Source organism: Pseudomonas alkylphenolica (genome assembly GCF_000746525.1).
GTDB classification, from domain to species: domain Bacteria; phylum Pseudomonadota; class Gammaproteobacteria; order Pseudomonadales; family Pseudomonadaceae; genus Aquipseudomonas; species Aquipseudomonas alkylphenolica.
In genome coordinates this window covers 1,756,678-1,865,793 of the sequence record NZ_CP009048.1, presented here as the reverse complement: position 1 = coordinate 1,865,793, position 109,116 = coordinate 1,756,678, and the positions used below count along the sequence as shown (strand labels likewise).

Here is a 109,116-nt window from a genome sequence, read left to right as displayed (position 1 = left end):
GGACAGATACCGCCCGACCGGTGGCCAGTGGCAGCCTGCGCTCGTCGAGGGCATTGATAATCTCGCCGTTGATACGCTTGACCTCGGCCTGACCAATGGCATCGGACCACACCGAGAGGTAGATCAGGCGCTGCTCACGCTTGCGACCTGCGATCGGGCGAATGTTCGTGGAGATTTCCCGGTCGATAGAAACATAGGGCTTTGCCGTGTTCATCGGCACCCCGTCGAAGATCGGGCAACTCACCTCGGCCTCCAGGCGCGCGAACAGCGCCTCTTGCAGTGCGACAGATGGATCAGCCATCGGCGCTCCCCTCGCTGGCCTTGCGCAGCGTCCGGCGCACTGCCTCGGCAATATCCGCCAGGACTACGTCCCGGTTTACGTCCAGCGCCGGACGCAGCCACGGGTGGGCAGGCCTAGCCGGAATATCCGGATACTTGCCGAAGAAGGTGGTGCCATCGCTCTTGTTCTTCGTGTCGCGGCGTCCGAGGCGATTCTTACCGCTCAGCTGCGAGCGATCTCGGTTGGTGGTGTGTGAGCCCGACACAGCATCGGCGTCAGCCCGATGATAGAGCTTGCCGCTATAGCCCTTGGTGCCGTACTCGACAAAGCGCAGATAGAAGAAGCGCCGGTTATTACGCTTGCCGCGCAATCCGATCTGCGCATCCAGGCCGCTCGCCGAAACGAACGCTTCCAGGGCTGCAGCTGCTGCGCCAGTGTCTTTCGGCACCAGGTTGCGCATTGTCTGTAGGATCTGGTCCGCGCCGCTCTGCATGGCTGGCTTGAGCTCATTGTCCATCATGGTGTGGATGTTGCGCAGTGTGCGCCGGAGCTTAAAATCTCCCGACATCCTGGAGCGGCGAACGGCCATGGACTACTCCTTGGCCGGGGCAGCTTTGGCTGGCTTCTCGGCCTGATCAATCACCTCTTCGGCATAGCCGCGGGCAATCAGCCCCCTGCCTTCTTCAGCCGAGACCTCAAAGGCTTCGCCCTTCTCGCGATCACCAACGGCACCCGAAAGGATGCCCAAGGCACGAATTTTCATATTGCTCACCTCATGGGTTAGGAACGGTGGAACACAGCAAGCGCAGCATGGTGCGGTCGTTGTCCAGCAGCGGAGCCTCGACCTTGTAGGTGATGCCACGGTATGCCAGGCGCCAGCCAGCAACTATGTCTGCCCGGGGCCTGATGCGAATCTCCGCGCTGATCACCGCCTGCAGTTGCTCTGCGACTGGAGCGACACGGCCGGTCGGCATGGTGATTTCCGCCCAAACCTCGCCGGCGTCCAGCCAGGTCTCGGTGGCGCCACCAGACGCGTTCTTTTGTCGGTGCGGCTTCTTCACCACGCACCGGTGCTTCAGCGGGCCGGCCCTCATATATTCACCCAGCGGTGCGGCTTCCACAGGGCATTGGTGGCCATGGGAAGCTCAGCGGTGATCGTTCCGATAACGACAGTCTCGCGACTTGCGTACCAGTGCCCGATCAGCAGCAAGGCGCCTTGGCGGATGGCCTTGGTGATTTTCAGGGCATTACCAACTGGGTCAGGCATCGCGGCACCCTCCTCGATCAACGTGCGATTGGTCCAGAGCTCGAAGGTGCTCAGGGCTGCGTCCGTGTAGCCCTGAATCAAAGCGTCCTCTTCGTCACCATCCACCCGGAGATGCGCTTTCACGCTCGCCAGGTCAATCATTTTTCGGGACCAGCGCCTTCAGCTCTTCCTTCTTCGCGCCAGGATCGAACGCGATGCCTTTGGCGGCCAGCCACTTTTTAAGCTCAGGCACACTCATCTTGAGTGGGTCGACCTCAGCGTGGCCTTGTCCGTCGAGATAGGTGGCCACCCCCAAATGCTCAACAGCCACCAGCGCACAGCGATCGGAGACGTCGTGCTCACCCGCCGGGATCTCCACCACCTCGTTGCCACCCTCAGCAAACTTGAACGCCTGCTCTACAGAAATAATCGGCATAAATCCTCCGTTGAATGGGCGCCCATAGGCGCCCACACAGTCAGGCCGCGCTCAGGGTGAGGACCTTGATCGCCTGGGAGTCGACGAGCATTCCGCCGACGCGCTTGGTGGTGTAAAAACCTACGAACGGCTTGTTGGTGTAGGGGTCGCGCAGGACGCGCGTGCCGATACGGTCGACGATGGTGTAACCACGCTTGAAGTCGCCGAACGAGATCGCGTTGGCATCAGCAGCGACATCAGGCATGTCTTCGTTCTCGGTGATGCCGTAGCTCAGCAGCGTCGACGGCTGACCGAGCTCCAAACCAGGACGCCACAGGTAGTTGCCTTCGCTGTCCTTCAGCTTGCGCACGTAAGCCAGGGTCAGGTTGGTCATCATGAAGCGGCCGTTGGCACGGTAGCCCGCCTTCAGGGAATGGATCAGGTCGATCAGGTTGTCACCCGTGATTTTGCCGGCGGCGCCCGAAATGATTTTCTGCAGCTTGCCGAAAGCTCGGGTCTTGTCGCCATCCGTGACCAGGTCGTACGCCAAGTAACCCTTCGGTTTGCCCACACCGTTGCCGCTGGTGAACGCGCTTCCCTCCTTCTCGGAGAACTCACGCGACACTTCGCTGTTCAGCCAGCCCTCGGCATCGAAGAAGATGTCGTCAAGGCTGGTCTGAGTGGCCTGCGGGTTGGCGTAGATCTCGCCCATGAACGCCGAGATCTGACCGAGAGTCGGGGTACCGGTCGCCGGACGGGCATCGGTTTCACCTACCCAGCCGGAGCCAGCGCCGCCCAGGCTTACCAGTCGCTTGTAATCCGGCGAACCAACGGTGATCTGGTTGCACACTTGGCGCATCGGCGAAGTGTCTTTCAGCAGCTCAATGATGCTGCGATCCAGCTCTTCGGGGACTGCGTAACCACCGTCAGCGTCGGTACCGACCTGCAGCGCTTTGGCCTGAAGGTCGCCCAAACCGGTATCGATGCCCTTGCGGACGAACTGCATGAACGCGGTCTTGTGCTCGCTGGCAGCCTTGGTGCCGGTGCCGTCAGGACGCTTCAGGTCGGCCAGTTCCTTTTCCAGCGCCGACTTCAGCGCGTCGAGGTCGCCCAATTTTTCGTTCAGGGTGTCGACCTGGCCCGAGAGCTTGCCCTTCTCCTCCTCCAGCCCGTCGATGCGTTTGTCGTTGGTCTTCTTGAACTCGTCGAACTTACGGCCCAGGGCTTCGGCGACGTCATCGATGTCTTTCTTTTCAACAGCCATGAGAGGCTCCTTACATTTTGTCCAAAAGGGATTTCAGGGATTGAAGTGCTTCGTCGGCACCCGCCTCTCGCGGTGAAACTGCGCCGTAGCCTTTGGCCATGAAGGCCTTGGCCTGGGAGCCCGAAAACCCTACCTCTCGCAGGGCGCGCTCCACTTTGCTGGGCGGCGGAGTTTCGCCGCGTTCCAGCAGAGATTTCACATCGGTGACATATGCCGCTTCGTTCATGGCGAACGTGACCACCGATACTTCCCACAGAGTGATCTTTTTCAGCAGGTAGGCGCCTTTGACGCTATCCCACTCCCAGTCGTCGAGCGTGTAGCCGATCGACAGACCAGTGACACTGCCAGCCTTCATGTGGGCATGGGCACGGCGAGCAAGCGGATCGTCATCAATCAGCAACTGGCCTTTTACATACAGACCCTTCTCATCCTCCTTCATGTCAGTGTGAGGGCCGATGGGCTCGTGGGTCTTGTGCTGCCAAAGAACCGGAGGCAACTTGTTCTTGCCCCGCCACTCGATCAGCGAATCAGTGAAAGCTCCTGGCATCACGATATCGGAGCCATGATCCTTGACCCCGAACACAGAGCCATACCCTTCGAACTCGCCGGCCTCGGACAACGCCTTGAGCTCGAAGGGGACACGCATTTTCTTAATCACTGTTGCCGCCCTCCGGCTTGGTGGTCATGTTCATCGGGGTTAGGTACACATCTCCGCCTTCACGCGGATTCTCGTCCTCCAACTCCCGGCAGTCGTTCGGGCTCAGGATTCCCCACTGAATACCCTTGCCGTAGGAGTTGTAGCGCCCATTTAGGTCGCCGCGCATCAGGGCGCCGGCGTTGAATTTGGCGTAGTGAGTCAGTCGGTCCTTCTCATTGAGCAGGCCAACCTGAATCCGGTGTTCGATGCGCGTGATGATCGGCACCAGGGAGTAGTTCACGAAGTTCATGCCCATCTGCTCAACGTTGTTGAGCGTCATCTTTTCCATGTTCGCCACCAGGTGCGGCGGTACACGGAAGAGGCCGCAGAGCTGCGCCTCGGTCATACGCTTTGACTCGATGAATTGGGCGTCCTGGGCGTTCAGGCTGATGGGCTTCCAGTCCAGGCCCATCTCCAGGATCATGGGCTTGTAGGCGTTTGCCGCCCCCATATGCTCGCCCTGGAACTCTTCCTTCAGCCTGGCGAACGCTTCATCGGTGAGCGTCTGCTCGGTACGCAGCACCCCGCTGGTGACTGCCCCGTTGGTGAACAACTTTCCGGCATGGGCGTCCATTGCCTGGCCAAGCCCAAGCGTCTGGCGAGCGTAGGCAATTGGGTTAAGGCCGTTCAGCCCATCCAGAGTGAATAGCCGGACGTGCCAGATCTCTTTCTGCGAGAGCGTCTTCTGTCCAGACTTGAAATCGACCTTGTATTCAACGGTCCAATCGTCGTTCAGCTTCGGCTGGACGATGTCGGGGTTGAGCGGAAGAAGCTCGATTACATTGCCAAGGGCCTCGACCTTGTAGGCGTAGAAGTTGCCGCGCAGACAGAGGCAGGCGACAAGCATTTCCCAGAACTCCTGGGACGTCATGTAACCGTTCGGTGCCATGGTCAGCAGCGGGTAAAGTCGGTGACCTGTCGCCGGTAAACGTACCTTGTCCGCCTGCTTCATCAGGCGGCACGGCAGCATGCCGATCGACTCGGCCAGCACGCGCACGCAGTTGAATACCACCAGCTGCTGCAGAGCGCTGGTGGTGGTCACGCGCTGTCCTGAAGAAGTTTCGTATCCGGAGCCCATCGCCTGGGCCAGCTTCTCCGGCGTGTCGATGGCTAGCGGGTTGCTCTTTCTCCCAAGCAGGGCCTTAAACATCAACTCCCTCCTCGAATGACGGCATACGCCGACAGTGACATGAGGATCAGCCCGCACACGGAAAGCGCCACGGCCTCACCAAAGCCAACCCATAGACCGCGCGCGAGCAGACCAAAGCCGACCATGCCGACCACATCCGGCAGGCTTTCGCGCAGCCAAGCGAAGGCTGACACCCCGTCTTCGCGAGGCGCCTCTTGTTCAGGGGTCATAGGGTTCTGATTCCGTGTTTGGTTATGTGATCCGAAAGGCTTTTCTCGGGCTTCGCCTCGGTCTGGTTGGCTGCTCCGACAGCCATCGCCATAGCGACGGCGCCGTCGATGCGGCCGGTCTTTTTCCGCTTGGAGAAGATTCGGTTTTCCTGAGCGTCAGCCTCCATTACCGCCGAGGCCACGTTCCAGGTCAGGCAAGGGTTCTCCAGCACCTGGATCTTCCCGGTGAGGATCAAGTCCTCCAGCAGATCGATAGAGTGGGTCATCCAAAGGTTTGACTCCCGAGCTGGTCGGAAGCCCTGACCATGAGGCACCAGATTGAGCTCAATGCCCTGCGCCTCCAGTTCAGCTTCGAGATAAGCCATGTGATACGGGTCAAACGCCACGGCCTTAATGTCGTACTTGGCAGCCAACTCGCCGAGGCGCTTAGCGACGAAGGCATAGTTGATCGCTTTTCCGGGCGGCGCATGAATATGCCCATCCCCAAGCCACACTTCATACGGCACACCATCTACCGCGGCGCGATCGAGCAGCGTGTCCTTCGGTGTCCAGAACTCAGCGATGGACTTGCCCGACTCAGGGAAGTACAGGTTCAGCGCAGTCAAATCTCGCTTGCCGGAAAGGTCGAGGCCGCCATAGCAAGCCTCGCCTGCCAACTTCTCCCGGTCAAACTTGGCACAGCAGGACAGCCAGGTATCGATTTCTACCCACGGGTTCGCAGCGTCCACCCACTGGCAGAAGTTCAGCCGCCGAACTGTGCTCGCCTTCGCCGGCATGCCCTTGGCATCGGTGACCTGCTCGCGCAGGTACTTTGGCTGGAACGTGTGCCCCAGCGAAGGGTTGGCCTTGCCCCAGCACTTCTCATCCTTGAACGGGTCATCGCCTTTGTCCAGGGAGCAGATAAAGGCAAAGAACCCGTCGTTGAAATGACGATGACGCTTCGTCACGCCCTTGGCGCCAGCAGCACAGACATTCACGCCAAGCTGGTGATAGCTGTAGCAAACCGAAGTCCGGTCGTGCCCGCTGTTGGTGATCATCAGGATCAGCGCTTGCCGCCGGCCTTTTGTACCGGCACGCATGAACTCAACGGTTTTGTTGTTCTTGTGTTCATGCACCTCGTCGATCAGGGCGCAGTGCGGACGCGGACCTGACTGGCCATCGTCCGAGCTGATCGGTCGAAAGAAAGATCCGGTCGCGAGGTAGGCCAGGTTCCAGACCTTCTCATCACGGCCTGACTTCTTGATCTTCTTCATCAGCGCCGGCGACTGATCAACCATGGCCACCGCGTCACGGAACAGGATCATCGCCTGGTCACGCTTCGTTGCCGCCGCGTAGACCTCGGCCCTTGGCTCACCGTCAGACGTCAGACAGTACAGGCCGATACCAGCAGCCAGCGGCGACTTGCCCGAGCCTTTCCCTGACTCGATGTAGACCGTACGAAACCGGCGGTAGCCGTCCGGCGCCATCCAGCCAAAGATCGAACCAACAATGAATGCCTGCCAGGGCAGTAGGACGAAGGGGCTACCTTCGTGCTCGCCGCCGTTGAGCTTCAGCACTGTCTTGAAGTATCGGATCGCCCGGTTTGCCTTCTCCAGATCCCAGGTCAACCCACGCTTCGGCCCATCCTCCAGATCGCGCAAGTGACGACCACAAGCATTGCGAATATCAGGGCCCGCCAAAACCTTGCCGGAGTAAACCTCTTGGGCCCAGGCCGTTACCGGGTCGACCGCATAGGAAGCCTTCTTGACCTCAACTGAAGAACTCGTCTTCCGGGTCTTTGCTTGGAGGTTCGCCAATGGCCTGGACCTTGGATCGGGCGGCGGGTGTCATGCCGAAATGGGTAAGGTAAGAGAGCAACCGGCGGTCGGCATCAGCCGCCATCGCAACGGCCGGGTGCGCTTTGATAAGTCCGGCCTCGGTCGAATAGGTATGGCCCTCTTCGGAAATAACTTTGGTCAAGCGGCGGACCTCGGCGGCCACTTCGCACAGCCGCTCCAGGGTTTGAAGATCAGCTTCAGTAAGCACGCCCATGGAAGCGGCGAGCGGGCAGAACACTTTCCAAACCGCCTGCCCTTCCGCCGTCATGGTTCGGGGCGCTGGCTGGTATGACGCGACCGCAAGCTGAGGCTCCCGCTTGTTTTCCCGACTGGCACGCAACGTGCCGGTGACCTTTTTCTGGGTCGTCGGGGCGGGGGTTCTTCCCTTCAAAAAAAACTCTCCAATTCTGGCTTTTTGCGTAAAGAGGGTCGAGGGCGGTCCTATCTGGCGGAATCCCGAACTTTTGACCCCTCCCCTAGGGGCTGTGCCGTGCTACACCGGGTGGCGAGTCGTTTCCCGAGAATAATTCTCAGCTCGGCGACTTCTTCCGGTTCCAGTGATGGTTCGGGTCGATGGGCAGACCATTGACGTCGCACCCGACCACTACCCCGGACTTCTCCTCTCGCTGCTTGGCGCTGTCATGGCAGAGCTTGCACAGGCTCTGGAGGTTGGTTGCATCGAAGAACAGCGTTACATCACCACGGTGCGCCTTGATGTGGTCAGCGATACCAGCAGCCACCGTCCGGCCTTGAGAGCTGCAGCGGCGGCACAACGGCTCCTTCTGCAGCTGCGCCCATCGAAGTCGATACCATTCCTTGGTCTTGTACAGGTGATGCCAGGACGAACCGGTAGCCATCAGCCTTCAACCTTTCGAGTCATGAACCGATCAGAGTATTCGCGCAGCTTCTCCACCCCGATGAAGCCGACCATGCACCCAGCAAACACCGCCAGGTTGGTGGGCAGCGAGAAGTACTCAAGCACTGGCATCAGGCTCGTACCGATCAAGCCACACAGGATCCCCTCGAGGATGACCTTGCGGCGACCACCACCACCGTAGATAACGCGGCACATCGCAACGGCAGCTGCCGTTCCACCGGTGTACAACTGGGGCTGATGGGCAACCAACCAGGCAAACACTGCGGCCCAAAGGCCAGGATCTTTCTCAGGCATATGGGCCATTCCGGTTACTCCCTGCCAGGGAGCTATGAACAAAAAAGCCCGCACTTGGCGGGCTCAGTAACCGTGTCGGTAGTCAGAAGACTCGACCCACGTCGTAACTATTTTTGAGTTGATTGACGATTGCAGTGCAAACACCCTCATAAGCGTGGTCGGCTTCTTCTGCTGCACCCACTAAGAACGAGCCATCGAAGTCTCGGCTATAGAACTCATATCCACCTTGCTTAGCCGTCACTTCTAGCTGGAAAACATGGTGCGTCTTAGGGAACTGATCTGGCGCATTTTCAAGCGTAATCGCAACCGAAAAGTCCAAAACGCCATCGACGCTGCTGAATTCATGACGCCCCTTCTCCTCGAAGTTTTGAGGCGACCCCGAACCCATGCGGACATACTTCATTACGACACCGTCCTTGGGGTTGACCCAGTGCGGCGAATCCAACCCCAAATAGCGCTGAAGGGCACCTACAAACCGCTGAGCTTGCGCTGAAAGACGATCAAGTTGCTCCATTCGAGCCGCATTGTATTCAGCGCGCCGGTGAGATAGCTCTTTAAAAACCGACATTTCCAATCTCCACATTAAGGAGATATCAAACTGCCACACAGAGCATGGTTTATCCACAAAAAAGCCCGACACTATGGCCGGGCTTTAACTGGTCGAATCTCATAACGCGCAAGATCGACATGATGGGGTTAATTTACGATCATTCCGCCAGCATGGTCAAGCGGCATCAATGAATATTTCTTCCCGGTCGAAGATTTCGGTGGCATGCACCACTGCGGCCTCCTCCAGTACCTCTAGGCATTTGCCGATCCCGGTCTTCCAGCGACGGCGCGTCGACTCCGGCTTGCCCTCTACGTCCCAGGTATTCATGTCATAGAACTCAGGCGGCAGCACGATCATGTCAGTGGACCGCTTGCCGACCTGCATCCCGCGCAACTTAGGGATGGCCCAAGCGGTGACTGCTTTATAGATAAACAGCTGAGGCGCCGGAGAACTCATGCGGCTGATCAGGCGACCGATCGCGGCAACCTTGTTGGCCTTGTGCGTGGAGTACTTGGCAATCAACACATCCCACTGAGCGGGTGCCAGCTCCCGGTGCAGCAGCGCATGCAGGCAGCAGTCATAGTCAAACTTGTCGCGGACCGAGATGGTGCTGGCAGTACCGCCCTCGCGCAGGTCGGCATCAATCAGCTTTTGCCAGTGCTGCTTGGTTGAGTTGTCGATGTTGTCGGCAGCCAGTACACGAACTAACGTGCTCATTACGTCTTTATAGATACCCATGTCCTTCCCCCTCAATCTCCAGTGAAGTTGGTACCGCCGCCCCCGCGTCGATTACCGTCCTGATACAGCGCCTCCGGCCCAGTGGCCCGAGGGTTCTTCAATTCGTTGATGTGTCGCTGCGCGACCTGCAGTCTCATGCTGAGCTGGGTCACCAGTTCATCCAGGGCCAGGGCCTCGCCAGTTGCAGCCGCTACCCAGCCCGACGCGTTGCAGCCAGTGCAGGCCAGTTCATAAAACATGCTCTTGGTGACTGCCTTCCCCTTGCAGGTCGGGCACTGGACCAGGTCGATCAACTCCTTGCGGAAGGCCGGTCCATGGCTCTTTTTCATGCCTTTGAATCCTCGCTTTTTACGGATTCGGCATTGGCCTCGCAGGCCGCGCCGCTACTGGCCTCGGCGGCAATATGCGAATTTCCGTTTCCAGTGATGGTCGAGCCGTGAATGACGGCGAAACCCTTGCCATCAAGCCAGCCGTGCCACTTATCCAGGGCCTCACGCTTGAGCTGATCCGCCGAGGTGTGGATGTAGGTCTGCACGTTGCGGCTCAGGGTGTGGTTCACCAGCATCTCGCCGATCAGGTAGTCGACACCGAGGTCGGTCCAACCGGTGCGAGCTACCTTGCGCAGGTCATGACTGGTCCACTCACCGGCACCCAGACGGGTGAACGCGGCGCAGGCCTGGCTCTCGGTCAGTGGCCGGCCATTCTTGGACGGGAACAGGAAGGCGCCCTGGTAGCCCTTGCCCTGCTGCCAGTGGCGATAGCGATTCAACAGGGCCAGTGCCTGGTGAGTCAGCGGCAAGCGATGCTCGCAGCGCGTCTTGGTGTTCTCGGCAGGAATGAACCACTCCGGTTGCTCACCTTGGGTCATATGCGCCCAGCGCGCCATCCGGGTCTCACCCACTCGGGTTCCATGGCACAGCATCAGCAGGGCCAGCGTGCAGTCCACCGGAGCCTCATCGAACCGGATGGCCAGTTCACCAAGCACCTTCTCCAACTGCACCGTCCTCAAGCGTGCCGGCTTCGGCTTAACCCGGGCCTTGGTGAAGTCGGTGAACTTGAAGCCCGCGATCGGATTGGACGTGATCATGTGCAGCTTCGCCGCCTGGCGGAACGAGACCACCAGCACGCCCCACATCAGGCGGACGTAGGACAGTGACACCTCTTCTTGAAGTGGCCACATGGCGAGCTTGTCCAGGCTTGAACGGGTGACCTCGGAAACCGGAAGGTCCTCCAGCCGCCGCTTCAGGTGACAGCTGATGATTGAGGCCGTGGTCGACCGGCGCTTGGCGGACAGACTCCGGTCGCGGGATTGCCGATCAGCGTACCAAGACAACAATTGGCCGACTGTGTGCAGCGTGCCAGCGGCGGTCGATGCACCGGGGTCCACGGCCAGGCGCTCACGGATGCCCGGCAGCGCGCTGATCAAGCTCTTGGTTGGAAGCGCTGGATAGGTCGCTACCTTGCTCCACTTGGAGCTGACGACCAGGTACCAAGACCCGCGCTCGCGGTTCTTGTTGAACCGGAAGTAAACGCCCGGGTATCGCGCATCGCGAAGGTTGAGCACGTCAGTCTTGGCGGCCTGGCGCCGAATCTCGGCATCGGAGAAGGTGGTGAGAACTGTCTGGCTCATGCGACCACCTCGGTCTGCGGCTGCAGCAAGTAAGCGCGAATCGCCTCCAGCGCATCGATGGCGCCACGGCAGACGATCGCCAGATAACCCTGATCGAGCAGCGCCTGAATGTAGGCGTCCTGGCTCGGTGATACGGCGGCGTCGAACGGAGGCTTAGCCTTGAACTCGATGTAGAGGCCGAAGTGACCACCACGCGCCATCGGCAGCACCAAGTCAGGAACACCGGCTTTCACGCCCTGCTCTTTCAGCTTGATCGCCACCAGCTTGTGCCGGTGGCCACCGTTCGGGACGTGGTAGATCAGTTTGGCTGCAGCCGGATAGCGCAGCGCAATCTCGGTCATCAGGGCGGCCTGCTCCAGGCCTTCACGGTCGATTGGCTTGGCGCGGGTCTTCTTCGCGGCAAAAACACGGGGCTTGGCTTTCAGCATGCGGCAACCACTCCCTCGCTCATCAGCTTGGCCTGGGTGCGCATCACGCCCTCGGCGTGGTGCTGGCGGGCTTCGGCGCGGCTGATCAACTGGCTGCGGCCGTCACAGGCGTCATGGCAGGCGCTGCACGCCCAGGCGCCCTGCAGGTCGTTCGGCTTCATGCCGACGCCGCAGGTGCCGGACATTCGGTAGTGAGCCAGCACGGTGGTTTCAGGGTTGCCGTTGCAAACGCCCGGGATGCGCACCTGGCACTCCCGACCGCGCGCGGCCTTGGTCAACTTGGTCTGTCTCATGGGCGGTCGTCCTTGTGGAGGTCAACAACGGTGAAAGTGGCTGGCCACATGCGCACACCGTGGATGCGCGCCGACTCTTCGTCGCGGTACAGGCCAACGGGTGGCTGTGGCTTATTGGTGAGGTCGAGCAAGTGACCGCAGGCGTATAGGGCCCAGTGGTACTCACTGAGGTCGGGCGGCATCAGCATCGGATCGGCCATCAGAAGCGGTCCTTGTTTGCATAGCGGCGAGACAGCGGCGTTACCTTTTCGGGCTGCTCGACTGGCGTTGGCGCCCACCCAGCAGCAAGGTTTTCAAAACGGTTGTACTGGCCGAGGAAGGCAGCACGAACGGTGCCCATTTCGATATCGCGACCCTTGCCAATGATGATTTCGGCAATGCCCTTGGCTTCGGTGTTTTCGTGATAAACCTCGTCGCGGTACACGAACAGGATCACGTCGGCGTCTTGCTCGATGGCCCCGGATTCGCGCAGATCAGACGGCACTGGACGCTTGTTGGGGCGCTCTTCGCACTTGCGGGACAACTGGCTGAGCAACACCACCGGAATGCCCAACTCCTTGGCGAGCAGCTTGCAACCGCGGCTGATGCTGCTGACTTCCTCGGTTCGGTTGCCTCCATCCCCTTCGACCAGCTGCAAGTAGTCGATCATCAGGAGGTCCAGGCCGTAGCGCATCTTGTGGCGACGAGCCAGCGAGCGGATGCGGCCAATCGTCGACCCGGCACGGTCGGCGATGTAGAGCGGAGCGCTACGCAGGAGCCCGGCTGCAGCAGCAAGCTCGGCGCCGTGGCTCTGGCAGGCGGTTCCATTTTTCACCAGCGTGAGAGGGATGCGACCCTCTGAAGCCACGGCACGATCCAGCAGTTGGCCCTTATTCATCTCCAGGCTGATAACGAGCGACGACTTGCTTTGACGCACGGCCGCATCGACGATAAAGCCCATGCCAAGCGTGGTCTTACCCATTGCGGGGCGCCCGGCAACGATGTACAGGTGATCGGGCTGCAGGCCGCCCAGTTTCTCGTCCAGGTCTTTCAGGCCCGTCGATAGTCCGATGAGCGTTTCACCTCGGGCGTGGCGATCGTGGCGGTCCTGCCAGACTTCCAACTGATCGACCAGTACATCCCCGACTTTGACGATGTCGTCGTCACCGTCGCCGCAGTCGATGGCCATTGCTGCAGCCTGCACGGCGGCAATTTTCGCCTGGACATCCTCGGCGCCTTGGGCAATCTCCATGGCGTGCTCGCCCAGACTGTACAGGGCCCGCTCAATTGCCCTTTCCCGGACAATGCCGGCGTAGGTCTTGGCATTGGCCACGCTCGGCGTGTTGTTCACGATCTCGGCGCAGTAAGCCAAGGCCCGATCACCATTCGGCAGGCTGCCGATCTGCTCGCCAACCGTCAGGAAGTCCACGGCCTTGCCGTTGGCTCGAACAGCCATGATCCCGCGGAACACTTCGGCGTTCTCGGCGAAGTAGAACGACTCAGGAGAGAGATCGTCGCTCAGGGTGTCGATCAGCTCGGGGCGAATCATCATCGCGCCCAGCAGGCCGTGCTCAGCATCGAGGCTGTACGGATCACGCATGGTAGTTTCCCTCCACCACTTTGACGAAGTTGGATGGAGCGATCAGCCAGTCGAAGGTCGCCCGGAAGGCTTTCGAGCCATTGCGGCCCGGTACTCGCCCCATCAGGAAGTCCGAAGTTTTCACCTGGAAGAAGTAATCGGCCCAGAAACCGAGGTCGCGATGCACGTCGCTTTCTCGCCACCGGGACTGCAGGGTGCGCTTGCGGCCTGGATTGAGGATTGCCACTGCTGGCAATTCAGGGAGCGCTTGGTGGTACAGGTCGACAATGGCCTGGTACGGGCACGCATCCACCGTGAGCTTCTGGCGAGTAGCTTTCGGCTCGACTGGTTGACGCTCGGCGTCGGCGACTACTCCGTCAGGAGTAGTATTTGTATTTCTTTCTTTATTGTGTGGCAGGAACGCCACATTGGACGTGCTGGAAACGCCACACTGTGGCGCTCCTTTTGGCTTGTTCGGATGAGTGTTTTTCTTGTCGATCTTCCACTCACCGACCGGGGCAAAGCCGATCGGGCTGCGGCTACCGCCTTCACGGTTAATAACGCCCTGGCGAAGCAGCTCGGAGATTGCGCGGGACACGTCCTCGCGACGGATTCCGGACATCTGGGCGATGTACGAGGCCGCGATGCAGGCGCTCTCCATGTTGTAGCCAGCGGTTTGGCGGTGGATTGCCAGGGCGACACGAAGCTCGCGGCCTGACAACTCAGCCCCGATCAGGGCCTCGTACAGGTCGTTGTCCATTCGGGTGAATCCGCTTCTCGGTTGGATTGGGGTGACGGTGCTCACACGCCACCTCCGCACAGCGATGCCCGCAGGTGCTCGACGCACTCACGACGGAGTGCGGACTTCGAGGAGGCTGCGTACTGGAGGCGAATCATTTGCGCGGCATGGAGTGCGGCGGACTGGTGAAAGGCTTTCTGGTGGCTTGGTGCGCTTGCTGCGGTGTTGCTAGCATCCATTGCTGAGTGCATAATCAACCTCGTTTACTGCTGTTGAAGAAGCCGGGCTGCCACCCGGTTTTTTTATGCCTGCGATTCAGGTACTGGACGGATGAACAGCAGGACGGTCCCACTACTGGCGCAAGGCCAGGAGCTGGATAATTCGCTCCAGAATCAGGCGACTTCGATGCCGTTCGGATAGAGGTCGGGCCGCAATTTATGCCTCGACACCCCCGTTACCTTCTCGATTTGAAGGACGCGCTCAGCTGGGACTCGCCCAGTTGCACACATGCGCTGAACTGCCTGGGGCGTGCACCCAATGGCCCGCGAGAGCGCCGACTGCCCTCCGGCCTTTGTGCATGCCTCGATGATTGCGCTGGTAGTCATGATGGGTCTCTGCTGGTTTTTACAAGCAGAGATTACAAGTGCAGCTTTAAATCTACAAGCACATATTGCAGTGATACCTACAACAACAGGTTGTATATTTGGCGCATGAGCACTCTTCCTCAAAGAATCGCGCAAGCCCGCGAAAAGAAAGGCTTGAATCAATCCGAGCTGGCCAGAGCCATAGGGGTATCCCCTCAGGCTGTACAAGGCTGGGAGTCTGGTAAAGCAAGCCCTCGGGGCAACAGGCTCACTGAACTGTCAAAAATTCTGGGGGTTTCTGTTCAAGAGCTACTGGTAGGCCCTGGGCAACCGCCAGGAAGCCAGCCCTGCGAGAGCGAAACCGACCCGGCAAAGCTGACGCATCCGGACATGCGCCCGATCAGCATGTGGGATGACAGCACCCCTCTTGATGAAGATGAGATTGAAGTGCCGTTTCTAAAGGAAGTAGAGCTATCTGCCGGCTCGGGACGCTTTAGTGTCGATAGTCACAGCCGAGCAAAGTTGCGATTTGGTAAGTACACCCTCATGCGTTTAGGCGTACAGCCAAGTAACGTCATTTGCATGCCCGTGAAGGGCAACAGCATGGAGCCGCTACTTGCTGACGGCTCTACTGTTGCCGTTGATACAGGCGCCACTACCGTTGTTGACGGCAAGATGTACGGCATCTTCTACGAAGAAATGTTGAGGGTGAAAATCCTCTACCGGCTGGCCGGAGGGAAGCTTAGGATCAGGTCGTTCAACCGGGATGAGTACGAAGATGAGGTGGCTGACGTGTCGGCAGTGAACATCATCGGTCGAGTTTTTCAGGCATCTACAATTTTCTCTTGATCCAGAAATCAGCCTAAGCCCGCGATTCGCGGGCTTTTTTCCGCCCCCAATTGCAATTTCAGAGGGATACCCGTGAGAAAAATTACAATTCAAGCTTGCATGATTACAATATTTGCTTGTAGATTTGTCTCGTCGCCGGATCACCACCGGCCAGCAACAAAGGCAGCGATGGACAGGCCTCAACTGTTCAGAGGGTTGGCAACTGACCCAGGCGTGCAGCGTAAAGCGCGAAATTAGTTATCCGGCGGACCAGGGTCGCGGTCGGAGAGAAGAAAGCATCACTGAAGCGCCTGGCCTCCCGGGCGCTTTGGGATGCGGACGAGTACACACCGCACAAGCGGCCCCCTGCATCACTTCTGCCAACTTGAGACGAAGTTGGGGCATTGCTGGATTTGCCATAGGACTCCAGCCCGATCACCTGGTACTCCCCATCACCAGGCTGCATCGGTCGTGACGCTCGCCCTCCCCTGGTCCGGGAGGCAACGGCAGCGAGTGTCACGACCAATGCAGCCACCCCGAGGATTAATCATGGAAACGATCACTGAGGGCTCATGGATAGGCCGCCTCGGCCTCGGTCTCGCACCCCGTGAGCTGCAATGCGTTCTCGCGGTCGCCCAAGGCATGACCGCGAAGGAAATCGCCAAGCTGCTCGGGATCGCCCCGGGCACTGTCGAAAAGCGACTATCGGCAGCCATGTTCAAACTCGACGCGCCCCGCCGGGCTGCACTGGTCGCCGAAGCCATGAAGCGGCAGATCATCAGCCCGCTGTGTATCGTCCTGGCCGGATTGATGGCTATGCACGCCGTCATGGGCGATGCCGACCCTATGCGTCGCGACCGCCGTGTACCTGAGCGACGTATTGCCCAGGTCCGAATCATCCGCAAGGCCGAATCGTTCGACCTGCACGCCTGACCCCTGCCCCGAGGACTTCAATATGCACTCAGCTATCCAAGCTCGCCGGGATGGCCTGGCCGATCTGCGCGCCCGCGCCACTCTCGCCACGGCCGACTTCTACGCCAAGATCGGGCTATCCGCTCCGGCATCGGCGCCGCGCTTCCAGGCCGTCAACAAAGGCAATATGTGGCACATCATCGATAGGAAGACCGGCAAGACTTGCGGGTTTTGCGGTAGCTATCTGGCTGCTCAACAGTTCGTCGACGCGATGGAGGCAGCTGCAACGCGCAAGCTGGTCGGGCGGCAATGATCGGCGACCCCATCCCAGACCCGCGCATCCAGGTGCTTGAGCAGCTGAACGCGGACATCGACAAGTTCTTCGCCGCCGGTGGCCAAGCCACTGAGGTTGCTGGTTACCAGCGCACTCCCCTGCCAGCACGATCCGCGAAGGTCGACCCCGAAACCATCCTGAAGCGTCGGCGCCGCCGGCCAAGCACTGCAGAGCGCGCCGTCCTGCGGAAGCTCGCGGAGGATCTATGAGCAAGCGCAAACCGCACAACATGCGAGCCCGGATCGAGCGTGCCTGCCGGGCACTGCTGGGTACCAACCATGTGGCAGTGGTGAACATCGACCCAAGCGGCCAGCAGTGCCTGGTCAACTGGAAGAATTGCAGCCGCATCCGGAGCCGCCAGATCGTCGACGCGGTGTGCGATATCCCTCACCGCTGGACCATCTACCTGAGCGTGATGTGCGTTGGCACCAGCGGCGAGCAGTACTGCAAGTCCGTCGAGGTGGCGCCCCAGGGCAATTATCTGGCGTCGCACCTCACCGACGTAATCGAGGCCACCTACACGGACCTGCGCGCTCAGTGCAATCCCCAGCATGTCGTGGCTTCCGGCTGGATCGCTATTCCCGCAGACCTGACGCTTGAAGAGGCTCAGGCCGCTGCAGTGCTCGAGGCCGTCGGTGCCTGGCGACAGCAGAAGGTCGCTGCATGAAGCGCATTTCTAACCGCGTCCGGCACGGTCGCCGACAACAACACATCAATCTGCCGCCCAGCGGGCTTGCAAAAGAGCGAGGAGACGCGACGCATGAGAGTCGACCTTCCGGGCCAGTTCGACCTGCCTATCCAAGTTGCCCATCAATCGCCGCCAATGCCAACCGGTAGCAAGGAAGATCTGGCCGTGCGCATCGCCAAGGCTCTCGTCAAGTACGAGGCACGGCCTTCGTCGGCGCTCTGGATCGAAATACAGGCCTGCGCCAGCGCAATCCTCAAGTAACCACCATGCCGCGCCCGGCCACGGAGGGCGGCACCACCCTGAGGAACAATCATGAAACCAGAAATGATCACCCTGAAGCACGGTGACACCACGATCAAAATGCCGTCAGCATCCTTGGCGAAGCTGGCAATCGCCAGCGTGTTTGCTCAGGCGCTGCCGCCAGCGGCCAATGTTCAGCCGATTGTTCAGACTGGCATCCCTGCTGTCGGCCAGCCATGGCCGGGCCAGGGTGGCATCAACGCCGGCCTGGTTGCTGCTCGCGGAGACGTGCCGGAGCACTACCTGATCATCGCCGCCAAGGACATCGGCGACCGCGCCTGGGGCGGCTACCGGGAAGAGTCGAAGGCGACCAGCAAGACCGACGGCAAGGCCAATACCGAATGGCTGTGTAACGAAGAAACCGAACACCCGGCCGCCAATGCCTGCGCCGAGCACCAGGCTGATGGTCACCATGACTTCTATCTGCCCGCAGCAGCCGAGCTCTGCCAGGGCTGGGTGAACTGCCCTGAGGTGTTCGCCCAGGACTGCTACTACTGGTCGAGTTCGCAGCGCTCCGCCTACGGCGCGTTCTTCATGACCTTCGTTGCTGGCTTTCAGGACAGCATCGTCAAGTACAGCGAGCTCCGCGTCCGCCCCGTCCGCAGGTTATTCATTTAATCCTTCATTCATTCGAACAGGGGCGCATCAGCGCCTTTTTTGTTGCCTTCAGAAAGGAGCAACACATGAGCGCAGTAGAGAAAGTGGCACCTGCAATTCAGTTTCCCGAGATCGGCGAGCCCTTCGGTGGCGGCTTCTTCTCCGGCATCACCGTCGAGAACGGTCAGCGCTACGCCAACATCACCGCCGGTGCCGAGCATGAGCTGGTCGGTGAGTGGGGTGAATGCGGCGTCAAGATCGACGGCGCCGACAGCTTCACCGATAGCCGCGCCAACACGGAGGCCATGGCCGCGTCCGGCAGCGAGCTGGCACAGCAGGTTCTGGCCCTGGAAGTCGGCGGCTTCACTGACTGGGCAATCCCAGCCCGCGACGTGCAGGAGCTGCAGTACCGCCACTTCAAGCCGACCAGCCGTGAGAACTACTGCTGGAACCGTGACGGCGACAACCCCAACAGCCTGCCGGTGGGCCTGCTGTATACCGAAGAGTCGCCAGCCAAGACCCAGGTGCCGGGCTTTGCCGAGGGCGAACCTGAAGCCTTCCAGGCGCGCTGGTACTGGTCATCTTCGCAGCGCTCCGCCGGCAGCGCATTCTACTTGTACTTCGGTGATGGCTATCAGGACGACCTCGGCAAGAGGGCGACGAGCTCCGCGTCCGCCCCGTCCGCAGGTCGCTTATCGATTAATTCGCTTATTCAATCCGGCCGCTCGCGGCCGGTTGCTCAAGGAGGAGCACTGTTGTGGCAATGCACACCGATCTATCGATCTACAAGTCTTCGCTTGGCCTGCTGCAAATGGCCACGAACCTGACTCGGAACATTCCGCGCGACCTGAAGCAATCACTCGGCAAGCGGGTTATCGATGAATGCATCGATGTGCTGATGCTCATCGCCCGGGCCAATGCCACGCAGGACAAGCGCCCGCACCTGACACGACTGGTCGAGAAGGTCCAGGTGATCGAATTCCTGATGCGGCTGTTCAAGGAAAGTCGATTCATCAGCGTGCCGCAGCACGCCAAAACGATGGAGATCACCACTTCTATCGGCAAGCAGGCCAACGCCTGGAAACGCTCCACCCCAACCGCGCCCGCTACCTGAGAGTTACGGCTTTCTGGTCTGTGCGAATTGAACCTGGTCGTGCCGCTGACCTTTGGTCACCGCCATGCGCACCCTGGATACCGCCGGTCTAAAGCGTCCGTGTAGGTCCAGCGCAGTTTGCTCGCTGAAGATTCGGCGGGCCGACGTAGATAGCACGACAGGTCGCAGCGCTCCGCCAACAACGCATTCAACATGAACTTCGATGATGGCAATCAGAACAACAACGACAAGAACAACGAGCTCCGCGTCCGCCCCGTCCGCAGCTTCAACGCCCTACCCGTTCAGCGATCTGGTCCAAGCTTATTACGACTGCCGGCGCTCCAAACGCAACAGCGCCAGCGCGCTGGCTTTCGAAATGGCTCTGGAGCAGAACCTGACGGCGCTCCATCGCGACCTAGTCACCGGCCAATACCGGCCAGGCCGCTCTATCTGCTTCGTGGTCACCCGGCCCAAGCCCCGCGAGGTGTGGGCCGCCGACTTCCGCGACCGCATCGTGCACCACCTGCTGTACAACCACATCGGCCCCGGCATCGAGCGCAGCTTCATAGCGGACAGTTGCGCCTGTATCCGAGAGCGCGGCACGCTGTACGCCGCAAAGCGCCTTGAGGCGAAGATCCGCAGCCAGACGCAAAACTGGTCGAAGCCTGCCTTCTACCTGAAGTGCGACCTGGCCAACTTCTTCGTCGCCATCGACAAGCGCGTGCTGGCCAGCCAGTTGTCGGCCAGGCTCGCTGAGCCATGGTGGCAGGCCCTGGGCCTGCAGCTGCTGATGCATGATCCCCGCGAGAACTACCAGATCCGCAGCCCGGCGCACCTGTTCAACCGGGTGCCGCAGCACAAGCGCCTGACCGCGCAGCCTGCGCACCTGGGACTGCCGATCGGCAACCTGTCGTCGCAGTTCTTCGCCAATGTCTACCTCGACGCCCTCGACCAGTTCTGCAAGCACCGGCTCGGGGTCAAACACTACGTGCGCTATGTCGACGACTTCGTGCTGCTGCATGAATCGTCGCAGCAACTGAACGCCTGGAAGGCCGAGATCGAAGCCTTCCTGCCGAAGCTCGGCGCCCGACTAAACCCGAAGAAGACCATCCTGCAGCCGATTGACCGGGGCGTTGACTTCGTCGGACATGTGATCAAGCCGTGGCGGCGCACAACTCGGAAGCGGTCAGTGGCCCAGGCCATGAAGCGCGCCGCTGCAGCGCCAGCCGAGCAGCTCCGCGAGACCGCCAACAGCTACTTCGGCCTGCTCACCCAGGCCAGCCACAGCCAGAAGGACCGGGCGGAGCTTGCCAAGCTGGTGTTGCGCCGCGGGCATGTGGTCAACGGCGCGCTGACGCAGACCTACCCGAAACGATAGCGCTATCACCCAATGCGCGGCGCACCCTCACCCAATCCCAGGCCTGACCTGTACCGGGCGATGGCAATGATCTGACGCAGGCAGATGACCACCTCTTTCTTCAGCTGGTCGTCCGGAAGCCCGATCTTCTTCAGCATTGCTTCTGCCTCTTCCTCGATCGAGGCAAGGGCTTCGGTATCGCTTTGCAATGTCATGGCGACCTCCATCAGGTCGTATCGGACTTCAAGTGATAGACCACTTCACCAACTAGCGCCACTCCGGCGAGGTATACCCATGCCCACAGAAAACCGATCCAGCAACACCGAACAGATGGTCAGCGTGCCCTGGAACTTGGCCGTGTCATTGGCTGAGGACTGGGACATCTCTCTAACCAAGGCTCGTTCAAAGATGCGCACCCTCCTCGACCAGCCAGCAGCCCAGAATCAGGGCGAGCCGGTGGGCTGGACCTACGAAGGCGGGAAGGAATACACCGCCTGCCCAGATCATGCGCACGACCTCAGGGCGGAAGGCATCGAGGTAAGTCCTGTCTACCGCCACCCACCAACCGCCGACGGCTTCAGCGCCGGTGACATGGCCGACCAGGGTGCCAAGGCGTTTGCTGCGCGGGATAGCGAGGTTGAACAGTTGAAGCAGCAAGTCCTGGTTGCACGCGCCCAAGGTCGAGCCGAGGCAGTCGAGATGATCCTCGACCTTGAAGCTGAGACTGGTCTGGACGAATTCATCGGCAGTCACGCCATCGCCGACACCGGAGATTACGGCAGCCACTGGAAAGAGGACGAACTTCGCCAGCATTTCGATGTTGATCCGGCAGCAGCCGGAGAATTGGAATTGTGCCGGTACAGTGCACACCAAATCATCCAACTTGAGGATGAAGCGGAGCGCCTTCGCACCCAGATGACCACGCAGAAGTCGTGGATGGATCGTTTCGTCGAGTACTGCACCGAATCGGGCGTGCCCGAGGACCTGCTGGCCGAATACAAGGCCATCACTTCAGCCGCACCCTGACAAGAGTACACTTGTACTCTTTCTGATTTAACCCCTCTCCCCTCTATTGAATAGCCGCTATATGGCGGCCAAGGAACAATCGTGCCTGTTGAAAAGATTGCCCTCGACTCAATCGACCTGGATGCCCTGCACGTCGCCGCCAAAGCCGCTGCCGATAACGTGATCCGCTCTCACGGCTGGAAAGGGATGGTCGAAGACGCCGACCTGCCCCGAACTGACGAGCGATACGTGTCACTGGCTGACCCTGCCGTGATCGCAACGATCGTCACTGATCTGCAGAACCTTCGCAGGGCCCTAGGAGGAATGTTGTTCGCCTTCGACGATGGTGTTGGTCAGGACTGGTCGCGGGACCTTCTGGACTACGCCCGCAAGATCACGCCTGCAGTCGAGTTCAAGCCATGACCCGCCTCGCCCTCTGCCTCCTGCTGCTGGCCACCCTGACCGGCTGCAGTGAGCCTGAAAAACCAGCCGCAACCGTTGCAGCTGGTGACTACCAGGTCGACAAGCTTTTCACCGTTGAAGGCTGCACCGTTTACCGCTTTCTCGACAGCGGCGGCAACAAGTACTTCACGAACTGCTCGGGCACTATGGCCTGGAGCGAGGACTGCGGAAAGGGTTGCGACCCTCAAAAAGGGATAACTGGCGGTGCTCACCACGCTGAGCGCCAGCTCTCCCCGCACGAACAAGACAACACCCCTATCCCAGCAATGGCGCCAGTGCGCTGGAATGAAGAGAGGTATCAGCTGTGAAACTGACCGACAATCAGCGGCGCATCCTCGGTGCTCTGCGTGAAGTGTCCCGCGCAAACGTACTTCGGTACCGGGAGAAAACCCCGTACCTGTACGAGCAAGACTGCAAGAAGCTGGCCCGGGGCGATCAGGCCTGTGCCTTTGGGCTTGGAGGGCTGAGCTACCAGGTGGGCGCCCGCCTCGACCTCTCAGCTGCATCTGTGCTCAGCACATTCAAGGCTCTGGAGCGGAAAGGCCTTGTCCTGCGCGAGTCCAGCTACCCCGAGTACCACCGCCCGCGCTACTGGTGGCCTGTCGGCCTCGCTGCTGAGATGGCGGCACAGCTACTTCCTGCCGAGGGGGTGGCGCCATGAAGACCCATTACTCCCCGCACCCACAGGATGATTCTGAAGAGCAGGCCGTCTGCGGAACTTGGCTTGGCGAGGCCAGCAACTTGTCTGGCGACTGGTCCCGCGTGGACTGTCGGCACTGCATCAGGAGAAAGGGGGAAATATCGTCGTCAATCGCTGCCGAGGAGGATGCAATTGTCCAGCAGATGGGCGACATGGCTAGTTTCATGCGTGAGCAGCGTTTGGATGTAAAGCGAGAGGTGACGCCATGATCCTCCTACCTATCGCCGCCCCGCTCTATATGGCCTGGATGATCTGGAAGGGGCCGAGGTCATGAGTGACGAACTGAAACCGTGCCCTCAATGCAGCAGCGACAACCTGGAGATCGACAGCAGCTCAAGCCTCAGCCTCAGCTGGGTGATCTGCAACGACTGCGACTTCACCCTCCAGAAGAAGGTGCCCGAGGAGAACATCTGGCGGCACTGGAACAAGCTTAAGCCCGCGCCGAAGCCCTAACCCCTCCCCCTACAACAACTCAAGCCTGCCGGTAGGCGGGCATGGAGAGCTATTGCCATGACGAAAGAAGAGCTGGCCAGCCTGCCGGAGAAGGTCAAGGTCGCCATCGAGGCAGGCAAGGTTGCGGCAGCGGCCTGCAACAACGATGGCGGCAGCGCCAACCTCGATCGCGTCGTAATCCCGGTACCGGGCCTGCGCGCAAGCCAGTTGCCCACCCTGCCCGGTTATGTGCAGAAGAAAAGCCGCTATCACCAGCAAGGTATTCACCTTGACACCCCGTGGCCAGGTATCGGCAACCGGCGCAGTGCCGGCGTTCGCGCCATGCACGAATCCCTCAAGACCCAGGGCGTCGACTGCTACGTCTATTACCAGGTCGATTAACCCCTCCCCACCCCTGCCGCCATACGCGGCGTGGAGAACCATATGAACACCCATTTCCTGCTCATGGCCCAATACGGTGGCCAGGCAATCATCCCGCTCGATCGCGTGTGCCTCGACTACTTCAGCCACCTCACCCCAGAGAAGATGAAAGGCAAGGTAGCCAGGGGCGAGATAAACCTACCGCTCATCTGCATGGAGGCGAGCCAGAAGTCAGCGCGCGGGGTACACCTGAATGACCTGGCCGCCTACCTGGACGCACAGCATGCCAAGGCTAAGACCGAGCACGACAAGCTCATGGGTCGCGGTCTTCGACGCGTCTCTTGATCCTCCTCTGGGCCTCGATTACGGGGCCCGATATCACCTTCTCGATCCACTCCCACCCTTTATATGGATCGCCATTCCCCCGCAGGTGCGTATAGCGCCTCATCGAGTTCCAATCCCGGTGACCGGAAACAGAGGCCACCTTCGGGATATCCCACCCCATTTCGAATAGCCGGCTGACGCCATCGTGGCGGAGGTCGTGAAAGTGCAGGTCATCAATTTCGAGGAAGTTACACGCCCTAGTGAATGCTGCCGACACTGATCGTGAGTTGTACGGGAAGGCCTCAGCTGCGACTTTCGGCATGGACTGCATGATGTTCCAGGCCTCGTCGGGCATGTGGCACCACACGTCGTTGCCGTGCTTCTGGCCCGGGTTTTTCATGTCGGTGATCAAAGCCGACTGCTCTTTGTCATTGAGCGCATCCCAGCGTATCCGCGTGATTTCTTCCTGGCGGCGCGTGGAGAACAGCGCGAAGACCACCACCCGGACCATATCTATCTCTTGCTTTCGACGGTCGCGCATCTCGGCGAAGTACTTCAGGATTCGATCCAGCTCGTCGAGCGTTGGTCGACGGTTGCGCTCGCGGCTCTTGCTAACCGCTCCCATCTTGCGCAGCACCTTCCGTGCGTCAGGCATCGCGTTCGGGTCGACGTCATAGCCCCAGGCTGGTCGGGCCACAGATAGCACGGCGCCGAGGTGAGCCAGGTCATTGCCCACGGTCTGCGCCTGAATACCGTCTTTCTCCATCCGGCCCAGGGCGTATTCCACCAGCTTCTGGCTGGTCAGGTCCGTGTCAACGATGTCACCAAGCCACGTTTCCTTGATGGCATTCAGAGTCGCGCGCTTAGTCTTACCCAGCGGTCTGAGCTTCTCGTACTGGTCAAGGTACCGCTCAATCATCTCCCTGACCGTCACGCCGTCTCGATTGGCCTTCTCAATCGCGCCCGGCTCATGCAACTCAGCCTCGCGCTTTCTGATCCATGCCTGAGCGGTGGTCTTGCGATCGAAGGTCTGACTTTCCTGATAGACTGTCTCACCCTTCTTCATAATTCGGATCTGCGCGGTATACGCGGCAGAGCCGTCCTTGCGCTTTCTGAGTGTGATGGATCCCATGAATTTTGCTACACGGCTGATTTGAGTTGCTACATTGTAGCAACGAGGTAAAGCAAATAAGCAAAAATGGTGGGAAAAGGTAGTAAACAAGAGAATTGAAATGCACCCGAAACACACAGAAAACCTAGTAAACCCAATGAATCCGGTAGTTAGGAGGTTTTCTGTTGCGCCGATGATGGATTGGACTGATCGCCATTGCCGCTTCTTCCTACGCCTCCTTTCCAGCAACGCCCTGCTCTACACCGAAATGGTCACTACCGGCGCCCTCCTGCATGGCGACGCCGAGCGCTTCCTGCGTCATGACGAAGCCGAGCATCCGCTTGCCTTGCAACTGGGCGGCAGCGTGCCGGCGGATCTCGCCGCTTGCGCAAAGCTGGCCCAGGGCGCCGGCTACGATGAGGTCAATCTCAACGTTGGCTGCCCGAGCGACCGGGTGCAGAACAACATGATCGGCGCCTGCCTGATGGGCCATCCGGCACTGGTCGGTGATTGTGTCAAAGCGATGCAGGATGCGGTGCAGATCCCGGTGACGGTCAAACACCGTATCGGCATCAATGGCCGCGACAGCTACGCCGAGCTGTGCGATTTTGTCGGCCAGGTGCGTGATGCCGGCTGCCGCAGTTTTACCGTGCATGCACGCATTGCGATCCTTGAAGGTTTGTCGCCGAAGGAGAACCGCGAGATTCCACCCCTGCGTTACGACGTAGCAGCGCAATTGAAGGCGGATTTCCCGGAGCTGGAGATCATCCTCAACGGTGGCATCAAGACCCTGGCCGAGTGCCAGGAACACCTGCAGACGTTCGACGGCGTGATGCTCGGACGCGAGGCGTACCACAACCCCTATGTGCTGGCCGAGGTCGACCAGCAATTGTTCGGCAGCCAGGCGCCGGTGATCAGCCGCAGTGAAGCACTGGCCAAGCTGCGCCCTTATATCGCCGCACACCTGGCTGACGGCGGCGCCATGCATCACGTCACCCGCCACATCCTCGGCCTCGGCCAGGGCTTCCCGGGGGCGCGCAAGTTCCGTCAGTTGCTCTCGGTGGACATTCACAAGAGCAAGGATCCGCTGGCCCTGCTCGATCAGGCCGGCGAACTGCTTCAGGGTCGCTAGCTCGGAACCTGTGCGCACCTGGACACTCGAAGGTTTATCCCTTCGCCCTGCTTGTCAGTCAGCCCTTGAGCGGCTGGCAACGCTCGGGTAATGTCGATCCATCGCACAGGACAGAGCACGCCCATGACCTCCAAGCTGGAACAACTCAAGCAGTTCACCACTGTGGTTGCCGACACCGGTGATATCGATGCCATCAGCCGCCTGAAACCGGTCGATGCCACCACCAACCCTTCCCTGCTGCTCAAAGCTGCGGCCATGCCCGGTTATGCCGAGTTGCTCAAGCAATCGCTCGAACATAGCAAAGGCGATGTCGGCCTTGCCTGTGACGCCTTTGCCGTAGCGGTGGGTGCCGGCATTCTCAAGGTGATTCCGGGGCGTATCTCCACCGAGGTCGATGCGCGTTTGTCCTTCGACCAACCCGCGCTGCTGGCCAAGGCCCGGCAGTTGATCGCGCTCTATGAGCAAGCTGGTATCGGTCGCGATCGCGTGCTGATCAAACTTGCCTCGACCTGGGAAGGCATCCGCGCTGCCGAAGTGCTGGAAAAGGAAGGCATCCAGACCAACCTGACCCTGCTGTTCTCCTTTGCCCAGGCCCAGGCCTGTGCCGACGCGGGGGTATTCCTGATTTCGCCGTTCGTAGGCCGTATCTACGACTGGTACAAAAAATCCACCGGCAAGGAATACGTCGGCGCCGAAGACCCGGGCGTGCAATCGGTCACGCGGATTTACAACTACTACAAGGCCAACGGTTACAACACCGTGGTCATGGGCGCGAGCTTCCGTAATATCGGCCAGATCGAACAACTGGCGGGCTGCGACCGCCTGACCATCAGCCCCGAGCTGCTACTGCAGTTGAGTGATGACCAGGGCGAGCTGCCACGTATCCTCAAGCCGGGCAACGCGGGCGAAGCCCGTCAGCAACTGAACGAAGCACAGTTCCGCTGGGCCTCGAACGAAGATGCCATGGCCACCGAGAAACTGGCCGAGGGGATTCGCCAGTTCGCTCGGGATCAGGAAAAACTTGAGGCGTTGCTCGCGGCAAAGGCTTGATACAAAACCGCATTTGCTACTGAGGCGGGGAATGCTGAGTATCCTTGCTTTTTTGCGGCCTTGAGGCCTCATCACGGGTCAAGCCCGCTCCCACAGTAGGAGCGGGCTTGACCCGCGATGCTTTCTATTGCGCTTCCAGAGATGTTGATGCCTGAACCTTCCGCATTGCCCGCAGTATTGGCCGGCCCTGTGCTGCGCCGCCTGGAACCTACGCGAATGGTGTTCTGGCTGGTCGGCTCGCAAGTGTTGCACCCGACCCTGTCACTGCACTGCCCGGGCATCACGCCCGACCTCGATTGCCAGGTCATCGCCATCGGCCGCCAGGCTTTCGTGCACCTGATCGACATCCGCCTCGACAGCCCCCTGCCCTGCGATGTGCAAATCGACTATGACCTGATCCTGCAAACCGTTTACGGTGCTCAGGGCATCGCCCAATGGGCGCCACACCTGCTCTACGACGGCGCCCGGCAACCCAGTTTTGTCCTGCATTCACGCCTTGAGCAACTGCTTCACGGCTCTTGCCGTAAGCCTCATCATCCGGCCGCCGACGGCCTGCTCTGCGCCGATCGCCTGCTGATGGAATGCAGCGACCCCAAGGCGCGCCCCGCCCTGTTGATGATGAGCGGCGATCAGGTCTACGCCGACGATGTCGCCGGGCCGATGCTGCGCGCGATACATGCGCTGATCGAACGCCTGGGATTGTTTGACGAGGCGCTGGAGGGTGCGGTGGTCGATAACGGCACGGCGCTCTACCAGCACCCGGCCAGTTATTACCATCGCGCAGATCTGCTACCGGCACTGGAAAACAATGAAACCCTGCGTGAGCGCTTCTTCGGCGGCGCGCGCAAGCCGATCTTCACCAGCAGCAATGCCGATAATCACCTGGTGACCTTTGCCGAGGTCATGGCCATGTACCTGTTGGTCTGGTCGCCGGTACCCTGGTCGCTGATCGACCCGCAAATGCCATCCGCACTTACCGCTCAGCGCCAGGACCGCTACCGTCAGGAACAACAGCTGATCCACGCGTTTGTTAGCGGTCTGGGCGGCGTCGCCCGGGTGCTGGCCCATGTGCCTAGCCTGATGATCTTCGACGATCACGACATCACCGACGACTGGAACCTGTCTGCACAGTGGGAAGAAACCGCCTACGGCCATCCCTTTTCCAGGCGCATCATTGGCAATGCCTTGCTTGCCTACCTGCTGTGCCAGGGCTGGGGCAATGATCCCGACAGCTGTCGCGCGCTGGTGCACAAATGCCAGGCACTGAGCCATAGCGCCCTGACCGACCAGCGCCTGGATGCCGCGTTACAGGATGAGCTGATCGATGAAGTGCTGCGCTTTCAGGGCTGGCAGTTTGTACTGCCAAGCAACCCGCCGCTGCTGGTCCTCGACACCCGGACACGTCGCTGGCGCAGCGAAAGCAACTTTAACAAGCCGTCCGGCCTGCTCGACTGGGAAGCCCTGAGCGAGCTGCAACAGGCCCTGCTAGATCACCCCTCAGCCATCATCGTGTCGCCTGCCCCGATCTTCGGCGTCAAATTGATTGAGACCGTGCAACGGGTGTTCAGCTGGCTGGGCTACCCCCTGTTGGTCGATGCTGAAAACTGGATGGCCCATCGTGGTGCGGCGCAGGTAATCCTGAACATCTTCCGACACTCGCGAACACCAGGGCATTACGTGGTTCTCTCCGGCGATGTGCACTATTCGTTTGTCTACGAGGTACTGATCCGACATCGCCAGCGTAGTCCGCACCTGTGGCAGATCACCAGCAGTGGCATCAAGAACGAATTCCCGAGGCGTCTGCTGGACACCTTCGACCGCCTTAACCGTTGGCTGTATTCGCCCCGCTCACCGCTCAACTGGTTTACCAAGCGCCGCCAGATGGAGGTAATCCCCCGCACACCGAGCCACAGCAAGGCCGGTGAGCGACTGTGGAACAGCGCAGGCCTGGGCCAGGTGTTTTTCAATGAACAGGGACAACCCCAGCGGATTTTCCAGCTCAACGCCAACGGCGCGGCGCCGACCGAGTTTCCACCCAGGACAACAGATTAGTCAGTAAGCGCAGGCGCCGCGAGGCGCCTGAGAGCCGGATCAAGTGCGCTCGAGGGCGTTGACCAGGTCGTGGAAGGCTTCGCGATTGGAATCGTTCAGGCCCATGAGGATCTTGTGCGCCTCCAGTACCTTCGAGCGCACCACGTCTTCGTTCTGGTCTTGGGAAGGTAGATCAGTCAGGCACTCGGGGCATGGAATCGGCCGGTCAACGATGTTGAACACCTGGTCGAAGCCCATCGATTGCAACAACCGCGAGATGTCCGGGTTGGTGGTCACCACTGTCGGCAACAGCCCGACCTTCTGGCGTGACAGGATCGAGAGCTTGGCCAGCAAGCCCAAGGTGGTACTGTCGATGCTTTCGGTTTCAGTCAGATCAATGACGATCGCCGAGAAATTCAGCGCCGTGAAGATCTTTTCAATAGTCGCATCCAGCGCCGAACACAAGGTCAGGCGCACTTCGCCGACAAACTTCAGAACGAAGGTGCCGCTCTGTTCGGCGAACTGGATTCTTCCCGTACTCATTGAAGGTTCCTGCTCAACACCAATAGGGCGATATCATCCGGCATCTCCCCAAGCGTAGCCAATCCGAATCGTTGGCGCAGCCCATCCAGGCTGCCACCCGCGGCCTTGACGATTTCAGGCAAGGCCGCCTCTTTATCTTTGAGTGTACTCCCAGGCAAAAGGTCCAGAATGCCATCAGAGAGCAAGGTCAGGCTGAACTGTGGTGGCAACTCCAGAACATGATCCTGGTAGGTCGCCTCTTCAAACAGTCCGACCGGCAACCCGCGGCCCTCCAGATAACGGCTCTGGCCCGGGGTATACAGCACCGGCAACGGCAAGTGGCCACCAATGCTGTAGGTCATCAGCCCGGTGTCTTCGTCAATCACCCCGCCGACCATGGTCACATGCTTGCCCAGCTTGCAGTTGATCAGGCCGCGGTTGATGTGGCCGAGCACTTCCGAGGGCTTGAAATCGCGCAGCCTGGAATTGCGTTTGAATTCAAACAGCAGCCGGGTGGTCATGAACTTCAGCAACACCGTGACGAACGCCGATGAAGCGCCATGACCGGAAACGTCCGCCAGGTAGAAGGCGATGCGTCGCTCGTCGACCCGGAAATAGTCGGCAAAGTCGCCCGACAGGTACAGCGACGGAATGATCTGGTGCTCGAACGACAGCTCGTCGGCCACCCAGGGACTTTCCGGCAGCATGTTCATCTGCACCTGACGCCCGGCTGTCTGATCCTCCTGCAACAGGTGCAGGCTAGCCTCCAGCTCGCGGTTGGCGGTTTCGAGCTTTTCCCGGTAACGCTGGTTCTCCAGCACCAGGCGAGCACGATCCAGCGCACGGCGCACCGAATGTTCCAGCACCGCAAGGTCTTCCAGAGGCTTGATCAGGTAGTCAGCAGCACCCAGGCGCAACGCCTCTACTGCATCGTTCATGACCCCGGCACCGGAGACCACAATCACCGGCAATTCGGGCGCGCGCTCGGTCACCTGGCGAATCAGCTCCAGGCCGCCCATTTGCGGCATGCGCAGATCGCAGATCACTAGATCAGGCTGTTCCTGTTCGAAGACCTGCAGGCCCTGCTGGCCATTACTCGCTTGCAGGACACTGAAACCACTGTCTTCAAGGTAGGCGGCAAGACTGGCACGTACGACGTCGTCGTCATCAATTATCAGCAGCGTGGCACTGGTTTTCTGCATGTGGGCAAACGGCGCCAGAATTAGGTTGGCGTAGGCGGCTCGACAAGGCATGAGCACACGTACTGGATTCGCTTCTAGCCACTCTTATATGAGTTGTAGGACAAGACAGGCTGTCCGGCAACTTGCAGAGGTGCCCTGTAAGGCGCAGACGGTACTCCCATCCGCTGGGGGTTTCAAGGGTACGCCGATGCTCGCGGCTGCTCTTTGCCGGGCAAATCACCAAGAGTTATAAAAACCCCTTTCACTGCAACCTAATGGAAGCATTGCATTGTCAGCATGCGCTGAATCGCCGGCATGAAAAAGGCGGCCCGAGGGCCGCCTGTTTCGTTGCTGTACGGATTAGAAGTCGTCTTTGACTTCGCCATCCTTGACCTTGAACTCGCGGTTCTGCAGATAAGCATTGCGAATGAACACGTATTTGTCGCCACGGATCAGCTTTTCCGCCGACAGCAGGCTGGCGCGGGTGTCGACGACATCCACGGCAATCGCACTGTTGCGGGTCGGCACGTGATCGATGTAGCGGTAGGGTTCGGTGTAAGTGTCCGGGTATTTGCCGATAGCGTCACGCACGGTGCTTGGGCCGAGCAATGGCAGCATCACGTAAGGACCACTGCCTACACCCCAGTAACCCAAAGTCTGACCGAAGTCCTCATCATTACGCTGCAGGCCCATCTTGGTGCCGACATCGAAGAAACCGCCCAGACCGAAGGTGGTGTTGACGATCAGGCGTGCGGTGTCGACCCCGGCGGCATGCGGCTTGAGCTGCAGGATGTTGTTGGCCAGGTTGGTCACGTCGCCCAGGTTGAGGAACATATTGTGGATGCCATCCTCCAGGAACTGCGGGGTGACCGCCTGGTATCCCTTGGCCAGCGGCTTGAGCGCGTAGGTATCGACGGTGTCGTTGAAGGTAAAGATCGGCCGGTTGATGCTCTCCCACGGATCTTCCTCGGTTGCCGCCTGGGCTGCGCCCATTGGCGCCAGCAGCAGGCTGGCACAGACACAGGCCCGGGTCATCCGATTGATCACGTCTGTACCGATCCTACGCATAGAGTTACTCCTCGACGGCCACTGCATAAGACACTCGTGTCCTACGCTAAAAAGGAAACAAGTATAAAGGGTCTTCCACTGATGAACAGCCTGACATAAACAAGGTCATGATTTTGTGAACAACGGTGCGCTGATGGCGTAACCAAGGTGTAATACGGCGCGCGTAATGTGCAAGCTATTTCAGGGATGTTTCCATGCCAGACGCCCCCGTCTTCACCGCTCTGCTGTTTGGCCTGCGCGGCTGCCTCGTCGACGCGGGCATCACCCCGAAACCGCAACCCACCCCCGGCGCCCTGCGGACACTCGACTGGTTGAATCAGCACCAGGTGCCCTGTGCCTGGGTTGACGAGTTGAGCAGTGCCGACGCCGAACACTTTGGCAGGCCATTGCCAGCCTGGATCAAGGCGCAATATCAGGCGCCGGCGCCATGGCCGGCGCCGGACGCCTGCTGGCAGGCCTTAATGACGCTCAAGACCCACACCCTTGAAGGTTGCGTGCTGGTCAGCGGTGAGCCACGCCTGCTGCAGTCGGGGCTCAATGCCGGCCTGTGGACTATCGGCCTTGCCAGCAGCGGCTCGCTCTGCGCGATCGATAGTCAGCAGTGGCAGGCGCTCAGCCCGCAGGAACAGGAACGTAAACGCGGCAAGGCGACGCTGCAATTGTTTGCCCTGGGCGTACATTCGGTGATCGACCATCTCGAAGCGCTGAGCGACTGCCTGGCCGACATCACCCAGCGCCGCCTCAAGGGAGAAAAACCCTGACACAGGGCCGTTGATCCCGGTCATGCAAAGCGTTGCGCAGTGGATTACTCTAGTAGACAAGGTATGGACCTTTCACCCGCTACCGGGGTCCATGACTGTGCCTATTCATAGAGGGAGATCACCCATGCCTGCCCGCGAACTGCAACAGCAACTCAACGAGCTGCGCGAGCAACTGGAGCAAAACCCACCGCTTTCAGAAGAAGAGCGCGAACACCTGCATGAGCTGATGCGGCAAATCGAGGCCAAGCTTGAACTGGAAGCCACCGTCCCGGACAACGACCTGGTCGATAGCGTCAACCTGGCCGTCGAAACCTTTGAAGCCAACCACCCCAGCCTGACCGGTATCTTGCGCCGCCTGGCCGTAAGCTTGCACAGTATGGGTATCTGAATAGCCATCGCGGGGCAAGCCCGCTCCCACCGGCTCTGTGGGAGCGGGCTTGCCCCGCGATCATTGCAATTACTGCCGAACCAGGCGCAGGTTCGGCAATGTCACGGTTTCGGTGCTGCGGTACGGGTTGATATCCAGCCCGCCGCGACGCACATAACGGGCATAGACCGTCAGGAACTCAGGGTTGAGCAAACGCTTGAGGTCCAGGTAAATGCGCTCCACGCACTGCTCATGGAAATCGGCATGCTGGCGGAAGCTGATCAGGTAGGTCAGCAGGCTCGCGTGATCCAGCGCGGCTCCACGGTAGTGCACAGTAACGCTACCCCAATCCGGTTGACCAGTGACCGGGCAGTTGGATTTGAGCAAGTGGCTGTGCAAGGTTTCTTCGACGACGCGGGTGGCGTCACAGCTCAGCAACTCCGGTTGCGGTTGCTCGTAGTTGCTGATGCTGACGTCCAGGTCGTCAATGCACACGCCCGGCAAGGCAACCACGCCCTGCCCTTCGACTTCGGCCAGACTACGAATCTGCACGACCACCGGTTTGCCGGCCGCGGCCGAGAGATCTTTTGCCAGGCACGCCTGCAACGCTGCCGGCGTTTCGAACACGGTCTGATTCAGGGAGTTCAGGTACAGCTTGAACGACTTCGACTCGATGATGTTCGGCGAATCGGCGGGAATCGCGAACTCGCCGATCGCCACCACCGGCTTACCCGACGGCAGCAGCCAGGACAGCTCGAAGCAGTTCCAGAAATCCACACCTTGCCACGGCAGCGTTTCGGCACTGACGCCCAGCTCAGCCCATTTGGCTGCGCGAGGAATCGGGAACAGCAGCGATGGCGTGTAAGTGGCGATGTATTCGCTGGACTTGCCCAGCGGGGAATGTTCGGCGGCGGGATGCATGACTCAAACCTGAAGGACGAAATGTGCCTAGTTTATCGGTTTGTGCCATGCAAAGGGGAATCGGCTGTTATTGGCCGATGATCAGCTCCCCAACCATACCCGCCTGATAGTGGCCCGGCACATTGCAGGCGAACTCGATGGGGGTGGTCTGAGTGAAGGTCCAGGTCAGCTCGGCACGCTTGCCGGGGGCAACCATCACCGTATTGGGGTCGTCATGTTTCATCATTGCACCGTGCTGCATGCTGCCGTGGCCCATGGCCGCGTGGTCCATCTGCCCCTGCATGGCGATCATTTCCTTCTGATGCTTGGCATGCATGGCCGCGTCGCCGAGGCTGAACTCATGCGCCACCGCGCCCTTGTTGATCAGCACGAAGCGTACGGTTTCCCCGGCCTTGACCTGCAAGCTGCGTGGCGCGTAGTACATGTCGCCCATGACGATCTCCACGGTACGATCAGCCTTGGCAGCCGCTGCAGGCGCGCCAAAGGCAAATGAATTCGCAGGAGAAGCCAGTGCAGGCAGACTGAACAGCGCCAGGGCGCCAGCGAAAAAAAGGTGTTTCATATCAGGCCCACTCCAGGGTTGCGACGAATCAGGCTTCACTGTAGAAAACCGGCGCTGGCAGCTACCTGACAAAAACATTACAACTTTGTCAGCTTGGCCACCTGGCCCCTCCGGCGCGGTATAACCAGCCGGCAACCCATATCCATGAGCCCCCCCTGATGAAACTGTTGATCGTCGAAGACCAGACCAAGACCGGCCAGTACTTGAGCCAGGGCCTCAGTGAAGCAGGCTTTGCCACGGAGCTGGCCGCCGACGGCAATACCGGCCAGCACCTGGCCCTGACCGGCGACTACGACCTGCTGATCCTCGATGTGATGCTGCCCGGCCGCGATGGCTGGCAGATTCTCCAGGCCGTACGCGCAGCTGGCAGTGAGGTGCCGGTGCTGTTCCTCACCGCCCGCGATGCCGTGGAAGACCGCGTGCATGGCCTGGAGCTGGGCGCCGATGATTACCTGGTCAAGCCGTTTGCCTTCTCCGAGTTGCTGGCACGGGTGCGCAGCCTGCTGCGCCGCGGCAGCAGCCCGACCCAGGAAACCAGCCTGGGCCTTGCCGACCTGCGCCTGGACCTGATCCGTCGCCGGGTCGAGCGCAACGGCCAGCGCATCGACCTGACCGCCAAGGAGTTTGCCCTGCTCGAACTGCTGCTGCGCCGTCAAGGCGAGGTGCTGCCCAAGTCGCTGATTGCCTCTCAGGTCTGGGACATGAATTTCGACAGCGACACCAACGTCATCGAAGTGGCGATCCGCCGCCTGCGCCTGAAAATCGATGACAACCACGAGCGCAAGCTGATCCATACCGTGCGCGGCATGGGTTACGTGCTTGAAGAGCGGCTTGCCTGATGCGCCGATTGTCCCTGGGTGGCCGTCTGGCGCTGTTGTTTGCTGCTTGCACGGCCGCGGTATCGTTGACTGCCGGCCTGCTATTCAGCCGCGCCAGCGAACGCCATTTCATCGAGCTCGACCAGCAACTGCTGGAGAGTCGGCTGTCGGTGTTGCGCCAGATGCTTGAAGGCGTCCACGACCCGGCCAGCCTGGCTACGCGCCTGCCGGCCCTGCAAACCGAATTGAGCCATCAGACTGACCTCGCGGTACGCGTACGGGGCAGCGATGGCCAGGTATGGTTCGACAGCCAGACCAACCTGCCCGAATCGCCTCAGGTGCCCGGGATCAGCACCGTGCACAGCACCAGTAGCGACTACCGCAGCCTGTGCGTCAATCTGCAGCATGGCGACCCACAGTCGGCGCAACTGACACTGTTTCTCGACATCACCCACCACCAGCACTTCCTGCAGCGCATGCAGCAACTGATCTGGCTGACCGTCGGCCTCTCCGCCCTGGCCACCGCCCTGCTCGGCGCCTGGGCTGCGCGCAGCGGCCTGCGGCCATTGCGGCGCATGGGCGAGGTTGCCTCACAGGTATCGGCGCGCTCGCTGACCACGCGCCTGCCTGAAAACCAGATGCCGGTTGAACTGGCCGAACTGGCACAGACCGTCAACGCCATGCTGGAACGTCTGGATGATGCCTTTCAGCGTTTGTCGGCGTTCTCTGCCGATATCGCCCACGAATTGCGCACGCCATTGTCGAACCTGCTGACGCACACCCAGGTCACCCTCACCCGCCCACGCGACCTGGACGAATACCGCGAGGCCTTGCACAGCAACCTAGAAGAACTGCAGTGGATGGCACAACTGGTCAACGACATGCTCTATCTGGCCAAGGCCGACCACGGCCTGTTGATGCCCAGCCGCCAGCGGCTTGCCCTGTCTGATGAGGCCGATGCCTTGCTGGAGTACTACGCCCCGCTGGCCGAAGAAACCGGTATTACTTTGCACCGCGAAGGCCAGGCCAGCCTGGAAGGTGACCGACACATGCTGCGCCGGGCGCTGTCCAACCTGCTGGATAACGCCTTGCGCTTTACCCCGGCACAGGGCGAGATTCGCTTGAGTATCGAGGTGGGGAATGACCAGGTGAGCCTGCAGGTGGCAAATACTGGCGAGCCCATAGACCCGGCATTGCTACCGCGTCTGTTCGACCGTTTTTACCGGGCCGATCCGGCGCGGCGCGAAGGCAGTAGCGAGCATGCGGGGCTGGGCCTGGCGATTACCCGTTCGATTGTCCAGGCCCATGGCGGGAGTATTCGTGCCGAGTCGGCGGCGGGCTGGACGCGGTTTGTGATTGACTTGCCAGCGGTTTAAAACTGATCGCGGGGCAAGCCCGCTCCCACCGTGGGAGCGGGCTTGCCCCGCGATAGCTATCACTCGTAACGCAACGCGTACGCCGGCTCAACCTGCGAAGCCCGATAAGCCGGGTACAAGGTCGCCAGAAAACTCATCACCAGGCCAGCACTGCAGATCAGCGCCACATCGCCCCATTGCAGTTCCGACGGCAGACTGCTGATGAAGTACACATCAGAGGTAAAGATGTGTTGCCCGCTGACCCGCTCCAGCCAGCCGACGATCTGGCTGACATTGAGTGCGGCAACCACCCCGAGCACGCCACCGATCAAGGTGCCGACAATCCCGATCAATGTGCCCTGAACCATGAAAGTGCCCATGATCTGCGCCGGGGTTGCGCCAATGGTGCGCAGGATGGCGATGTCCGCGCCCTTGTCATTGACCACCATGATCAGCGTGGCAATGATGTTGAACGCCGCCACGGCGATGATCATCAGCAGCAACAGGCCGATCATGGTCTTTTCCATCTTCATGGCACTGAACAGGCTGCCCTGAGTATGCGACCAGTCATCGGCACGGTACTGCTCGCCCAGGCTTGCGGCGATGGCCTTGGACACCTGCGGCGCGGCGTACAGGTCCTTGAGCTTGAGCCGCACGCCCTGCACCTGACCCGGCTGCCAGCGCTGCATTTGTGCTGCATCGGCCATATGGATGTAGGCCATGGAGCCATCCAGCTCGGCCCCCACCTTGAACACCCCGACCACATTCAGACGCTGCATCCGCGGCGTGATGCCACCTGGAGCACTGCTCACTTCCGGCACGATCAGGGTCAGCTTGTCACCGACATTCAAACGAAAACGCCGGGCGCTGATCTCGCCGATCACTACCCCGTATTCGCCCGGTTCCAGCGCCTGCAGGCTGCCCTGGACAATGTGCTGGGCAACGATCGAGACCTTGCCCTCCTCGGCCGGATCGATACCGCTGACCTGGATCGGCTGCATCGCCCCCTTGTAGGAGAGCATGCCCTCCATCTCGGTCAACGGCGCGACAGCAAGCACTTGCGGGTTTTTCAGCGCGGCATCGGCCGCCGGGCGCCAGTCAGCCAATGGCTGCACACCGAGAATGCTGGCATGCGGCACCATGCCGAGGATCCGCGCACTCATTTCGCGCTGAAAACCGTTCATCACCGACAACACCACGATCATCGCCAGCACACCCAGGGACAGGCCGATCATCGAGGTCATGGAAATGAACGAGATAAAATGGTTGCGGCGCTTGGCGCGGGTGTAGCGCGCGCCGATGAAAATAGACAAGGGTCTGAACATGAACGGAAGCACCCAGGTAAAGAAAAGAAACACGGTGCCCGCCTAAGTGTGCGGGCACGCTGCACGGCCAGGTCAGATCGGTACCAGGTGACCGTCGTCCAGGCGCAGCACACGGTCCATCTGCCGCGCCAGGTTGAGGTCGTGGGTGACCACCAGGAAGGCTGTCTGCGACGAGCTGCTCAGCTCCTGCATCAGGTCCTGGATACCTTGGGCGGTGTGGTGGTCGAGGTTGCCGGTCGGCTCATCGAGCATCACCAGCCCCGGACGGTTGACCAGGGCGCGGGCAATCGCTACCCGCTGGCGCTCACCACCGGACAGCTCGGCCGGTTTGTGACTCAGGCGGTGGCCCAGACCGACGCGCTTGAGCAACGCTTCGGCGCGCTCGCGCGCTTCGGGGATGGCGGTGCGGCCAATCAGCAACGGCATGCACACGTTCTCCAGCGCGGTGAACTCCGGAAGCAGGTGATGGAACTGGTAGACGAAGCCCAGCGCGCGGTTGCGCAGCAGGCCACGCGCACGCTCACCGAGGGCCGACAGCTCTTCACCGGCCAGCCAGACGCTGCCCTCGGTCGGGGTGTCGAGACCGCCCAGCAGGTTGAGCAAGGTACTCTTGCCTGAACCCGAACTGCCGACAATGGCCACCCGCTCACCGGGGTGCAGCTCCAGTTGCAGACCGGACAACACCTGAACCTTCTCCGGGCCTTCCTCGTAGGACTTGCCCAGGTTGCGGCAACTCAGCACTGCTTTATTACTCATGCCCAACTCACTCATAACGTAGCGCCTCCGCAGGCTGGGTGCGTGCCGCACGCCAGGCCGGATACAGGGTGGCGAGGAAACTCAGGACCAATGCCGCACCGCAGACCATCCACACATCTTCGGCCATGACCTGGGACGGCAGGTAGTCGATGAAGTAGACGTCGGCATTGAGGAACTTGTGTCCGATCAGGCGCTCGAGCCCGGCGATTGCCGCGCTGACATTCAGCGCCGCAGCGATGCCGACCACCCCGCCGATCAAGGTACCGACCACGCCGATTACGGTACCCTGGACCATGAAGATGGCCATGATCTGCCCCGGGGTCGAACCCAGGGTACGCAAGATGGCGATATCGCCCTTCTTGTCGTTGACCACCATCACCAGGGTGGAAATGATGTTGAACGCCGCCACCGCCACGATCAGCAGCAACAGCAGGCCGATCATCGCCTTCTCCATACGGATCGCCTGGTACAGGTTGCCATGGGTGCGGGTCCAGTCGCGGGCATAGAACTCGCGATCACCCAGGTTCTGGGCGATATCCCAGGCGGTGCGCGGTGCCTGGAACAGGTCATCGAACTTCAGGCGCAGGCCCTGGACCTGGTCGGCTTTCCAGCGGTGCAGACGCGACAGGTCCGACAGGTTGGTAAGCCCCAGGTAGCCGTCGATTTCACCGGCGCCGACATGGAAGATGCCGACCACGGTAAAGCGCTTCATGCGCGGGAACATGCCGGCGGGGGTCACGGTGACCTCCGGGGCGACGAAAGTCAGCTTGTCGCCGATACCGACACCCAGCTTGGCCGCCGCCTTGTCACCGATCATGATGCCGAACTCACCCGGCGCCAGGGCGTCGAGCTTACCTTCACGAATGAAGTTGTCGATGATCGAGACTTGCCGCTCCTGGGCCGGATCGATGCCGTTGAGCAGCACCTTCTGCACCTTGCCGTCATGGGTCAGCAGGCCCTGCATCTGGGTAAAGGGGGCCACCGCCACAACCTGCGGGTTCTGCTTTACTTGCTTGGCAAGGGTGGGCCAGTCGCTGATCGGCTGTCCGCTTTCCAGGGTGGCATGGGGCACCATGCCCAATACCCGGGTGCGCATCTCGTGATCGAAACCGTTCATGACCGACAACACCACGATCATCACCACCACGCCCAGGGCGAGGCCGATCATCGAGGTCAGGGAAATGAACGAGACGAAGTGGTTGCGACGCTTGGCACGGGTGTAACGCGTGCCGATGAATACGAAGAGAGGTCTGAACATGTCGGGGCTTGTTCGGATGAAAGAGGAACGTCCTTGTGGCGGGCGTTGAATAGCAGCTTTACACTCAGACCACCGCCGCTACCATGGGTTCGCCATGTCGACATTAGATGAAGAAGATCGCCGCGAATACTACCGTATCGACGATAGGATCGCACTGGAAATTAGCCAGCTGAGTGCTACTGAAGCCCTTGGCCCAGACTTGTTGCAAGATGATTCACCACTCTTCAACCTGCTCAGCGAACTGCACCTGAGCGAATTCGAGTCCCAGCACCTGCTGCGCCAGCTCAGCGACAAGGATCGCACCCTGGCCGCCTTTCTCAAGGCGCAGAACAAACGTATCGACCTGCTCAGCGCTGTGGTTGCGCAGACACTGCTCGGGCAGCTCAGCGCGCCACAAGCGGTAGTGCTGTCCGAAGGCGGTATCGAGTTCAACCAGGCCCAAGCACTTGCCGCTGGCAGCCGCGTCGCGGTGAAGATGGTATTGATGCCACAAGCCTTGGGTTTGCTGCTGCGCGCCAGAGTCACCCACTGCGATCAGCAGCCTGACGGCCTGTACGAAATCGGTACCGAGTTCGTCGACATGACCGACGCCCAACGCCAGCTGCTGGCTCGCTACATCCTGCAACGACAGGCACAACAACGACGTCAGGCACTGGAACAGAACGCCCCGAGCGCTTCTTGAGTCTCACCCTTTCTTGAAGGAACAAACGTGACCCAGATTTACGGCCACCGTGGCGCCAAGGGCGAAGCCCCCGAAAACACCCTGACCAGCTTCCAGCAGTGTCTCAAGCACGGCGTGCGCCGCTGCGAACTGGACCTGCACCTGTCGGCTGACAACGAACTGATGGTCATTCACGACCCGAGCCTCAAGCGCACCACCGGCCGACGCGGCAAGGTGGTCGAGCACGAAGCGGCGAACCTGGTGACTTACGATGCACGCGAAGGTGGTCCGGGCTGGGTATCGCCCTGCCCCATTCCACGGCTTGAAGAGCTGTTCGAAAAATGCGACTTCGAGCACTGGCAGCTGGAGGTCAAGAGTGCCTCGCGCACCCGTGCGGTGACCACGGTGCTGGCCATTCGCGAAATGGCCCAGCAGTACGGCCTGCTCGACAAAATCACCATCACCTCAAGTTCTCGGGAAGTGCTGGGTGCGGCCCTTGAATTGACGCCGGATATTTCTCGCGGACTGGTCGCCGAGTACGCCTGGCTCGACCCGCTGAAGGTCGCCCAGAACTATGACTGCAACTTGCTGGCGTTGAACTGGACACTGTGCACCCCTGAGCGCCTGATCAAGGCCCAGCGCCAGGGTTTGCACGTGTCGGTGTGGACAGTCAACGAGCCGGCGCTGATGCGCAGGCTCGCCGACTTCGGCGTAGACAGCCTGATTACAGACTTTCCCGGTTTGGCCAGCGCCACCCTCGAGAATCGCTGAAATCGGTCTCCCCGGCCGGCTCAGGCCACCGGCCGGAGCCGCTCAAAAAAGCCGGTTGAGGCCGTCGTAGGCCGCTACCCGATAGGCTTCGGCCATGGTCGGGTAGTTGAAGGTGGTGTTGACGAAGTACTTCAGGGTGTTGCGCTCACCCGGCTGATCCATGATCGCCTGACCGATGTGGACAATCTCCGACGCCTGATAACCGAAGCAGTGCACGCCGAGGATTTCCAGGGTCTCGCGGTGGAACAGGATCTTCAGCATGCCTTGCGGCTCACCGGCGATCTGCGCCCGCGCCATGCCTTTGAAGAAAGCCTTGCCGACTTCGTAAGGTACCTTGGCCTGGGTCAGTTCCTGCTCGTTCTTGCCGATCGAGCTGATCTCCGGAATGGTGTAGATACCGGTCGGCACATCGTTGACGAAGCGCCAGCTGCCATTGTCGACGATGCTGCCAGCGGCCGAGCGCCCCTGGTCGTGTGCAGCACTGGCCAGGCTCGGCCAACCGATCACGTCACCGGCACCGTAGATGTTCGGCACGTGGGTGCGGTAGTTCTCATCGACTTCGATCTGGCCACGGCTGTTGACCTTGATGCCGATGTTTTCCAGACCCAGCTTGTCGGTGTTGCCGGTACGGCCGTTGCACCAGAGCAAGGCATCGGCCTTGATCTTCTTGCCCGATTTCAGGTGCAGGATCACACCGTTATCCAGGCCTTCGACACGCTCGTACTCTTCGTTGTGGCGAACGGTGATGTTGTTGTTGCTGAAGTGGTAGCTCAACGCCTGGGAGATTTCCGAGTCGAGGAAGCTCAGCAACTGGCCACGGTTGTCCACCAGCTCCACCAGCACACCCAGACCACTGAAGATCGAAGCGTATTCGCAACCAATGACGCCGGCGCCGTAAACGATCAGTTTGCGCGGGGTGTGGCCGAGGCTGAGGATGGTGTCGCTATCGTAGATCCGCGGGTGATGGAAGTCGATGTCGGCCGGACGATACGGACGCGAACCGGTGGCGATGATGATGTGCTTGGCCACCAGTTTCTCGACCACGCCGTTGGCGCAGACCACTTCAATGGTCTGCTCGTCGGCAAAACTGCCGGTACCGAAAAACACATCGACGCGGTTGCGGGCGTAGTAGCCGGTGCGTGAAGCGACCTGCTTGGCGATCACTTTCTCGGCGCTTTTAAGCACGTCCGGGAACGAGAACCAGCGCGGCTCACCAATGGCCCGGAACATCGGGTTGGTGTTGAACTGCATGATCTGGCGCACCGAGTGACGCAGGGCCTTGGACGGGATGGTGCCCAGGTGGGTGCAGTTACCGCCGACCTGGCGACGGCTATCGACCATCGCCACCTTGCGTCCTGCTTTGGCAGCATTCATTGCCGCCCCTTCTCCTGCGGGGCCGGAACCCAGCACCACTACGTCGTAGTTGTAGACAGCCATGCGTACTCCTTCAGAACAGGCCCGGTCGCCACATTGGCGAGCGGGGCTAGATCATGTCGCCAGCGGCGCCATGAAAAAATTCGGGTGCAGTCTAATCAAGCTTGAACGCCGCGCACATTAACCCTTGGTCGCGTCGTAGGCTATTTTTCTCTGCACTACATGTCATTTGCGCACACCTGTAGGAGCGGATTCATCCGCGATGGGGCGCGAAGCGGCCCCGGATCGAGAATCGAGAATCGAGAATCGAGGCGACGTTGTCGCCCAATCGCGGATAAATCCGCTCCTACAGCATCAGTTGTTCGAACGCCGGGGTGCTACGAGAGACGAAACCGTCGGCAACCCGGGTCACGAACACCGCAGCGATCTGGTGCTTGAGTGCAAAGTCCCAGCCTTGCTGCGGCCCGAGGACCAACAATAAGGTCGAGTAGCCATCAGCCATCAAGGTCGAGCGATCAAATACCGTCACCGCAGCCAGGTCGTGTTTCACCGGCCTGCCCAGGCGCGCATCGAACGTGTGCGAATAGCGCTGGCCATTCTCCTCGAAATAATTGCGATAGTCACCGGAGGTAGAAACACCAAAACCATCCACGACCAACACTTGCTGGGCGATCTGGCGATCTTCGCGGGGTAATTCCACGGCAACCTTCCAACTGCTGCCATCCGGTTTTCGCCCCAGCGCCTTGAGCTCGCCTGTGGCTTCGACCAGTAAATCCGCGACTCCCAGGGCTTGCAGACGCTCCACCAGGAGGTCCACTGCATGCCCTGCGGCGATGCTATTGAAGTCCACTTCCACCGGCGCGTCCTTGCACAGCTGCTCACCCACTATGCGCAAATGCCCATGCCCGACACGCTGGCGGGCACTGGCCAACGCCTGTTCGCTGGGCACCTTTTCCACTCTCGACTGCGGACCGAAGCCCCACAGATCGAGCAACGGCTCCACGGTCAGGTCAAATGCACCGCCGCTTTGCTGCGACAATTGCTCGCCGACACGCACCAGTTCCAGCACATCCGCCGGCATCGGCTGACAGCTATTGGCAGGCAAGCGGTTGAAGGTTTCGATGAGCGAGTCGCTACGGTAGGTGGAGAAGCGCTTGTCGACGCCCTCGAGAATAGCCTCCACCTCACGCCTGACCTGTTCCGGTACCGGCCCTTGCGGCGTGCGCACGTACTGCACAGAGTAACTGCTGCCCATGGTCGGGCCACTGATACGCTCAAGCGTATTGCCCTGCCCACAACCGGCCAGACTCAGCAACATACTCACCAGCAACGCGTTGCGCATTTGTCCTCCTGGAAAATCCGGGCAAAAAAAACGGGAACCCTGAGGTTCCCGTCTTTCACAACCAAGCCAAGCTTAGCGTGGGAAAGCTGGCGGGTTTACACCGGCCATGTCTTCCATCACGCGCACTACCTGGCAGCTGTAACCGAATTCGTTGTCGTACCAGACGTACAGGACAACACGGTTATCGTTGCAGATGGTGGCTTCGGCATCGACCACACCGGCGTGGCGCGAGCCAACGAAGTCGGTGGATACCACTTCCTGGGAGCTGACGTAATCGATCTGCTTGTGCAGATCCGAGTGCATGGCCATCTGGCGCAGGTACTCGTTGATTTCTTCGCGGCTGGTGGCCTTTTCCAGGTTCAGGTTGAGGATGGCCATCGACACGTTCGGCGTTGGTACGCGAATCGCGTTACCGGTCAGCTTGCCCTTCAGAACTGGCAGTGCCTTGGCGGCTGCGGTGGCGGCACCGGTCTCGGTGATAACCATGTTCAGCGGCGCGGCACGGCCACGACGGCTGCCCTTGTGGAAGTTGTCGATCAGGTTCTGGTCGTTGGTGAACGAGTGAACGGTTTCGACGTGGCCGTTGACGATGCCGTACTTGTCATTGACAGCCTTGAGCACCGGCACGATGGCGTTGGTGGTGCACGAAGCTGCCGAGATGATCTTGTCGTCAGCAGTGATATCGCCATGGTTGATGCCGTGGACGATGTTCTTCAGCGCGCCTTTACCAGGTGCGGTGAGGATCACGCGGGCAGCGCCCGGGCAGGCCAGGTGCTGGCCCAGGCCGTCGGCGTCACGCCATACGCCGGTGTTATCGACGATCAGCGCGTTTTCGATGCCGTACTGGGTGTAGTCGACTTCGCTCGGGCTCTTGGCGTAGATAACCTGGATCAGGTTGCCGTTGGCAGTGATGGTGTTGTTGGCTTCGTCGATGGTGATGGTGCCATCGAACGGGCCGTGAACCGAGTCACGACGCAGCAGGCTGGCACGCTTGACCAGATCGTTCTCGGCGCCTTTGCGCACGACGATGGCGCGCAGACGCAGGCCGTCGCCACCACCGGTTTTTTCGATCAGGATGCGCGCCAGCAGGCGGCCGATACGACCGAAGCCGTACAGCACAACGTCGGTGCCTTTGCGCGCCGAAGCGTTCTGCTGACCAACCACGTCAGCCATTTCTTCACGCACGAACTGCTCGGCGCTGCGGCCGTTGCCTTCCTGCTTGAATTTGTTGGCCAGCTTGCCCAGGTCGACCGAAGCGGCGCCCAGTTTCAGCTCGCTCATGGCTTTGAGCAGCGGGAATGTCTCGTGGACAGAGAGTTCGGTTTCGTCGGTTTGGCGATGACGAGCAAAGCGGTGCGCTTTGAGGATCGAGATCACCGAACGGTTGATCAGGCTGCGGCCATAGATCGAACTCACCACATTGTTATTGCGGTAGAGCTGACCGATAAGCGGGATCATCGCTTCTGCAAGTGCTTCACGATCAATCCACTCACCAAGACACTGGTCGGGCTTCTGAGTCACGGGAACCTTCCACATGTAGGGACAGAAAAAAGGGGCTACATTATGACGCCCCGCAGCCCATCGAGCAATGAGCGCCTGTCGCCACTCTGTCACTACATGTATTTAGGCTGTGCAAACCTGACAGCACGGGCCTCTGACCGGTACAATTGGCGTCTTTGTCGCAACGCTTGGAGCTCGACCTCCCGTGCCTGTTCTGCGTCTACCGCACCTGCCGGCCACTGCCGGCAAACAAACCTGGGGCAACCTGCCGGGTGCCGCCCTGAGCCTGGCGATTGCCGAGGCTGCCAGCGCCGCCAAGCGCTTCACCCTGCTATTGACCGCCGACAGCCAGAGCGCTGACCGGCTTGAGCAGGAGCTGCGTTTTTTTGCGCCGGAGCTGCCGGTACTGCCTTTCCCAGACTGGGAAACCCTGCCCTACGACCTGTTCTCGCCGCACCAGGACATCATCTCCCAGCGGATCGCCAGCCTGTACCGGCTGCCGGAACTTGATCACGGCATTCTCGTGGTGCCGATCACCACCGCCCTGCACCGCCTGGCACCGACCAGCTTCCTGCTCGGTAGCAGCCTGGTGCTGGACATCGGCCAGAAGCTGGATGTCGAGCAGATGCGCACGCGCCTTGAAGCCAGCGGCTACCGTTGTGTCGATACGGTGTACGAGCATGGCGAGTTCGCCGTGCGCGGCGCGCTGATCGACCTGTTCCCGATGGGCAGCAAACTGCCGTACCGCATCGACCTGTTCGATGACGAAATCGAGACCTTGCGCACCTTCGACCCGGAAACCCAGCGCTCGATCGACAAGGTCGAGTCGGTACGGCTGTTGCCCGCCCGCGAGTTTCCGCTGCAGAAAGAGGCGGTGACCCGCTTCAAGGCACGCTTTCGCGAGCGTTTCGACGTCGACTTTCGCCGTTGCCCGATCTTCCAGGACCTGTCCAGCGGCATTACCCCGGCCGGTATCGAGTACTACCTGCCGCTGTTCTTCGAAGACACCTCGACCCTGTTCGACTACCTGCCGCAGGACACCCAGGTGTTTTCCCTGCCAGGCGCCGAACAGGCCGCCGAGCACTTCTGGAGCGATGTGCGCAACCGCTACGAGGAGCGCCGCATCGATCCGTCGCGGCCTTTGTTGCCGCCGGCCGAACTGTTCCTGCCAGTGGAAGACTGCTTTGCCCGGCTAAAAAGCTGGCCGCGGGTGGTCGTCAGCCAGGATGACGTCGACAGCGGCGTCGGCCGCGAGCGCTTCCCGGCCCGGACCTTGCCGAACCTGGCCATCGAAGCCAAAGCCAACCAGCCCCTGGCAGCACTGTCGGGCTTTCTCGACCAGTTTTCTGGCCGCGTGCTGTTCACCGCCGAGTCGGCGGGCCGTCGCGAAGTACTGCTGGAGCTGCTCGAACGCCTGAAGCTGCGCCCGCAAACCGTCGATAGCTGGAACGCCTTCGTCGCGGGCAAAGAGCGCCTGGCAATCACCATCGCGCCGCTGGACGAAGGTCTGCTGCTGGATGACCCGGCCATCGCCCTGATCGCCGAGAGCCCGCTGTTCGGTCAGCGGGTCATGCAGCGCCGACGCCGCGACAAACGCAGCGACGCCAACAACGACGCGGTGATCAAGAACCTTACCGAGCTGCGCGAAGGCGCGCCGGTGGTGCATATCGATCACGGCGTGGGCCGCTACCTGGGTCTGGCAACCCTGGAAATCGACAACCAGGCCGCCGAATTCCTCACCCTCGAATACGCCGAGGGTGCCAAGCTCTACGTGCCGGTGGCCAACCTGCACCTGATCGCTCGCTACACCGGCAGCGACGACGCCCTGGCGCCGTTGCACCGCCTGGGTTCCGAAGCCTGGCAGAAAGCCAAGCGCAAGGCCGCCGAGCAGGTACGCGATGTGGCCGCCGAACTGCTCGACATCTATGCCCGGCGCGCGGCGCGCAAAGGTTATGCCTTCGCCGACCCGTCAGTGGACTACGCCACCTTCAGCGCCGGCTTTCCGTTCGAAGAAACCCCGGACCAACAGAGCGCCATCGAAGCGGTGCGCGAAGACATGCTGGCGGCCAAACCGATGGATCGCCTGGTCTGCGGCGACGTCGGCTTCGGCAAGACCGAAGTGGCCATGCGTGCCGCCTTCATTGCCGTGCACGGCGGGCGTCAGGTCGCCATTCTGGTACCGACCACCCTGCTCGCCCAGCAGCACTACAACAGCTTCCGCGACCGCTTTGCCGACTGGCCGGTGACCGTCGAAGTGATGAGCCGCTTCAAGTCACCCAAAGAGGTCGCCGCCGCCGTTGCCGATCTGGCCGAAGGCAAGATCGACATCGTCATCGGCACCCACAAGCTGCTGCAGGACGACGTCAGGATCAAGGACCTGGGCCTGGTGATCATCGACGAAGAGCACCGTTTTGGCGTGCGCCAGAAAGAACAGCTCAAGGCCCTGCGCAGCGAGGTGGACATCCTCACCCTGACTGCCACGCCGATCCCGCGCACCCTGAACATGGCTGTGGCCGGCATGCGCGACCTGTCGATCATCGCCACCCCGCCGGCACGCCGGTTGTCGGTGCGCACCTTCGTCATGGAGCAGAACAAGAGCACGGTCAAGGAAGCCTTGCTGCGTGAGCTGCTGCGCGGTGGCCAGGTCTATTACCTGCACAACGACGTGAAGAGCATCGAAAAATGCGCCGCCGACCTCGCCGAGCTGGTACCAGAAGCCAGGATCGGTATCGGCCACGGGCAGATGCGCGAGCGTGAACTAGAACAGGTGATGAGCGACTTCTACCACAAGCGCTTCAACGTGCTGATTGCCTCGACCATCATCGAGACCGGCATCGATGTGCCCAGCGCCAACACCATCATCATCGAGCGCGCCGACAAGTTCGGCCTGGCCCAACTGCATCAACTGCGCGGCCGGGTCGGCCGTAGCCACCACCAGGCCTACGCCTACCTGCTTACGCCGCCGCGCCAGCAGATCACCCCGGACGCCGAAAAGCGTCTGGAAGCGATCGCCAATACCCAGGACCTGGGCGCCGGTTTCGTCCTGGCCACTAACGACCTGGAGATCCGCGGCGCCGGTGAACTGCTCGGCGAAGGCCAGAGCGGCCAGATCCAGGCGGTCGGTTTCACCCTGTACATGGAAATGCTCGAGCGTGCGGTCAAGGCCATCCGCAAGGGCACCCAGCCGAACCTCGATCAGCCGCTGGGTGGCGGCCCGGAAATCAACCTGCGCCTACCGGCACTGATTCCCGAAGACTACCTGCCGGACGTCCACGCCCGCCTGATCCTGTACAAGCGCATCGCCTCGGCGGCGGACGAAGACGGCCTCAAGGACCTGCAGGTCGAGATGATCGACCGCTTCGGCCTGCTGCCCGAGCCGACCAAGAACCTGGTGCGCCTGACCCTGCTCAAGCTGCAGGCGGAAAAACTCGGCATCAAGAAAGTCGATGCCGGCCCCAACGGCGGCAAGATCGAGTTCGAAGCCGAGACTCCGGTCGACCCGCTGGTATTGATCAAGCTGATCCAGGGTCAGCCCAAGCGCTACAAGTTCGAAGGCGCCACCCAGTTCAAATTCCTGGTACCGATGGAGCGCCCGGAAGAACGTTTCAACAACCTCGAAGCGCTGTTCGAGCGCCTGACCCCACAATCTGCGTGAAGGAAGATCCATGCGTGCCATTCGTTGCCTGACCCTGCTGCTGGCGTTGTTTACTCCAGCCGCTTTCGCTGAAGGCGTTTATCAGGTCGAAATGATCCTGGTACGGCAGAACGCCGTCCCGGCAATCACCAGCCAGTCCGCCCCGGAAGACTGGAGCAACGGCGCCCAGGCCATTGCCGAAGGCGACCTGCGCCAACCGGCCATGACCGACGAGGCGGCCAAGCTGAGCGCTGACAACAAGTACACCGTGTTGCTGCACAAGGCCTGGAAACAGGACGCCGGCACTGTCGCCATCAATGACGGCAAAAAGCAGTTCGGACACTTCCCGATCGAGGGCAACCTGAACCTCAACGAAGAGCGCTTCATCAGCGTCGAGGCCAGCCTCTGGGTCAACCAGTTCGATGGCAATGGCGCAGTGATCCAGAGCGAACAGCTCAAGCAGAGCAACAGCACGGTGAAAAACGGAGAACTGACCTTCCTTGACGGCGGCCACCTGGCCCTGCTGCTCAAGGTCAGCAAGCCCTGAAAATGCCCGAGCACCTGATTGACAACCTCCAGCCACAACCGCGGTTGTGGCTGGGCAGCATCGAATTCAGCGCCTTCGAACCGCGCAACGGGCGCATGCAACGCCACATTCAGCATCGCGCAGCCTTGGCCTTTGGTTACGCTGGCGAGTACGTCAGCGGCACCAAGAACATCGCCATCATCAAGCACGAGGCCGAACAGACCTTGCGCATTCAGCGTCAGCCCGCAGCCGAGCGCAACTTGCGCGACACCTTGCTGCGCCTGGGTTTCAAGATCGCCACACGCCAGAGCAAAGCGTTGCCGGAAAGCGCCGGCGACCCCTTCGAACTGCCCAACGACAGCGCCTGGTTGCGCTTTGTTTTGAGCGAACTGCCGGCCCTGCGCGAGCAAGGCTGGCAGATCGAATTCGCCGACGATTTCGCCTTCGACCTGACTCCAGTGGACGACTGGTATGCGCGTATCCAGGAAGCGCCGGAGCGTGACTGGTTCGACCTGGAACTGGGCATCGTGGTCGATGGTGAACGCCTGAGCCTGCTGCCGATCCTGCTCAATCTGCTACGTACTCATCCGGAACTGCTCAACAGTACGCAACTGGCCAAGCGTCGCGAGGACGAGCAACTTCTGGTGACGATTCCCGGCAACACCGGCGGCCGCCGTCCGCTGCAGGTTGCCCTGCCCTACGGGCGACTGAAACCGGTGCTGGCCACCCTCGGCGATTTCTATCAGCGCGAGCCCGGTGAAACCAGCCTGCGCCTGGCCACTCCCGACGCCACTCGCCTCAATGCCCTGCAGGAGCTGCCGCTAAGCTGGCAAGGCGGCGATCGCGTGCGCAACCTGGCTGAACGCCTGCGTGACATCCGCCAGCAACCGGCACATACACCGGACGGTCTCAACGCCACCCTGCGTTCCTATCAGCTTGAAGGTCTGAGCTGGATGCAAGCCCTGCGCGAACTGGAAGTGGGCGGCATCCTCGCCGACGACATGGGCCTGGGCAAAACCCTGCAGACGCTTGCTCACCTGCTCACGGAAAAGAAAGCCGGACGCCTGACCCGCCCGGCCATGGTGGTGATGCCGACCAGCCTGATCCCCAACTGGCAGGACGAAGCGGCACGCTTCGCTCCCGATCTGCGCGTCCTGGCCCTGCAAGGCATCGGCCGTCGCAAGCATTTTGACCACTTGCAGGACTACGACCTGCTGCTGACCACCTATGCCCTGCTGCCCAAGGACCTGGCGCACTTCAAGGGCCTGGTGCTGCATGTACTGATCCTCGACGAGGCGCAGTACATCAAGAGTCCGAGCAGCAAGGCCGCCCAGGCTGCGCGTCAGCTGGAAGCACGCCAACGCCTGTGCCTGAGCGGCACGCCGCTGGAAAATCACCTGGGCGAACTGTGGTCGCTGTTCCACTTCCTGCTGCCCGGCTGGCTGGGCGACGCCAAGGCGTTCAATCGCGACTACCGAGTACCGATCGAGCGCCAGGGCAACGATGAGCGCCTGCAGCACCTCAACGCGCGGATCAAGCCGTTCCTGCTGCGGCGCACCAAGGAACAGGTTGCCACCGAACTGCCGGCCAAGACCGAGATGATCCACTGGGTCGAGCTCAGCGATGCGCAGCGCGATGTCTACGAGACCATGCGCCTGGCCATGGACCAGAAAGTGCGCGCCGAGATCACCCGCAAAGGCGTGGCCCGCAGCCAGATCATCATCCTTGAAGCCTTGCTCAAGCTGCGCCAGGTCTGCTGCGATCTGCGCCTGGTCAACAGCCAGGCGCCAACCACCCGCGGTGCTCACTCGGGCAAGCTGGCAAGCCTGATGGAAATGCTCGAGGAGCTGCTTGCCGAAGGGCGGCGCGTGCTGCTGTTCTCACAGTTCACCAGCATGTTGCGGCTGATCGAGGCAGAACTGCAGCAACGCACCATCGCCTACGCCCTGCTGACGGGCGAAACCCGCGATCGCCGGGCACCGGTACAGGACTTCCAGAGCGGGCGCCTGCAGATTTTTCTCATCAGCCTCAAAGCCGGTGGCGTGGGCCTGAACCTGACCGCTGCCGATACCGTGATCCATTACGACCCGTGGTGGAACCCGGCAGCGGAAAACCAGGCCACCGACCGTGCTTATCGTATCGGTCAGGAAAAGCCGGTATTCGTTTACAAGCTGATTACCCGAGGCACGGTGGAAGAGAAGATCCAGCAGCTGCAGCAGGAGAAGTCGGCGCTGGCGGCCGGGGTGCTGGATGGGCGCCAGGCGGGGGATTGGCGTTTGGCAGCCGAGGATATCGATGCGTTGTTTGCGCCATTGCCCGGCAAGCGCAAGGTTCCGAAAGCGGGTTGAAACCATCGCAGGGCAAGCCCGCTCCCACAGAGTAGCGGGAGTGGGCTTGCCCGGCGAAATCAGTCGACCAGCTGAGCCTCTTTCAAAGCCCCAAGCGCCTCCAGCCAGCGCGGCTGCTGGCGATAATCGGTACGCGCAAAGCCCTGCCCGCGCATCTGCGCGATACGTGGCGAAGGCTTGACCTTCAGGCGTTGCGCCGCTGTCAGCGCCAGCTCGGCGGCAGCCCGGTCGTTACACACCAGGCCCATATCACACCCGGCGCTCAACGCCGCCTCGATCCGACTGGCCGCGTCACCCACCACATGTGCGCCGGCCATCGACAGGTCATCACTGAAGATCACCCCCTCAAAGCCCAACTCACCGCGCAGGATGTCCTGCAACCAGCGGCGCGAGAAGCCCGCCGGCTGATTGTCGACCTGCGGATAGATCACATGCGCCGGCATCACCGCCGCCAGCTGGCCACTGAGCCGCGCGAAAGGCACCAGATCGACGGCGCGAATCTGCTCCAGACTACGCTCGTCAGTCGGGATGGCGACGTGAGAATCAGCTTCGGCCCAGCCATGGCCGGGGAAGTGCTTGCCGCATGCAGCCATGCCTGCGGCGTTCATACCGCGAATAAAGGCGCCGGCCAGAACGGTGGCACGCTGCGGATCACCTTCGAACGCGCGGCTGCCGACCACGGCGCTGCGCTGGTGATCGAGGTCCAGCACCGGCGCGAAACTCAGGTCCAGACCAACCGCCAGCACTTCCGTAGCCATCAGCCAGCCGCACTGCTCGGCCAGGTATTCGGCATTGTCGTTGTCGGCAATCGCGCGCATCGCCGGCAAGCGCACAAAGCCCTGTCGCAGGCGCTGCACCCGGCCACCCTCCTGGTCGACTGCCAGAATCAGATCCGGGCGGATGGCGCGAATCGAAGCGGTCAGCTCACGCACCTGACGCGGGCTTTCGATGTTGCGGGCAAAGATGATCAGGCCGGCCACTTCGGGCTGGCGCAACAGCTGGCGATCTTCGGCGGTCAGCCAGGTACCGGCGATGTCCACCATCAAGGAGCCTTGCAGGCTGGCACTCATAATTGATCCTTCAGTTCAGGGGTGCGCGGGCCCATTCGGGGCACGCGGCTTCTTCGATTCGCACCTGGCAATGCACTGGCACCTGATCGAACAGGCGCAACAGGTCAGCATTGCGCAGGCGCACACAGCCATGGGACAACGGCACGCCCATTGGTTCGCAATCAGGCGTGCCATGCAGATAAATGTAGCGACGGAAAGTGTCGACCGGGCCCAGGCGATTGAATCCCGGCTGGCAACCGCTGAGCCAGAGGATACGGCTGAGGATCCAGTCACGTTCGGGATACTGCGCATGCAGGGCCGGCGTCCAGGTTTCGCCGGTCCAGCGCCGCCCGCGCAGAACCGCACCTTGCGGCAATCCGGCGCCGATCTTTGCGCGGACCTGATGCAGGCCACGGGGCGTGCAACCGGAGCCATTGCGCTCGCCGGCACCCTTCAATGCCGTGGACACAGACAGACGCAGGCGCAACTGCCCCTGGGCAAACCCATAGAGGCATTGATCGGCAAGGGAAATGTGCAGTAAATCGAGACTGGGCATGGGCGCTAGCTTAGCCGATGCGGCTCGCCGCGCCCAGCCATGGCATCAGGCCTTGGCGGTGACCGTGGCGCTTGAGGATTTGCTGCGCGGACGCAGCTGCGCGGCGGCCATGGCTTCGTCAGTGACACCGCTGTCGGCACGCATACCGGCGGCGAGGAACGGCACCATCAGGCGCATGACCTGTTCGATCGAGGTGTTGACGCCGAAATCGGTTTCGGAAATAGCACGCAGTGCCTTGATCCCGGACATGCTGAATGCTGCGGCACCGAGCATGAAGTGCACACGCCAGAACAGCTCGATGGGCGGAATACGCGGTGCGGCCTCGTTGACCAGCAGCATGTAGCGACGGAACACCTTGCCGTACATGTCCTCCAGATAACGCCGCAAGTGCCCTTGGCTCTGGCTGAAGGCCAGGCCCAGCAGGCGCATGAAGATCGACAGGTCGTTGCCACTGCGCGGCTGTACCACCAGCGCCTGCTCGACCAGCATTTCCAGCAGTTCTTCAAGGCTTGGCTTGTGCTCAGGACGGGCCTGACGACGCTCCAGTTCGCGCTCGAGACTGGTGCAGAAAGGACCAAGGAAACGCGAGAAGACCGCCTGGATCAGGGCCTTCTTGGAACCGAAGTGGTAGTTCACCGCCGCCAGGTTGACGCCGGCCTTGCTGGTGATCAGCCGTAATGAGGTTTCGGCAAAACCTTTTTCCGCGAACAACTGCTCGGCAGCATCGAGAATGCGTTCAACGGTTTCCGACTGGGCCATGACTACTCCGCCTGACAAACACTTGTTTGAAACATACGTTTCAAAGCGGTGATTTGTCAAGTCCGCGCAGCCGTTTTGTGCCTACCCGGTCACGTATTAAATCACAGCTGCAGGCCGCAAGCTGCAAGGACATCTGCCTCTGCCCCGGGTTTTCTTGCAGCCCGATGCTTGCAGCTTGCCACCCACTGTATATAATCCCAGTCACTGTATAAAAAGACAGAGCGATAGACATGCTAAAACTGACGCCACGCCAAGCTGAGATTCTGGCTTTTATCAAGCGCTGCCTGGAAGACAACGGCTTCCCGCCCACCCGCGCGGAAATCGCCCAGGAGCTGGGCTTCAAGTCTCCGAATGCCGCCGAGGAACACCTCAAGGCCCTGGCCCGCAAGGGCGCAATCGAGATGACCCCGGGCGCCTCGCGCGGCATCCGCATCCCCGGCCTTGAAGCCAAGGCCGAAGACAGCGGCTTGCCGATCATCGGCCGTGTCGCCGCCGGCGCACCGATTCTTGCCCAGCAGCACATCGAGGAATCCTGCAACATCAACCCGGCCTTCTTCCATCCCCGGGCCGATTACCTGCTGCGCGTCCACGGCATGAGCATGAAGGATGTCGGCATCGTCGATGGCGACCTGCTCGCCGTACATACCTGCCGCGAAGCCCGCAATGGTCAGATCGTGGTCGCCCGCCTGGGTGACGAGGTAACGGTCAAGCGCTTCAAGCGCGAAGGCAGCAAAGTCTGGCTGATTGCTGAAAACCCCGAATTCGCCCCTATCGAAGTCAACCTGAAAGACCAGGAGCTGGTGATCGAGGGCTTGAGTGTCGGCGTCATTCGCCGGTAAAGGAGGCGTCATGCAGTTCCCCCCAGCGTCACAGAACGTACCGCAGCAAGCACAACTGCCCCTGTTCGAAGCATTCCTGGCCCAGCCAGTGCTGCCCGGACTGAAAGCCGCCAAGCCTGCGCCGCACCCTGGCGCAGCTCAGGTTTTCAGCGAGCTGTCTTTCCGTGGTGCGCTGGGCAACTGCCAGAGCCTGCTGGCCCCCATGCTGCGCGAACTGAGCGAGCTGAGCGAAGAGCAGGACGAGCGCTGGCTGACCCTGATCGCCCCACCGGCCAGCCTGACCCAGGCATGGCTACGCGAAGCGGGCTTGAACCGCGAGCGCATTCTGTTACTGCAACCACGCGGCAACCAAAGCGCCCTGCAACTGGCCTGTGAAGCCCTGCGCCTGGGCCGTAGCCATACCGTGGTCAGCTGGCTGAGCACGGTCAGCAGCAGCGCCCGCCAGCAACTCAGCAACGCCGCACGTGCCGGAGACGCACAAAGCCTGAACATCCGCCTTGGCTGATATTCAGGATAAGCAGGGGTTGGTTTCGCCAGGCTTCCTCAGGACGAGGAAGCCCTAAATGGCGATCAATGCAGAACGCGCGGCCCGTCGTCTCGCTCGACTTCGCCTTCCACCAGCTTGCCGGCCATCTGCACGCCAACACTGAGCATGGCCTTGGCCACTTCCACGTGCTGACCTTGCAGGAAAGCCTTGGCGTCCTCGGAGAAATCCAGGGTTACCAGGGAGCCTTCGTCCTCGGCACGGCGCAACTCGATCCGGCCATCAGGCAACTCGACAATTTCTAGAAAGGACGTTGGCATAAGGGGCTGTTCTCCACGAAAGGCCGGTATTGTACCAGCGAGCGCCCCAATCAGCACTCACTCAAGCCCTCGCGAAAACGAACGGTCAGCCCCTTGAGATTCTGCCGCCAGCTCTCCAGCTCCTCCCGCGAAAGTGGTGCCACCTCAGGCTCATCAAGGCTCACGGCCTGAATCAACGGTTGGGTGACGTCAGTTTTAGGCGTTTTTTTCGCGACCGGCGGTCGGAACAAATCGGCATAAGTACTTAGCAGTTGCGCCAGCCAAGTTTCGCGCTGCTCAGCCAGTTCGACCAGCTCGGCCATTTCGGGAATTGCCACCGCCTCCAGCACTTCGCGAGTCAGCAGCAGCTCTGCACGTGGTGCACCGGCCTGCGGCAAGCGGTAAAAACCGGCAATCTCGTGACACAAGCCCAGCAGTGCCCCGTACAGGTGAAACAGCGCCGATTCACGCTCAGCCTGAATCAAGGCCTGGGCATTCATGGCCCGGCTTTCCTGTGCCCTGCCCATGGCTTCGAGGGCCAGGCCTGCAAAGTAAATCTTCTGATTGGTGCGGGTGTAGAGTTCCTGGGCCATCTGGGTGCCCTCCGAAAGGCTGCAAGGCGGTCTGTCAATTTACACTACTCAAAGGCGTAAAAGCATCGCGGGGCAAGCCCGCTCCCACAGGATTTAGAAACCTTTGTGGGAGCGGGCTTGCCCCGCGATTAGACCAATAAGCTTGATCAGCGCTTGTCTTCGACCTTCCAGGCATTGCCGTCGTAGAAGGCGCGCCAGCCAGTCGGCTTACCCTCCACCTCGGTCTGCACGTACTGCTCCTTGGTCTTGCGGCTGTAGCGGATCACGGCCGGACGACCATCAGGATCCTTCTTCGGCGCTTCGCAGAGGAAGTGGTACTTCGGATCGATTTCGTCTTTATGCGGAATGATCTCGATCACCAGCGGTGCACGGGTCTCGCGGTTTTTCGGGAACTGGCTGGCCGCCAGGAACAGACCCGAAGCGCCATCACGCAGCACGTAGGTATCGTTGACCTTCTCGCACTTGAGCTCCGGCATCTTCACCGCATCCATCTTCGGCGGCGCCGCTTCGCCGCTCTTGAGCAGCTTGCGGGTGTTCTTGCACTCGGCGTTGGTGCAGCCGAAGAACTTGCCGAAACGGCCGGTCTTGAGCTGCATTTCGCTACCGCACTTGTCGCACTCCAGGCTCGGCCCTTCGTAGCCCTTGATGCGGTAGTTGCCTTCTTCGATCTCGTAGCCGGTGCAATCAGGGTTGTTACCGCAGATGTGCAGCTTGCGCTTCTCATCAAGCAGGTAAGCATCCATCGCTGTCGAGCAGATCGGGCAACGGTGCTTGTTGAGCAGCACGCGCGATTCCGATTCACCCTCGTCGTCGGCCGCGATTTCATCGCCCGGCACCAGGTTCACAGTGGCCTTGCAACGCTCTTTTGGCGGCAGGCTGTAGCCCGAGCAGCCGAGGAACACACCGGTAGATGCGGTACGAATCATCATCGGCCGACCGCAATCCTTGCACGCGATGTTGGTCAGGGTCGGCTGGTTGGCACGCATGCCCTTCTCGCCATCCTCGGCCAGCTTCAGCTTGTTGCTGAAATCGCCGTAGAACTCGTCCAGCACGTTTTTCCAGTCGCGCTCGCCCTGGGCCACATCGTCGAGGTTCTCTTCCATGCCGGCGGTGAAGCCGTAGTCCATCAGGTTGGAGAAGCTCTCGGACAGGCGCTCGGTGACGATGTCGCCCATCTTCTCGGAATAGAACCGACGGTTATGCAGGGTCACGTAGCCGCGATCCTGAATGGTCGAAATGATCGCCGCGTAAGTGGAAGGACGGCCAATGCCGCGCTTTTCCATTTCCTTGACCAGGCTGGCTTCGGAGTAACGCGCAGGCGGCTTGGTGAAGTGCTGGCTCGGGTCGATCTGGATCAGTTTGAGCACTTCGCCCTGGTTCATCTCCGGCAGCACGTCGTCATCGCCCGGCTTGCTCTGTTGCGGCAGCACACGGGTGTAACCGTCGAACTTGAGGATACGGCCCTTGGCGCGCAGCTCGAAGTCGCCAGCGGTGACGCTGACGGTGGTCGACAGGTACTGCGCCGGTGGCATCTGGCAGGCCAGGAACTGGCGCCAGATCAGCTCGTACAGACGCTCGGCATCACGCTCCATGCCGCTGAGTTTGGTCGGGTGGGTGTTGACGTCGGAAGGACGAATCGCTTCGTGCGCCTCCTGGGCACCCTCTTTGCTGCCATAGACGATCGGCGCTTCAGGCAGGTACTTCTTGCCGAACTCGCTTTCGATATAGCTGCGGGCCATTTCCACCGCATCGACCGAAAGGTTGGTCGAGTCGGTACGCATATAAGTGATGTAGCCGGCTTCGTACAGACGCTGGGCCATCATCATGGTCTTCTTCACCCCGAAGCCCAGACGGTTGCTCGCGGCCTGCTGCAGGGTGGAGGTAATGAAGGGCGCCGACGGTTTGCTGCTGGTCGGGCGGTCTTCACGCTTGGCGACGGTGTAACTGGAAGACTTGAGCTTCTCCAGTGCCGCCATGGCCTGGGCTTCGTTGAGCGGCTTGAAGGCTTCGCCCTTCTCCCGCGCTACTTCGAAACGCACCTTGGCGTCCTTGGCAGTACCCAGATCAGCATGCACTTCCCAGTATTCTTCCGGGATGAAGGCACGGATCTCGCGCTCTCGCTCAACCACCAGTTTCACTGCAACCGACTGCACGCGACCGGCAGACAGGCCGCGGGCGATCTTCGACCACAGCAGTGGCGAGACCATGTAACCCACCACGCGGTCGAGGAAGCGACGCGCCTGCTGGGCATTGACCCGATCGATATCCAGCTCGCCTGGCTGCGAGAACGCTTCCTGGATGGCTTTCTTGGTAATTTCGTTGAACACCACACGCTTGTAGCGGCTGTCGTCACCACCGATGGCTTCGCGCAGGTGCCAGGCAATGGCTTCCCCCTCGCGATCCAAGTCGGTTGCGAGATAGATGGTGTCGGCATCTTTGGCCAGACGACGCAGTTCTTCGATGACCTTTTCCTTGCCCGGAAGGATCTCGTACTTGGCTTTCCAGCCGTGGTCCGGATCAACTCCCATGCGCGCGACCAGTTGCTTGCGCGCCTTTTCTTTTGGCGACAGGGCTGGCGCTTCACCAGCGGCGGCCTTGCCGCGCTTGGCGGCTGGCTCCTTGCTGGCGCTGGCCGAACCGCTGGTGGGCAGGTCTCGGATATGGCCGATACTCGACTTCACCACGTACTGGCTGCCCAGGTACTTGTTGATGGTCTTGGCCTTAGCCGGGGATTCCACAATGACCAGCGATTTGCCCATGGATCGGAAAATTCCTGAATACTGAAAATAAAAACACGGCAGGTACCTGACGCGGCACCGCTATATATAGTGGCAACAGAGTGAGGTCAAGCGCGAGGCGTTAGCCACCCTCGGCATCTGGCCGGGAAAACAGCTCGGCTTCAGCCTTGACCAAAGCAAAGCGCGGCACTTGCTCGCCGTCAACCTCAACCGACTCCATAAACATCGAAAGGGGTCGAACCCAGAGGCCGAACTCGCCATACAGAGCCTGGTAGAACACCACCCACTCCTCGGTTTCGGAATGGCGCGCCGTGCCGAACACACGATACTCAGGCCCCTTGTAATGCCGGTATACGCCTGGTTGTATCTGCATGTTGCTCGCCCTCTTGAAAAAAAATCCTGCAAAAACAAAAACCGGGGCACCAGGCCCCGGTTTCCATCAGCGAAACGCTTAAACGCGTTCGAAGACGGTGGTGATACCTTGGCCCAGGCCGACGCACATGGTCGAAACGCCGAAGGTCCCGCCATTCTGCTTCATGACGTTGAGCAGAGTGCCGGAAATCCGCGCACCAGAGCAACCGAAAGGATGACCCAGAGCGATAGCGCCGCCGTGCAGGTTAACCTTCTCATCCATCTTGTCGAGCACTTTCAGATCTTTCAGCACTGGCAAGGCCTGTGCAGCGAACGCTTCGTTGAGCTCGAAGAAGTCGATATCGGCAATGCTCAGACCAGCGCGCTTGAGCGCTTTCTGGGTCGCAGGCACCGGGCCGTAGCCCATGATCGCCGGGTCAACACCGGCCACCGCCATGGAACGGATTACCGCCAGCGGCTGGATGCCCAGGTCTTGAGCACGTTGCGCCGACATGACGATCATGCACGAAGCGCCGTCAGTGATCTGCGACGACGTACCGGCAGTCACGGTACCGCCTTTAGGGTTGAAAGCCGGCTTCAAGGCCGCCAGGCTTTCCAGGGTGGTGTCCGGGCGAATGGTTTCATCGTAGTCGAAGACTTTGAGGAAGCCGTTCTCGTCGTAGCCCTGCATCGGGATGATTTCATCCTTGAACTTGCCTTCGACCGTCGCCTTGTGGGCGAGCTGGTGCGAACGCAGGCCGAACAGGTCCTGCTGCTCACGGCTGATGCCGTGCATCTTGCCGAGCATTTCGGCGGTCAGGCCCATCATGCCCGAGGCCTTGGCAGCGTACAGCGACATGTGCGGGTTCGGATCGACACCGTGCATCATGCTGACGTGGCCCATGTGCTCGACGCCACCGACGACGAACACGTCGCCGTTGCCGGTCATGATCGCCTGTGCTGCGGTGTGCAGGGCGCTCATGGACGAACCACACAGACGGCTGACGGTCTGGCCGGCCGCAGTGTGAGGGATCTGGGTCATCAACGACGCCATGCGGGCGATGTTCCAGCCCTGCTCCAGGGTCTGGTTGACGCAGCCCCAGATCACGTCCTCGACTTCGTTAGGGTCGACCTTGGTGTTGCGCTCCAGCACCTTGCTGATCAGGTGCGCGGACATGTCTTCGGCGCGGGTATTGCGGTGCATGCCACCCTTGGAGCGGCCCATCGGCGTGCGACCGAAGTCGACAATCACCACGTCTCTTGGATTCAGGCTCATATATTCTCTCGCTCTCTATCGTTGGGCGCTTAACCGAAGAAGCTCTGGCCGTTTTTGGCCATTTCACGCAGCTTCGCGGTGGGGTGATACAGCGGACCCAGATCGGCGTACTTGTCTGCCAGGGCAACGAATTCGGCTACACCGATCGAGTCGATGTAACGCAGCGCACCGCCACGGAACGGAGGGAAACCGATACCGTAGACCAGGCCCATGTCGGCTTCGGCGGCGGTTTCAACGATACCGTCTTCCAGGCAACGAACGGTTTCCAGGCACAGCGGCACCATCATCCAGTTGATGATGTCTTCGTCAGTGACTTCACGCTGTTCGTAGACGACCGGCTTGAGCACTTCGAGGACGGCCGCGTCGGCGACTTTCTTCGGCTTGCCGCGTTTGTCGGTCTCGTAGGCGTAGAAGCCCTTGCCGTTCTTCTGGCCCAGGCGGTTGGCTTCGTAGAGCGCATCGACGGCCGAACGACGGTCGTCCTTCATGCGGTCCGGGAAGCCTTCGGCCATGACGTCACGGCCGTGGTGGCCAGTGTCGATACCGACCACGTCCATCAGGTAGGCCGGGCCCATCGGCCAGCCGAATTTTTCCATGACCTTGTCGATACGCACGAAGTCGACACCGGCGCTGACCAGCTTGGCGAAACCGCCGAAGTACGGGAACAGCACACGGTTGACCAAAAAGCCCGGGCAGTCGTTGACCACGATCGGGTTCTTGCCCATCTTCTTGGCGTAGGCAACGGTGGTGGCAACCGCCACTTCGCTGGACTTCTCACCACGGATGACTTCGACCAGCGGCATCATGTGCACCGGATTGAAGAAGTGCATGCCGACGAAGTTTTCCGGACGCTTGAGGGCCTTGGCCAGCAGGTTGATGGAGATGGTCGAGGTGTTGGAAGCCAGAATGGCGTCTTCCTTCACCTGGCCTTCCACTTCAGCCAGTACCGCTTGCTTGACCTTCGGGTTCTCGACCACAGCTTCAACGACGATATCGACGTTGGCGAAGTCGCCGTAGGACAGAGTCGGACGAATCGCGTTCAGCGCTTCAGCCATTTTCGCCGGGGTCAGACGGCCTTTTTCAACGCGCTTGCCGAGCAGCTTGGAAGCTTCGTTCAAGCCCAGCGCAATGGCGCCTTCGTTGATGTCCTTCATCAGGATCGGGGTGCCCTTGACCGCCGACTGGTAGGCGATACCGCCGCCCATGATGCCGGCGCCGAGCACGGCAGCCTGCTTCACGTCGTGAGCGATTTCGTCGTGGGCCTTGGCTTTGCGCTTGAGTTCCTGGTCGTTGAGGAACAGGCCGATCAGGCTCTCGGCAACCGAAGTCTTGGCCAGTTTGACAAAGCCGGCGGCTTCGACTTCCAGGGCCTTGTCGCGGCCGAAGTTGGCCGCCTTCTGAATGCTCTTGATCGCTTCAACCGGCGCCGGATAGTTCGGGCCTGCTTGACCTGCAACGAAACCTTTGGCGGTTTCGAACGACATCATCTGCTCGATGGCGTTGAGCTTGAGCTTCTCAAGCTTCGGCTGACGCTTGGCCTTGTGATCGAACTCGCCGCTGATGGCGCGCTTGATCAGGTCCAGTGCGGCGGCCTGCAGCAGCTCAGGGGCTACCACGGCATCGACGGCACCGACCTTCAGAGCGTCTTCAGCACGGTTTTCCTTGCCGGCGGCAATCCACTCGATGGCGTTGTCGGCACCGATGATGCGCGGCAGGCGCACGGTACCGCCAAAGCCCGGGTAGATACCCAGCTTGACTTCCGGCAGACCGATCTTGGCATTGCTGGACATCACGCGGAAGTCGGCAGCCAGGCACATTTCCAGACCACCGCCCAGGGCGATGCCGTTGATCGCGGCAACGGTCGGCACGGCCAGGTCTTCGAAGTCGCTGAAAATCCGGTTGGCTTCCAGGTTGCCGGCGACCAGTTCGGCCTCGGGCAGCTTGAAGTTATCGACAAACTCAGTGATATCCGCACCGACGATGAACACGTCCTTGCCACTGCTGACAATCACGCCTTTGATCGAGGCGTCGGCCTTGATGGTGTCTACGGCCTGACGCAATTCGTTCAGGGTAAGACGGTTGAACTTGTTGACGGACTCACCCTTGAGGTCGAACTTCAGTTCGACGATGCCGCTTTCAAGAGCCTTAACCGTGATGGCTTTACCTTCGTAAATCATCAACTGATCTCCACGATATGGAAGCTGAACTGTACACGCCGAACGCTGGTGAAGGACCCGGCCGGCCGCTGGCCGTGATTTGCCGAATCCTTGCGCCAGGCACACCCGTCAGCGCGATAGTCGGGATTCTGTAAGAGCCTTCTGACAATACAAACGCTCAATTCATACGCCCGTTTGATTTGGGTATGCACACATTCAACGAAAAGATCGCCGTTGTCAAATGCCCGAAAGCGGTGTGAAAACGCGACTTTACGGTCACTTTCTGTTGATCGTGGGCAAACACCGGCTTCGGTGATCGATGAGCATTCACGCCAACGATAATGGACAAAGGCTTACACACTCATGCACAGGATCAATACACGCTGAGTGCGAACAAAAAAGGCAGGAAAAACGTCGGGTAGCGCAGGGCCCGCTACACTGGGAGGGAATCAAGACTTAGACCGGCCTGCCTGGCCCGCCTGCCCGATGCGTATATCGGGCTTTTTATTGAGCGTGATCAGGCCAGGGCTTTCAGCACCGCGGCAATATCCTGCAATACAGCCGTTTCTCCTCGTTCCCCCCAATAAAGGGCAACCATTTGCGGGCCGGCTTCGACCTTGAAGACGTTGTCAGGCAGGCGCGCGAGATGCTCTGCATGCACAGGATCGGTGCAAGGCTCACGCCATTGATTGAGCCAGGTGCCGGGGGTCGTTTGCCAATAACTCCAGGTGTCTACCCTTCCCTTGCGCCGCGGCTGCACATACTGCGCGCAGGGGCTTGGCGGCTCCTTGGGCAACCAGTGCGGCCACTGCTGCGGCGCCAGTTGCATGTTCAGGCCCATGCGCCGGGCTTCCATGCGCAGGGCCATACGACCACTCTGGTTACGCGAGGGACGCAACCAGGCCAGAGGGCTCAAAATCAGCGCAAGGATTGACACCACTACCCAGACCGTCATATCTGTTGTTCCCATAAAGCTTTGCAAATGAGCTGGTTAGCCGAGGTTCTGAGCGATCAGCCTGAAACCGACCATACTTGAACTATCGCGACTGTCAGGAGAGCCTCTCATGCCCTACGAACACATACTGGTTGCCGTCGACCTGACCGAAGAATGCGATCCGGTCATCAAGCGCGCCATGACATTGGCCGCATCGACCGAGACCAAAGTTTCTCTGGTGCATATCGTCGAGCCTATGGCCATGGCGTTTGGTGGCGATGTGCCGATGGACCTGTCCCAGCTGCAGCAACAACAGTTTGACCAGGCCAAAGAGCGTATGGACCGCCTGTTCGTCAAGTATCCCGAGATCAAGCGCGGCGATTCGCATCTGACCTACGGACAACCGCGCCAGGAGATCCATCAATTGGCCAAGGAGAATGCTTGCGACCTGATCGTGGTCGGCAGCCACGGCCGGCACGGCCTGGCACTGCTGCTGGGCTCAACCGCCAATGACGTCCTGCACGGCGCGCCCTGTGATGTGCTGGCCGTACGCCTGCTGAAAAAAGAGTAACTGGGGCAGCCCGGCGCAGCCTGCGCCGGGCCCCTCCCCTTAGCTGTCGAGTTCAGCCCAGCGCTCTACCAGAACATCCAGTTCAGCCTGCATCTGCTCCAGACGCGCCAGCACGGCAGAGGTCTGGTCGATCGGGCGCTGGTAGAAGGCCGGGTCGGAAATTTCTTCCTGCACCGCCGCCATCTTCTGTTCCAGTTCGTCGATCTGGCCCGGCAAGGCTTCCAGCTCGCGTTGCAGCTTGTAGCTGAGCTTCTTCTTTGGCGCCTCGGCGGCCGGTACTGCAGCGGGAGCCGGAGCAACAGCCTCAACCACCGCCGTGTTCAGTTCCGACTTGCCCGACTTGCTCTCGGTAACACCCAGCAATTTTGGCGAACCGCCCTGACGAATCCAGTCCTGGTAACCACCGACGTACTCGCGCACCTTGCCCTCGCCCTCAAACACCAGGGTGCTGGTGACCACGTTATCGAGGAAGGCCCGGTCGTGGCTGACCATCAGCACGGTGCCCTTGAACGCCGACAGCACTTCTTCGAGCAGCTCGAGGGTTTCCACGTCGAGGTCGTTGGTTGGTTCGTCGAGCACCAGCAGGTTGGCCGGTTTGCTGAACAGTTTGGCCAGCAGCAACCGCGCACGCTCACCACCGGACAGCGCCTTGACCGGCGTGCGGGCACGCTGCGGGCTGAACAGGAAGTCACCCAGGTAGCTCAGGACATGACGGTTCTGGCCGTCGATCTCGATGAAGTCGCGACCTTCGGACAAGTTGTCGATGACGGTCTTTTCCAGGTCCAGCTGATGGCGCAGCTGGTCGAAATAGGCCACTTCCAGACGGGTGCCGGACTCGACTTTACCGCTGGTAGGCTCGAGATCGCCAAGCATCAGTTTGAGCAAGGTGGTCTTGCCGGTACCGTTGGCGCCGAGCAGACCGATGCGGTCCTCGCGCTGCAGGACCATGGAGAAGTCCTTGACCAGTTGCGGGCCACCCGGATGGCTGAAGCTGACGTTTTCCAGGACCATCACCTGCTTGCCGGATTTCTCCGCAACATCAAGCATGATATTGGCCTTGCCCTGACGCTCACGGCGCTCGCTACGCTCAACGCGCAGGGCCTTGAGGGCGCGCACGCGGCCTTCGTTACGGGTACGCCGGGCCTTGATGCCCTGACGGATCCACACTTCTTCCTGGGCCAGCTTCTTGTCGAACAGCGCGTTGGCGGTTTCTTCGGCGGCCAGCGCGGCTTCCTTGTGCACCAGGAAGCTGGCGTAGTCGCCGTTCCAGTCGATCAGGCCGCCGCGGTCCAGTTCGAGGATGCGCGTGGCCAGGTTTTGCAGGAAGGAGCGGTCGTGGGTGATGAACAGCACGGCGCCGCCGAAGCCGCTGAGGGCCTCTTCCAGCCAGGCAATGGCACCGATATCCAGGTGGTTGGTCGGTTCGTCGAGCAGCAGCAGGTCAGGCTCTGACACCAGCGCCTGGGCCAGCAGCACGCGGCGGCGCCAGCCACCGGAGAGCTCGGCCAGGGTCTTGTCGGCTGGCAGTTGCAGACGGCTCAGGGTGCTGTCGACCAGTTGCTGCAAACGCCAGCCATCACGCGCTTCCAGGTCGTGCTGAACGTGCATGAGCTTTTCCAGGTCGGCATCGCTGTGGATGTTCTGGCTCAGGTGGTGATATTCGGCCAGCAAGGCGCCGACACCGTCGAGGCCTTCGGCCACTACGTCGAATACTGTACGACCGTCGGCCACCGGCAGTTCCTGCGGCAGCTCGCCAATCTTCAGCCCAGGAGCGCGCCAGACATCGCCGTCGTCAGGCTTCTGATCGCCTTTGACCAGGCGCAGCATGCTCGACTTGCCAGTACCGTTGCGGCCAATAATGCACACCCGCTCACCACGGGCGATCTGCCACGACACCTTGTCCAACAACGGCATGGCGCCGAACGCAAGGGACACATCGCTTAATTTGAGCAGGGTCATGATCTTCTCCAAAAACCGGGCGCGCATTCTACCCGACTTGGGCCCGCTTCACATTAAGCAGGCGCACCTCCAGACAGATCCGACGACAGGCCGTGTGATTACAACTGGATACAAGCACAATGCTTTCATCCGCCTATGGCAAACGGCTAAGCTTAAGCAACGCAATCCCAACAGTGCTGGCTTCGCCGTCACTTTTCATGGTCAAACTGCCCGGAAGTCTCATGCGCAGCCGCCTGTTAAATCTAGTTTCCTGCCTGCTTCTCTCGGCCTCCGCAGCCAGCGTCGCCCAGGCCACCGACATCACCGTGCAGCGCCAGTACTATGACGAGGCCAAGCGCGCCCTGGCCAAGGGTGACAAGGGTCCCTACCTGCGTTACGCACAAGCGCTGAGTGACTATCCGCTGACGCCTTACCTGGCCTACGACGAGCTGACCGCGCGTCTGAAAACCGCCAGCAATGCCGAGATCGAAAAATTCCTCGCCGCCCATGGCGACCTGCCCCAGGCCAACTGGATGAAATTGCGCTGGTTGCGCTGGCTGGCCGAGCGCGGCGAGTGGGAGACCTTCAGCCGCTACTACGACCCGAAGCTGAACTTCACCGAACTCGATTGCCTCAACGGCCAGCGTCAGCTGATTCAGGGCCAGCGCGCCGAAGGCTATGCGTCGGCAGAAAAACTCTGGCTGGTGGGCAAGTCCCAGCCTACCGCCTGCGACGCCTTGTTCGACCGCTGGGCGGCCGAAGGCCAGCTCAGCGAGCAGAAGCGCTGGCAGCGCACCAAGCTGGCCGCCCAGGCGCGCAACTATGCCTTGGCCAACAGCCTGACCAAAACCCTCACCACCCTCGCCCCTCAGGGGCGATTGCTGGTTGATGTGGCACAGAAACCACAGCTGTTGAATCAGCCTGGACGCTTCGTACCAGTCAACGAGGCCATGTCCGACGTGGTCAGCCTCGGCCTGCGCCGCCTGGCACGCCAGGACCCCGAGCGGGCCATGAGCCTGCTGGACGACTACGCCAACCGCATGCATTTCTCCCGCGACGAGAAAGTCGCCATCGCCCGCGAAATCGGCCTGACCCTGGCCCGCCGCTACGACCCGCGGGCCCTGGACCTGATGACCCGCTACGACCCCGAGCTGCGCGACAACACCGTGACCGAATGGCGTCTGCGCCTGTTGCTGCGTCTGGGCCGCTGGGAAGACGCCTACGAGCTGACCAAGCGCCTGCCTCAGGACCTGGCCAGCAGCAGCCGCTGGCGATACTGGCACGCGCGCAGCCTTGAACTGGCGCAGCCTCAGAACCCGCAGATCCCGCTGCTGTACAAAACCGTGGCACGCGAGCGTGATTTCTATGGCTTCCTCGCCGCCGACCGGGCAAAAGCCCCGTATCAGCTGAACAACAAACCACTGGTGCTGAGCCAGGCGGTGATGAACAAGGTGCGCAACACACCGGGCATCCGTCGCGCCCTGGAGTTCCATGCCCGCGGGCAGATTGTCGATGGCCGCCGCGAGTGGTACCACGTCAGCCGCCATTTCAGCCGCGACGAAATGGTCGCCCAGGCACGCCTGGCCTACGACATGCGCTGGTACTTCCCGGCGATCCGCACCATCAGCCAGGCACAATACTGGGACGACCTGGATATCCGCTTCCCGATGGCCCACCGCGATACGCTGGTACGGGAAGCCAAGGTGCGTGGCCTGCATTCAAGCTGGGTGTTCGCGATCACTCGCCAGGAAAGTGCGTTCATGGAGGACGCCCGCTCCAGCGTTGGCGCCAGCGGCCTGATGCAGCTGATGCCAGCCACGGCCAAGGAGACTGCGCGCAAGTTCAGCATCCCGCTGGCTTCCCCGGCCCAGGTGTTCAACCCGGACAAAAACATCCAGCTCGGCGCGGCGTACCTGAGCCAGGTGCACAGTCAGTTCAACGGCAACCGGGTGCTGGCTTCAGCAGCCTATAACGCAGGCCCGGGCCGCGTACGGCAATGGCTGCGCGGCGCCGACCACCTGAGCTTCGATGTCTGGGTGGAGTCGATTCCGTTTGATGAGACCCGTCAGTATGTGCAGAACGTGCTGTCCTACTCGGTGATCTACGGGCAGAAGCTCAACTCGCCGCAACCGCTGGTGGACTGGCATGAACGGTATTTTGACGATCAGTAGTTGAATGCAATCGCGGGGCAAGCCCGCTCCCACAGGGTGATATAGAACCCGGTGGGAGCGGGCTTGCCCCGCGATTTAATTACTCCAGCACCGTTACCGGCATCCCCACCTCAAGCACCCCGCTGCCATCAGCCACCAGGTTCTGCCCGAACAGCACATCCCCCTCTTTCTGCCGATAGGTTTTGAGTGTGGTCAGGGGTTCGCGATCTGTACTGCGCTCGCCGGTCTGCGGATCAATGGTGGTCATGATGCAACGCTCGCAAGGCTTGAGCACACGGAACTCCATCTCGCCGATACGGATGCGCTTCCAGCCATCTTCAGCAAAGGGCTCTGCACCTTCGACCACCAGATTGGGACGAAAGCGCTGCATCTCGAGCGGCCGGCCGACCCGCTGTACCAGGTCGTCAAGCGACGCCTGACCGATCAGCAGCAACGGGAAGCCATCGGCAAAAGCCACCCGGTCATTGACCTCGCCATAACCACCCGGCAGGAAACGGCTGCGCGCCTCAGGTACATGAACCAGGCGCACGTCCTTGCCGATAAATTCGCTGAGCCACTGCGCAGCGACTTCACCGGCGTCCGGGACGCGAAAGGTGTCACGCCAGATCGTCACGCCGCGCAGATCGCTGTCAGCCTGCGGCACGGCGACCTTCAACGCAGGTCGCCCAGGCGCCTCCAGGGTCAGTTCGCCGTCAACGCCATACAACGCCGTCAACTGGCTCATCTGCGGGTACGCGCGCTGAGTCAGGAAGCGGCCATTGTCGCGCTCTACAAGCATCCAGCGACGGTCGCCATCCAGCCCCAGCAAACCCAGTGAAGACGATTGCAACGCCTGGCCGCGCGCGGATTTGAGCGGATATCGGTACAACGCACTCAATTGCATCGGTGACCTGTCCTTTTGCCGGTTCAAAGCCTTAGCTTATACCGACTCAGGCCGTCGCTTCATCCAGCATCAACCGTTGGCGAACGACATCGACCAGCTTGTCGGGCTGGAACTTGGAGAGAAAGTTGTCACAACCGACTTTCTTCACCATCGACTCGTTGAAACTACCCGACAACGATGTGTGCAACACCACATGCAACGGGCGTAAGCGCGGGTCATTACGGATCTCGGTAGTCAGACGGTAGCCGTCCATCTCCGGCATCTCGGCATCGGTGAAAATCATCAACAGTTTTTCACACATATCTTCGCCAGCGTCGGCCCAGCCTTTGAGCATGCGCAAGGCCTTGAGGCCATCACTGGCGACGTGCATTTTCACCCCTAATTGAGACAAAGTGTCGCGCAGCTGGGCCAAGGCCACAGTGGAATCGTCCACCAACAGCACCTCGCGACCGCGGGCCCGCGCCAACACCGGATCCTCCAGCTTGTCGCGCGAGACCTTGGCACTGTACGGCACGATTTCGGCCAGCACTTTCTCTACGTCGATGATTTCCACCAGTTGCTCGTCGACCTTGCTGATTGCCGTCAGGTAATGCTGACGACCGGCGCTGGCCGGCGGCGGCATGATGGCTTCCCAGTTCATATTGACGATACGATCGACCCCACCCACCAGAAACGCCTGCACCGAACGGTTGTACTCGGTGACAATAATGGTACTGCCGGGCCCAGGCGTAAGCGGGCGCATGCCGATAGCCTGGGACAGGTCGATCACCGGCAGTGTCTGCCCACGCAGGTTGACTACACCACAGACGAATGCATGGCGCTGTGGCATCAAGGTCAGTTTGGGCATTTGCAGCACCTCCTGAACCTTGAACACGTTGATCGCGAACAACTGTCGCCCGGCCAGGCGGAACATCAGGATTTCCAGGCGGTTCTCACCCACCAGCTGCGTTCTTTGGTCTACTGTGTCGAGAATGCCAGCCATTAAAGAACCCCCAGGCTTGTTCCAAGAAATGAACCGATTGGCCCTGTATCGGCCAGATCAGGCACAGCTTGACCCCCTGAAGAAAATGCTCAGCAGGTCATTGATGTCATTTTAACATCATGCTTTACTGCACTCAGCTCCTTCCTGTCGTAAACACCCGCAAAGGGTCGTAATCACACCACCCCATCAGGGAAACCCCTAGTGACAATCGGGCGAGACCTGATGTTCGCGATATCCATTAGCCATTAATGTGACGCCATTCTCATTGCATGAACGGAGTCAGGCTTTTGTCAGCGATCGCCTCGTTGTGGCCAGCCCCTGCTCCAGCCCTTTGTGCTGGAGCCAAATGATGGCTAACGAATCACTGAGCAGCTGCGCCCTGCAGGATTTTCTGGTGGACGCCCAGGTCTTGCTGACCCAGGCCGAAGAGTGCCTGCAGCACCTGGAATTGATCGACAACGATCCGGATGCCTGCCACTGCCTCAACGACACCTTGGCCACGCTGGTGACTCGCGCCCATAACCTGGGGCTCCTGGAGGTGGCCAGTTACAGCAGGCAGCTGCAGCACTTGCTGGAGACCGCTCACAACCCTTCGCGGCTGCCCGGCAGCGCCTTGCCGGCACTCGAAGAGTGCCTGACCCTGCTGGCCTGGCAATTGGAGCTGGTTGACCCGCACACCGGCCGCCTGAGCCTGGATACCGATGAACAGGTACTGCTGCTGGACAACCTGGCGGCCGCCCTGAACACGACCTCCGGTTGCACTTCCTGCCACTCAAGCATGACCCCCTGCGAACACCCGCCGCACAACACGCGTGAGGCAACTGGACAGCAAACTACAGGCAACTAAAGGGTCATCGACAAAGATCCGGCAGCGCGTGCTGACAGCGCTCCGCGCTACGCACTAAGCAGCAACTTTCCCGTTTGCCGATCAGTTCTGCAGTCGTTTTTACAACTGCAGATTTACTTTATTTCGCGCAAGCTTTACGTCTTATAAAGTAATGGCAAAGTGCTAGGCCAGCGCACATCACGGACCCCCTGCATCAGCCCGTAAAATCTGACTTTTCAGACAGTTATCAGAGTTCGCCACCCTTGGGACTTGAAGTGATACCATGCGCGCGATGAAGGTTAGTCAGGCCTTGGCCGATCCTGCCTTCAACGATTTTTCTGTTGGCGCAGGTATTCATTACTGCGCCCGGCGCCGACATATAAATGATATTGAAGGCAACACGACAACGCCCCTAAGTTTGACCTGTTCCAGGCTTTCTTCAGCGATATTTCAGTGGCTTCATTTTCTATGCTCTCAAGCCTCAATAGACTCAAGCTCTGGCGCCCCGGGGCCGCTCTACTGCGCGGGCTGACCGCGCTCCTGTGCCTGGCCTCGATCATCGCCAACCTGGCGCTGTACCTCTACGCGTTGCCGATGCCGGCCAGTGTGCTGATCCTGCACATCGTCGCGATGCTGAGCATTGGCTGGCATCTGCGCCACTGGGCACGCTCGATTGCCCTGCGCCCGGCAGAACTTGCCGATCGCCTGCTCAAGGTTCAGGAAAGCGAGCGTCAACGCCTGAGCCGGGAACTCCACGACGATATCGGCCAACTGCTGACCGCCGCCAAACTCCAGGCGGACTGGCTGCAACGCCGTGTTCCAGGCGACCTGCAAGATCACTGCAGCACCTTGCGTAGCACCCTGGACGACACGCTGGCCAATGTCCGCGACGTCTCGGCCATTCTCAACCCGCGCCAGCTCTCCAGCCTGGGCCTGGAAGCCAGCTTGCGCGCGCACTTGCTGCGCACCCTGGAAAACACCAACGTGCACTGGAGCCTTGAGTGCCGCCAGCGTCTGGGCGGCATACCTGAAGACATGGCCATCGCAGCCTTTCGCATCACCCAGGAAGCGGTCACCAACATGCTTCGTCATGCCAGCGCACACAACCTGGTCGTCTGCATTCAGCGCCAGCCTGAAGGCCTGGCCTTGTCCATCAGTGACGATGGCCTGGGTTTCTTGCCCGCCAGCAATCCAGCAGATGAAGGACAATGCGGCATGGCCGGCATGCTTGAACGCGCCGCACTGCTTGATGGCACACTGTCAGTCAGCAGCCAGCCAGGCAAAGGCACGCGAATCGATGCCCTGTTTCCCTGGCCTCCACGCACCCTTGAACGCGCCAAGACAAATAACGCCCAATGATCTGTAAATTGCTGCTGGTAGACGACCACTCACTGATTCGCGCCGGTGTTCGCGCCCTGGTCTCGGATATTCCCGGTTACACAGTGGTGGGTGAAGGCAATGACGGCAACCAGGTGGCCGAACTCGTACTGCAACTGGATCCGGACATTGTCCTGCTGGATATTTCGATGCGCACGACCAACGGCCTGGACGCCCTCACCCAGCTACGCGCCAGCGGCTGTCGCAGCAAAGTACTGATCCTGTCAATGCACACCGACCCCGAACTGATCATGCAGGCCCTGGAAAGCGGCGCCCATGGCTACCTGCTCAAGGACACCACCGCCACCGAACTGGAGCAGGCCCTGACTGCACTGCGCCACGGCGAGCGCTACCTGAGCCCGGCAATCGCCCACACCGTGATCAATCAGGCCCTGCTACGGACCCAGAGTTTCAAGGCTCCGGCCTCGGATAACCACAATCTGACAGCCCGCCAACTGGAAATCCTGCGCTTGATCGTGCGCGGCAAATCCACCCGCGAAATTGCCCACGGTCTGGGCTTGAGCATCAAGACCGTGGAGACTCACCGTTCACAAATCATGAAACGCCTGCAGATCTACGACGTGGCCGGCCTGGTACTGTTTGCGGTCCGCGAGCAGATCATCAGCCTCGACGACTGAGCAGCGGCGAGTCAGCCGGCAGGTGCACCCGCAAGGCGCCTGCCAGTACCTCAAAACGCAAGCTATCGCTTTGCAGCGGCTCGCCATCGAGATTGATATCCAGGCCTTGCGCGCTCTTGATTTCGACCCAGGGCAGACGCGCTCGCACAAACATGTTCTCCAGGCCCAGGCCATCACTGAGCAAACTGCGCAAGGTACCCACCACTTCCTGAGGGGCCGGCAAAATGCTGACATCCAGCAGCCCATCATCGACTTGCGCCTGCGGACACAGCACATGCCCACCACCAGCCTGCCGGCCGTTGCCGATTCCCAGCGCCAGCAAATCGCCGCGCCAGTGAAAATCCGGCCCATGCAAATCCACCGTAGCCGCGCTGAGTTCACTGAACCGAGACAGGCCGGTGAACAGATACGCCGCTGCGCCCAGCACTTTCTTCAGGTCTTCGGAGGTGTTGGCGGTGACCTGACTGCCAAATCCGCCCGTGGCCATATTGAGAAAAACCTGCCCACCAACCTGCCCCAAATCAATCCTTTGAGCAGGTGTTTCCAGCAACTCAAGCGCCTGTTCAGGCTCCAGCGGCACACCTGCTGCCCGGGCAAAATCATTGGCAGTCCCCAATGGCACGAGCACCAGGCTTGCCTGGCAAGCGATGCGGGCCATGGCCTCGGCGACATCACGCAAGGTGCCGTCTCCACCGCCGGCTGCAACATGCCGGTAACCACTTGCCTGGGCTTCGTTGACCAGCCGCGCAGCATCACCGGCCTCCCAGGTCAGGCGAACGTCAAGCTGCCAGCCACGCTCGCGCAGCGCACCAACGGCGGCACGTACCTGCTCGTTCATGGCCTGCTTGCCATGCAGGATGAATAAGGTTTTGTGCTGCTTCATGGTGCCTCCCCGGCGAATTAAAGCTCGTGCATCTCGACCACATGACAGGGGCTTTTGCTGCACAGCCAGCGGCCAATCGAAAACAAATTTGCCGAGCATTCACACAAATATTATTGAAAGCAGGAACGCCCGGGTGCATCATTCGACAAATATTTGGCCATCATGGAGGACGCCGATGAAAAAAGTCATTTTATTGACTTGCTGCACGAGCGCTTGCCAGGTCCCGGTTATCCTTTACTGCACTGTAGTCTCAGTGCCCTGACTCAAGGCTGTGAAATGAGCGTTCTGATCCCCTGCATCATCGCCGGCGGCGCCGGCACTCGCCTTTGGCCGGTTTCTCGCGAAACCATGCCGAAACCGTTCATGCGCCTGCCCGATGGCCAGAGCCTGCTGCAAAAGACCTTTTCCCGTGCCAGTGCACTGCCAGATGTCGAGCGGATACTGACGGTGACCAACCGGGAAGTGTATTTCCGCACTCAGGATGAGTACCGCCAATTGAACTCGGCCGGCATGGCCCTGGACTTCATCCTCGAACCCTTTGGCCGCAATACTGCGCCAGCCATCGCTGCCGCCGCTCTGCACTGCGCCAACCTGTATGGCGAAAGCGCCCTGCTGCTGATCCTGCCCGCCGATCACCTGATCAGCGACCTGCCAGCCTTCGAACGCGCAGTCGCGCACGCCCGCAACCTGGCACAACAAGGTTGGCTGACGACCTTCGGCCTGGTGCCCAGTCACGCCGAAACCGGCTTTGGCTACATCGAGAAAGGCCAGGCACTGGACGCGCAAGGCTACAAAGTGCAGCGATTTGTCGAAAAACCCGACGCCGCAACCGCCCAGCACTACCTCGAGGGTGGTCAGCACCTGTGGAATGCCGGCATGTTCTGCATGCGCGTCGATGCAATCCTGGCAGAACTGGACCGCCATGTGCCGGACCTGCTCGCCAGTATCCACCATTGCCTGCAGCGCAGCCCGAGCAAACAGGGTGAAGGTGAACTGCAGCTGGAACTCGACCCGCAGACCTTCGAAAAGGTACCGGACATCTCCATCGATTACGCGGTCATGGAAACCTCCAGCCAGGTGGCCGTGCTGCCCGCCGATCTGGGCTGGAGCGACATCGGTTGCTGGCAAGCGGTGCGTAACCTCAAGAAAGCTGACCAGAATGGCAACCAGTGCAATGGCGAGACCGCCCTGCATGACGTCTCCAATTGCTACATCGACTCGCCACACCGCCTGGTCGGCGCGGTGGGCCTCGACAACCTGATCATCATCGATACCCCCGATGCCCTGCTGATCGCCGACGCCGCGCGCAGCCAGGAGGTCAAGGTGATCGCCCAAAAGCTCAAGCACCAGGGACATGACGCCTATCGCCTGCACCGCACGGTGAACCGCCCGTGGGGCATGTACACGGTGCTTGAGGAAGGTCCACGCTTCAAGATCAAGCGCATCGTGGTTCGCCCTCAAGCATCGCTTTCACTGCAGATGCACCACCATCGCAGTGAACACTGGATCGTCGTCAACGGCATGGCCTGCGTGACCAACGGTGAGGACGAGTTTCTGCTCGACACCAACGAATCGACCTTCATCAAATCGGGGCGGGTACATCGCCTGACCAACCCTGGTGTGATCGACCTGGTCATGATCGAAGTACAAAGTGGCGAATATATGGGCGAAGACGACATCGTGCGCTTTACTGATATCTATGGACGCGCCCCGGAATCAGCCAGCAGCTGACACCCCCAGGCGCGTCCATTCATATCGGCATGCCGTTACCCGCCTGGTGATAGAGGAAAGGGGTCATGCGCGTACTCTGGACACTGCCTTATCTGCCCTGGCCAACCACCAGCGGCGGCAAAACCCGGCAATACCACCTACTGCGCAGCCTGGCGCAGCGTGGCCACCAGATCACCTTGCTGGTGCAGTCGAAAATCCCGCCCAACGAGGCGGCACGCCAGGCGCTCGAGCCCCTGCTCGAACGCCTGATCGTGTTACCCAGGCGCCCGCTGCACAGCCCACTGAACCTGCTGGCTGCGGTCTATGCCGGCTATCCCATGCGAGCCAGTGTCAACGGCCTGGCTCCGCACCTTCGCCATCGATTCGAGCAGCTGCTGGAAGAGCGCTGGGATGTCATCCAGATCGAGCACAGCTATAGTTTCCAGCCGTTCGAAAAGGCCCTGCAAGCGCGAAGCCTGCCCTTCCTGCTCAGTGAACACACGATCGAATCGGTGTCCGGCGCTGCCTGCCACGACCGCCTGCCGCTGTGGCTGCGACCGTTCAACGCCTTCGACCGCTGGCGTTACCGGCGCTGGGAAAATCGGGTACTGAGCCAGGCCCACGAGGTGGTGGCGGTCAGCCCCAAGGATGTCGAGCACATCAGCCGCCTGACCGGTAATCCCGCTTCACTGGTGATCAATGGCGTCGATTGCGCGCACTATCAGGACATCCAGCCGTCGCTGCACAGCCAGCGACTGTTGTTTGTCGGCAATTTTGAGTACAACGCCAGCCTCGAAGCCATCGAGTGGGCACTCGAGGATATCCTTCCGCAGGTCTGGCAAAGCAACCCGGCGGTGCGCCTGGCCGTCGTCGGACATGCCTTGCCGGACAGCTGGAAATCGCGCTGGAGCGACCCGCGAATCGAATGGGTCGGCTACCTGCCCGACTTGCGTGAACTGCAACGTCATTCGGCAATTTTCTTCGCCCCGCTACGCTATGCCGGCGGTTCGAAGATCAAGGTGCTCGAAGCCATGGCCGCCGGCTTGCCGGTGGTCACCACTGCCAAAGGCGTATGCGGGCTGCAGGTGACCCAGGGCGAACACTACCTGGGCAGTGACGATGGCGATCAACTGGCTTTGCTCATCACCCAATTGCTCAATCAGCCCTGGCGCATGCGCCAGTTATCGGAGGCCGCACGGCAATTCGTGCATGAGCGCCACGACTGGAGCATTGCTGCGGCCCAGTTGGAAAGTGTGCACGCGCGCCTGAGTCAGCGCGCGCCCACACTGGGCAATCTGAGCGATAACGGTTTGCTCAGTCGCTCAGCCGAGTAGCTCACTCAAGGGAATGAACTGCACGGTATCGCCTTTGCCAGGTGTAGTGCCCTCACGGACCTCCACCAGGCCCTCGGCCCAGGCAGCGCTGCGCAGCACGCCGGAGCTCTGGTTCTTGTAGATCTGCGCACTCCCCTGGTCCAGCCGTGCGCGCAGGTACTCCCGACGATTGCCCGCTTTTGGCCAGTCAAAACCGGCCGGTACCGGGAACTGCAGAGGGGTCACCTCCTGCACACCCTGGCGGCGCAGCAGATACGGGCGGGTCAGCAGGCCGAAAGTCACCAGCGTCGACGCCGGATTGCCGGGCAAACCGATCACCGGTACGCCTTTGTAGTGACCGAAGGTCAAGGGCTTGCCGGGCTTGATAGCCAGCTTCCAGAGGGCCAGTTCGCCCGCTTCGCGCAAGGCCAGGCCCAGGTAATCGGCCTCGCCCACGGAAACACCACCGGTCGAGAGGATCAAATCGACCTGACCCAGACCCGCCAGACAATCACGGGTTTTTTCCAGGTCGTCGGCAAGGATCCCCGCATCGATTACCTCGCAACCCAGGCGTTGCAGCCAGCTGACCAGCAAGCGCCGATTACTGTTGTAGATCTGCCCTGGCCCCAGCGGCAAGCCCGGCTCTACCAGCTCGTCGCCCGTGGACAACACGGCAACCTTGACCCTGCGCACCACGGTAAGCGTGGCGCAACCCAGCGTTGCCGCCAGCCCCAACTCGATCGGCCCCAGCCGTGTACCCGCCGCCAGCACCGACTCGCCGACACGGGTTTCCTGACCTTGCGGGCGCACGTTCTGGCCGACGCGCAGCGGTTCGTTGAAACGCACCCGCTGGTCTTGCAGAACCTCGGCGTTCTCCTGCATCTCGACACAATCGGCACCCAACGGCAACGGCGCGCCGGTGAAGATCCGTGCACAGGTGCCCGGCTGCAGCGGCTCAGGGGCGTGACCGGCGAAAATGCGCTGGCTGACCGGCAACGCTTCACCCTGCCAGTCAGCCAGGCGCAAGGCATAACCGTCCATGGCACTGTTGGGCCAGGGCGGCAGATCCAGACTGGCGATCAGCGCCTCGGCCAGCACCCGCCCCTCGGCCTGCGCCAAGGCCACCTGCTCGGTTTCGACGATGGGCGCGGACTCAGCCAGTGCCAGCAAGCGTGCCAGTGCGTCTTCAACCGGCATCAACGGCTTGTTCACAGGCACCTCAACCACGACTGGCGCAGGGCTCGGCCTGCTTGAGGTGAGTAACGAAGTTGCACGGGCGATGGCGGGCATCGAGCTGCTCGGCAAGGATGCCATCCCAGCCGGTGCGCACCGCATTGGTCGAGCCGGGCAGGCAGCAGACCAGGGTACCGTTGGCCAACCCGGCCAGGGCACGCGACTGAACCGTAGAAGTACCGATGTCCGCCAGGGAGATGTGGCGGAACAACTCACCGAAGCCATCGACCTGTTTATCCAGCAGGCAGGCGACCGCCTCTGGAGTACTGTCACGACCGGTGAAGCCGGTGCCACCGGTGATCAACACCACCTGCACCTGCTCATCGGCAATCCAGGTGGCGACCTGGGCGCGAATCTTGTACAGGTCGTCCTTGAGCAGTACCCGTGCAGCGAGGCCGTGCCCGGCCTCGGTCAGGCGATCGACAAACATCTGGCCAGAGGTGTCGGTTTCCAGGGTACGGGTATCGCTGACCGTCAACACCGCGATATTCAGCGGCACGAAAGGTACATCTGCCTTGGCTTTCATGGGACCTTGATCCATTGAGGGAGTATGGGCGGTGTTATATCACAGCCCTGCCCCGCTCGCGCCCATGGTCCTGCCCGAGCGTGCCGCCGATCAATAGTGCTGCGCGCTAGCTATGCTGCAATGGACAAGGAACTTGCGCCGTCGCCATGCGTCTCAAGGACATTACGCACCACCCTCTACTGGAGAAACATGATGATTCAACGGACCCTCCCCGCCTTCCTGCTCGCTCTGGGCCTGGGCACTCTGGCTGGTTGCTCCTCGCCAACTGTCATCACTTTGAACGACGGTCGCGAAATCCAGGCGGTCGACACGCCGCAATATGACGATGAATCGGGCTTCTACGAATTTGAACAGCTCGATGGCAAACGTACACGCATCAACAAAGATCAGGTGCGTACCGTCAAGGACCTCTGATACCTGCGACGAGCCTTTTAAGGGGGCTTGTCGAGGAGAAAATTTTGAGTAATATTTTCTCCATCGGAGTGTAGCGCAGCCAGGTAGCGCGTCTCGTTCGGGACGAGAAGGCCGCAGGTTCGAATCCTGTCTCTCCGACCAGATCACTCGACAAAAAGCCCGCTCTCGTGCGGGCTTTTTGCTGCCTCTAAATCCTGCTGGAGATCCTGTGGGAGCGGGCTTGCCCCGCGATGCAATATGCCTGACAAACCACAATCGCGGGGCAAGCCTGCTCCCACACAAAGATCTGCACTGGCCAGCATTGCGCAGCGCCGCCGGGGCCCGCAAAATGCGCGCCTTTCGAACTCAGAGGTTGAAACACATGCGTAAGACTCTTGCCGCCCTGACACTGGGCCTGCTGTGTGCGCAAGGCGCCATGGCCGGCGATGGCCAGACTGCCCTGGGCGGCGGCCTGGGTGGTGTACTGGGTAACGTGGTCGGAAAACAGCTCGGCGGCAGCACTGGCGCGGCGATTGGTGCCGGCGTCGGTGGCGCAGCCGGTGGCGCCATGGCCGCGAAGAAGGGCAACAAGACCGAGGCGGCCATTGGTGGCGGTCTGGGTTCGGCTGGCGGTTCGCTGATCGGTGGCAAGCTCGGTGGCAGCACCGGCTCGGCGATCGGTGCCGGCCTGGGTGGCGCGGCCGGTGGCGCACTGGGTAACAAATATGCCGACAAGCATCGTTGATTCAGCGCTGATCGCGGGGAAAGCCCGCTCCCACAGGCTGAACTGCACCTGTGAGGCTTGTCCCACGAACAAAATAGCCCCCTGAACAGGGGGCTATTTTTATTACCGATTCAACCTTTACAGTGCAGGCTCAGCCTGTACTGCAGCAGTCTCTTCCGGCAGCACCGGAACATACAGCAGACCCAGGCGCGAGCTGCTCCATTCACGGGTCTTGTTGGTCAGCTCAAGGTTGTTGTTGAGCTTCTGACCATAAGTCGGAACGATTTCCTTCAGCTTGGCCTGCCACTCAGGGGTCTTGATGCGATCCTTGTAGGTCTTCTCCAGCACGCTGAGCATGATCGGCGCGGCGGTCGAAGCACCTGGCGATGCACCCAGCAACGCAGCGATAGTGCCGTCCTGGGCAGCCACGACTTCGGTACCAAACTGCAGCACACCACCGTGGACCGGATCCTTCTTGATCACCTGAACGCGTTGACCGGCCTGCAGCAGTTTCCAGTCTTCGTTCTTGGCGTTCGGGAAGTACTCACGCAGCGCTTGCATACGGTCGTCGAAGCTGAGCATCAGCTGACCCATCAGGTAGGTGCTCAGGTCGATGTTGTCGATACCGGCGTGGGTCATCGGCATGATGTTGTGGGTGGTCAGTGCCGCGAACATGTCCAGCAGCGAACCGTTCTTGAGGAACTTGGTCGAGAAGGTCGCGAACGGGCCGAACAGCAGGACTTCCTTGCCGTCGATCACACGGGTGTCCAGGTGCGGAACGGACATTGGCGGTGCACCGACCGAAGCCTTGCCGTACAGCTTGGCCTTGTGGCGGGCTACGATGTCCTGGTTGTCAGTCATCAGGAACTGACCGCCGACCGGGAAGCCTGCATAGCCTTCGGCTTCAGGAATACCGGACTTCTGCAGCAGCTTCAGGGCGCCACCACCGGCACCGATGAAGACGAACTTGGCCTTCACGCTACGCTCGACGCCTTTGTTGGCCAGGTCGGCAACGACCACGGTCCAGGTGTTGTCAGCGTTGCGCACGATGTCACGCACTTCGTGCTGGACATGCAGCTTGACGTTGTCGTGCTTGGTCAGCGAGGCGATCAACTGGCGGGTGATCTCGCCGAAGTTGACGTCGGTACCGATCGACATGCGGGTCGCGGCGATCTTCTGGTCGGCGGCACGGCCTTCCATCACGATCGGCACCCATTTCTGGATCTGCGCGTGGTCTTCGGAGTATTCCATGCCGCGGAACAGCGAGCTGTGCTGCAGGGCTTCATGACGCTTCTTGAGGAACTCGACGTTCTTGTCGCCCCAGACGAAGCTCATGTGCGGCACGTTGTTGATGAACGATTTCGGATTGCTCAGCACGTTCTGCTCGACCTGGTAGGCCCAGAACTGCTTGGAGATCTCGAACTGCTCGTTGACCCCGACCGCCTTGCTGATGTCGATCTTGCCGTCGGCACCTTCGCTGGTGTAGTTCAGTTCGCAGAAGGCGGAGTGGCCGGTACCGGCGTTGTTCCAGGCGTTGGAGCTTTCTTCGGCGACCTTGTCCAGGCGCTCGTAGATATCGATCGACCAGGTCGGCTCCAGCTCATTGAGGTAAGTCCCCAGACTTGCACTCATGATGCCGCCGCCGATCAGCAGTACATCTACGCTTTTCTCTGGCTCGCTGGGCTTGGAGCAACCGATGACACTCAGGCATAGGAGCGTCAGCAGGATTTTTTTCATAGTTCAATCCAATTGAGGTGAAGTAATTGGCAATGACCGCTCATCCCGTTGTGCACGCCCGGATTCTTGTTGTTGCTCGCGCAGACCAAAGCTTAGCGGGGCTCGGCGTTCAGGCAAGCAGCCTGGACGCGCGGGCGATGGTTGGCAGCTGGGGTTGTTCGATGGATCGGGAACGGTCGTCACCCTGACGATGGGCATTGAAGCCTGACGCCGGGTGCTTGCATGGCCTAGGCCTGACCGCCTTTAAGCACGAAACAGGCCAACTTTTGCAAGACCAACGGCTAATAGCTAGGACGAGTCGTCGCACCCCATCTTTAACGGTTTTTCTGGCGACAATCCGCCACATCGCCGCCCCTGCCGTGCGAAATGTGGCGGATTTCCCCCTTTTATCAGGCGCTTAGCCGCGCAGTGACCTCACCGAGCTGCCCCGACAGACCATGCAGGCGATGCCCGGCCTGCTCGGTATGTTGCACCGCCTGCTGATTGGCAGTGGCGATGCGGGTGATTTCCACCAGGTTGCGCGAGATGTCTTCAGCCACGCTGGTCTGCTCTTCGGCGGCCGTGGCGATCTGGCGGTTCATGTCGCGGATGGCCTCGACGGCCAGGGTGATGCGCTGCAGCATCTGCCCAGCACGCTGGACCTGCTCGGCGCCCTCTTCACTGCGCTGCTGTCCGCTTTCAATGGCCTTGACCGCCTCCAGGGCGCCGGACTGTACCGCACTGATGATCTGGTTGATCTCGGCAATCGAGGCAGCCGTGCGCTGCGCCAGGCTGCGCACTTCATCGGCGACCACGGCAAAGCCGCGACCGGCCTCCCCCGCCCGCGCCGCTTCGATAGCGGCATTGAGTGCCAGCAGGTTGGTCTGCTCGGCAATCCCGCGAATCACCTCCAGCACCTTGCCGATCCTGGCGCTGCCAGCCTCCAGGTGGCGAATCACCGCCGCCGTACCGGCAATCTCCTGATTGACCGTCGCAATCGTGTCGATGGTGGCCTGCATTACCTGCTCACCTGCCTGGGCACTGTGATCAGCGTCATCGGCCGCGCGCGCGGCTTCAGCGGCATGGCGCGCCACTTCCTGAGCGGTGGCCGACATTTCGTGCATGGCCGTGGCCACCTGATCGGTACGCTGGAACTGGTCATCGGTGCCACGCGCCATACCACCGGCAATGCTGCGCAATTCGCCACTGGCCGTTTCCAGCTCACCGGCGTTGTTCTGCAGGCGGGTAAACGTATCGGCGAGGAAGTCGCGCAAGGTATTGGCGGCCACGGCCAGACGCCCCAGCTCATCCTGACGGTCACTGGCCACCCGCGCCTCGAAACGCCCCTGACTCAGCTGTGCGACATACTCGATCAGGCCGCGGATCGGTTCGATCAGGCTACGGTTGACCAGCCAGAGGCTGAACAGGCCGACCAGCACTGCCGAGCCGAACATCACCAGCAGCCCCAGCCACACGGTGCGCTCTGCCGACTGGCTGATGGTCTGGGCGCGCGCCTGGGCATCGCTGCGCAGCTGGCTGACCAGTTCGCTCATCTGCTCACTGGTCGCACGATCCACGCCCTTGACCGCCTGGTCGCCGGCGGTCGGGTCAGCCCCTGCGGCAAGGAACGCCTGACGTCCTTGCGCATACGCCTGGCCCAACTGGCGATGGCTTTCCTTGAGCTGCTCGGCACGCGCCTTGAGCGTTGCGTCGCTGCTCTGGATCAACTGATCGAGAATGCCCTGCACCTGCTGCTCACGGGCAAGGAATTGTTGCCAGTACTTATCCAGATCGGCCGGTTGTTTGCCGCGCAACAGCACGTTCTTCCACTCCTGGACTTGAACCTTGAACTGCAGATTGGCCTCGTCAATCAATTGCGAGGCCTGCAACGGCCCGTCGATCAATTGCCCATAACCGCGCACGCTGGACGACAGCAATTGAAAGCAGACCAGAGCGATCATCAGTATCGCCAACAGGCTGCCAGCAAGTAGCGCGAGGATTTGCACTCTGAGAGATTTACGCAACATCGGAAGGAATCTCGGAACAAGGAGGAAGGAAACGACGCTGGATTGCATCGACCAGGCAAAGACGTCCTTGTCCTCGTTCACTGGCAACCGGCGCAGGCGAAAAAAAAGCTGCCATCGTTCGATAGCAGCCTGATTCGAGCATTACGCAACAGCTGGAGCAGATAGTCTCAGGGGATTGCTACAGAAATGTGACAGCCTGCGGAACGTTGTCACATTTCCGTCACGACGTTGAACTGCAGGGCCGCCAGGCGCGCATACAACGGGCTTTGCGCGATCAATTGGCGGTGCGTGCCGATGGCGACCAGACGGCCCTGATCGATCACCGCGATGCGATCGGCATGCTGCACCGTGGCCAGACGGTGAGCGATCACCAGGGTGGTTCGCCCGCTCATCAAGGTCGGTAGCGCCTGCTGGATCAGGTGCTCGCTCTGGGCATCGAGGGCGCTGGTGGCCTCGTCCAGCAGCAGGATCGGCGCATCCACCAGCAAGGCCCTGGCAATGGCCAGGCGTTGACGCTGACCGCCCGACAAACCCAGGCCGGCATCGCCCAGGTGGGTCTGATAGCCCTCGGGCAGTTGCAGGATGAAATCATGGGCATGGGCACTGCGCGCGGCCGCCTCAACCTGCGCTGCGCTGGCATCGGCCCGGCCGTATCGAATGTTCTCCTCGACGGTGCCGAAGAACAGTGCCGGATTCTGTGCGACCAGGGCGAAGTGTCGGCGCAGGTCCTGCGGGTCGAGTCGCTTCAGGTCCTGGCCGTCCAGGCGTATTTGCCCTTGTTGGGGGTCATAGAAGCGCAACAGCAGGTCAAACAAGGTCGATTTACCCGCCCCCGAAGGCCCGACCAGCGCCAGCGTCTCCCCAGGCTCGACAATCAGGCTCAAACCATCGATTGCCGCAGGCTCAGGGCGCGACGGGTAGGCAAAGCGGACATCGCGAAGTTCAAGCCGCCCACTGACCCGCGGTGCCGAGCGCTGCAGCCCCTGTGCCGGTGCGCTGATTTCGCTGCGTGCGGCCAGCAGTTCGGCAATCCGCTCCGCTGCTCCGGCGGCGCGTTGCAGTTCGCCAATCACTTCACTGAGGGTGCCAAAGGCGCTGCCGACGATCAGGCTATAGAACACGAAGGCTGCCAGTTCGCCTGCGGAAATGCGCCCGGCAATCACATCCATGCCACCGACCCAGAGCATCACGCCCACGGCCCCGAGCACCAGCACGATCACCAGGGTGATCAGCCAGGCGCGCTGCAGGATGCGCTTGCGCGCGACCGCAAAGGCCGCCTCGACCGTGCGGCCGAAACGTTGCTGATCGCTGGGCTGGTGGTTGTAGGCCTGTACCGTCTTGATCTGCCCGAGGGTCTCGGCCACATAGCTGCCGACGTCGGCCACCCGGTCCTGGCTCTGGCGCGACAGGCTGCGTACCCGCCGCCCGAAAATCAGGATCGGCGCCAGCACCAGCGGTAACGCCAGCACCACGATACTGGTGAGCTTGGGGTTGGTGACGAACAACAGCACGATACCGCCGAGCACCATCAGCGCATTGCGCAGGAACATCGACAACGATGAGCCGATCACCGATTGCAGCAAGGTAGTGTCGGCGGTAAGCCGCGACTGGATCTCTGAACTGCGATTGCTCTCGAAAAAACCAGGGTGAAGGTAAATCAGATGGTCGAACACCTGCTGACGGATATCGGCCACACAGCGTTCGCCGATCCACGACACCAGGTAAAAGCGGCTGAAAGTGCCAATGGCCAAGGCCAGCACCAGCATCAGGAAAAAACCGATGGACTGATTGAGTAGCTGCGGCGAACGGGTCATGAAGCCCTGATCGACCAACAGGCGGATACCTTGGCCCAAGGACAAGGTGATGCCGGCAGTAACGACCAGGGCGAGCAAGGCCAGCAGCACCTGTTTGCGATACGGGCGAATGAAACGCCAGCCCAGACGCATTGCCTGACGCTGGCGAGGGGAAAAGCGATTGAGCATGTAGGGACCAGAAATCAGCGATTTTACCCAGCGTACACCTGACCGCTCGTCCTGCGCCAAGGAACACCAGGGAAATAACCGCTGTTTAGGTTAGCCCTGCTGATCCCTAGACCGTTTCGTTCTAACGCAGCACTGGAGGTTTACCCGGCTTTCTGGTCGACTGGAAGGGTCGTACAGTGATAACCGAAGGAGCTGTCATAGCTCGGTCACTAGGCGATTCTAGTCTGAGCTTGCAACCTGATGAGGAGACAGGAAATGAGTTTGCAACAAGGCAACACCCAGCCCAAAACCGCGCCGAACCCGCAGACACCTGTCGGCGGCTCGATCATCGGCCCGGATGGCAAAGAGATCACCATCACCGAAGCGATGGTCCAGGAGGCCTGCCAAAAGCTGGAGCAAAGCCGCAGAGATCCCGCCAAGAAAGACTGAACCAGACGAATTCTTCAACCCGGCGCATGCGCCGGGTTTTTATTGCCTGTGTTTTACAGCAACACGCCACCCAGGGCCCGGACCATCTGTGCCAGATCTGGTGCATCTCCGTGCAGACGCACCATTAGCCCCTCAATCTCGCGACGTGGCGGATAGTGCTTGCGCAAGGCATCAAACGCGGCTTTCTGCTCAAGCGCATCAGTGCTGAGGCTGCGGCGGAAGTCGGCGTCATCCCGGCGTGGGTCATACACCGCGCGGCACAGGGTGGCCAGGGCCCAGGCCGGGTCGGTTTCAGCCTGCAGGCCGATTTCGGCCAGCCAGGGCTGGGGCAACAGATCCTCAAGCAGCACCGACGCAGGCTCACCGCGCCAGGCACAGAAGGCCTGGTAGATCTGTGCAGTGCCGCGCTGTTTGCCATCCAGGCTGTAACCAGCGATATGCGGGGTGGCCAGCACGCAGAGGTCGGCCAGCTCGAGGTCGACCTGCGGCTCACCCTCCCAGACATCCAGCACTGCCAGCACGTCTTCACGCGCCAGCAGCAGTTCGCGCAGTGCAGTGTTGTCGATCACCGGCCCCCGGCTGGCGTTGATCAGCCAGGTCCCCGGACGCAGCGCCGCCAGTTGCTCGCTGTCGAGCAAGTGCCAGGTGGCATGTTCGCCCTGGCGGGTCAGCGGGGTATGCAGGCTGATCACATCGCACTCGGCGAGAACCGTTTCCAGGCTGACGTAATCGCCGCCTTCACGGGCCTGGCGCGGCGGATCACACACCAGCACCTTCCAGCCCAGCCCGCGCAACACCTCAACCAGACGCCCGCCCACTTCACCTGCGCCAACCACACCATAGGTACGGCCAGGCAGCTCGGCGCCATCGAGTTCGGCCAGGGTCAGCAAGCTGCCCAGTACATAGTCGACCACCCCACGGGCATTGCAGCCCGGTGCACTGGACCACTGGATACCGGCCTGAGCGAAGTAATCCAGCGCCAGGTGATCGGTGCCAATGGTGCAGGTACCGACGAAACGCACCTTGCTGCCCTCAAGCAACGCCTGGTCGACACGGGTCACCGAGCGCACCAGAAGGACGTCGGCGTCCTTCACGCAGGCGGCGTCAATGGCGCGCCCTGGATAGCGGCGGATTTCGCCAAAACCTGCAAAGAAGGCATCGAGCAGCGGAATATTCTCGTCGGCAACTATCAGCATGGCGCTCTCCTATCGGGGGTGCGCAGTGTAGGCCCATGCAGGGGCGCTAATCCAGCCGCAGACAAAAGCGCCGGATGGATTTCCTGACCAATGTGTCAAAGCGTAGACTAGTCGGCTTTGTGCACCTTTCTGGACACCTGTCTTGTGACACCTCAGACCTGCAACACCCTTTCCCCTCCCCTGTCCCGCCCCGCGCGCGTACGCGCCGAACTGCGCAGCCTGTTGCTGCTGGCCACACCGATCATCATTGCCCAGCTGGCCACCACCGCCATGGGCTTCGTCGATGCGGTCATGGCCGGCCGGGTCAGCCCGCGCGACCTGGCGGCGGTGGCTTTGGGCAACTCGATCTGGATTCCGGTGTTCCTGCTGATGACCGGCATCCTGCTGGCCACCACCCCCAAGGTGGCGCAACGCTTTGGCGCCGGCCAGCACGGCGAAATCGGGCCATTGGTGCGCCAGGCCTTGTGGCTGGCAGTCGCGGTCAGTCTGATCGCCAGTGGCTTGCTGATCAGCGCCGAACCGATCCTGCAGGTGATGAAGGTCGATCCGCAACTGGTCGAGCCGAGCATGGGCTACCTGCAAGGTATTGCCTTCGGCTTCCCCGGCATTGCCCTCTACTATGTGCTGCGCTGCTACAGCGACGGCCTCGGCCGCACCCGTCCGAGCATGGTCATTGGCTGCCTGGGCCTGCTGCTGAATATCCCGTTGAACTACATCCTGATCTACGGGCACTTCGGCCTGCCCGCCCTGGGCGGCGTTGGCTGCGGCTGGGCCAGCGGTATCGTCATGTGGTTCATGGCCCTGAGCATGGCCGCCTGGACCCGCTGGGCCCCGGCCTACCAGAGCAGCCGGGTGCTGGTACGTTTTGAGCGCCCGCAATGGCCGGTCATCAAGCGCCTGATGGGCGTTGGCCTGCCAATCGGCATCGCGGTGTTCGCCGAGTCGAGCATCTTCGCGGTGATCGCCCTGCTGATCGGTAGCCTCGGCCCGACCGTGGTGGCCGGCCACCAGATCGCCCTGAACATCAGTTCGCTGCTGTTCATGATTCCGTATTCACTGGGGATGGCGGTGACGGTACGTGTGGGCCAGGCAATCGGTGCCGGCGAGCCGCGTCAGGCGCGCTTTGCCGCGCTGGTGGGACTGGCCGCGGCCCTGGTGTTCGCCTGCTTCTCGGCGAGCCTGATCCTGTTGATGCGCGAGCCGATCGCCTCGATCTACACCCCGGACACGGCGGTTATCCAGATTGCCGCGATGCTGATCGTGTATGCCGCGCTCTACCAGTTCTCCGACGCCATCCAGGTGATCGCGGCGGGTGCCCTGCGTGGCTACCAGGACACCCGGGTAACCATGATCCTGACCCTGTTCGCCTACTGGGGCATCGGTCTGCCGGTGGGTTACGTACTCGGCCTGACCGACTACTTCGGCCCTGCCAGTGGCCCCAACGGCTTGTGGGAAGGCCTGATCGCCGGCTTGACCTGCGCGGCCTTGATGCTGTCGATTCGCCTGGCGCGCAGCAGTGGCAAGCACATTCGCCGGGCGCAGCGCGCTTAGTCGAGCTTCTTGCGGATCCAGTACAGGTAGGTGCCGGCATCTTCCTGTTGCTGGACCAGTTCATGGCCGAGGAACACGCAGAACTTGGGGATATCGCGACGGGTCGACGGATCGGTGGCGATCACCTTGAGCAGGCCACCGGCAGCCAGGTCGCGCACGTGCTGGTGCAACATCATCACCGGCTCCGGGCAGTTGAGGCCGGTGGCGTCGAGGATGGCGTCTGGGGTGAAATCAGTCATGTAGAACTCCGGAAACAATCAGCTATTGTCGCTCAACCAAACGGCGGGGTCATCCTGCCTGTGTGAGGGGCTTCTGTGGGAGCGGGCTTGCCCCGCGATGACGTCGGGGCAGCCAACATCGCATCGTGGGGCAAGCCCGCTCCCACAGTGTGTGCAGTTATCGCGGTTTCAGATCCAGGCGGCGCAGGTGGCAAGTCACCTCTTCGCGGTCGTGATACAGCTGCTTGCAGCCAATCGAGACCTTGACCTTGCGCGCCTTGAATCCCTCTTCGATCCTCTCCAGCAAGCGGCGCACTTCGGCATAGCGCTGCTTCATCGGCAACTTGAGGTTGACCACCGCCTCCCGGCACAAGCCTTCGCCCAGCCAGGTCTCCAGCAACGCTGCGCTGCGCGCCGGCTTCTCGACAATATCGCAGACCATCCAGTCCACCGTCTGCTTGGGCTTGTAGGTAAAGCCGTCAGCCATCAGGTGCTGAACCAGGCCAGTGTCCATCAGGCTCTCGGCCATTGGGCCGTTATCGATGGCAGTCACCAGCATGCCACGCTTGACCAGCTGGTACGTCCAGCCACCCGGCGCCGCACCGAGGTCAACACCGGTCATGTCATCGGACAGCCGCGCATCCCACTGCTCTCGGGGAATGAAGTGATGCCAGGCTTCCTCCAGCTTGAGGGTCGAGCGGCTTGGCGCTTCACGCGGAAACTTCAGGCGCGGAATACCCATCGGCCACATCGCCGAATTGTCCGCAGCGGCAACGCCGACAAATACCCGCCGACCACTGACAAAAGTCAGCAGCAGACGCGGCTTGCTCGGGTCCTCAACCAGCCGCCCGGCCTTGCTCAAGGCTTTGCGCAACGGCACCTCGAACTTGCGGCAGAAGGTCGACAGCTCTTTGCCGTCATTGGTGTCCATCACCTCCAGCCACACACTGCCGAACACCGGATAATCACCCAGGGACTCGAGCAGCACACTGATACGGTCGGTTTCTGGCAGTTCGATGAAACTACCGCGCGCCCACTGGCGGGGGAAAATCAGTTGCGCAAAGCGCAGTTCGCGCATCAGGCGCTCGGCGCCTTCGCCATCGTTGCAGATGAATTCGGCACAGGCGCTCTGCGGTTTGGCCTTGGCGTAGCCGGCGACGTCCAGCCGGGCGGCATGCTCGGCGATTTCGGCACAGACTTCACTTTCGAAGCCGGGCCGGCAATGCATAAACAGGGTATTCATCTTCACTCCAGGACGGCTGGCGGCCATTGGCCCCAACCCTGACCGGAGGCAATGCACTGCCCCGGCAAATGCGCGAATGATAAAGCAAGATCGGAACCGGCGACATGCCCCGCCGGTCCAGTACTTGGTCAGGTGCGCCAAACAGGTCTAACCTGACCGCTCAGCCAGGTCCGTGCCGTGCGGACCGTCATAGAGGCGGTGAATCGGCGACAGCAAGGAAGATCGCCGAACACCTACGCAGAAGGAGTTGGTAATGCCCTCGCTCGATAGCCTGAAATCCCTCAAGACCCTGACGGTCGCCAACCGTCCCTATCACTACTTCAGCCTGACCGAAGCCGCCAAGAGCCTCGGCGATCTGCAGCGCCTGCCCATGTCGCTGAAGGTGCTGCTGGAAAACCTGCTGCGCTGGGAAGACGACAAGACCGTCACCCGCGCCGACCTCGGTGCCCTGGCCGACTGGCTCAAGGAGCGCCGCTCCGACCGCGAGATCCAGTACCGCCCGGCGCGGGTGCTGATGCAGGATTTCACCGGGGTCCCCGCCGTGGTCGACCTGGCAGCCATGCGCGCCGCCATGGCCAAGGCCGGCGGTGACCCGCAGCGGATCAATCCGCTGTCGCCGGTGGACCTGGTCATCGACCACTCGGTGATGGTTGACCGCTACGCCAGCCAAGAGGCCTTCAAGCAGAACGTCGACATCGAAATGCAACGCAACGGCGAACGCTACGCCTTCCTGCGCTGGGGCCAGAATGCCTTCGATAACTTCAGCGTGGTGCCACCGGGCACCGGGATTTGCCACCAGGTCAACCTGGAGTACCTGGGCCGCACCGTCTGGACTCGCGAAGAAGACGGCCGTACCTATGCCTTCCCCGACACCCTGGTCGGCACCGACTCGCACACCACCATGATCAACGGCCTGGGCGTACTCGGCTGGGGCGTCGGCGGTATCGAAGCCGAGGCGGCCATGCTCGGTCAGCCGGTCTCGATGCTGATTCCGGAAGTCATCGGCTTCAAGCTGACCGGCAAGCTGCGCGAAGGCATCACCGCCACCGACCTGGTGCTGACCGTCACGCAGATGCTGCGCAAGAAAGGCGTAGTCGGCAAGTTCGTCGAATTCTACGGTGACGGCCTGGCCGACCTGCCGCTGGCGGACCGCGCCACCATCGCCAACATGGCTCCGGAATACGGCGCCACCTGCGGCTTTTTCCCGGTCGATCAGGTGACCCTGGACTACCTGCGCCTGTCTGGCCGCCCCGAAGACACGGTCAAACTGGTCGAGGCCTATTGCAAGGAACAGGGCCTATGGCGTTTGCCCGGCCAGGAGCCAGTGTTCACCGACACCCTGGCCCTGGACATGCACGAAGTCGAAGCCAGCCTGGCCGGGCCCAAACGCCCTCAGGACCGGGTCGCCCTGTCGCAGGTCAGCCAGGCCTTCGACAGCTTTCTCGGCTTGCAGCTGCGCGCCTCCACCAAAGACGTCGGCCGTCTGGAAAGTGAAGGTGGCGGCGGTGTCGCCGTGGGCAACGCCGACCAGGCTGGCGGGGTCAGTTATGAACACGAAGGCCAGCAGCATGTGTTGCGCGACGGCGCGGTGGTAATCGCCGCGATCACCTCCTGTACCAACACCTCCAACCCCAGTGTGATGATGGCCGCCGGCCTGGTAGCAAAAAAAGCCGTCGAGAAAGGCCTGAAACGCAAACCCTGGGTCAAGAGTTCACTGGCCCCAGGCTCCAAGGTGGTAACCGACTACTACAAGGCGGCGGGCCTGACGCCCTATCTGGATGAGCTGGGCTTCGACCTGGTCGGCTATGGCTGCACCACCTGCATCGGCAACTCTGGGCCACTGGACGAAGCCATCGAGAAAGCCATCACCGGCGCCGACCTCACCGTCGCCTCGGTGCTGTCGGGCAACCGCAACTTCGAAGGCCGCGTGCACCCGTTGGTGAAAACCAACTGGCTGGCGTCTCCACCGCTGGTGGTGGCCTATGCCCTGGCCGGGAGCGTGCGTCTGGACCTGAGCAGCGAAGCCCTGGGTACCGGCAAGGATGGCCAGCCGGTGTACCTGCGTGACATCTGGCCAAGCCAGCAGGAAATCGCCGCGGCGGTCGCCAGTGTCGATACGGCGATGTTTCACAAGGAATACGCCGAAGTCTTCGCCGGTGACGCTCAATGGCAAGCCATTGCAGTCCCGCAGGCGGCCACCTATGTCTGGCAGGACGATTCCACCTATATCCAGCACCCGCCGTTCTTCGATGACATCACCGGTCCCTTGCCGGCGATCGAGGACATTCGCGGTGCGCGGGTACTGGCTTTGCTGGGCGATTCGGTGACCACCGACCACATCTCCCCGGCCGGCAACATCAAGGCCGACAGCCCTGCCGGGCGCTACCTGCGCGATAAAGGCGTGGAACCGCACGACTTCAACTCCTACGGCTCGCGCCGCGGCAACCATGAAGTAATGATGCGCGGCACCTTCGCCAACATTCGTATCCGCAACGAAATGCTTGGCGGTGAAGAAGGTGGCAACACCCTGTATGTGCCGACCGGCGAGAAAATGGCGATCTACGATGCGGCCATGCGCTACCAGGCTGACGGTACGCCGCTGGTGGTGATTGCCGGTCAGGAATACGGCACCGGCTCCAGCCGCGACTGGGCGGCCAAAGGTACCAACCTGTTGGGAATCAAGGCGGTGCTGGCAGAAAGCTTCGAGCGTATTCACCGCTCCAACCTGGTGGGCATGGGTGTATTGCCGCTGCAGTTCACTGCCGGACAGACCCGCAAGAGCCTGGGCCTGGATGGCAGCGAACGTATCGATATCCTCGGCTTGAGCAACGCGCGGATCCACCCGCACATGAACCTGAGCCTGCACATCACCCGCAAGGATGGTCGTCAGGAGCAGATCGAAGTGCTGTGCCGGATCGATACCCTGAACGAAGTGGAATACTTCAAATCGGGCGGCATCCTGCACTATGTACTGCGGCAATTGATCGCAGCGTGAAGCACGGGCCCGGCCCTTTGTGGCCGGGCCTTTGCCGGCTTTTGCCGCTCGCGGTGAGAGCCTGTTGCAGGCGGTGATACTGCAGGCATGCGTGTCCTGGGTTACGCCTGGGGAGTCGTAGACCTCACGTTTTCACCGAATAATGGAATCTGCATGCCTGTCTCCCAATGGATCGGACTGGCCCTGCTGGGCTTTGCTTACGTCTTTTCCCTCGTCAATGGCAGCCTGGGCCTGCTCGCATTGCCCAGCCTGATTGCCCTGCTGTGCGCCGGCTTGCTGGTCAGCCGCTCGCCCCACTGGCAGCAATTGTCTGGCCATGCCCTGTTCGTACTACTGGCTTTTGGGTTGGCGTTGCACTGGCTGCCCGGTTTCCACGGGGCCAAGGTCATCGACAAAGTGGTGTTCAGCAACGGCGCCGTGCCCTTTTCCATGTACCTGAACCTGGACAAGCCGTTGATCGGCTTATGGCTGCTGCTGGCCTGTCCCTGGGTACTGACAATGGGCGGCAAGCGCCTGCTGCCGAGCCTGGTCACGACCTTGCCAGCGGTGATTGCCGCGTGCCTGGGCGGTGCCTGGTTGCTGGGTATGATTGCCTGGGCGCCGAAATGGCCCGAACAAGCCTGGCTCTGGGTGCTGAATAACCTGCTGCTGGTCAGCCTGACCGAAGAACTGCTGTTTCGGGGCTACATCCAGGGCGGGCTCCAACGTTTACTCAAGAATCAGCACCTGGCCCTGTTCCTCGCCGCCGGCCTATTCGGCCTCGCGCACCTGGGCGCTGGCTGGCAGTGGGTACTGCTCGCCTCCCTGGCTGGTATCGGCTATGGTCTGGCTTACCGCTACGGCGGCTTGATCGCTGCAATACTCTGCCATTTCGGCCTTAACCTGGCACATTTCGCCGGTTTTACCTATCCGATGCTGATACCGTCGTGAACACGCGGTCACTTGCTGACTTTTGCAAAATATCATTCAACAAAACCCCCACGCTGCCGATAACCCTCGAAAGCCTTGCGGATTGAACAGCTAATGCGTAATAACCAGCCAATAACCCAGCGCGAACGGACTTTCCCAGCTCAACAACGTTTGATCTCGACCACCGATACCAAGGGTGTCATCACCTATTGCAACGACGCCTTCGTCGAGATCAGTGGTTTTTCCCGCGAAGAGCTGATGCGCGCGCCGCACAACCTGGTGCGCCACCCCGATGTACCGCCTGCGGTGTTCGCGCACATGTGGGCCACACTCAAGCAAGGCTTGCCATGGATGGGCATCGTCAAGAACCGTTGCAAGAGCGGTGACCACTACTGGGTCAACGCCTACGTCACCCCGGTGTTCGAGAACAACCAGGTGGTTGGCTTTGAATCGGTGCGGGTCAAGCCGACTGCCGAGCAGGTCCGCCGGGCCGAGGCGTTGTACCAGCGCATCAATCAGGGCAAGCCGGCGATCCCGCGTCGCGACAAGTGGCTGCCCGTGGTGCAAGACTGGCTGCCGTTCATCCTGGTCAGCCAGGTCGGCTTCCTGATCGGTAACTGGCTGGGCCACTCCTGGGGCTTCGCCTTGGCCGCCGCCCTGTCGGTGCCACTTGGCCTGCTGGGCCTGAGCTGGCAGCAGCGAGGCCTCAAGCGCCTGCTGCGCCTGGCCGAGCAGTCCACCTCCGATCCGTTGATCGCGCAAATGTACACTGACAGCCGCGGCGTCCAGGCACGCCTGGAAATGGCCATGCTCAGCCAGGATGCACGGATGAAGACCTGCCTGACCCGCCTGCAGGACACGGCAGAGCACCTCAACGAGCAGGCCCGACAGTCCGACACCCTGGCCCACAACAGCTCTTCGGGCCTGGAACGTCAACGGGTCGAGACCGAGCAGGTCGCCGCCGCAGTCAACCAGATGGCCGCCACCACCCAGGAAGTGGCCAACCACGTGCAGCGCACCGCCGACGCCACCCAGGAAGCCAATCGCCTGACCGGTCGTGGCCGTGACATCGCCGGTGAAACCCGCGAAGCCATCCAGCGTCTGTCGGCGGCGGTTGGTGAAACCGGCCTGACCGTCACCCAACTGGCGCGCGACAGCGATGAAATCGGCGGCGTGGTCGATGTGATCAAAGGCATTGCCGACCAGACCAACCTGCTGGCGCTCAACGCCGCGATTGAAGCCGCGCGAGCTGGCGAGATGGGCCGCGGTTTTGCCGTGGTAGCCGATGAAGTTCGCCAGCTGGCCCAGCGCACCAGCGAATCGACCGGCCAGATTCACGGCCTGATTGCCAAACTGCAGCAAACCGCCAGCAATGCCGTGCAGACCATGGAATCGGGTCATCGCCAGGCCGAAGAAGGTGTAGCGCGGGTGATGGAAGCGGACCAGGCATTGGTCGGCATCAGCGAAGCGGTGGCCAACATCACCGACATGGCCACCCAGATCGCCGCTGCAACCGAAGAGCAGACTGCTGTGGCCGACGAGATCAGCCGCAACATCAGCACTATCGCCGAGCTGGCTGACCAGACGTCCGAGCAAGCCCAGCATTCGGCCTTGCTCAGCGAAGAACTGACGCGCACCGCGACCACTCAGTACTCGTTGGTCGAGCGTTTCAACCGCTGAACAATGGGGTAACGGTGGGAGCGGGCTTGCCCCGCGATTGCGATTTGTCAGTCACATCGCATCGCGGGGCAAGCCCGCTCCCACACGTTACCAGTCGAGCGTCAGCCGGCTTTCGAAAAACCGCTCTTCACCGCTTAGTGGATCCTTGAAGCGCAAGCTCTGCGCCAATAACTTCAGCGGTTTGCTGTAGTCATCCTGGTCCTGCAGCACCTGTGGATAAAAAGGATCGTTGCAGATACTCGCGCCCAGCGCTGTCATGTGCACACGCAACTGATGCGTCTTGCCAGTGATCGGCGACAGGCCATAACGCCAGAGTTCGCCGTGCTTCTCCAGCACCTCGGCCAGGGTCTCGCTATTGCTCTGCCCTTCGACCTCCTGCATACGGAAGAACGGCTCGCCACTGACCATGCGGCTCTTGTGCGTCAATGGAAACTCAAGCTGCGGCAAGGCCCGGGCAATCGCCTGGTAGCGCTTGTCGATCTGACGGTTGGGGAACAGCGATTGATAGGCTGATCGGCTCTGGGGGTTGGCGGAAAACATCACCAGCCCGGCGGTATGCCGATCAATACGATGCAAAGGCACCAGGTTCGGATTGTCCAGGCGGCGAATCAGCCGCCGTAACAAAGTATGTTCGACATATTCGCCGGTAGGCGTGACCGGCAGGAAATGCGGTTTGTCGGCCACCACCAGATGCTCGTCGACGTGCAGGATCTGCTCTTCGAACGGGATCGGTTTCTCGTTGGGTACTTCGCGAAAATAGTGGATGCGCAGCCCCTGCTTATAAGCCAGCGCCGCACTGATCGGTTCACCCTGGGCATCCAGTACCCGTCCGCGGACGATCCGGTCAAGCCACTGCTCACGCCCGATCGCCTTGAAATGCTCACTCAGGCAATCGAGCACGGTGGCCCAGTTGCCAGGTGGCAGGCAGACCGTACTGGCTTGATGCTGGGCCGGGTCGAAAGGGGCAGTGGCCATGGGAACGCTCGTGACTGATAGACCGCGCATTATCCCGCAAGCCTGGCGCCTCAGCCAGCCCGGGTTGCGGAAGCCTCGATGAACTCCTTGAGCCAGCGCAACACGTCAACCGCCTCCCAGCGACCAGGGTCATAAAGGGCGTACAACAAGCCCTGGTAACCGACCACATCCAGCGGACGGTGATAGCCGGCACGCTGGAACAATGCTTCGATTTCGGCGAAACAGGTGTTGAAGTGCAGTTTGTTGAAAGGCGTCTTGCCTTCCAGCACGAGGCCATCCAGGCGCAACTCGAGCACCGCCTCGCTCACCATGGCGGTGGGCATACGATTGACGGTGTATTTCAGTTGTTCGACATTGACCATGGTTTGGATCCTCGAGGCAAACGCCACCCCAATACTGTATTTATATACAGCATATTCAGAGTTATCGGACGCGTCAATCAGGCAGCGTTCAGACCAACCCGGGAAGGTAGCCAGTACCCTTGCGAACGGTCAGCAATTGGCGGCGCTCAGGCGTCAGGGAGAGCCCCACATGCACCCACTGGTCGAACTCGAGAATCAGTTGATCGAACATCAACGAGCTGTCTGCCACACCGCGTGCCAGCTCCCGAGGTGTCAGCCCGGGTACATTGATGTCTGCCGCCAGACCGTCGGTATGGGCGCTCTGAAGCGAACCGCCAATGACCTCGTTCAATTGAAGGCAGCGATAACCGCTGCTGACCAACACCGGTTTATCGACCAACTGGCGTATCTGTTCCAGAAAAGTGCACAGCCTTCGCAGGTTGACGAGCGTCTGGGCATCCGGGGTGTTGTCGATACCCAGACGCGCGGCGGTCTCCGACACCGTCATTTCGGCCAGCGTGAAGTGTTCGCTCAGGTACATGGTCCGCTCCTTGGTATGAGTAAAAACACCCAAGGATTGTCCACACCCCCTCCCTGCCGTGCACGACAGGAAATCTCTCCGCCGAAGCGCTTGTTTCAACGCAGGAAGGCCACCACTTGCTCGGCATCGAACGGCCAGTTCAGCTCGGCGCCTGTATCGCATCGACGCAGCACCGGGATCAATAATGCATAACGGGCCAGCTGTGACTCGTCATCGGCAATATCCACCAGCTCAACCAGCAGGCCATGCTCGACAAAAGGCATCAACAAGGCTTCGGCCACTTCACACAGGTGGCAACCCAGGGTGCCGAACAATTGGCATTCAGGAGGCATTTACGGGTACCGACAAAAGAAGGAAGGGATCATTATTCTAGGTCTGCAGTCGGGGGCCGTCGAGCGCGAGGCTCCGGCGCCAGCTCAGTGATGGACGACTGATCCTGATCAGCGTCCGACCAGCAGCTATGGTTCATGCTGAGTGGTTTTTTGCTGCTTTCTTACATGGAGTGTGTTGTGTTCGCCAACCTGTTGATCATCCTGGCCTCATCGCTAGTCGTCATTGCCTTCTTCAGGCGCCTGAAGCTGCCGCCTGTCCTGGGCTACTTGTGTGTTGGCCTGTTTGTCGGCCCCACGGCGCTGAACTGGGTCAATGAAAGCGAAGAACTGCCCGACCTAGCGGAAATGGGCGTGGTATTCCTGCTGTTCTCGCTGGGCCTGGAGTTTTCCCTGTCGAAAATGCTCGCCCTGCGCAAAGTGGTGTTTGGCCTGGGTAGCCTGCAGGTAATCTGCTCGTCGATACTGCTGGCCGGGCTGCTGGCCCTGATGGGCATGCCCGCAAACACGGCGTTATTGCTGGGTGCAGGTCTGGCGTTGTCATCCACCGCTATCGTCAGTAAAGAGCTGACCAGTCTCGGGGAGATCTTCAGCAGCCATGGCCAGAACGCTATCGGCGTATTGCTGTTCCAGGATGTGATAGCGGTCTTGCTGCTGACCCTGGTTCCGGTGTTTGCCGGTGACGGTGGCCAGGCCTGGTACTGGGCCCTGCCGCTGACCCTAGGCAAAACCGTGATCCTCTTCGTCGGCCTGTTGCTAGCCAGCCGCTGGCTGCTGCCGCGCCTGTTTCACGAAGTGGCCAGCTCCCATTCAGCGGAACTGTTCGTGTTGCTGGCACTGGTCATCGTCCTGCTGACCGCCTGGTTGACTCACTTACTCGGTTTGTCGCCGGCACTGGGCGCATTCCTGGCCGGCATGTTGTTGGGCGAGAGCAACTATCGCCACCAGATCGAAGCGGATATCCGCCCTTTCCGCGACATTCTTCTGGGATTGTTTTTCGTCAGTATCGGCATGCTGATCGACCTGCAACTGTTCGCCACCCATGGCCTGGAAATCCTCGCCCTGACCCTGGGCCTGTTGCTGGTCAAAGGCTGCGTGGTCGCAGCACTGGTACGGGTGCGTGGCAGCGATGCCGAAACTGCGTGGCGCAGCGGCCTGGCCTTGGCCCAAGGCGGTGAATTCTGTTTCGCCCTGATGGCACAGATGCAGCAAACCGATCTACTGCCCGAAGCTATGGGCAATCTGTTGCTGGCCGCGACCTTCTGTTCAATGTTGGTCACACCGCTGCTACTGCGCGCCGCCCCCACCATCGCCGCCCACCTGCACCGCAAGCCCAACGAGGAAGTCCAACTGGAGGCCATCGAGGCGCAAAGTGCCTCAATGAGCGGTCACGTGCTGATCTGCGGCTATGGCCGGGTCGGGCAATCAACCGGGCGATTCCTGCGCCGCGAAAACATCCCCTTCATTGCCCTCGATGACGATCCGGTAAGGGTTCAGGAAGCTGCGGCCGGCGAAAGCAGCGTGCACTACGGCGACTCACGGCGCGGCGAACTGCTCAGCGCCATCGGCCTTGAACGTGCACGCCTGCTGGTGATTGCCGTGGATAAAACCGACATCGCCATGAGCGTGCTCAAAGCGGCTCGTGAACGTCACGCTCAGATACAGATCCTGGTGCGTACCCGTGATGACAGCCAGCATGAAGAGCTGCGTACGGCAGGTGCCACCGCTGTTGTACCTGAGCTGCTCGAATCGAGCCTGATGCTCGCCTCCCATGCACTGGTCATGCTCGGCCTGCCCATGGAGCACGTACAAGCACGCATCGACGAAGTGCGCCAGACCCGCTACCGCATGCTCCAGGCGTTCTATCAAGGCGCCCAGACCAGCCCGGTCGACAGCGAAGGCCTGCCCAAAGCGATGATGCATGCGGTCAACCTTGGCGCCGAGGCCTACGCCTGCGGGCGCCCTCTGACCGAACTGGATCTGGAACAGTTCGGTGTCGAGCTGCAGGCCGTACAACGCAATGGCGAAGAGCTGGCAATGAGCGCCGACACGTGCCTGCATGCCGGCGACTCAGTGCTGCTCAGTGGCCCGCTACCGGCCCTGGCAGCCTGCGAGGCGCGGCTGGTCGCCGGGCGCTGATCAATCCTGGCTGGTGGCGCCGATCTTGTGGATCGACAGGTCGGCGCCGTAATACTCCTGCTCCTGGCTCAGGCGCAGACCGAGCAACAGTTTGATCACACCGTACACCGCAAAACCGCCCACCAGCGCCACCAGCACCCCGGCCAGGCTGCCGATCAACTGGCTGACCAGGCTCACGCCCCCCAGGCCACCGAACGCTGTCTGACCGAAAATTCCACAGGCGATGCCACCCCACACCCCGCACAATCCGTGCAGCGGCCAGACGCCCAGCACATCGTCGATTTTCCAGGTGTTCTGCGCCGCAATAAAGCACCACACAAACAACGCCCCGGCAATTGCACCCGTGAGCAACGCCCCAACCGGGTGCATCAGGTCAGAGCCCGCGCACACCGCCACCAATCCAGCCAACGGACCGTTGTGCAGAAAGCCCGGGTCATTGCGCCCGACCAGCAAAGCCGCCACCGTGCCACCGACCATAGCCATCAACGAGTTGACCGCGACCAGGCCGCTGACCCCTTGCAGGGTCTGGGCACTCATGACGTTGAAGCCAAACCAGCCGACAATCAGGATCCACGAACCCAGCGCCAGAAAGGGAATGTTCGAAGGGGCGAACGCCACCAGCTTGCCATCGCGGTAACGCCCGTTGCGCGGGCCGAGCAACAGCACTGCCGTCAAGGCCAGCCAACCGCCCATGGCATGCACCACCACAGAGCCGGCAAAGTCATGGAAGCTGGCGCCGAACTGCGCCTGCAACCAGGCCTGCAAGCCCAGGTTGCCATTCCAGACGATGCCTTCAAAGAAGGGATAGACCAACGCGACGATCAGCGCCGTAGCGCACATCTGCGGAGCAAAGCGCGCCCGCTCGGCGATACCGCCGGAAATGATTGCCGGAATCGCTGCGGCAAAGGTCAGCAGGAAAAAGAACTTCACCAGGCTGTAACCATGCTCATGACTGAGCACCGCCGCAGGCTGCAGGAAATTCACGCCATAGGAAATCCAGTAACCGACGAAGAAGTACGCCAGGGTTGATACAGCAAAGTCACTGAGAATTTTCGACAGCGCATTAACCTGGTTCTTATGGCGCACGGTACCCACTTCCAGGAAGGCAAACCCGGCGTGCATGGCCAGCACCATAACGGCGCCCAGCAGAATGAAGAGTGTGTTGGAGCCGTGGATCAGACTGTCCACCGCACTTTGCAGGTTTTCCATGGAATCGGCAGGCCTTTCGAAAGCACCAAGACAGCGCGGAGTGACTCCTTTTTGCACCAGTCTGGATCATGCGAGCGCCACCTCCCTGGCCGATCCTGCTGGTATCTGGAGTTTTTCCTTGGGTTTGTCGTGGATTGGGTTAAGGTTTACAGGCCCGGTTGCTTCCGCGCGCGAACTTGGCGCAGGCGCCGGACCTGAGCGCACCCTGGAACAGCAAAACCTGTACCAGCATTTTCACTGAACCTTCGCCAGCGCTCGCGACTCGAAATAGCCACAACCCTTAGGGAGAGCCCCATGACCAGCAAATCGGCAAAGACTGCTCAAGAGACATTGATGGCTGACTTTCAAGCGTTGGTACGTGACACCGAGAAATTGCTGGAACACACCGCCACCCTGGCTGGTGATCAGGCCGACGAATTACGCGGTCAGATCCACGAGAGCCTGATGCGTGCCCGGGAAACCCTGCAACTGACCCAGGATTCGGTCCGCGAGCACGGCCAGGCAGCCCTGAGCGCGACCGAAGACTACGTACAGAACAACCCCTGGCAATCGATCGGCATTGCTGCCGGGGTCGGATTTCTGATCGGTCTGCTGGCCAATCGGCGCTGAGGTTGGCTATGGAAAGCGAATCCAACAGCACTGGCACTGCGTCGAGCAAACGCCTGGGTGCAGCCGTACTCGGCCTGTTGCACGGCCATGTCGAGCTGTTCGGTATAGAACTGCAAGAACAGAAAGCGCGCACGCTGGGCCTGTTGCTGTTTGCTGGCCTGGCCCTGGTGTTTGCCCTGCTATTGCTGGTTGCGCTCTCAGCCCTGGTACTGGTGCTGCTCTGGGACAGTTACCGCCTCGCCGGTATCGTCGGCCTGTGTGTGTTCTATGGTGTGGCGGCGCTGTTTTTGCGCCCTGCGCCTGAGAGCGGCGGTATACGATGAATCGTCGCCCTTCAGCTCGACCCTCGAAGAACTCGCCAAGGACCGGGAGCGCCTGTTGCCATGAGCCTGCCTGAACTACCGAAAACCACCAACCGGCGTGAGCTGCGCAAGGCGCTGGTGCGCCTGCGCCTGGAGATGCACCGCCAGGAAATCCGCCATGAGTCCGGGCAGTTGCTCAACCCCCTGACCCGTCTGCGCGCCATGGGCGACAGCCTGCAGGGTGGACTGGGCATCAAGCATGCACCACTGTGGGGAATCGCTGCGGTGGTGGTGCTGGGATTCCTGACCGGCAAGGGCGCCAAAAACGGTAGCCTGAGCCGGATGATTCGCGTCGGTAGCAGCCTGCTGCCGTTGCTCAAGCTGGTCATGCAGGGCGCTGCCAGCAAGCGCTAAATACCTGGCTCGGTGGGAGCGGGCTTGCCCCGCGATTGCGAACTGCCAGTCACATCGCATCGCGGGACAAGCCCGCTCCCACTAGGGAAGGCAGTTGCCGCTTGCAGGTGCCGCGCCGACACGGGAAGCTAGGCGCCTGCCCCTGTTTTGGAGAACCGGCCTTGGACTGGCACACCCTGCTCACCCGCGAACGTCTCGGCAAGACCCTGCACAGCCCTGAAGAGCTGGGCCGCAGCCCCTTCCACAAGGACCATGACCGGATCATTTTCTCCGGTGCCTTCCGCCGCCTGGGACGCAAGACCCAAGTGCACCCGGTATCCAGCAACGATCATATCCACACACGCCTGACCCATTCGCTGGAAGTCAGCTGCGTCGGCCGTTCACTGGGCATGCGTGTCGGTGAAACGCTGCGTCGCCAGCTGCCTGAATGGTGCGAGCCCAGCGATCTTGGCATGGTCGTGCAGTCAGCCTGCCTTGCTCACGACATCGGCAACCCGCCCTTTGGCCACTCCGGTGAAGATGCCATTCGCCACTGGTTCCAGCAGGCAGCCGGGCGCGGCTGGCTCGATGCGATGACCGACGCCGAGCGTGCCGATTTTCTCAATTTCGAAGGCAACGCCCAGGGCTTCCGGGTCCTGACCCAACTGGAGTATCACCAGTTCGACGGCGGCACCCGCCTGACCTATGCAACCCTCGGCACGTACCTGAAATACCCCTGGACCGCCCGCCATGCCGACGCACTGGGCTACAAGAAGCACAAGTTCGGCTGCTATCAGAGCGAACTGCCATTGCTGGAACAGATTGCCGGCAAACTCGGCCTGCCGCAGATTGAAGATCAACGCTGGGCCCGGCACCCCTTGGTGTATCTGATGGAAGCCGCCGACGACATCTGCTACGCCCTGATCGACCTCGAAGACGGTCTGGAAATGGAGCTGCTCGACTACCCGGAAGTGGAATCGCTGCTGTTGAACCTGGTGGGTGACGATCTGCCGGAAACCTACCGCCAGCTGGGCCCCGGCGATTCACGTCGGCGCAAGCTGGCGATTCTGCGCGGCAAGGCCATCGAGCACCTGACCAATGCCGCCGCCCGCGCGTTTGTCGAACAGCAGGATGCCTTGCTGTCGGGGCGTTTGCAGGGCGACCTGGTCGAACACATGCATGGCCCGGCCAAACGCTGCGTCCTGCAAGCCAAGGACATGGCACGCAAGAAGATCTTCCAGGACAAGCGCAAGACACTGCATGAAATCGGCGCCTACACCACCCTCGAAATACTGCTCAACTCTTTCTGCGGCGCGGCGCTTGAACAACACGGCGGCCGCACGCCATCGTTCAAGAGCCGACGCATCCTCGACCTGCTCGGCAATAGCGCCCCCAGTCCCGATGCACCACTGTATACATCGTTCCTGCGCATGATCGACTTCATTGCCGGGATGACCGACAGCTACGCCAGTGAAATGGCACGGGAGATGACGGGACGTTCAAGCCCGGTGTAAGCGTATTACGCGCCCGCCAGGTGTGAGGAGCGATGTCGGGCTCACACCTGGCTACCTGTTAATACATATCACCGCAGGACAAGGACTACATGGCGAAAATAGTTTAAACAAACCAAACAAACAGAAACATTTAGTTACCAACACCCACACTTGAAGCAACAGCATGAAACAACACTTGTAGTCCATGCCTTCATTTATAGTCGGATATTTCCTATATAGCACTTAGCTCCCTTTCTGTTCGTGTGCGCCCTGTTCTATCTGCGTTAAGGTGCCAGCTTAATCGACACCTTTCCTGGATAAGTTCACCATGCAATCTGTATTTATCATCGACGATCACCCAGTCATCCGCCTGGCTGTGCGCATGCTCCTGGAGAATGAAGGCTATTGCGTAGTCGGAGAGTCGGACAACGGCGTGGACGCCATGCAGATGGTCCGCGAATGCCTGCCCGACTTGATCATCCTCGACATCAGCATCCCCAGACTCGATGGCCTGGAAGTGTTGTCACGCTTTCATAGCATGGCCATCCCCCTGAAAATCCTGGTGCTCACCGCACAGTCGCCGGCGTTGTTTGCCGTACGCTGCATGCACTCCGGCGCCGCCGGCTATGTATGCAAACAGGAAGACCTGAGCGAGTTGCTCAGTGCGATCAAAGCAGTGTTGTCGGGTTACAACTACTTCCCCAGTCAGGCGATCAGCAACTTGCGCCCTCACGACAACGAACACTGTGAACTGGAACTATTCAAGCAAGTCAATGACCGGGAATTGATGGTCCTGCAACTCTTTGCCCAAGGCAGAAGCAACAAGGAAATTGCCCAAGGGATGTTCCTCAGCAACAAAACTGTCAGCACTTATAAAAAGCGCTTGATGCAAAAACTCAAAGCCAAGTCCTTGGTCGAACTCATTGAAATGGCCAAACGCAATGCTCTGGTTTGAATCAGGCCATGCCTAGCCGCACCCTCTATTGTTGCCTGTGCAGCCTCCTGGCCTGCCTGTACCTGCTACCTACGGCATATGCCGACGACGTACAGGCCAGCCAGCACCGGTTGCTAAGCCGCTCGCAACCGGTGAGCGTGAACCTCCCGCTGAGTTCGGCGCAACGACGCTGGATCGCAGGCAAAAAACAATTGTTGCTGGGTACTTCGGCACCGGATTATCCGCCCTTCGACATGACCGCCAGCGGTCGCGACTACGAAGGCCTGACTGCTGACATTGCCGGAATACTGCAAAACACGCTGCGATTGCCTATTCAGGTCCGGCGCTTTGCCAGCCGCCAGGAAGCGGTAAAGGCCCTGACTCTGGGGCAGATAGACCTGCTCGGCAGTGCCAATGGCTTCGAAGCCTCTACACCGGGGGTGGTGCTTTCCAGACCTTACGCCATCGATCAGCCGGTGCTGGTGACCCGCGAAAACGAAAGCCGCCCGCTTGATACCGGTCTGGCTGGCCTGCGCCTGAGCATGGTCTATCACTACTTGCCGCTTGCAGAGGTACGGGCCAACTACCCGAAGGCAACGATTCAGACCTACCCCTCCTATCTGAATGCCCTCAATGCCGTCGCCTTCGATCAGGCCGACGTGTTTCTCGGCGATACCATTTCCACCCATTACATGATCAATCAGGGCCATCTGCAGAACGTCAAGATGGCCAATTTCAGCAAACACGAACCGGTCGGCTTCAGCTTTGCCGTACAGCAAAGCAACCCCACCCTGCTGCAGTTGATCAACGCCACCCTCGACAACCTCTCAAGCACTACCCGTAAAGACATTTTCAAACGCTGGAGCGCAGGCAGCGACCTGCTGCTGACTGATCGCAAACTGCAACTCTCGCAACGCGAAGAGCACTGGCTGAGCAAGCACCCGGTGGTCCGTGTAGTGGTCAACGAAACCGCAGCACCCCTGACGTTTTTCGATAACACCGGCAACTTTCGCGGAATTGCCGCCGACCTGCTTGAGCTGATCCGCTTGCGCACCGGTTTGCGCTTCGAAGTGCAGCGCGCCAGCGGCATCAGTGACATGATCGATCGTGTAAACCACAACCAGGCCGATGTAATTGCCGCCATCTCGCCGAGCAAGCACCGGGAAAGCACCCTGCATATCAGCCGCCCCTACCTGGAAAACTCCTACGTGCTGGTGACCCGCACAGGAGCGGACCAACCCACCTCGCTGGAACAGCTTTCAGCTCGCCGCGTGGCCCTGACCCGCGACAGCCCTCTGGTCGACAGGTTGCGTGCACGAGCGGCCGGCATACAGCTGGTGGAGACCGAAAGCGCCGCGCACTCCGCATCCTTACTGGCCAGCGGCCATGTCGACGCTGCGATCATGGCGCTGATCAACGCCAACTTCAGCCTGGCGACCCAGCATGGGCTGGTCATTCGCGCTTCCGTTGGTGCCGAACCTGCAACCTTTTCGATGGCGACCGCCAGGCATTCCCAAGAGCTGGCTTCGATTCTGAACAAGGCACTGCTGAGTATCGCGCCGGAAGAACTGGGCGTTATCAACAGCCGTTGGCGTGGCTACAGCACCGAAACCGATGCCTACTGGAGCAAGTACCACCAACTGGTCCTGCAAATCGTGCTGGGCACCAGCGTGCTCCTGTTGCTGTCGCTGGCCTGGAATGCCTGGATGCGCCGCCAGATCAAACAACGCGAAGCCGCAGAGCGCGCCTTGGGCGATCAGCTCGAATTCATGCGCACGCTGCTCAACGGCACACCTCACCCGATGTATGTACGTGACCGTGAAGGGCTGCTGCAAAGTTGCAACGACAGCTACCTGGAGGCCGTTCAGTTACAGCTTGATGAGGTGCTGGGCAAACGCCTGGATGATGGCGCGCTGGGCGACAGCGGCTATGCCAGCCAGATTCAGGCCGACTACCAGCAAGTAATGCGCGAGGGCGTGCCACTGATCATTGATCGTCCGCTGCTGATCAATGACAGGACAATGACCATTTACCACTGGATCCTGCCTTACCGGGACTCGCTCGGTGAGGTCCAGGGCATCATCGGCGGCTGGATCGATATCAGTGAACGACGCCAGTTGATCCAGGACCTGAGCCAGGCCAAGCAGCAGGCCGATGATGCCAATCGCGCCAAGAGCACCTTTCTGGCAACCATCAGTCATGAAATCCGTACCCCGATGAACGCCATCCTTGGCATGCTCGAGCTAGCCTTGGAAAAAGCCGACCAGGGGCAGCTGGATCGACCGGCAGTTGAAGTGGCCTACAGTTCGGCAAACGACTTGCTGGCCCTGATCGGCGACATACTCGACATCGCCCGCATCGAGTCCGGGCACCTTGGTCTGGCGCTGGAACGGGTCGGCCTGAGGGCGCTGGTGGAGTCTGTCGGACGCGTGTTCGATGGCCTGGCGCGCCAGAAAAACCTGCGCCTGATGATCCGTATCGCACCCAGCGCGCATGTCGATGTTCATCTGGACCCGCTACGGATGAAGCAGATCCTTTCGAATATGGTCAGCAATGCAATCAAGTTCACCGAGCAAGGCCAGGTCATCATTGAACTGAGCCTGGAACCTGGCCCCGAGCCGGATCTTGCCAGGCTTGAACTGAGCGTACAGGACACCGGTATCGGCATTCGCGATGAGGACCAGCAACGCCTGTTCCTGCCCTTCGCCCAAGCCAACCCCGATAGCAAGCTGGCGCGTAGCGGTACAGGCCTGGGTCTGTCGATCAGTCGCGACCTGTGCCACCTGATGGGCGGCAACCTGACCCTGCACAGTGTGTTTGGCCAGGGTACCCGCGTGCAGGTCAGCATGCCGGTGACGCTGATGACCAGCCCGCCCGGCGAGCCTGCCGTGATTGCCGAACCCTGCCTGTCCGTTGCTGCCCTGAAGGTGCTGGTGGTCGATGACCATCCGGCCAACCTGTTGCTACTGACCCAACAACTGAACTACCTGGGGTTGCAGCACCGCAGTGTCGATAACGGCCTGGAGGCTCTGGAGATATGGCGGCGGGAGGCATTCGATGTGCTGATCATCGACTGCAACATGCCAGGCATCGATGGTTACCAACTTGCCCAGGCGATACGCGCTGACGAAAACGCACAACAATGGC

Annotated in this window: 114 protein-coding genes, 1 tRNA gene and 4 pseudogenes (2 of these 119 cut by a window edge); 54 read left to right on the top strand and 65 right to left on the bottom strand. The window is 60.8% G+C overall.

Annotated features, from left to right (window positions below; all coding sequences use genetic code 11):
* The 24 genes from PSAKL28_RS08760 to PSAKL28_RS08650 form a co-directional block, all read right to left on the bottom strand.
* On the bottom strand, positions 1–301 hold the 5' portion of the coding sequence (locus PSAKL28_RS08760; RefSeq protein ID WP_038609044.1) for a DUF3168 domain-containing protein. It extends 86 nt beyond the left edge of the window; 301 of the gene's 387 nt are visible here — the first part of the coding sequence; its start codon is at positions 299–301; its stop codon lies beyond the left edge, outside the window.
* Entirely contained in the window at positions 294–869 is a 576-nt protein-coding gene (locus PSAKL28_RS08755; RefSeq protein WP_038609041.1) for an HK97-gp10 family putative phage morphogenesis protein, read from the bottom strand. Before PSAKL28_RS08755 ends, PSAKL28_RS08760 begins: the two co-directional genes overlap by 8 nt.
* Before the next feature lie 3 nt (positions 870–872).
* Positions 873–1,043: a hypothetical protein gene (locus PSAKL28_RS27840; RefSeq protein WP_167335117.1), complete on the bottom strand. Its 171-nt coding sequence runs from the start codon at positions 1,041–1,043 to the stop codon at positions 873–875.
* Positions 1,044–1,053: 10 nt separating this feature from the next.
* Positions 1,054–1,374, bottom strand: coding sequence for a phage head closure protein (locus tag PSAKL28_RS08750; protein ID WP_038609038.1), 321 nt, complete (start codon positions 1,372–1,374; stop codon positions 1,054–1,056).
* Entirely contained in the window at positions 1,371–1,688 is a 318-nt protein-coding gene (locus PSAKL28_RS08745; RefSeq protein WP_038609035.1) for a head-tail connector protein, read from the bottom strand. The genes PSAKL28_RS08750 and PSAKL28_RS08745 overlap by 4 nt, the downstream gene beginning before the upstream one ends.
* On the bottom strand, positions 1,681–1,962 hold the full coding sequence (locus PSAKL28_RS08740; RefSeq protein ID WP_038609032.1) for a HeH/LEM domain-containing protein: 282 nt from the start codon (positions 1,960–1,962) through the stop codon (positions 1,681–1,683). The genes PSAKL28_RS08745 and PSAKL28_RS08740 overlap by 8 nt, the downstream gene beginning before the upstream one ends.
* A gap of 40 nt (positions 1,963–2,002) precedes the next feature.
* The gene (locus PSAKL28_RS08735; protein ID WP_038609029.1) at positions 2,003–3,205 is read right to left on the bottom strand and encodes a phage major capsid protein; all 1,203 of its coding nucleotides are present in this window, start codon (positions 3,203–3,205) and stop codon (positions 2,003–2,005) included.
* A 10-nt stretch (positions 3,206–3,215) separates the two neighbouring features.
* Complete coding sequence (locus tag PSAKL28_RS08730) at positions 3,216–3,863, bottom strand: HK97 family phage prohead protease (RefSeq protein WP_257011868.1); 648 nt, start codon at positions 3,861–3,863, stop codon at positions 3,216–3,218.
* Positions 3,856–5,052, bottom strand: coding sequence for a phage portal protein (locus tag PSAKL28_RS08725; protein WP_038609023.1), 1,197 nt, complete (start codon positions 5,050–5,052; stop codon positions 3,856–3,858). Before PSAKL28_RS08725 ends, PSAKL28_RS08730 begins: the two co-directional genes overlap by 8 nt.
* The gene (locus tag PSAKL28_RS08720; protein ID WP_038609021.1) at positions 5,052–5,261 is read right to left on the bottom strand and encodes a hypothetical protein; all 210 of its coding nucleotides are present in this window, start codon (positions 5,259–5,261) and stop codon (positions 5,052–5,054) included. The genes PSAKL28_RS08725 and PSAKL28_RS08720 overlap by 1 nt, the downstream gene beginning before the upstream one ends.
* Positions 5,258–7,057, bottom strand: coding sequence for a terminase large subunit (locus PSAKL28_RS08715; protein WP_084589076.1), 1,800 nt, complete (start codon positions 7,055–7,057; stop codon positions 5,258–5,260). The genes PSAKL28_RS08720 and PSAKL28_RS08715 overlap by 4 nt, the downstream gene beginning before the upstream one ends.
* On the bottom strand, positions 7,011–7,469 hold the full coding sequence (locus PSAKL28_RS08710) for a phage terminase small subunit P27 family (protein WP_038609018.1): 459 nt from the start codon (positions 7,467–7,469) through the stop codon (positions 7,011–7,013). Before PSAKL28_RS08710 ends, PSAKL28_RS08715 begins: the two co-directional genes overlap by 47 nt.
* Before the next feature lie 139 nt (positions 7,470–7,608).
* Positions 7,609–7,935 carry an HNH endonuclease gene (locus PSAKL28_RS08705; protein ID WP_038609015.1) on the bottom strand — a complete coding sequence of 109 codons (327 nt, stop codon included), beginning with the start codon at positions 7,933–7,935 and terminating at the stop codon, positions 7,609–7,611.
* Positions 7,935–8,258, bottom strand: a complete 324-nt coding sequence (locus PSAKL28_RS08700; protein ID WP_038609012.1) for a phage holin, lambda family — start codon at positions 8,256–8,258, stop codon at positions 7,935–7,937. Before PSAKL28_RS08700 ends, PSAKL28_RS08705 begins: the two co-directional genes overlap by 1 nt.
* A 73-nt stretch (positions 8,259–8,331) precedes the next feature.
* The gene (locus PSAKL28_RS08695; protein WP_038609009.1) at positions 8,332–8,817 is read right to left on the bottom strand and encodes a hypothetical protein; all 486 of its coding nucleotides are present in this window, start codon (positions 8,815–8,817) and stop codon (positions 8,332–8,334) included.
* Between the two features lie 156 nt (positions 8,818–8,973).
* Positions 8,974–9,537 (bottom strand): hypothetical protein, encoded by a 564-nt coding sequence (locus tag PSAKL28_RS08690; protein WP_038609006.1) that lies wholly within the window; start codon positions 9,535–9,537, stop codon positions 8,974–8,976.
* A gap of 11 nt (positions 9,538–9,548) precedes the next feature.
* The gene (locus PSAKL28_RS08685; protein ID WP_038609003.1) at positions 9,549–9,866 is read right to left on the bottom strand and encodes a hypothetical protein; all 318 of its coding nucleotides are present in this window, start codon (positions 9,864–9,866) and stop codon (positions 9,549–9,551) included.
* Complete coding sequence (locus PSAKL28_RS08680; RefSeq protein ID WP_038609000.1) at positions 9,863–11,167, bottom strand: tyrosine-type recombinase/integrase; 1,305 nt, start codon at positions 11,165–11,167, stop codon at positions 9,863–9,865. The genes PSAKL28_RS08685 and PSAKL28_RS08680 overlap by 4 nt, the downstream gene beginning before the upstream one ends.
* On the bottom strand, positions 11,164–11,595 hold the full coding sequence (locus PSAKL28_RS08675; RefSeq protein ID WP_038608997.1) for a VRR-NUC domain-containing protein: 432 nt from the start codon (positions 11,593–11,595) through the stop codon (positions 11,164–11,166). The genes PSAKL28_RS08680 and PSAKL28_RS08675 overlap by 4 nt, the downstream gene beginning before the upstream one ends.
* The gene (locus tag PSAKL28_RS08670) at positions 11,589–11,888 is read right to left on the bottom strand and encodes a DUF1364 domain-containing protein (RefSeq protein WP_038608994.1); all 300 of its coding nucleotides are present in this window, start codon (positions 11,886–11,888) and stop codon (positions 11,589–11,591) included. The genes PSAKL28_RS08675 and PSAKL28_RS08670 overlap by 7 nt, the downstream gene beginning before the upstream one ends.
* Positions 11,885–12,088: a hypothetical protein gene (locus PSAKL28_RS08665; RefSeq protein ID WP_038608991.1), complete on the bottom strand. Its 204-nt coding sequence runs from the start codon at positions 12,086–12,088 to the stop codon at positions 11,885–11,887. The genes PSAKL28_RS08670 and PSAKL28_RS08665 overlap by 4 nt, the downstream gene beginning before the upstream one ends.
* Positions 12,088–13,467, bottom strand: a complete 1,380-nt coding sequence (gene dnaB, locus PSAKL28_RS08660) for a replicative DNA helicase (RefSeq protein WP_038608988.1) — start codon at positions 13,465–13,467, stop codon at positions 12,088–12,090. Before dnaB ends, PSAKL28_RS08665 begins: the two co-directional genes overlap by 1 nt.
* Entirely contained in the window at positions 13,460–14,251 is a 792-nt protein-coding gene (locus tag PSAKL28_RS08655; protein ID WP_084589075.1) for a replication protein, read from the bottom strand. Before PSAKL28_RS08655 ends, dnaB begins: the two co-directional genes overlap by 8 nt.
* Before the next feature lie 326 nt (positions 14,252–14,577).
* Positions 14,578–14,790: a transcriptional regulator gene (locus tag PSAKL28_RS08650; RefSeq protein WP_038608982.1), complete on the bottom strand. Its 213-nt coding sequence runs from the start codon at positions 14,788–14,790 to the stop codon at positions 14,578–14,580.
* Positions 14,791–14,895: 105 nt separating this feature from the next.
* Between PSAKL28_RS08650 and PSAKL28_RS08645 the strand changes: the two genes are divergently transcribed.
* From PSAKL28_RS08645 to PSAKL28_RS08600, 10 genes are all read left to right on the top strand, one after another.
* Positions 14,896–15,618: an XRE family transcriptional regulator gene (locus PSAKL28_RS08645; RefSeq protein ID WP_038608980.1), complete on the top strand. Its 723-nt coding sequence runs from the start codon at positions 14,896–14,898 to the stop codon at positions 15,616–15,618.
* Positions 15,619–16,146: 528 nt separating this feature from the next.
* On the top strand, positions 16,147–16,530 hold the full coding sequence (locus PSAKL28_RS08640; protein WP_038608978.1) for a response regulator transcription factor: 384 nt from the start codon (positions 16,147–16,149) through the stop codon (positions 16,528–16,530).
* A gap of 22 nt (positions 16,531–16,552) precedes the next feature.
* The gene (locus PSAKL28_RS08635) at positions 16,553–16,822 is read left to right on the top strand and encodes a hypothetical protein (RefSeq protein ID WP_038608976.1); all 270 of its coding nucleotides are present in this window, start codon (positions 16,553–16,555) and stop codon (positions 16,820–16,822) included.
* Complete coding sequence (locus PSAKL28_RS08630; protein ID WP_038608974.1) at positions 16,819–17,052, top strand: hypothetical protein; 234 nt, start codon at positions 16,819–16,821, stop codon at positions 17,050–17,052. Before PSAKL28_RS08635 ends, PSAKL28_RS08630 begins: the two co-directional genes overlap by 4 nt.
* Positions 17,049–17,510, top strand: coding sequence for a hypothetical protein (locus tag PSAKL28_RS08625; RefSeq protein ID WP_038608971.1), 462 nt, complete (start codon positions 17,049–17,051; stop codon positions 17,508–17,510). Before PSAKL28_RS08630 ends, PSAKL28_RS08625 begins: the two co-directional genes overlap by 4 nt.
* Before the next feature lie 93 nt (positions 17,511–17,603).
* A complete protein-coding gene (locus PSAKL28_RS08620; RefSeq protein ID WP_038608968.1) occupies positions 17,604–17,792 on the top strand; it encodes a hypothetical protein in 189 nt (62 codons plus the stop codon).
* Positions 17,793–17,843: 51 nt separating this feature from the next.
* Positions 17,844–18,449 (top strand): Lcl C-terminal domain-containing protein, encoded by a 606-nt coding sequence (locus tag PSAKL28_RS08615; RefSeq protein WP_038608965.1) that lies wholly within the window; start codon positions 17,844–17,846, stop codon positions 18,447–18,449.
* Positions 18,450–18,514: 65 nt separating this feature from the next.
* Positions 18,515–19,255, top strand: coding sequence for a DUF1566 domain-containing protein (locus PSAKL28_RS08610; RefSeq protein ID WP_306452907.1), 741 nt, complete (start codon positions 18,515–18,517; stop codon positions 19,253–19,255).
* Entirely contained in the window at positions 19,186–19,542 is a 357-nt protein-coding gene (locus PSAKL28_RS08605; protein ID WP_038608963.1) for a four helix bundle protein, read from the top strand. Before PSAKL28_RS08610 ends, PSAKL28_RS08605 begins: the two co-directional genes overlap by 70 nt.
* A 202-nt stretch (positions 19,543–19,744) precedes the next feature.
* Positions 19,745–20,899 carry an RNA-directed DNA polymerase gene (locus tag PSAKL28_RS08600; RefSeq protein ID WP_075226465.1) on the top strand — a complete coding sequence of 385 codons (1,155 nt, stop codon included), beginning with the start codon at positions 19,745–19,747 and terminating at the stop codon, positions 20,897–20,899.
* A gap of 5 nt (positions 20,900–20,904) precedes the next feature.
* Here the strand turns inward: PSAKL28_RS08600 and PSAKL28_RS08595 are convergent, their stop codons facing one another.
* Positions 20,905–21,093: a hypothetical protein gene (locus tag PSAKL28_RS08595; protein WP_038608961.1), complete on the bottom strand. Its 189-nt coding sequence runs from the start codon at positions 21,091–21,093 to the stop codon at positions 20,905–20,907.
* A gap of 79 nt (positions 21,094–21,172) precedes the next feature.
* On the opposite strand from PSAKL28_RS08595, the gene PSAKL28_RS08590 reads away from it, so the two are divergent.
* The 8 genes from PSAKL28_RS08590 to PSAKL28_RS08555 all read left to right on the top strand — a co-directional run bounded on the left by PSAKL28_RS08590 (position 21,173) and on the right by PSAKL28_RS08555 (position 24,203).
* Positions 21,173–21,904 (top strand): hypothetical protein, encoded by a 732-nt coding sequence (locus tag PSAKL28_RS08590; RefSeq protein WP_157687009.1) that lies wholly within the window; start codon positions 21,173–21,175, stop codon positions 21,902–21,904.
* Positions 21,905–21,985: 81 nt separating this feature from the next.
* Positions 21,986–22,306: a hypothetical protein gene (locus PSAKL28_RS08585; RefSeq protein WP_257011867.1), complete on the top strand. Its 321-nt coding sequence runs from the start codon at positions 21,986–21,988 to the stop codon at positions 22,304–22,306.
* Positions 22,303–22,653: a DUF4884 domain-containing protein gene (locus tag PSAKL28_RS08580; protein ID WP_038608956.1), complete on the top strand. Its 351-nt coding sequence runs from the start codon at positions 22,303–22,305 to the stop codon at positions 22,651–22,653. Before PSAKL28_RS08585 ends, PSAKL28_RS08580 begins: the two co-directional genes overlap by 4 nt.
* Complete coding sequence (locus PSAKL28_RS08575) at positions 22,650–23,006, top strand: hypothetical protein (protein WP_038608949.1); 357 nt, start codon at positions 22,650–22,652, stop codon at positions 23,004–23,006. Before PSAKL28_RS08580 ends, PSAKL28_RS08575 begins: the two co-directional genes overlap by 4 nt.
* Positions 23,003–23,254 carry a hypothetical protein gene (locus tag PSAKL28_RS08570; protein WP_038608946.1) on the top strand — a complete coding sequence of 84 codons (252 nt, stop codon included), beginning with the start codon at positions 23,003–23,005 and terminating at the stop codon, positions 23,252–23,254. Before PSAKL28_RS08575 ends, PSAKL28_RS08570 begins: the two co-directional genes overlap by 4 nt.
* Before the next feature lie 61 nt (positions 23,255–23,315).
* Positions 23,316–23,498, top strand: a complete 183-nt coding sequence (locus PSAKL28_RS08565; RefSeq protein WP_038608943.1) for a Lar family restriction alleviation protein — start codon at positions 23,316–23,318, stop codon at positions 23,496–23,498.
* Between the two features lie 57 nt (positions 23,499–23,555).
* Positions 23,556–23,879, top strand: a complete 324-nt coding sequence (locus tag PSAKL28_RS08560; protein ID WP_038608941.1) for a hypothetical protein — start codon at positions 23,556–23,558, stop codon at positions 23,877–23,879.
* A gap of 42 nt (positions 23,880–23,921) precedes the next feature.
* Complete coding sequence (locus tag PSAKL28_RS08555; protein WP_038608939.1) at positions 23,922–24,203, top strand: pyocin activator PrtN family protein; 282 nt, start codon at positions 23,922–23,924, stop codon at positions 24,201–24,203.
* Here the strand turns inward: PSAKL28_RS08555 and PSAKL28_RS08550 are convergent.
* Positions 24,172–25,314 (bottom strand): tyrosine-type recombinase/integrase, encoded by a 1,143-nt coding sequence (locus PSAKL28_RS08550; RefSeq protein WP_038608937.1) that lies wholly within the window; start codon positions 25,312–25,314, stop codon positions 24,172–24,174. The two genes, PSAKL28_RS08555 and PSAKL28_RS08550, sit on opposite strands and share 32 nt — an antisense overlap.
* Positions 25,315–25,450: 136 nt before the next feature.
* Here PSAKL28_RS08550 and dusA point away from each other — a divergent pair, with 136 nt between their 5' ends.
* From dusA to PSAKL28_RS08535, 3 genes are all read left to right on the top strand, one after another.
* Positions 25,451–26,425 carry a tRNA dihydrouridine(20/20a) synthase DusA gene (dusA, locus tag PSAKL28_RS08545; protein ID WP_174446939.1) on the top strand — a complete coding sequence of 325 codons (975 nt, stop codon included), beginning with the start codon at positions 25,451–25,453 and terminating at the stop codon, positions 26,423–26,425.
* 123 nt (positions 26,426–26,548) lie between these two features.
* Positions 26,549–27,475, top strand: a complete 927-nt coding sequence (gene tal / locus PSAKL28_RS08540; protein ID WP_038608934.1) for a transaldolase — start codon at positions 26,549–26,551, stop codon at positions 27,473–27,475.
* Between the two features lie 147 nt (positions 27,476–27,622).
* On the top strand, positions 27,623–29,527 hold the full coding sequence (locus PSAKL28_RS08535) for an alkaline phosphatase D family protein (protein WP_038616347.1): 1,905 nt from the start codon (positions 27,623–27,625) through the stop codon (positions 29,525–29,527).
* A gap of 39 nt (positions 29,528–29,566) precedes the next feature.
* Here the strand turns inward: PSAKL28_RS08535 and rssC are convergent, their stop codons facing one another.
* From rssC to PSAKL28_RS08520, 3 genes are all read right to left on the bottom strand, one after another.
* Entirely contained in the window at positions 29,567–30,049 is a 483-nt protein-coding gene (gene rssC / locus PSAKL28_RS08530) for an anti-sigma factor antagonist RssC (protein WP_013971741.1), read from the bottom strand.
* Positions 30,046–31,230 (bottom strand): two-component system response regulator RssB, encoded by a 1,185-nt coding sequence (rssB, locus tag PSAKL28_RS08525; protein ID WP_038608932.1) that lies wholly within the window; start codon positions 31,228–31,230, stop codon positions 30,046–30,048. The genes rssC and rssB overlap by 4 nt, the downstream gene beginning before the upstream one ends.
* Positions 31,231–31,569: 339 nt before the next feature.
* Positions 31,570–32,277 carry an MlaA family lipoprotein gene (locus PSAKL28_RS08520; RefSeq protein ID WP_038608930.1) on the bottom strand — a complete coding sequence of 236 codons (708 nt, stop codon included), beginning with the start codon at positions 32,275–32,277 and terminating at the stop codon, positions 31,570–31,572.
* Positions 32,278–32,471: 194 nt separating this feature from the next.
* Here PSAKL28_RS08520 and pcrP point away from each other — a divergent pair, with 194 nt between their 5' ends.
* Together pcrP and PSAKL28_RS08510 are read left to right on the top strand one after the other, a co-directional pair.
* Positions 32,472–33,038 carry an HAD superfamily inactivated hydrolase PcrP gene (pcrP, locus tag PSAKL28_RS08515; protein WP_038608928.1) on the top strand — a complete coding sequence of 189 codons (567 nt, stop codon included), beginning with the start codon at positions 32,472–32,474 and terminating at the stop codon, positions 33,036–33,038.
* 124 nt (positions 33,039–33,162) lie between these two features.
* Complete coding sequence (locus PSAKL28_RS08510; RefSeq protein WP_038608926.1) at positions 33,163–33,426, top strand: DUF4404 family protein; 264 nt, start codon at positions 33,163–33,165, stop codon at positions 33,424–33,426.
* 69 nt (positions 33,427–33,495) lie between these two features.
* Here PSAKL28_RS08510 and queF read toward each other — a convergent pair whose 3' ends face one another.
* A complete protein-coding gene (gene queF, locus PSAKL28_RS08505; RefSeq protein ID WP_038608924.1) occupies positions 33,496–34,326 on the bottom strand; it encodes an NADPH-dependent 7-cyano-7-deazaguanine reductase QueF in 831 nt (276 codons plus the stop codon).
* Between the two features lie 67 nt (positions 34,327–34,393).
* Positions 34,394–34,888, bottom strand: a complete 495-nt coding sequence (locus tag PSAKL28_RS08500) for a cupredoxin domain-containing protein (protein WP_038608922.1) — start codon at positions 34,886–34,888, stop codon at positions 34,394–34,396.
* 158 nt (positions 34,889–35,046) lie between these two features.
* On the opposite strand from PSAKL28_RS08500, the gene PSAKL28_RS08495 reads away from it, so the two are divergent.
* Together PSAKL28_RS08495 and PSAKL28_RS08490 are read left to right on the top strand one after the other, a co-directional pair.
* On the top strand, positions 35,047–35,727 hold the full coding sequence (locus tag PSAKL28_RS08495; RefSeq protein WP_038608920.1) for a heavy metal response regulator transcription factor: 681 nt from the start codon (positions 35,047–35,049) through the stop codon (positions 35,725–35,727).
* A complete protein-coding gene (locus PSAKL28_RS08490; protein ID WP_038608918.1) occupies positions 35,724–37,082 on the top strand; it encodes a heavy metal sensor histidine kinase in 1,359 nt (452 codons plus the stop codon). The genes PSAKL28_RS08495 and PSAKL28_RS08490 overlap by 4 nt, the downstream gene beginning before the upstream one ends.
* Before the next feature lie 59 nt (positions 37,083–37,141).
* On the opposite strand, the gene PSAKL28_RS08485 is transcribed toward PSAKL28_RS08490, so the two are convergent.
* The 3 genes from PSAKL28_RS08485 to PSAKL28_RS08475 form a co-directional block, all read right to left on the bottom strand.
* Positions 37,142–38,386, bottom strand: a complete 1,245-nt coding sequence (locus tag PSAKL28_RS08485; protein ID WP_038616345.1) for a lipoprotein-releasing ABC transporter permease subunit — start codon at positions 38,384–38,386, stop codon at positions 37,142–37,144.
* Positions 38,387–38,458: 72 nt separating this feature from the next.
* Positions 38,459–39,142: a lipoprotein-releasing ABC transporter ATP-binding protein LolD gene (gene lolD / locus PSAKL28_RS08480; RefSeq protein WP_174446938.1), complete on the bottom strand. Its 684-nt coding sequence runs from the start codon at positions 39,140–39,142 to the stop codon at positions 38,459–38,461.
* 7 nt (positions 39,143–39,149) lie between these two features.
* On the bottom strand, positions 39,150–40,400 hold the full coding sequence (locus tag PSAKL28_RS08475) for a lipoprotein-releasing ABC transporter permease subunit (RefSeq protein WP_038608914.1): 1,251 nt from the start codon (positions 40,398–40,400) through the stop codon (positions 39,150–39,152).
* A gap of 94 nt (positions 40,401–40,494) precedes the next feature.
* On the opposite strand from PSAKL28_RS08475, the gene PSAKL28_RS08470 reads away from it, so the two are divergent.
* Together PSAKL28_RS08470 and PSAKL28_RS08465 are read left to right on the top strand one after the other, a co-directional pair.
* Positions 40,495–41,082, top strand: a complete 588-nt coding sequence (locus tag PSAKL28_RS08470) for a PilZ domain-containing protein (RefSeq protein ID WP_038608912.1) — start codon at positions 40,495–40,497, stop codon at positions 41,080–41,082.
* A 27-nt stretch (positions 41,083–41,109) separates the two neighbouring features.
* Positions 41,110–41,832 carry a glycerophosphodiester phosphodiesterase gene (locus PSAKL28_RS08465; protein ID WP_038608910.1) on the top strand — a complete coding sequence of 241 codons (723 nt, stop codon included), beginning with the start codon at positions 41,110–41,112 and terminating at the stop codon, positions 41,830–41,832.
* Positions 41,833–41,874: 42 nt separating this feature from the next.
* On the opposite strand, the gene sthA is transcribed toward PSAKL28_RS08465, so the two are convergent.
* The 3 genes from sthA to PSAKL28_RS08450 form a co-directional block, all read right to left on the bottom strand.
* Entirely contained in the window at positions 41,875–43,269 is a 1,395-nt protein-coding gene (gene sthA / locus PSAKL28_RS08460; RefSeq protein WP_038608908.1) for a Si-specific NAD(P)(+) transhydrogenase, read from the bottom strand.
* 283 nt (positions 43,270–43,552) lie between these two features.
* The gene (locus tag PSAKL28_RS08455) at positions 43,553–44,548 is read right to left on the bottom strand and encodes an FAD:protein FMN transferase (protein ID WP_038608906.1); all 996 of its coding nucleotides are present in this window, start codon (positions 44,546–44,548) and stop codon (positions 43,553–43,555) included.
* A gap of 72 nt (positions 44,549–44,620) precedes the next feature.
* Entirely contained in the window at positions 44,621–46,084 is a 1,464-nt protein-coding gene (locus tag PSAKL28_RS08450) for a glyceraldehyde-3-phosphate dehydrogenase (RefSeq protein ID WP_038608904.1), read from the bottom strand.
* 169 nt (positions 46,085–46,253) lie between these two features.
* Between PSAKL28_RS08450 and mfd the strand changes: the two genes are divergently transcribed.
* From mfd to PSAKL28_RS08435, 3 genes are read left to right on the top strand one after another with little or no spacing between them, the layout of a single operon-like run.
* Positions 46,254–49,703, top strand: a complete 3,450-nt coding sequence (gene mfd, locus PSAKL28_RS08445; RefSeq protein ID WP_038608902.1) for a transcription-repair coupling factor — start codon at positions 46,254–46,256, stop codon at positions 49,701–49,703.
* A gap of 10 nt (positions 49,704–49,713) precedes the next feature.
* Entirely contained in the window at positions 49,714–50,229 is a 516-nt protein-coding gene (locus PSAKL28_RS08440; RefSeq protein ID WP_051939216.1) for a CsiV family protein, read from the top strand.
* A gap of 2 nt (positions 50,230–50,231) precedes the next feature.
* The gene (locus PSAKL28_RS08435; RefSeq protein WP_038608899.1) at positions 50,232–52,556 is read left to right on the top strand and encodes a DEAD/DEAH box helicase; all 2,325 of its coding nucleotides are present in this window, start codon (positions 50,232–50,234) and stop codon (positions 52,554–52,556) included.
* A gap of 59 nt (positions 52,557–52,615) precedes the next feature.
* On the opposite strand, the gene nagZ is transcribed toward PSAKL28_RS08435, so the two are convergent.
* Genes nagZ through PSAKL28_RS08420 form a run of 3 tightly spaced genes read right to left on the bottom strand, consistent with a single transcriptional unit; the run spans position 52,616 to position 54,920 of the window.
* Positions 52,616–53,614, bottom strand: a complete 999-nt coding sequence (nagZ, locus tag PSAKL28_RS08430) for a beta-N-acetylhexosaminidase (RefSeq protein ID WP_174446960.1) — start codon at positions 53,612–53,614, stop codon at positions 52,616–52,618.
* Between the two features lie 22 nt (positions 53,615–53,636).
* Positions 53,637–54,161, bottom strand: coding sequence for a L,D-transpeptidase (locus PSAKL28_RS08425; protein ID WP_038608896.1), 525 nt, complete (start codon positions 54,159–54,161; stop codon positions 53,637–53,639).
* 45 nt (positions 54,162–54,206) lie between these two features.
* The gene (locus PSAKL28_RS08420; protein WP_038608894.1) at positions 54,207–54,920 is read right to left on the bottom strand and encodes a TetR/AcrR family transcriptional regulator; all 714 of its coding nucleotides are present in this window, start codon (positions 54,918–54,920) and stop codon (positions 54,207–54,209) included.
* 230 nt (positions 54,921–55,150) lie between these two features.
* Between PSAKL28_RS08420 and lexA the strand changes: the two genes are divergently transcribed.
* Both lexA and sulA read left to right on the top strand, forming a co-directional pair.
* Positions 55,151–55,759, top strand: coding sequence for a transcriptional repressor LexA (lexA, locus tag PSAKL28_RS08415; RefSeq protein WP_038608892.1), 609 nt, complete (start codon positions 55,151–55,153; stop codon positions 55,757–55,759).
* 10 nt (positions 55,760–55,769) lie between these two features.
* The gene (gene sulA / locus PSAKL28_RS08410) at positions 55,770–56,264 is read left to right on the top strand and encodes an SOS-induced cell division inhibitor SulA (RefSeq protein ID WP_038608891.1); all 495 of its coding nucleotides are present in this window, start codon (positions 55,770–55,772) and stop codon (positions 56,262–56,264) included.
* Between the two features lie 65 nt (positions 56,265–56,329).
* Here the strand turns inward: sulA and PSAKL28_RS08405 are convergent, their stop codons facing one another.
* The 7 genes from PSAKL28_RS08405 to PSAKL28_RS08375 form a co-directional block, all read right to left on the bottom strand.
* Positions 56,330–56,563, bottom strand: coding sequence for a hypothetical protein (locus tag PSAKL28_RS08405; RefSeq protein WP_038608889.1), 234 nt, complete (start codon positions 56,561–56,563; stop codon positions 56,330–56,332).
* A gap of 50 nt (positions 56,564–56,613) precedes the next feature.
* Positions 56,614–57,135 (bottom strand): DUF6586 family protein, encoded by a 522-nt coding sequence (locus PSAKL28_RS08400; protein WP_038608888.1) that lies wholly within the window; start codon positions 57,133–57,135, stop codon positions 56,614–56,616.
* Positions 57,136–57,281: 146 nt separating this feature from the next.
* The gene (gene topA, locus PSAKL28_RS08395; RefSeq protein ID WP_038608886.1) at positions 57,282–59,894 is read right to left on the bottom strand and encodes a type I DNA topoisomerase; all 2,613 of its coding nucleotides are present in this window, start codon (positions 59,892–59,894) and stop codon (positions 57,282–57,284) included.
* 100 nt (positions 59,895–59,994) lie between these two features.
* Positions 59,995–60,246 (bottom strand): DUF1653 domain-containing protein, encoded by a 252-nt coding sequence (locus tag PSAKL28_RS08390; protein ID WP_038608885.1) that lies wholly within the window; start codon positions 60,244–60,246, stop codon positions 59,995–59,997.
* Positions 60,247–60,324: 78 nt separating this feature from the next.
* The gene (gene fadA, locus PSAKL28_RS08385) at positions 60,325–61,500 is read right to left on the bottom strand and encodes an acetyl-CoA C-acyltransferase FadA (RefSeq protein WP_038608883.1); all 1,176 of its coding nucleotides are present in this window, start codon (positions 61,498–61,500) and stop codon (positions 60,325–60,327) included.
* A gap of 29 nt (positions 61,501–61,529) precedes the next feature.
* On the bottom strand, positions 61,530–63,677 hold the full coding sequence (gene fadB / locus PSAKL28_RS08380; RefSeq protein WP_038608880.1) for a fatty acid oxidation complex subunit alpha FadB: 2,148 nt from the start codon (positions 63,675–63,677) through the stop codon (positions 61,530–61,532).
* Positions 63,678–64,173: 496 nt separating this feature from the next.
* Positions 64,174–64,611, bottom strand: a complete 438-nt coding sequence (locus PSAKL28_RS08375) for a hypothetical protein (protein ID WP_038608879.1) — start codon at positions 64,609–64,611, stop codon at positions 64,174–64,176.
* Positions 64,612–64,720: 109 nt separating this feature from the next.
* Here PSAKL28_RS08375 and PSAKL28_RS08370 point away from each other — a divergent pair, with 109 nt between their 5' ends.
* Positions 64,721–65,161 carry a universal stress protein gene (locus tag PSAKL28_RS08370; RefSeq protein WP_038608878.1) on the top strand — a complete coding sequence of 147 codons (441 nt, stop codon included), beginning with the start codon at positions 64,721–64,723 and terminating at the stop codon, positions 65,159–65,161.
* A 39-nt stretch (positions 65,162–65,200) separates the two neighbouring features.
* Here PSAKL28_RS08370 and PSAKL28_RS08365 read toward each other — a convergent pair whose 3' ends face one another.
* Positions 65,201–67,120, bottom strand: coding sequence for an ATP-binding cassette domain-containing protein (locus PSAKL28_RS08365; RefSeq protein WP_038608877.1), 1,920 nt, complete (start codon positions 67,118–67,120; stop codon positions 65,201–65,203).
* Between the two features lie 221 nt (positions 67,121–67,341).
* Between PSAKL28_RS08365 and PSAKL28_RS08360 the strand changes: the two genes are divergently transcribed.
* On the top strand, positions 67,342–69,270 hold the full coding sequence (locus PSAKL28_RS08360) for a transglycosylase SLT domain-containing protein (protein ID WP_038608874.1): 1,929 nt from the start codon (positions 67,342–67,344) through the stop codon (positions 69,268–69,270).
* A 79-nt stretch (positions 69,271–69,349) separates the two neighbouring features.
* Here PSAKL28_RS08360 and PSAKL28_RS08355 read toward each other — a convergent pair whose 3' ends face one another.
* Together PSAKL28_RS08355 and PSAKL28_RS08350 are read right to left on the bottom strand one after the other, a co-directional pair.
* Positions 69,350–70,153 (bottom strand): MOSC domain-containing protein, encoded by an 804-nt coding sequence (locus tag PSAKL28_RS08355; protein WP_038608872.1) that lies wholly within the window; start codon positions 70,151–70,153, stop codon positions 69,350–69,352.
* A 46-nt stretch (positions 70,154–70,199) separates the two neighbouring features.
* Entirely contained in the window at positions 70,200–71,135 is a 936-nt protein-coding gene (locus tag PSAKL28_RS08350; protein WP_038608870.1) for a chemotaxis protein CheV, read from the bottom strand.
* A gap of 349 nt (positions 71,136–71,484) precedes the next feature.
* Between PSAKL28_RS08350 and PSAKL28_RS08345 the strand changes: the two genes are divergently transcribed.
* From PSAKL28_RS08345 to PSAKL28_RS08335, 3 genes are all read left to right on the top strand, one after another.
* Positions 71,485–71,982: a hypothetical protein gene (locus tag PSAKL28_RS08345; protein WP_038608868.1), complete on the top strand. Its 498-nt coding sequence runs from the start codon at positions 71,485–71,487 to the stop codon at positions 71,980–71,982.
* A 447-nt stretch (positions 71,983–72,429) separates the two neighbouring features.
* Positions 72,430–73,320, top strand: coding sequence for a sensor histidine kinase (locus PSAKL28_RS08340; protein WP_038608866.1), 891 nt, complete (start codon positions 72,430–72,432; stop codon positions 73,318–73,320).
* Positions 73,317–73,976, top strand: a complete 660-nt coding sequence (locus PSAKL28_RS08335; protein WP_038608864.1) for a response regulator — start codon at positions 73,317–73,319, stop codon at positions 73,974–73,976. Before PSAKL28_RS08340 ends, PSAKL28_RS08335 begins: the two co-directional genes overlap by 4 nt.
* Here PSAKL28_RS08335 and yegS read toward each other — a convergent pair.
* Positions 73,960–74,859: a lipid kinase YegS gene (yegS, locus tag PSAKL28_RS08330; RefSeq protein WP_038608862.1), complete on the bottom strand. Its 900-nt coding sequence runs from the start codon at positions 74,857–74,859 to the stop codon at positions 73,960–73,962. The genes PSAKL28_RS08335 and yegS overlap by 17 nt on opposite strands.
* Before the next feature lie 276 nt (positions 74,860–75,135).
* Between yegS and PSAKL28_RS08325 the strand changes: the two genes are divergently transcribed.
* Positions 75,136–76,590 carry a mannose-1-phosphate guanylyltransferase/mannose-6-phosphate isomerase gene (locus PSAKL28_RS08325; protein ID WP_038616339.1) on the top strand — a complete coding sequence of 485 codons (1,455 nt, stop codon included), beginning with the start codon at positions 75,136–75,138 and terminating at the stop codon, positions 76,588–76,590.
* Positions 76,591–76,655: 65 nt separating this feature from the next.
* Positions 76,656–77,903: a glycosyltransferase family 4 protein gene (locus PSAKL28_RS08320; RefSeq protein WP_038608860.1), complete on the top strand. Its 1,248-nt coding sequence runs from the start codon at positions 76,656–76,658 to the stop codon at positions 77,901–77,903.
* Here the strand turns inward: PSAKL28_RS08320 and PSAKL28_RS08315 are convergent.
* Both PSAKL28_RS08315 and moaB read right to left on the bottom strand, forming a co-directional pair.
* Positions 77,892–79,101, bottom strand: a pseudogene (locus PSAKL28_RS08315) (molybdopterin molybdotransferase MoeA); the annotation flags it as partial. The gene PSAKL28_RS08320 and the pseudogene PSAKL28_RS08315 sit on opposite strands and share 12 nt — an antisense overlap.
* Entirely contained in the window at positions 79,102–79,641 is a 540-nt protein-coding gene (gene moaB / locus PSAKL28_RS08310; RefSeq protein ID WP_038608857.1) for a molybdenum cofactor biosynthesis protein B, read from the bottom strand.
* A gap of 192 nt (positions 79,642–79,833) precedes the next feature.
* Here moaB and PSAKL28_RS08305 point away from each other — a divergent pair, with 192 nt between their 5' ends.
* The 3 genes and pseudogenes from PSAKL28_RS08305 to PSAKL28_RS08295 all read left to right on the top strand — a co-directional run.
* Entirely contained in the window at positions 79,834–80,055 is a 222-nt protein-coding gene (locus PSAKL28_RS08305; RefSeq protein WP_038608856.1) for a YgdI/YgdR family lipoprotein, read from the top strand.
* A gap of 64 nt (positions 80,056–80,119) precedes the next feature.
* Positions 80,120–80,196, top strand: a tRNA-Pro gene (locus tag PSAKL28_RS08300).
* 220 nt (positions 80,197–80,416) lie between these two features.
* Positions 80,417–80,755 (top strand): annotated as a pseudogene (locus PSAKL28_RS08295) (bacteriocin); the annotation flags it as partial.
* A gap of 141 nt (positions 80,756–80,896) precedes the next feature.
* Here the strand turns inward: PSAKL28_RS08295 and mqo are convergent.
* The 4 genes and pseudogenes from mqo to PSAKL28_RS08280 all read right to left on the bottom strand — a co-directional run bounded on the left by mqo (position 80,897) and on the right by PSAKL28_RS08280 (position 86,483).
* The gene (gene mqo, locus PSAKL28_RS08290; RefSeq protein ID WP_038608854.1) at positions 80,897–82,495 is read right to left on the bottom strand and encodes a malate dehydrogenase (quinone); all 1,599 of its coding nucleotides are present in this window, start codon (positions 82,493–82,495) and stop codon (positions 80,897–80,899) included.
* A 389-nt stretch (positions 82,496–82,884) separates the two neighbouring features.
* Entirely contained in the window at positions 82,885–83,598 is a 714-nt protein-coding gene (locus PSAKL28_RS28500; protein ID WP_371261994.1) for a methyl-accepting chemotaxis protein, read from the bottom strand.
* Positions 83,599–83,769: 171 nt separating this feature from the next.
* Positions 83,770–83,928: pseudogene (locus tag PSAKL28_RS28495) on the bottom strand (HAMP domain-containing protein); the annotation flags it as partial.
* Positions 83,929–84,710: 782 nt separating this feature from the next.
* Positions 84,711–86,483 (bottom strand): ABC transporter transmembrane domain-containing protein, encoded by a 1,773-nt coding sequence (locus PSAKL28_RS08280; RefSeq protein WP_038608852.1) that lies wholly within the window; start codon positions 86,481–86,483, stop codon positions 84,711–84,713.
* A gap of 255 nt (positions 86,484–86,738) precedes the next feature.
* Here PSAKL28_RS08280 and PSAKL28_RS27835 point away from each other — a divergent pair, with 255 nt between their 5' ends.
* Positions 86,739–86,912: a PA1571 family protein gene (locus tag PSAKL28_RS27835; protein ID WP_167335116.1), complete on the top strand. Its 174-nt coding sequence runs from the start codon at positions 86,739–86,741 to the stop codon at positions 86,910–86,912.
* Between the two features lie 53 nt (positions 86,913–86,965).
* Here the strand turns inward: PSAKL28_RS27835 and pdxB are convergent, their stop codons facing one another.
* Positions 86,966–88,108, bottom strand: coding sequence for a 4-phosphoerythronate dehydrogenase PdxB (gene pdxB, locus PSAKL28_RS08275; RefSeq protein ID WP_038608851.1), 1,143 nt, complete (start codon positions 88,106–88,108; stop codon positions 86,966–86,968).
* A gap of 144 nt (positions 88,109–88,252) precedes the next feature.
* Between pdxB and PSAKL28_RS08270 the strand changes: the two genes are divergently transcribed.
* Positions 88,253–89,659: an MATE family efflux transporter gene (locus tag PSAKL28_RS08270; RefSeq protein WP_038608850.1), complete on the top strand. Its 1,407-nt coding sequence runs from the start codon at positions 88,253–88,255 to the stop codon at positions 89,657–89,659.
* On the opposite strand, the gene tusA is transcribed toward PSAKL28_RS08270, so the two are convergent.
* Both tusA and rlmM read right to left on the bottom strand, forming a co-directional pair.
* Positions 89,656–89,898 (bottom strand): sulfurtransferase TusA, encoded by a 243-nt coding sequence (gene tusA / locus PSAKL28_RS08265; RefSeq protein WP_038608848.1) that lies wholly within the window; start codon positions 89,896–89,898, stop codon positions 89,656–89,658. The genes PSAKL28_RS08270 and tusA overlap by 4 nt on opposite strands.
* 157 nt (positions 89,899–90,055) lie before the next feature.
* Positions 90,056–91,120: a 23S rRNA (cytidine(2498)-2'-O)-methyltransferase RlmM gene (gene rlmM / locus PSAKL28_RS08260; RefSeq protein WP_038608846.1), complete on the bottom strand. Its 1,065-nt coding sequence runs from the start codon at positions 91,118–91,120 to the stop codon at positions 90,056–90,058.
* A 253-nt stretch (positions 91,121–91,373) separates the two neighbouring features.
* Here rlmM and acnA point away from each other — a divergent pair, with 253 nt between their 5' ends.
* The 3 genes from acnA to PSAKL28_RS08245 all read left to right on the top strand — a co-directional run bounded on the left by acnA (position 91,374) and on the right by PSAKL28_RS08245 (position 96,704).
* Entirely contained in the window at positions 91,374–94,115 is a 2,742-nt protein-coding gene (acnA, locus tag PSAKL28_RS08255) for an aconitate hydratase AcnA (RefSeq protein WP_038608844.1), read from the top strand.
* A gap of 153 nt (positions 94,116–94,268) precedes the next feature.
* Entirely contained in the window at positions 94,269–95,045 is a 777-nt protein-coding gene (locus PSAKL28_RS08250) for a CPBP family intramembrane glutamic endopeptidase (RefSeq protein WP_038608842.1), read from the top strand.
* 93 nt (positions 95,046–95,138) lie between these two features.
* Positions 95,139–96,704, top strand: coding sequence for a methyl-accepting chemotaxis protein (locus PSAKL28_RS08245; RefSeq protein ID WP_038608840.1), 1,566 nt, complete (start codon positions 95,139–95,141; stop codon positions 96,702–96,704).
* Positions 96,705–96,791: 87 nt separating this feature from the next.
* Here PSAKL28_RS08245 and PSAKL28_RS08240 read toward each other — a convergent pair whose 3' ends face one another.
* The 4 genes from PSAKL28_RS08240 to PSAKL28_RS08225 form a co-directional block, all read right to left on the bottom strand.
* Positions 96,792–97,679, bottom strand: coding sequence for a pseudouridine synthase (locus tag PSAKL28_RS08240; RefSeq protein ID WP_038608838.1), 888 nt, complete (start codon positions 97,677–97,679; stop codon positions 96,792–96,794).
* Positions 97,680–97,729: 50 nt separating this feature from the next.
* On the bottom strand, positions 97,730–98,041 hold the full coding sequence (locus PSAKL28_RS08235; RefSeq protein ID WP_038608837.1) for a hypothetical protein: 312 nt from the start codon (positions 98,039–98,041) through the stop codon (positions 97,730–97,732).
* A gap of 88 nt (positions 98,042–98,129) precedes the next feature.
* On the bottom strand, positions 98,130–98,561 hold the full coding sequence (locus PSAKL28_RS08230) for a D-Ala-D-Ala carboxypeptidase family metallohydrolase (RefSeq protein WP_038608836.1): 432 nt from the start codon (positions 98,559–98,561) through the stop codon (positions 98,130–98,132).
* Positions 98,562–98,656: 95 nt separating this feature from the next.
* Positions 98,657–98,893 (bottom strand): glutaredoxin family protein, encoded by a 237-nt coding sequence (locus PSAKL28_RS08225; protein WP_038608834.1) that lies wholly within the window; start codon positions 98,891–98,893, stop codon positions 98,657–98,659.
* A 177-nt stretch (positions 98,894–99,070) separates the two neighbouring features.
* On the opposite strand from PSAKL28_RS08225, the gene PSAKL28_RS08220 reads away from it, so the two are divergent.
* Positions 99,071–101,029 carry a monovalent cation:proton antiporter family protein gene (locus PSAKL28_RS08220; protein WP_038616336.1) on the top strand — a complete coding sequence of 653 codons (1,959 nt, stop codon included), beginning with the start codon at positions 99,071–99,073 and terminating at the stop codon, positions 101,027–101,029.
* On the opposite strand, the gene PSAKL28_RS08215 is transcribed toward PSAKL28_RS08220, so the two are convergent.
* Complete coding sequence (locus PSAKL28_RS08215) at positions 101,030–102,238, bottom strand: ammonium transporter (RefSeq protein WP_038608833.1); 1,209 nt, start codon at positions 102,236–102,238, stop codon at positions 101,030–101,032.
* A gap of 294 nt (positions 102,239–102,532) precedes the next feature.
* Between PSAKL28_RS08215 and PSAKL28_RS08210 the strand changes: the two genes are divergently transcribed.
* From PSAKL28_RS08210 to PSAKL28_RS08185, 6 genes and pseudogenes are all read left to right on the top strand, one after another.
* Positions 102,533–102,847: an ElaB/YgaM/YqjD family protein gene (locus PSAKL28_RS08210; protein WP_038608832.1), complete on the top strand. Its 315-nt coding sequence runs from the start codon at positions 102,533–102,535 to the stop codon at positions 102,845–102,847.
* Positions 102,848–102,855: 8 nt separating this feature from the next.
* Positions 102,856–103,234: pseudogene (locus tag PSAKL28_RS08205) on the top strand (phage holin family protein).
* Positions 103,231–103,563, top strand: coding sequence for a hypothetical protein (locus PSAKL28_RS08200; protein WP_038608830.1), 333 nt, complete (start codon positions 103,231–103,233; stop codon positions 103,561–103,563). The pseudogene PSAKL28_RS08205 and the gene PSAKL28_RS08200 overlap by 4 nt, the downstream one beginning before the upstream one ends.
* Before the next feature lie 161 nt (positions 103,564–103,724).
* Positions 103,725–105,056 (top strand): deoxyguanosinetriphosphate triphosphohydrolase, encoded by a 1,332-nt coding sequence (locus tag PSAKL28_RS08195; protein ID WP_038608828.1) that lies wholly within the window; start codon positions 103,725–103,727, stop codon positions 105,054–105,056.
* Positions 105,057–105,363: 307 nt separating this feature from the next.
* Positions 105,364–105,990: a response regulator transcription factor gene (locus PSAKL28_RS08190; RefSeq protein WP_038608826.1), complete on the top strand. Its 627-nt coding sequence runs from the start codon at positions 105,364–105,366 to the stop codon at positions 105,988–105,990.
* Between the two features lie 8 nt (positions 105,991–105,998).
* Positions 105,999–109,116 carry the 5' portion of a transporter substrate-binding domain-containing protein gene (locus tag PSAKL28_RS08185; RefSeq protein ID WP_038608823.1) on the top strand. The gene runs 542 nt beyond the window's last position, so 3,118 of the gene's 3,660 nt are visible here — the first part of the coding sequence; its start codon is at positions 105,999–106,001; the stop codon falls past the right edge of the window.

What these genes read in the sequence shown, in the direction of transcription:
- PSAKL28_RS08755 (WP_038609041.1), bottom strand. Translation starts at nt 869, where the DNA reads ATGGCCGTTCGCCGCTCCAGGATGTCGGGAGATTTTAAGCTCCGGCGC.
- PSAKL28_RS27840 (WP_167335117.1), bottom strand. Translation starts at nt 1,043, where the DNA reads ATGAAAATTCGTGCCTTGGGCATCCTTTCGGGTGCCGTTGGTGATCGC.
- PSAKL28_RS08750 (WP_038609038.1), bottom strand. Translation starts at nt 1,374, where the DNA reads ATGAGGGCCGGCCCGCTGAAGCACCGGTGCGTGGTGAAGAAGCCGCAC.
- PSAKL28_RS08745 (WP_038609035.1), bottom strand. Translation starts at nt 1,688, where the DNA reads ATGATTGACCTGGCGAGCGTGAAAGCGCATCTCCGGGTGGATGGTGAC.
- PSAKL28_RS08740 (WP_038609032.1), bottom strand. Translation starts at nt 1,962, where the DNA reads ATGCCGATTATTTCTGTAGAGCAGGCGTTCAAGTTTGCTGAGGGTGGC.
- PSAKL28_RS08735 (WP_038609029.1), bottom strand. Translation starts at nt 3,205, where the DNA reads ATGGCTGTTGAAAAGAAAGACATCGATGACGTCGCCGAAGCCCTGGGC.
- PSAKL28_RS08725 (WP_038609023.1), bottom strand. Translation starts at nt 5,052, where the DNA reads ATGTTTAAGGCCCTGCTTGGGAGAAAGAGCAACCCGCTAGCCATCGAC.
- PSAKL28_RS08720 (WP_038609021.1), bottom strand. Translation starts at nt 5,261, where the DNA reads ATGACCCCTGAACAAGAGGCGCCTCGCGAAGACGGGGTGTCAGCCTTC.
- PSAKL28_RS08705 (WP_038609015.1), bottom strand. Translation starts at nt 7,935, where the DNA reads ATGGCTACCGGTTCGTCCTGGCATCACCTGTACAAGACCAAGGAATGG.
- PSAKL28_RS08700 (WP_038609012.1), bottom strand. Translation starts at nt 8,258, where the DNA reads ATGGCCCATATGCCTGAGAAAGATCCTGGCCTTTGGGCCGCAGTGTTT.
- PSAKL28_RS08695 (WP_038609009.1), bottom strand. Translation starts at nt 8,817, where the DNA reads ATGTCGGTTTTTAAAGAGCTATCTCACCGGCGCGCTGAATACAATGCG.
- PSAKL28_RS08690 (WP_038609006.1), bottom strand. Translation starts at nt 9,537, where the DNA reads ATGGGTATCTATAAAGACGTAATGAGCACGTTAGTTCGTGTACTGGCT.
- PSAKL28_RS08685 (WP_038609003.1), bottom strand. Translation starts at nt 9,866, where the DNA reads ATGAAAAAGAGCCATGGACCGGCCTTCCGCAAGGAGTTGATCGACCTG.
- PSAKL28_RS08680 (WP_038609000.1), bottom strand. Translation starts at nt 11,167, where the DNA reads ATGAGCCAGACAGTTCTCACCACCTTCTCCGATGCCGAGATTCGGCGC.
- PSAKL28_RS08675 (WP_038608997.1), bottom strand. Translation starts at nt 11,595, where the DNA reads ATGCTGAAAGCCAAGCCCCGTGTTTTTGCCGCGAAGAAGACCCGCGCC.
- PSAKL28_RS08670 (WP_038608994.1), bottom strand. Translation starts at nt 11,888, where the DNA reads ATGAGACAGACCAAGTTGACCAAGGCCGCGCGCGGTCGGGAGTGCCAG.
- PSAKL28_RS08665 (WP_038608991.1), bottom strand. Translation starts at nt 12,088, where the DNA reads ATGGCCGATCCGATGCTGATGCCGCCCGACCTCAGTGAGTACCACTGG.
- dnaB (WP_038608988.1), bottom strand. Translation starts at nt 13,467, where the DNA reads ATGCGTGATCCGTACAGCCTCGATGCTGAGCACGGCCTGCTGGGCGCG.
- PSAKL28_RS08650 (WP_038608982.1), bottom strand. Translation starts at nt 14,790, where the DNA reads ATGACTACCAGCGCAATCATCGAGGCATGCACAAAGGCCGGAGGGCAG.
- PSAKL28_RS08645 (WP_038608980.1), top strand. Translation starts at nt 14,896, where the DNA reads ATGAGCACTCTTCCTCAAAGAATCGCGCAAGCCCGCGAAAAGAAAGGC.
- PSAKL28_RS08640 (WP_038608978.1), top strand. Translation starts at nt 16,147, where the DNA reads ATGGAAACGATCACTGAGGGCTCATGGATAGGCCGCCTCGGCCTCGGT.
- PSAKL28_RS08635 (WP_038608976.1), top strand. Translation starts at nt 16,553, where the DNA reads ATGCACTCAGCTATCCAAGCTCGCCGGGATGGCCTGGCCGATCTGCGC.
- PSAKL28_RS08630 (WP_038608974.1), top strand. Translation starts at nt 16,819, where the DNA reads ATGATCGGCGACCCCATCCCAGACCCGCGCATCCAGGTGCTTGAGCAG.
- PSAKL28_RS08625 (WP_038608971.1), top strand. Translation starts at nt 17,049, where the DNA reads ATGAGCAAGCGCAAACCGCACAACATGCGAGCCCGGATCGAGCGTGCC.
- PSAKL28_RS08620 (WP_038608968.1), top strand. Translation starts at nt 17,604, where the DNA reads ATGAGAGTCGACCTTCCGGGCCAGTTCGACCTGCCTATCCAAGTTGCC.
- PSAKL28_RS08615 (WP_038608965.1), top strand. Translation starts at nt 17,844, where the DNA reads ATGAAACCAGAAATGATCACCCTGAAGCACGGTGACACCACGATCAAA.
- PSAKL28_RS08610 (WP_306452907.1), top strand. Translation starts at nt 18,515, where the DNA reads ATGAGCGCAGTAGAGAAAGTGGCACCTGCAATTCAGTTTCCCGAGATC.
- PSAKL28_RS08600 (WP_075226465.1), top strand. Translation starts at nt 19,745, where the DNA reads ATGATGGCAATCAGAACAACAACGACAAGAACAACGAGCTCCGCGTCC.
- PSAKL28_RS08595 (WP_038608961.1), bottom strand. Translation starts at nt 21,093, where the DNA reads ATGACATTGCAAAGCGATACCGAAGCCCTTGCCTCGATCGAGGAAGAG.
- PSAKL28_RS08590 (WP_157687009.1), top strand. Translation starts at nt 21,173, where the DNA reads ATGCCCACAGAAAACCGATCCAGCAACACCGAACAGATGGTCAGCGTG.
- PSAKL28_RS08580 (WP_038608956.1), top strand. Translation starts at nt 22,303, where the DNA reads ATGACCCGCCTCGCCCTCTGCCTCCTGCTGCTGGCCACCCTGACCGGC.
- PSAKL28_RS08570 (WP_038608946.1), top strand. Translation starts at nt 23,003, where the DNA reads ATGAAGACCCATTACTCCCCGCACCCACAGGATGATTCTGAAGAGCAG.
- PSAKL28_RS08565 (WP_038608943.1), top strand. Translation starts at nt 23,316, where the DNA reads ATGAGTGACGAACTGAAACCGTGCCCTCAATGCAGCAGCGACAACCTG.
- PSAKL28_RS08560 (WP_038608941.1), top strand. Translation starts at nt 23,556, where the DNA reads ATGACGAAAGAAGAGCTGGCCAGCCTGCCGGAGAAGGTCAAGGTCGCC.
- PSAKL28_RS08555 (WP_038608939.1), top strand. Translation starts at nt 23,922, where the DNA reads ATGAACACCCATTTCCTGCTCATGGCCCAATACGGTGGCCAGGCAATC.
- PSAKL28_RS08550 (WP_038608937.1), bottom strand. Translation starts at nt 25,314, where the DNA reads ATGGGATCCATCACACTCAGAAAGCGCAAGGACGGCTCTGCCGCGTAT.
- dusA (WP_174446939.1), top strand. Translation starts at nt 25,451, where the DNA reads ATGAATCCGGTAGTTAGGAGGTTTTCTGTTGCGCCGATGATGGATTGG.
- tal (WP_038608934.1), top strand. Translation starts at nt 26,549, where the DNA reads ATGACCTCCAAGCTGGAACAACTCAAGCAGTTCACCACTGTGGTTGCC.
- PSAKL28_RS08535 (WP_038616347.1), top strand. Translation starts at nt 27,623, where the DNA reads ATGCCTGAACCTTCCGCATTGCCCGCAGTATTGGCCGGCCCTGTGCTG.
- rssC (WP_013971741.1), bottom strand. Translation starts at nt 30,049, where the DNA reads ATGAGTACGGGAAGAATCCAGTTCGCCGAACAGAGCGGCACCTTCGTT.
- rssB (WP_038608932.1), bottom strand. Translation starts at nt 31,230, where the DNA reads ATGCAGAAAACCAGTGCCACGCTGCTGATAATTGATGACGACGACGTC.
- PSAKL28_RS08520 (WP_038608930.1), bottom strand. Translation starts at nt 32,277, where the DNA reads ATGCGTAGGATCGGTACAGACGTGATCAATCGGATGACCCGGGCCTGT.
- pcrP (WP_038608928.1), top strand. Translation starts at nt 32,472, where the DNA reads ATGCCAGACGCCCCCGTCTTCACCGCTCTGCTGTTTGGCCTGCGCGGC.
- PSAKL28_RS08510 (WP_038608926.1), top strand. Translation starts at nt 33,163, where the DNA reads ATGCCTGCCCGCGAACTGCAACAGCAACTCAACGAGCTGCGCGAGCAA.
- queF (WP_038608924.1), bottom strand. Translation starts at nt 34,326, where the DNA reads ATGCATCCCGCCGCCGAACATTCCCCGCTGGGCAAGTCCAGCGAATAC.
- PSAKL28_RS08500 (WP_038608922.1), bottom strand. Translation starts at nt 34,888, where the DNA reads ATGAAACACCTTTTTTTCGCTGGCGCCCTGGCGCTGTTCAGTCTGCCT.
- PSAKL28_RS08495 (WP_038608920.1), top strand. Translation starts at nt 35,047, where the DNA reads ATGAAACTGTTGATCGTCGAAGACCAGACCAAGACCGGCCAGTACTTG.
- PSAKL28_RS08485 (WP_038616345.1), bottom strand. Translation starts at nt 38,386, where the DNA reads ATGTTCAGACCCTTGTCTATTTTCATCGGCGCGCGCTACACCCGCGCC.
- lolD (WP_174446938.1), bottom strand. Translation starts at nt 39,142, where the DNA reads ATGAGTAATAAAGCAGTGCTGAGTTGCCGCAACCTGGGCAAGTCCTAC.
- PSAKL28_RS08475 (WP_038608914.1), bottom strand. Translation starts at nt 40,400, where the DNA reads ATGTTCAGACCTCTCTTCGTATTCATCGGCACGCGTTACACCCGTGCC.
- PSAKL28_RS08470 (WP_038608912.1), top strand. Translation starts at nt 40,495, where the DNA reads ATGTCGACATTAGATGAAGAAGATCGCCGCGAATACTACCGTATCGAC.
- sthA (WP_038608908.1), bottom strand. Translation starts at nt 43,269, where the DNA reads ATGGCTGTCTACAACTACGACGTAGTGGTGCTGGGTTCCGGCCCCGCA.
- PSAKL28_RS08455 (WP_038608906.1), bottom strand. Translation starts at nt 44,548, where the DNA reads ATGCGCAACGCGTTGCTGGTGAGTATGTTGCTGAGTCTGGCCGGTTGT.
- PSAKL28_RS08450 (WP_038608904.1), bottom strand. Translation starts at nt 46,084, where the DNA reads ATGTGGAAGGTTCCCGTGACTCAGAAGCCCGACCAGTGTCTTGGTGAG.
- PSAKL28_RS08440 (WP_051939216.1), top strand. Translation starts at nt 49,714, where the DNA reads ATGCGTGCCATTCGTTGCCTGACCCTGCTGCTGGCGTTGTTTACTCCA.
- PSAKL28_RS08435 (WP_038608899.1), top strand. Translation starts at nt 50,232, where the DNA reads ATGCCCGAGCACCTGATTGACAACCTCCAGCCACAACCGCGGTTGTGG.
- PSAKL28_RS08425 (WP_038608896.1), bottom strand. Translation starts at nt 54,161, where the DNA reads ATGCCCAGTCTCGATTTACTGCACATTTCCCTTGCCGATCAATGCCTC.
- PSAKL28_RS08420 (WP_038608894.1), bottom strand. Translation starts at nt 54,920, where the DNA reads ATGGCCCAGTCGGAAACCGTTGAACGCATTCTCGATGCTGCCGAGCAG.
- lexA (WP_038608892.1), top strand. Translation starts at nt 55,151, where the DNA reads ATGCTAAAACTGACGCCACGCCAAGCTGAGATTCTGGCTTTTATCAAG.
- sulA (WP_038608891.1), top strand. Translation starts at nt 55,770, where the DNA reads ATGCAGTTCCCCCCAGCGTCACAGAACGTACCGCAGCAAGCACAACTG.
- PSAKL28_RS08405 (WP_038608889.1), bottom strand. Translation starts at nt 56,563, where the DNA reads ATGCCAACGTCCTTTCTAGAAATTGTCGAGTTGCCTGATGGCCGGATC.
- PSAKL28_RS08400 (WP_038608888.1), bottom strand. Translation starts at nt 57,135, where the DNA reads ATGGCCCAGGAACTCTACACCCGCACCAATCAGAAGATTTACTTTGCA.
- topA (WP_038608886.1), bottom strand. Translation starts at nt 59,894, where the DNA reads ATGGGCAAATCGCTGGTCATTGTGGAATCCCCGGCTAAGGCCAAGACC.
- PSAKL28_RS08390 (WP_038608885.1), bottom strand. Translation starts at nt 60,246, where the DNA reads ATGCAGATACAACCAGGCGTATACCGGCATTACAAGGGGCCTGAGTAT.
- fadA (WP_038608883.1), bottom strand. Translation starts at nt 61,500, where the DNA reads ATGAGCCTGAATCCAAGAGACGTGGTGATTGTCGACTTCGGTCGCACG.
- fadB (WP_038608880.1), bottom strand. Translation starts at nt 63,677, where the DNA reads ATGATTTACGAAGGTAAAGCCATCACGGTTAAGGCTCTTGAAAGCGGC.
- PSAKL28_RS08375 (WP_038608879.1), bottom strand. Translation starts at nt 64,611, where the DNA reads ATGACGGTCTGGGTAGTGGTGTCAATCCTTGCGCTGATTTTGAGCCCT.
- PSAKL28_RS08370 (WP_038608878.1), top strand. Translation starts at nt 64,721, where the DNA reads ATGCCCTACGAACACATACTGGTTGCCGTCGACCTGACCGAAGAATGC.
- PSAKL28_RS08365 (WP_038608877.1), bottom strand. Translation starts at nt 67,120, where the DNA reads ATGACCCTGCTCAAATTAAGCGATGTGTCCCTTGCGTTCGGCGCCATG.
- PSAKL28_RS08360 (WP_038608874.1), top strand. Translation starts at nt 67,342, where the DNA reads ATGCGCAGCCGCCTGTTAAATCTAGTTTCCTGCCTGCTTCTCTCGGCC.
- PSAKL28_RS08355 (WP_038608872.1), bottom strand. Translation starts at nt 70,153, where the DNA reads ATGCAATTGAGTGCGTTGTACCGATATCCGCTCAAATCCGCGCGCGGC.
- PSAKL28_RS08350 (WP_038608870.1), bottom strand. Translation starts at nt 71,135, where the DNA reads ATGGCTGGCATTCTCGACACAGTAGACCAAAGAACGCAGCTGGTGGGT.
- PSAKL28_RS08345 (WP_038608868.1), top strand. Translation starts at nt 71,485, where the DNA reads ATGGCTAACGAATCACTGAGCAGCTGCGCCCTGCAGGATTTTCTGGTG.
- PSAKL28_RS08340 (WP_038608866.1), top strand. Translation starts at nt 72,430, where the DNA reads ATGCTCTCAAGCCTCAATAGACTCAAGCTCTGGCGCCCCGGGGCCGCT.
- PSAKL28_RS08335 (WP_038608864.1), top strand. Translation starts at nt 73,317, where the DNA reads ATGATCTGTAAATTGCTGCTGGTAGACGACCACTCACTGATTCGCGCC.
- yegS (WP_038608862.1), bottom strand. Translation starts at nt 74,859, where the DNA reads ATGAAGCAGCACAAAACCTTATTCATCCTGCATGGCAAGCAGGCCATG.
- PSAKL28_RS08325 (WP_038616339.1), top strand. Translation starts at nt 75,136, where the DNA reads ATGAGCGTTCTGATCCCCTGCATCATCGCCGGCGGCGCCGGCACTCGC.
- PSAKL28_RS08320 (WP_038608860.1), top strand. Translation starts at nt 76,656, where the DNA reads ATGCGCGTACTCTGGACACTGCCTTATCTGCCCTGGCCAACCACCAGC.
- moaB (WP_038608857.1), bottom strand. Translation starts at nt 79,641, where the DNA reads ATGAAAGCCAAGGCAGATGTACCTTTCGTGCCGCTGAATATCGCGGTG.
- PSAKL28_RS08305 (WP_038608856.1), top strand. Translation starts at nt 79,834, where the DNA reads ATGATTCAACGGACCCTCCCCGCCTTCCTGCTCGCTCTGGGCCTGGGC.
- mqo (WP_038608854.1), bottom strand. Translation starts at nt 82,495, where the DNA reads ATGAAAAAAATCCTGCTGACGCTCCTATGCCTGAGTGTCATCGGTTGC.
- PSAKL28_RS28500 (WP_371261994.1), bottom strand. Translation starts at nt 83,598, where the DNA reads ATGCACGAAATGTCGGCCACCGCTCAGGAAGTGGCGCGCCATGCCGCT.
- PSAKL28_RS08280 (WP_038608852.1), bottom strand. Translation starts at nt 86,483, where the DNA reads ATGCTCAATCGCTTTTCCCCTCGCCAGCGTCAGGCAATGCGTCTGGGC.
- PSAKL28_RS27835 (WP_167335116.1), top strand. Translation starts at nt 86,739, where the DNA reads ATGAGTTTGCAACAAGGCAACACCCAGCCCAAAACCGCGCCGAACCCG.
- pdxB (WP_038608851.1), bottom strand. Translation starts at nt 88,108, where the DNA reads ATGCTGATAGTTGCCGACGAGAATATTCCGCTGCTCGATGCCTTCTTT.
- tusA (WP_038608848.1), bottom strand. Translation starts at nt 89,898, where the DNA reads ATGACTGATTTCACCCCAGACGCCATCCTCGACGCCACCGGCCTCAAC.
- rlmM (WP_038608846.1), bottom strand. Translation starts at nt 91,120, where the DNA reads ATGAATACCCTGTTTATGCATTGCCGGCCCGGCTTCGAAAGTGAAGTC.
- acnA (WP_038608844.1), top strand. Translation starts at nt 91,374, where the DNA reads ATGCCCTCGCTCGATAGCCTGAAATCCCTCAAGACCCTGACGGTCGCC.
- PSAKL28_RS08250 (WP_038608842.1), top strand. Translation starts at nt 94,269, where the DNA reads ATGCCTGTCTCCCAATGGATCGGACTGGCCCTGCTGGGCTTTGCTTAC.
- PSAKL28_RS08245 (WP_038608840.1), top strand. Translation starts at nt 95,139, where the DNA reads ATGCGTAATAACCAGCCAATAACCCAGCGCGAACGGACTTTCCCAGCT.
- PSAKL28_RS08240 (WP_038608838.1), bottom strand. Translation starts at nt 97,679, where the DNA reads ATGGCCACTGCCCCTTTCGACCCGGCCCAGCATCAAGCCAGTACGGTC.
- PSAKL28_RS08235 (WP_038608837.1), bottom strand. Translation starts at nt 98,041, where the DNA reads ATGGTCAATGTCGAACAACTGAAATACACCGTCAATCGTATGCCCACC.
- PSAKL28_RS08230 (WP_038608836.1), bottom strand. Translation starts at nt 98,561, where the DNA reads ATGTACCTGAGCGAACACTTCACGCTGGCCGAAATGACGGTGTCGGAG.
- PSAKL28_RS08225 (WP_038608834.1), bottom strand. Translation starts at nt 98,893, where the DNA reads ATGCCTCCTGAATGCCAATTGTTCGGCACCCTGGGTTGCCACCTGTGT.
- PSAKL28_RS08215 (WP_038608833.1), bottom strand. Translation starts at nt 102,238, where the DNA reads ATGGAAAACCTGCAAAGTGCGGTGGACAGTCTGATCCACGGCTCCAAC.
- PSAKL28_RS08210 (WP_038608832.1), top strand. Translation starts at nt 102,533, where the DNA reads ATGACCAGCAAATCGGCAAAGACTGCTCAAGAGACATTGATGGCTGAC.
- PSAKL28_RS08200 (WP_038608830.1), top strand. Translation starts at nt 103,231, where the DNA reads ATGAGCCTGCCTGAACTACCGAAAACCACCAACCGGCGTGAGCTGCGC.
- PSAKL28_RS08190 (WP_038608826.1), top strand. Translation starts at nt 105,364, where the DNA reads ATGCAATCTGTATTTATCATCGACGATCACCCAGTCATCCGCCTGGCT.